The organism is Paraburkholderia sp. GAS38, from assembly GCF_050434965.1.
Classification (GTDB): domain Bacteria; phylum Pseudomonadota; class Gammaproteobacteria; order Burkholderiales; family Burkholderiaceae; genus Paraburkholderia; species Paraburkholderia phenazinium_A.
This window is the reverse complement of the sequence record NZ_JBNDJO010000018.1, coordinates 57,672-173,014: the sequence shown is the minus strand read 5'-3', so window position 1 is coordinate 173,014 and position 115,343 is coordinate 57,672. Positions and strand designations below refer to the sequence as shown.

Genomic DNA, 115,343 nt, shown 5'->3' with positions numbered 1-115,343 from the left:
AGCCACACGCGCATGCTGTATTCACCCGCACCGAAGATCTGCACGTCACCGACGCCATCGAGACGAGACAATTCATCGCGAATGTGTGTGCGGGCGTAGTTCGAGAGATAGAGACCATCATAGCGATGGTTCGTCGACACCAGATGCACTACCAGTGTGACCTCCGGCGAACTCTTCTGGGTCGTCACGCCGAGGCGCTGAACCTCATCGGGCAGGCGCGATAACACCTGCGCCACCCGGTTCTGCACTTGAACCTGCGCCGTATCGAGGTTGGTGCCGAGTGCGAAGGTAACTGTCAGCGCAAGCCGTCCGTCACTCGTCGCCTGCGACGATGTGTACAGCATGTGTTCGACGCCGTTGATCTGCTCCTCAAGAGGTGTGGCCACGGTCTGCACAATCGTCTCGGGACTTGCCCCCGGGTAGTTCGCCTGCACGACAACAGTCGGCGGTACGATGTCCGGATATTGACTGACTGGCAGCATCACTAGCGCAATGGCACCAGCGATCACGAACAGAACCGACAAAACACCAGCGAAGATCGGTCGGTCGATAAAATAATTAGCTATACCTTTCATGACTTGAGTCTCGATGAAGCGGCTATCGTGCAGCCAGTGCGGTTGTGCCAGATCCGGCAACCGGTCTGGTTACACTTGCGAGCTCAGCCTTTTGGCGGTCGTTGAGCTGCGCATCCATTGAGACGGTGATCGGCAGTACCACCATGCCCGGTTGAACATGTTGCAGGCCATCAACGACCACCCGCTCGCCTGGCTGAATACCGCTTTCGACGACGCGCAAGCCGGCAAAGACCGGACCTGTCGACACCTTGCGGTAGATGATCTTGCTATCTGGCCCGACCACGTAAACAAACTGATCCCCCAGATCAGTTCCCACTGCCGTGTCCCTCAGGAGGATGCGCGGCACCGGATGGCTCTCCTGAAGGCGGATCTGTGCATAGAGTCCTGGCGTGTACGCACCTTGCGCGTTGGGAAATACAGCTCGAAGGCGAATGGTTCCCGAACCAGAGTCGAGTTGATTGTCAACGAAATCCAGATGACCGACGTGCGTGAAGTCGTGCTCGTCCGCGAGGGCCATTGCAACTTCGGGCACGCTATGACCGTCATCGCGAAAATGCTGGAGCGTAAGGTAGCTCTGTTCGTCGACGTCGAAATATCCGTAGATGGGGTCGACGCTGACGACGCGGGTCAGGACCGCATCTGGCGTGACCAGGTTGCCGGCAGTGATCATCGCATAGCTGACCTTCCCGTCGATCGGCGCACGCACGTCTGTGAAGCTGAGATTCAGTTGCGCCGCGTCGAGCTGGGCGCCGGTCGCAAGCGCCTTCGAATGCGATGTGCTTGCCGCGGTGTCAAGTTGCTCCGACGCTTCGCGCGAAATGGCACTCTGCATCAGCAATCGCTTACCTCGATCCGAATCGGACCGGGCTTGCACCGCCTCCGCCTGAGCTTGCGCGAGTTCCGCTGTCAGACGGTCTACCTCGGCGCGATAAGGACGCGGATCGATCCGGAACAGTACGTCGCCCTTGTGTACCCGGGTGCCCTCCTTGAACAGCACCTCATCCACGTATCCGCTCACTCGTGGTCGTACGTCAATCGTGTCGACGGCCTGTAATCTGCCGGTGAATACCTGACGGTCATCCACCTGAAACGTACGGGCCTGCGCTACTGTCACCTGAGGTGCTGGCGCGGCGTTCACCGAATCGGCCGAAGCGGATGCATGCGTTTTAAGCAGCAGACTACTGCCCACGACGACCGCCAGCGTCATTATCTGGAGTACGATTCGCTTTCGTTTAAAGAAATGTGTCGTTGGTTGAGACATTACTTGACCCTCGTCGATTTGAAAGTATCGCTACTTCGTTTGCCTGATCCTCGGTTCCTGAGACACTGCCCCGCTGCGCCCCGGTCACCCCGTCTTGTACCTGATGCGTGTAAAGTTTTTCGCTCACATCGAAGTAAAAAAAGCGATTGAATGCCATCACGACATCACACGCATTCTGGCCCAGCAAGTCCGCTTTTCCGACAGCAAAGATGGCATCTTTCAGATGCAGTTTCGTCATGGCAGCGCCGATGCGCGTCACAAGCCCATGTGCATCTCGTGCGAAATCAAAATAAAGACGGACGACCGACACGAAAGCTACGCTCGCCTGTCGTCTGGCGAACCGCTCAATGTTTCTGTACAGTCTCTGGCTGAAGAGTCACTTCCGATACGCCACGACGTTTATCATTGCGATCTTCAACATCGATACGGTATTCGCTGCGAATGGTATTCGCGTCATCACACCTGGCACCAACGAAGACACCTTCTCGGGATTTAGAATAACAGCGCGAACGTCACATCCGTTCACTAGAGTCGACCGGGCGCCACCGCCTCTTACCTAGTTGACGACTCCAACAACCGAGAACATAAAGGATCCTATATTGCTAGAGCCGAATCAAATACGGTGTCTAATCATTCTCGTTCTTCTTGCATCAAATTAGGACCCCCGTTTCGTCATGTCTTTAATAACGGTATGGCATAGCTAACCTCGAACGTGACTTTTTCGAGGTTCAATTTCGACATTTCGCGCAGGCGAGCAAAGAAACGTCTCACGTCAATTTTGGGTCTGTCACGATCGTTGCCCTTTCCGAAATTCCGTCACTACGCTAGTTGCCACAGTCGCTCCCGCAGTTCTATCCGAAGAGCATCTGGTATTCCCATGCCTTCCTCTGAATGGAAACGGAACGGCACACCCTCCAAAGACGCGCCGTCGGTCAACCCCTGGCATTGTCACGTTATCGAACGGCACGCTCTCGAACACACTGTGTATAAAGACGCCGACTCTAATCAGAGTATCGCTACAGCACCGGAGCGCGCGTCACGCTTTCCCACGCCTGGAATGCCTCGGCGCGAAGAGGCCGCTTCTTTTTGCGTCGGTGTGGTAACGGCAATGCAGGAAGGGATTGGTGAACTGACCGCGTACCGAAGTTAGTGTCCGGTCCTTCATACGACGAACAAGTGGAGATAATACGTCTGCCAATCTCAAGGCGAACGCAAGCACGGTCACACAAAGGAATGACCACGTAGGCTGCCTCTCTCGCGCTGACGCGCTACTACAGATGGAGAGCGTCAAGCCGCGCTTGCGCGATCTCGTCTGGGTATTGGCGCTGGTACGCGTCGAACAACTGTAAACACAGCTGGGCGAGTAAAGCAAGTCCCAAGGCCTGCTCCGCGTACTCAACCTCGCCCGCGCTTAATACGTCATCGAGAACGGGAGCGAGACGGCGCAGTTGCAAAAACTTGGCGGACTCTAGCTTCATGCTAAACCTCGTGCGGCCTGATATTGGAGTACACGACTGCAGTGGCAACACCCTGGCAATGCTTCACCAGTAAGCGCGAATCGCCCCTCCCCACAGCGTCTCAAGCGATTGCGCGGTGCGTGGCCAGCTCGCTGGCCAGAATCATGGCGTCGCCGTTGAGTGGCCTCGATGGTCCGCGGCCTCGGGGTCGATAGACGCAATCGCCGCGGCCAATACGTTTGCCAGACAAGGCACAACGCCCGGACGAGCGAGCGCGGCACGGCACCCAGACCTGCTCCTCGTAGTTGCAAAGCGTCGGATCGTGCCAGCACAGGGAGAAGCGCGAATTGGACAATGCCTCCACAACCCTTACCGTATAAGGCCGCACTTCCCCGCGGTCGCTCTTGCGTGGAAGGCGCTGGCCGCCATCGGACCAGGAACGCCTAGACAAATGCGGAGGCTGTCGGTTCGGATCTGGCGGTGAAGAAAACTCACGGATGGTTGCGAGCATCGAAGTCCAAGGGTCCGCTGAAGTATGACCGGCTGGCCGATGCGATGATAGGAGGTCGGCCGTTAGCAGCATGGGGCCAATAGACGCATGGTAAGAATCATTGTTTAAGAATGTCTCAAGGGGCGAATCGCACTCAGCGTTCAACATCGCGTTCCTCTCTTTAGCGACGAGTGAAGATCAATCAAATTTAGCAGTACGGTCGAATGACCACTAACTTACGGCTACTGGACACATATTGAGATGACTCTTCGAAGAAGTTAAACGCTCAAACGGGGTGGGCGGCAGTTCCGCAGCAATGTTGGCCCAAGCCGCGCCGCACGCTTTGCGCTTTCGTAACGGTGTGTGGCCTCAATGTGAGAAGAGTAGCTCTTGCGGAAGAGCGAATCTATTCCCCGGTAGGATATTCTGACGCCGCATTGAGGTAAGTCGCATATACGAGGGTATAAGCGCGGCAAGGAAGCTTCATGCGCGGCGCCGATCTGCGCAAAGACGAGACTGCCGCAGAGTTGGTTCGATTCGCATATACGTTCGTATCATGTCGCCGCACATGGTTATAAGCTAATCTGCAGATGAAAAAGAGATGGACTGCACCGGCCTCACGCCGTCCCTTAAAACGAGAGGTCGAGAGGGCATTTTGCAAATTTCGCCTGTTGTTTCGATTGTCGATGATGACCAAGCGGTTCGTCATGCCCTGGACAGCCTGATCCGGTCGCTGGGTTGGCAGGTGCGCATGTATAAGTCGGCGGAGGAATTTTTTTCGTCAGGGGATGCTGCTCACACCGCCTGCCTGATTTCCGATGTTTTGATGCCAGGGATGTCCGGTATCGAGATGTATGAGCACCTTCGTGCTCAGGGGCATAATCCACCGACCATATTTATCACCGCCTGTCCGAGCTCACCTCTACGGGCGCAAGTCGTGAGTGCCGGCGCACTCGTGTTGCTGCCGAAACCTTATGACACAGCCACTTTGACTCACTGGCTCTCGGTAGCACTTGGTAGTCCTTAGCGATGGAACGGCGCTGAGAAGAAGTCCGAATTACCTGACACGATGACGCTCAATGATGATCGCCGCGAGGCAGAGAGGGCCCTATACCGAGCGATTCGGCCTTGCGGACCAGATCCGGCATCGAGCACGCGTTCATTTTACGCATGACGTGTCCACGGTGAACCTTAACCGTGATCGCACTCAGGTTCATCTCATAGGCAATCTGCTTGTTCAGAAGACCGGAAAGCACAAAGCCCATCACTTCTTTCTCGCGCGGCGAAAGGGACTGGTATAACGCACGCAGATCGGCCAGCGCGGCTTCTGCCGCGAGCCGCTCGTTGTCTCGCGCCAGAGCCTGAGCAACGGCGTCGAGCATGTCCTGGTCCTTAAACGGTTTCGCAAAGAAGTCCTGCGCGCCGGCCTTCATTGCCTTCACGCCCATCTCGATGTCTCCGTGACCGGTCATGAATACAACGGGAATACGCATGCCGCGATTCACGATATCTTCGTGAATCGCCATGCCGCTCTTTCCGCGGAGTCGCACGTCGAGGATGAGGCAACTTGGTCCGGCGGCGGGCGGGCACCGTAGAAATTCGTCCGGGGATTCGAACGCTTCGACCCGCAGGCCGACTGAGCGCATAAGGGTGCTAAGGGAAAGCCGGATTCCCTTGTCATCATCGACGATGTAGACGACGGAGCCTTCGGTTGCTGCGGTTTCGGCTGTTTTACGGGAGTTCGTTCCAGTAGTCATTCGGCCACCTCGCGAAACCGGAACGCGGCCGCGTCCCGTTGGCATGCAATTATTCTACGCCCCCGAGCGAAGCAGGTACCACTTCTACTCTCCCCCCCCAGCAGGCAACGTGAACTGAAAGACAGCTCCTCGCGGTTCATTCTTGCAAGCCCACAACCGCCCCCCGTGCGTCTCGACGATTGAACGGCAGATCGACAGGCCCATGCCTAGGCCATTCTCCTTCGTCGTGTAGAACGGATCGAAGACGCGACTGAACTCATCCGGAGGGAGCCCCGGACCAGAATCCCGCACGACGATAGACACGCCATCCGATAAATCTACAGTTGTGCTAATCAGTATCTCACGGGGACTCGTGCTCGTTGAGCCCATCGCCTCAAGGGCGTTGACGATCAGGTTGAGCATCACCTGTTGCAACTGAACGCGATCACCCAGGACGAGAGGCAAGGCATCGCCGAGTGCCGTCAGCACTGAGACGTCGTACTTCGCCGCTTCGCCCCGCGTCAGTTCGATCACCTCGACGACCGCCTCGTTAATGTCTACCCGGTCCTTGCGTGGAGGCGCTTTTCTGACCAGGTCGCGAATCCCGCTAATGATGCCGCCAGCGCGTGTTGCCTCATAGACGATGCCATCGAGCGCCTGCCTGACCTCATTAAGGTTAGCGGGCCTCGCGTCCAGCCAGCGCGAGGCGGCCGAAGCATAGGTCGCTACCGCAGTGATCGGCTGCCTGACCTCATGGGCAATCGAGGCTGTGAGCTGCCCCATCGTCGCGGCCCGGTTAGAGTGCGCGAGCGCCATCTGCACTTCACGGTAGCGCTCCTCGCTCTCCCGCACTTCGGCTTCCGCCCGCTTGCACACGGTCAAATCAAGTGCGAAACCGACACCTTGGTGCTGCCCTACTTCGAACGTCGCCACGCCGATCAGCACGGGCGCACGGCTGCCATCCTTTCTGAAATATTCCTTCTCAAAGGGCTGTAATGTCCCTGTCGTCGTGAGCTCCGCGATTCGCTGGTTGTCGCGCTCGAGCCACTCGGGTGGGGTCATGTCGGTCCAGCACATCCGTCCCGACTCGAGGTCCTCGCGGTCGTATCCCACGATCCGGAGAAACGCTTCATTGGCCTCGAGAATCTGGCCATCGAGATGGAAAGTGAAAATACCCACAATGTTGGCCTCGACGAGACGTCGGATCCTTGCTTCGCGTTCCGCCAGATCGCGGTACAGACGAGCGTTCTCGAGGGTAATCGCGGCCTGCGAGGCCAGCAATTCGAGGACGGTTATGCGCTCAGGCGTGAACGCCTGGATGGCCAGGTTGTTCTCCAGATACAGCAAGCCGATCAATTCGGAACGGCGCATGAGAGGCAGACACAACACGGACTTCGGTTGGCGGCGGGTAAGGTATTCGTCTGCCGAAAAGGGGTTCGCTTGCGTCGCATCATCCAGCAGCACCCGCTCCTGGCAGCGCTGGACATAGTTGACGATGGAGTCCGGCAACGCCTCTTCGCGCGCGGCTGACTCCGGCGGGGCCGAGCCGTGCGACACGTCGCCCAAGTGCCGCCGGACGTGAACGGTCTGCTGCGCGACGCTCGCTTCGGCCACGAGTGCCAAGCTGGCATTGTGGGCTAGCAACAGCCGGCCGGTTTGCGCGCCGGCACTTTCGAGCAGGATGTGCATTAGCGTGTCGACAAGATCGTCAAGCACGATATGGCTAGATATGGCCTGCGAGGCTTTGGCGACCGACAGCAGATCGAGTTGCACCACATTGCCAACAGGCGTGGCGAGTCGAGACGTTGCCACTTCGCGTATTGGCGATATGCGCGCGTCGAGCTGCCTGACTTTGCCGTGTGCGCCCCAGCGCTCAAAACAGCTGCGCGCTTCGTTCAGATGGGCGCGGCCGGCGCTCGCCCATCCGCGGGCACGGCAAAATCCGGCGGCCAGTTCATGAGCGATGCCTTCGTTTTGGACAAACCCTTGATCGCTGGCCGCTTGAATGGCCACTTCGTACAGACACATCGCATCGAGGTTCCGCCCTTCGATCCGGGCGATCTCAGCCGACACCAAGGCGTGCTTGTCCGCGAACGTAGGCGGATAGGTGTCAGCCCACTCGCGCAATTGCTCCCGGTGCTCGTCGAGGAGGGCGTGCCACGCGACCTGCTCGCCAGCGGACCCGTTCTCATAGAGTGCAGCCAACGTCAGCGCCGTGTAGTAAAAATAGTCAAGTGACTGAAAGAGGCCGACCAGGACCCACAATTGCGGTTGCGCCCGTTGGGCGGCGTCGAGGGCCGCTACGTAGTCGCCTGCCAGAAATCTCGCGTGCAGTTTGAAGATCCAGTACGTGCAGACCATCGAGCTCATCCGGTCGTCCGTCAGTTGCGCCTCAAACGCCGCTTCGTCGAACTGCGAGTCGCTAAACGTGGATAATTTCGCGGTATGACCCTGCATGGTCGCAATGAAGCGTTGGTTGCACACTATGGCGTCCGCCGCGTCGAGGTACCCGGCCTTGCGCACGAAGTCGAGGCTCCGCTGCGACTCGCGCCAGACCGTTTCGAGCGGATCGCCCCGCAGTAGAAGGTCGCTGGTGCAATGGAACGCACTGTAGCAAGCCGTCGTCAGATCGCCCGTCTCGGTCGCGGTGCGAAACGCTGCCCGATGGAAGTCAATCACGGTTTCGATCGGCTGGGTCCAGAAAGCAACGTGTCCCGTTGCGATATAGACTAATGCCTTATCGACAGGGAAACCGCCCTCGCCGACCAGGTCGCATGCAAGCCTGGCGAAACGGTAACCGTCGCGGTAGCGGCGAAACACCGGGCCAAGGATAAACCCGAAGCAGGCGTACGCGGACGCACCACTCGAGCCGTGCAGCAGGCTGATGTTCACCATGCGGCACAGGTGCAGGCACAACAACTGGAAATCGATAAAGTAGGCGGATTCATACAGGGTCGAGAGAAGACGCATCGCGACCTGCAGTTCCGGATCGGTCATCAGCGGCACGTCTATTAAGCTCTCGACCGGGCGACCCGCCAGGTTGCGCCAGACCGCTTCGTATTCGGCCTCGACCTGTTCCTGAGACGGGTGCGCCGGGAGATCGATGCCGAACAGGCGCAGGCAGGTGAGCACGCTGTCGACGGCCTGCCGGTTCTCCGACTTGACGATATGCAGCCGCACCTTCATATGGCAGACGGCCGCATGATCGACTCTCGACACGCATCGCCGCAATAGCTCCTCGATGAGTTGCTCAGCCTTGTCGGCGCGACCTGTCAGATACTCACACTCCGCGCGTTCGAGCCGCAGACTGAACATCAGGTCACGGTGGCTGACCCAGTTGCCGTCGTCGAGCAGGTCCATGCCGGCCGCCAGGTACACGCACGCAGACGCATAAGCTGCCGAGGACTTAGCCCGGCGCCCGGCACTCAGGTCGAGCGCCGCGATCTGCACTTTCTCATCATGCCCGGTGAGCAGGGTTGCGCCCCGATTGAACTGGTTCGCGACATCGAACACATGCTCTGCAAGTTCGTCTGCAGTCAGGTTGGCCAGCAGCACGCGACCGATGCTTAGGTGGACGCCGGCGCGCTCCGCGTCGGGAATCAGCGCGTAGGCGGCCTGCTGGATCCGATCATGCAGGAACTTGCCGGTGCCGTCGGCAAGCACAATCAGATTTTCGCGCGCCGCGGCCGCGAGGGCTTGCTCGACCTCGACCTTGACCTCCCTCACGCCTTGCCATGCAGCGAACGCCAAATTGCCGCTGACCAGCGCGACATGGCGAAGGTCGAAAGTGTTGCCGAGGCATGCCGCCAGTCGCAAGGTTTCCTGTGCCGCGACCCTCAATTGTCGCAACTTACCCACCGTCAGGTCGACGGCGTTGCCGGCAAAATTTTTAGCCCTGATCTGATCCAGGTTCCACCGCCAGGCCCGGTGTTGCGCATCGTGCCGCAGCAACCCCTCCTGGTGCAGCACATCCAGGAACTGGATAAAGAAGAACGGATTGCCCCCTGTGCGCTCGCGAACAAGCCGCGTGAGCGGTTCGCAGGCGGCAGCAGATGGTGCACGGAGCGTGTCGGCCACCAGCCGGTTCAGATCCACGACCGACAGCGGCGCGAGCTGAAGCTCGTTCACCGATGTGCCATTCTGGCGGATCCTCTCGACGCTCGTCATCAACGGGTGCGTGGCACTCACTTCGTTATCACGAAAAGCACCCACTAGCAGCAGATAGCGTGTGTCCGGGTGTGTGATCAGGTCCTCGACGAGCGTCAGGCTAGCCGGATCGATCCACTGCAGATCGTCCAGGAAGAGAACCAGAGGATGTGCCTCGCTCGCGAACCCCATGACGAATTGCCGGAACACCACGCGGAACCGGTTTTGTGCCTTGGTCGGCGGCAACGCCGACACCGGCAATTGCGCGCCGATAATCAACTCGACCTGGGGCAGCACATCGACAATAAGCTGGCCATTGGTGCCGACCGCGGCCTGGATCCGTTGCCGCCAGCCGGCGACGCGCGCTTCGCTTTCCGCCAGTAGTTGTTGCACCAGTTCGCGAAACGCCTTGATGATGGCAGCATAAGGAAAATAGCGCTGGCCCTGATCGAACTTGCCCGAAATGAAGTAACCACGGTTCGCCACAATCGGCCTGCGCAACGCCTCGACCAGCGTCGACTTGCCGATGCCGGAGTACCCGGAGACGATCGCCAGCATGGCCTCGCCGGTGGCCGCCGTCCGCTCGAAGGCGCCTAGCAGCCTCGCTGCTTCGTGGCGCCGCCCGTAGAGCTTGTGCGGGGCATGGAAACGTACCGGGATATCTTCCCTGCCGAGCGGGAACGGCTCGATCTGACCCGAGGTCCGCCATTGCACCAGACACCGATCGAGATCGGCCTTCAGGCCTTGCGCGCTTTGGTAGCGGTCTTCTGGTAGCTTGGCCAGCATCTTCATCACGATATCCGACACCGGCTGTGGCACCTCGGGCGTGATCCCCGTCGGTGGTATCGGCATACGGGCGATATGGCAATGCGTCCATTCCAGCGGGTCGTTCGCCTGAAATGGCAGCTGGCCGGTCAGCATCCGATAGAGCATTACACCCATCGAATAGCAGTCGGTCCGATAATCAACCGGACGATTCATGCGGCCCGTTTGCTCGGGGGACACGTAAGCCCAATCTCCAGCGGGGGCGGTGACCTCCCTCGTCGGGACGGTGCTGGCTTCCTTTGCCGTCGCCATACTGAAATCCACCAGTAGAACCCGGCCAGTGCCAGGCTCGACGAGGAGATTGGCGGGTCGGATATCGCGGTGGATAACCTGCGCGGCATCGATACCCGCGAACGTATCCGCCAGATGACGGCCGATACGCAGGCAAACAGGCAGGTCCATTCGCGGCGCACGACCCAAAACGGCTTCGAGCGACTCGCCGGCGAAGTCTTCGAGCACCAGCACCGGGCCGATTCGCTCATCGATTAACGTGAGCGGTTTCGCAATCCCCGCGACGTTTAAAGATTGCAGCAGGAGGTGTTCGCGTTTCAGCAGAGCGAATTGGACTGGGTCGGCGTTTTCCGCAGGCAACTTCAACAGTACCGTCGACCCATCCGCGGAGCGTCCACGGAAGAGGTCGGAGCCCGCTGTCGCGCAGACCCGCTCAAGGATCTGACAGTTCGCGATGGCCACACCCTCTCCTTTGTGACGCCAGCGACTTGCCTACACCGGTACGTTGCGTTTTCCCTTAGTGCCCGAAACACAGGCACAGAGAAACCAGTGTGAGCATCGTGAGGGGGCCAATCACCCAGGGAGGTGCATAGCCCAATCGACGCGCGGGTTCGACGTCGACGATGGTAGATTTCTGTGGAAAATTTCTGATCTGCACTAGGGTAACCGGATGACAAAAGCAACAAAAATACTATTTAAAAATTGATGCTATGCTTTTGAGGTATAGGGGAACGAGGTCCCTCATGGAATTTCGCCATTTACGATATTTTCTCGCCGTCGCCGAGCATCGCAGCGTTGCCGAGGCCGCGAGACACTTGCACGTCGTTCAGCCAGCCTTGAGCCGCCAAATCAGGGATCTGGAAGAAGAATTAGGAGCCTTTCTCTTTGTCCGCAGCATTCGAGGTGTTGAACTCACTGCGGCGGGACGACAGCTTGTCGTAGACGCAACACGCCTGCTTGATGACCTACAGATGGCGACTGAGCGGGTCTCGCGAATAGCAAGCGGTCAACTTGGCGCTCTCCGAATCGGGGTATCTGCCAGCTACAGTTGGCACCCTTCAATCTTGCGACTACTACGCGAGTTCAGAACGACTCATCCCAATATAGCCGTTACGCTTGAGCCGGTACTCGCTATGAAACAGATCGAGGAAATTGCTGATGGCAGTCTCGACGGCGGATTTCTCGCGCTTAGGGATCGAAGCGATAAAGCATTTTTTGGGCACACCATATTTGGCGGCAGGCTGATGCTCGCGGTGCCGCGCCAAAGCAATCTTGCCCGTAAGCCGCCAGCTACACTTGCCGAACTCAAAGATGAACCCTGTATCTGGTTCGCTCGCGAAAACGCACCGTCGCACTACGATTTTTGGATTGATCAGTGCCAGCGAGCGGGGTTCGTGCCGCGCCTGGTAGAAGTGGCGGTCGATACTTCCACCATCTTGGGGTTCGTCGCTGCGGGCATGGGATATTCGATTGTGCCGGATGTATCAGAGTACAGCTGCCCGCCTGATGCTCAACTGATCAGTCATCCAGACCTGTCCAGCACCTATGAAGTTGAATTCGTATGGAGCGCGGACGCTAAAAACCCCGCACTCGATCAGTTCATCCAACATTTTAGGCCTTGATATCGCGTCCGGCGATTGCGTGTCCAGCATGCATTCGCGCCAGGTCTACGGATTCCCACTTACCTCATTTCGCTGGCCTGTGAGTCGCGCGGCAGCCGATCAGCAACGGTCGGCGAATCATCTGTGCCAGCAATACGCCCAAAAGAGTGACTCCGCCGCCGAGGAGGTGATATGCATGCAAATGCTCTCTGAACCAGCCAACCGCGATGACGGCTGTCGCGACAGGTAGCAGGTTAATAAACATACTGCAGCGGTTAGCGCCTAGATGTTTGACTCCCTGCATCCACAAATACGGCAGTACGACGGAAGCAGACATGCCTGCATATACGATCAACGGTACGCTCGCCCGATTCGGGAGCGCCGCGTGCAGCGGTAGCCGAAATTCGAAAACCAGCATGAAGCCCAGCGCGGCGATTGCCTGCAAATAGGTCGACTGCCATGACGGTAGGCCGACGTTCCAGCGTCGGAGCAACACGCCGTACAGTGCGTAAGCAAGAGCCGCAATCAGCATCAGCAGATCACCCACGTGGCCGCCGCCTGAGAGAAGAGCCGCCGGGTTTCCTGAACTGACCAGGTAGACAAGACCAACCAAGGATAGAAGGCCGCCGCATAGCATGCCCACCGTCGGGGCTTCGCGCAAAAACAGCACAGAGAGAAGCATAGTCAGAAGTGGCACAAGCGAGGTGATGACCGCCATGCTGGTCGCGGTGGTGGTTTTCGCTGCCTGATATGCCAGGCATTGAAACAGCGCCATGCCGAGAAAACCTAGAATCGCAAGTCTTGGCAATTGCGGCACGATCACGGCGCGGCTGCGCCACACCGGCTTCTGAACAAACGTGCTCATCAATGCAACAGCAAAAGCAAGTCGCCAGAACGTGATAGCCGTCGGATCGATGGCGTTGACCGCCAGCTTCGTAACCATCACGTTACCAGCCCATAGCAGTATCGCGACGAAAGGAAACAGGAAATACGGGGCAGACATGGCGGAACGTCTCCTGAAATAAGGAAATTGGAAAATGGTGTCCGCGGCGAACGAGAGCTCGCGAGGCATCGTGACTGTTTAGAATTTCCTGATGTAGAACCTTGCTGCCATTTTTTATCGGAGACTCGGGAGGGCTATTGCGGGGTCTCCGCGGGTCTTGTCAGCACCATGGAAGAACGCTGTGAGAAGTTTTCATACCAGTACGCAAGGTGGGGAGATGTCGCGCGCCATTGATCGCCTTGATAGCGGAAATCGGAAAACCCGCAAGCAGCGGCAATGGTTATCTGGGCAAGATCCGGTTCTGGCGCGAAATCCACCGCGTCTTCATTCAGCGCCACGAAGCAGCGCTGTGCCCGGACCTTCATCTTTTCGAGGAAAGCGGCGGATCGTCCCGCCGGATCGCGGAGCAGTTCCGCGCGCCGGCTGATGTGCGCTTCGAGTATGCCGTTCGCGATGGCGACTTGGGACAGGATGCGCCACCGGCGTTCGCCTGCCTGAGGAAGCAGCCGGTATTGACCATACTCAGCGTTCAGGTAATCGCAGATCACCATCGAATCCGCGAGGCTCAGCCCTTGATCCGTCACCAGCGCGGGGATGCGGCCAACCGGTGTAGCCTGGCCGAATTCGGGCGTGAATGGCACGGTGTGCGTTCCCCACGAGTGCGGCCATCGGGTTTGGATCGTGGTGACTTTGTCCTGGATGCCCAGTTCGATGATGCAAATCATGACCCGGCGGACCCAGGGCGATGCGGGGGTTGCGAATAGCTGCATGATGCCTTGGCGCGAACGAAATCGAACACGCATGATGTAGCTCCAGAGGAAAAGTGACTATCAGTATTTTTAAAAGCCCCCGTCAACGCATCCCTAACACGGTGTTAATGCAATCCTGATTGCCAGCCGCAGCGACCTGTCCGCACAATGTTCGGGTGTTCAACATACGAGCTGGCTCGAATGAAAATCATCGATGCACATTTCCATTTGTGGGATTTGAAGGAAAACTATTACCCGTGGCTAAACGACGGCAATCGATCTTCGGTCGTGCCGGACTACTGCTCGTTACGGCGTAACTATCTGGTGACGGATTTTCTTTTGGACTCAGAGGATTTCGAATTGCTTGCTGCGGTGCATATCCAGGCAGAGCACGATCCTTCTGACCATGTCCGCGAAACCCGCTGGCTGCAAGGTGTAGCCGACGATGTCGTTCGTTCCGGAGGGGTCCCTCAGGTCATCGTGGGCAATGTCGATCTGGCGGCGCCTGATGTGCGTGCAGTCCTCGAAGGCCATCGTGCATTCAGGAATACCAGGGGCGTCCGCCAGGCCTTGCATCGGCGGCTCGACGCGTCGCCCGCCTACGACCCACTGCACGACCCGGTATGGCAACGCAATTTTCGGTTGATCAAGGAATTCGATCTGACCTTCGATCTGCAATTCTTCCCCGAACAGGGAGCAGACGTGGTCCGGCTGGTGCGCGCGCACCCAGACACGCAATTTATTCTTACGCACGTCGGCATGCCCTATGCAAACCAAGCCGAACGCCATGCGCTCTGGCGCAAGAACATGCGGAAGCTGTCCCAGCTACCTAATGTCGCGGTGAAAATATCCGGGTTCGGCATGTTCGACACCGCATGGACGCTGGATTCGATACGTCCCATTTTGGACTATACCGTTGATCTTTTTGGCTCTGGCCGGTGTGCGCTTGCCAGCAACTACCCCGTGGAGAGTATCGTCACGCCCTATCGGGAAGTCTGGCAAGACTATGTCCGATATTTCGAAGATTACAGCGCCGACGAGGTGGAAGGCCTCTTCCGTGGAAACGCGCGACGCCTTTATCGGTTGGAACTGAATGGCGACATGTAGGCGAATGATTCATTCACCGCGGTATCATGATGCGCCATGAACCTACGTCTGGATCTGTTCGATCTACAACTCTTCATCCATATCGCCGATGCTAGCAGCCTGACTCAAGGTGCCAGCCGCAGCGCCATTTCCACCGCCGCCGCGTCCACGCGGATCAGGAACATGGAGGCCACGGTTGGTGCGCGGCTGCTCAATCGCACGCCTCAGGGGGCCACGCTGACTGCGGCTGGCCGGGCACTGCTTGCGCATGCGCAGCAGATCATACAGCAGATGGAGCACCTAAGCTTCGACATGCGCGATTTCAGCCGTGGCTTGCGGGGTCAGGTGAAAGTCTACGCGCACACGACTTCGATGACCGAATTCATGCCCCAGGCGCTCAGCGGATTCCTAGCGCAGCACCAGGACGTGGAGATCGAGCTCAGAGAGGCACTCAGCGACGATATCGTACGGGCGGTCGCTGCCGGCGAGGCGGATATCGGCGTCGTGTCCAGTCCGGTCGGAACGGGCGAATTGTGGGCCCGCCCTTTCGGCAGTAACAGGCTGGTCGTCATCTTGCCGCCTTCTTCCGAACTGGCGCGCGTCTCTTCGATCTCTTTCACCGAGACGCTCAGGCTTTCCTGCATCGCTTTGCCGGGCGACACAGCCCTACACCGGTTCATGGCGCGCGTGGCAACGCAATCCGGCGGGAATTTCCGGCCTCGAGTGCAGGTCAGCAACTTCGAGGCCATGTGCCGCATGGTCGAGGCGGGCGTCGGAATCGGCATCGCGCCGATTTCCTCAGTGGAGCGCTACGTGAAGAGCATGAACATACGTTATATCGCGCTCGAAGATCCCTGGGCCATACGCGAGGTAAGCCTGGTGACGCAACCGCCCGACACGCTGCCGACGCTTGTGAAAAACTTGTCGGAGCACCTGGTCGAATATGCAAAGGCCAATAGTCGAATGCGAGTGGACAGATGACAATCGGACACGGCTAGCGTCGGCGACGAGGGTCGTGTGGCTCCCATTCCAGTGTGGATTCATGAGACCCGCGCCGCGTTCATAGCGACGCTGGTTGACGCGTCTGACCATCAATCAATACACCCGATGACGTGCCGGTCCGGTGCCTACAAGTCGAGAACGAGTCTCGCGCTTTTCGAGCGGGAGCAACAGACTGTCATACAGTCGTTGCGAAGATGTTCCGCATCCGTCAAATACACATCCCGATGATCGGGTTCGCCCTGCAACACCCGCGTCAGACACGTTCCGCAGACCCCCTGCTCGCAGCTGACTTCCAGAGCGACACCGGCTTCGCCCAGAACCTCCACGATACTTCGATCCGCAGGAACCGTGAGGATCTGCCCCGTGCTGCTTAGTTGTACCTCGAAGGATTCCTCTGCAGACGCGGCGGTTGATGTCGATGCAGCGAAGAACTCTCGATGCAGCCGCGCTTCTGGCCAACCCCGTTCGCGCGCATTCTCCAGAACATATCCAATGAACGGCGCAGGTCCGCAAACATACACGTGCGCGTCGTCGTCCGAACTCCCCAATGCCTGCCGGATCTCAAGCCGTTGTTCTGGAAGCCCGTCATCAAAATGAAGATGCACATGAGCCGAAAATGACGATTTCGTCATGCGCCGGACAAAGGCGGCACGAGCTGCCGTGCGCACGCAATAGTGCAACTCAAAGGGCTTTCCCGAATCACTGAGATGTTCGGCCATGGCCAGTATCGGCGTCACGCCGATTCCGCCTGCAAACAGGATGTAGCGGCTTGCAGTGGGATCAAGCGCGAAGTGGTTACGCGGCGCTCTGATCCGGATTGTGTGACCGGCCTGAATGCTGTCGTGCACAGCTTGTGAGCCGCCACGCGATGACGGCTCCCGCAGCACACCGATCACGTAGCGATGGCGCTCGCGCGGACTGTTGCAAAGCGAATATTGTCTTATCAGGTCAGGTGCGACTTCGACATCGATGTGTGCGCCAGCCGTGAACCCGGGGAGCTCCCCGCCCTCCCTGTCCACCAGCTCAAGACGGACAACGCCATCCGCCTCGAGTTCCTTGGCCGAAACTTCTACTTCAATCCACGACTCATTCATTTACGACGCTCCACCATCCCATCACTATCACTCTTCGCCTCAAGGTCCAGAAGCCGCTCGCGCGCCCTGCGGACCCGCATTGCAGCTGCGTCACATGTCAGCAGCACCGGCTTCATTTCTTCTAGCGTGCGACCGTCCATATTCCTCTGGACGCTCGCGATCATTGGCTCATCCTCCGTGGCGAACGCCTGACGGATAAACTCCGCCAGTTCGTGCGTCATGGCATCATCGTCGCGACGATAGTTACGCAGATGTATAAAGAAGTAGTAACACCGGTTAGCGCTCGACGGCGTCACTACCTGCAAGGAATCAATCTGAGCTCCGTGATAACGTCCCTGTCCGGCCGGTGCGTGCCCAGATGTGAGATAGAAGTTCGCTGGCGCATCCCAACGGATGTCCAGCCAGTAATCTACGACGTCGTCCTTCGAGCACCCACCTGACATCGAAAAGGATGGCGCGGGCTTTGTGTTTGGCGCCATCCGCATGCTCCATATCGAGTTGCCATCCTCACGTACTTCCGTCTGACCAGGGACGAGCCCATCAGAACCCAAGGTATTCTTGTGCGTAAAGGCAACGTGACTCAAATCCATCAGGTTGTCTGTCATCAACTCATAATTCAAGGACATCTCCATCGTTTGCCCACGGGTGTACGTAAACTTTTCGGGTTGATTCAACTCCGGATAACGAACAATGGTGGACTCATCGGCGAGTTCGGCTGCGCCCATCCAGATCCACACGATCCCGTCGCGCTCCGCCACCGGGTAGCGCCTGACACAAGCCGCTTTGGGAATGGTCGCACTGTGGGGATTGTGAACACATTGCCCCGAAGGTGCGAATCGCAGACCGTGATAGAGGCATTCGATGGTGTCGCCAACCACTGTGCCCATGCTAAGCGGAGTAAAGCGGTGCGGGCACACGTTTCGCAGAGCCGCCACCTCACCCTCGGAGGTACGAAACAAAACGACGGGTTGGTCGATGATGAGCCGTTCGAGAGGCTCTTGCAAGACATCCGCAGACCACGCGGCAAAGTACCAGACGTTCTGCAAAAACCGCGTATTCGGCTGCCCGTTCTCCTTCGAATCAGAACCGACAACTTCGAGTTGGACAGGGTTCTTTTGTACGGTCGACATCACGCTATCTCCTGTATTTGATCTATTCGTGCGAGGAAGCGCCCCTCGCGTTTCAAGCATTGTCCGGACAAATTTCGCCGGTTAATCCTATGTATCAATACTAGACCTGCGTCCGGCCGAACGCTTATCGGATCGTCTAACGCGTTGCCCAGGTCTTTCCCGAAGTCCGTTATGTTTTACACCGTGCTCTCCGCATAGGTCTCAGCAACAAACCTGTTAGTCGTCACGAGCCTGGAGTTTTCACTTACGTCCTTAGAAAGCTGGACGTTGAGATAAAGAAAGACGGTGGCAATACCACATACTCACGCCCAGTATCTAACGGAGGTCATGTGCCGCATTCACCCCAGGAAAAAAATTTTCTGCTTACCCGCGTCAGACGCTTGCGTGGGCAGGTCGAAGCGCTTGAGCGGGCGTTGGAGGCGAGTGCTGAGTGCGCGGCGATTCTGCAGCAGATCGCCGCAGCGCGCGGCGCGATCAATGGCCTGATGGCCTGCGTGCTTGAAAGCCATTTGCGCGAGGAGTTTTCTAACGCGACCAACCGCCAGGACGGCGCCAATGCATCGATCAACGGCGTTATCAATCTCGTTCGCACCTACCTGCGGTGATGATGTGCAGCCCAGTCCGTCCAGATACTCATATCGCCTGTCTTCGTCGTCCAATTGAGAGAGCTGTCATGAAATCACGTGCTGCAGTTGCATTCGCGCCAGGAAAACCCCTTGAGATCGTCGAGATCGATGTTGCACCGCCAAAGAAACGCGAAGTATTAGTAAAGATCACTCACACGGGTGTATGCCATACAGACTCCTTCACCTTGTCGGGCGACGACCCAGAAGGCCTGTTCCCCTGCGTGCTCGGGCATGAAGGTGCAGGCGTCGTCGTGGAAATCGGCGAAGGCGTCACATCTGTCAAACCTGGCGATCACGTGATTCCGCTGTACACGGCCGAATGCGGCGAATGCCTGTTCTGTAAATCCGGAAAGACGAACCTGTGTGTCGCCGTGCGTGCGACCCAAGGCAAAGGTGTGATGCCCGACGGTACAACCCGCTTCTCCTATAACGGCCAGCCGATCTACCACTACATGGGCTGCTCAACCTTCAGCGAATACACCGTAGTCGCCGAGGTCTCGCTGGCGAAGGTTAACCCCGCTGCCAACCATGAACAGGTTTGTCTGCTGGGGTGCGGTGTAACGACGGGTATCGGCGCGGTGCACAACACCGCGAAGGTTCAACCGGGTGACAGTGTCGCCGTGTTCGGACTTGGTGGAATCGGCCTTGCAGTAATTCAGGGAGCGCGTCAGGCCAAGGCCGGGCGCATCTTTGCGATCGACACCAACCCCTCGAAGTTCGATCTCGCGAAAGCCTTCGGCGCTACCGATTGTGTCAACCCGAAAGACCATGAAAGGCCGATTCAGCAGGTGATCGTCGAAATGACCGGCTGGGGCGTCGATCATTCGTTCGAATGCATCGGCAACGTCAAGGTCATGCGTGCCGCGCTGGAGTGCGCGCACCGTGGCTGGGGACAGTCCATAGTCATCGGCGTCGCGGGGGCCGGTCAGGAAATCTCGACGCGTCCGTTTCAACTGGTGACAGGCCGTACATGGAAAGGCACAGCATTTGGTGGCGTAAAGGGGCGCTCACAACTACCAGGCATGGTGGAAGACGCCATGCGAGGTGACATCCAGCTCGCCCCATTTGTCACGCACAGATTGCCGCTTGATCAGATAAACGAAGCATTCAACCTGATGCACGACGGCATGTCGATTCGCACCGTGATCAACTATTAGGACACGACCGTGCGCAGTCATTGGCGTAGCGTTGTTGCGCCGATTCCTATTCTGAAAACATTGGAGAATTCAAAATGAGCACTGTGGCAATCCACCCATCAGTCGATACCGGTATCAAGAAGGGTACACCCGGCTTCGCCGGCGGTACCCTCCATTGCAATTGTCAGAAGGACAAAGTCGAAGTCCGGATAACCAGTAACGTGGCACACAACCATGCTTGTGGTTGCACCAAGTGCTGGAAACCCGCTGGCGCCGCTTTTTCGGTAGTGGGAGTCGTCCCGAGAGACAAGGTCGAAGTCACGGCTCACCCGGAAAAGCTGCAGGTAGTCGACGAGAACGCCGCTATCCAGCGCCATGCCTGCAAGGCGTGCGGAACTCACATGTATGGTCGGATCGAGAACCGCGACCATCCTTTCTACGGTCTCGACTTCGTGCACACCGAACTGTCCAACGACAAAGGTTGGGAGGAGCCACGTTTTGCGGCATTCGTCTCGTCGGTGATCGAAGGTGGCGGCGCAAAGCCGGAACAAATGGATGACGTTCGAGCCAGACTTACCGAGCTTGGGCTCGCACCGCACGACGCACTCAATCCTCCGCTAATGGACGCGATAGCCGCGCACATCGCAAAGCGCAGTGGTGTGCTGAAGTAGCAAAAAAGCCAGGGCGGATCGTTCATACCGATCCGTCCGCTATTTATAGGAGTCGCAATGGAACGGATAGAACACCGTGCCTGTTTTGACGGATGGCAGGACGTATACCGGCATGAGTCGGCCTCGCTCAACTGTTCAATGAACTTCTCGGTGTTTCTCCCGGCGCTGGCATCCAGGAAAAAACTACCCGTACTGTACTGGCTCTCCGGTTTGACTTGCACCGAGCAGAATTTCACCACGAAGGCCGGAGCTCAACAATACGCGAGTCGCCATGGCGTCATCATAGTCGCTCCGGACACCAGCCCTCGCGGGCAACAGGTTGCTGACGATATGGGTTATGACCTTGGAAAAGGTGCAGGCTTTTACGTCAATGCAACCCAGAAACCTTGGGCAGCCCACTACCGGATGTACGACTACGTTGTCACGGAACTTCCCGAATTGATCGAATCGGAATTCCCTGCTTCAGAAGCCCGCTCCATAAGCGGACACTCGATGGGCGGCCATGGTGCAATCGTCGTGGCGCTGCGCAATCCGGGCCGCTATCGCAGCGTTTCGGCATTCTCGCCGATCGTCGCTCCCGCCCAGGTGCCATGGGGCAAGAAAGCATTCGAGGCGTACCTGGGTCCAGACCGTACAGCATGGAGGCAATACGATGCGTGCGACCTCGTCAGGTCCGCGGCAGAGAAGCTTCCGCTACTGGTTGATCAAGGCGCTGCAGATGAATTTCTTGAGACTCAGCTCAAACCTCATCTGTTAAAGGCTTCCTGTGAAGCAGTCGGCCATCCCCTGACACTTAGGCTCTATCCTGGATTCGATCATAGCTACTACTTCATCACTACCTTCATTGGCAATCATATTGCGTTTCATGCTAAAGCTCTCCATGGATAGTCGATTTACACCCGCAGAATTGTCGGACGCTGACACATGGAGACGATGCTGGTCGTAGTACGACCCAACACATTATTGACATGTTATGGCACCGATGAGTTACCTTTTCATCGTGATCCCTCGGTCAAAGTCGCACCGGACTTTTGCGGCGGTCTCATTTCCGATACTTTGAGGCTATAGGTAGTTCAGACGGCATTAAGGCGCGTTTCACTCGCTCCCGTATCTGCATACCGGCACGTAGTGCAAGCGCGGCACGATATGGCAATGACAACACTTCCGTCTTGTCTCTTGGAATGCGTTATCAATAGGCCTTCGCTTTTCGCTACCATCGCTGTTGCGAAAAGATACCACCGACAGGAGAAGCCATATGGCTTTCGACGAGCGAACCCTCAATGGGATGAGCGTACTTGCTGCAGTGGCCAATAGCGGCAGCTTTGCTGCCGCCGCTGAGGCGCTAAATATGTCGCAGCCCGGCGTCAGCCGTGCGATCGCGCGACTCGAGGGTCGGCTTGACGCGCGTCTGTTCGACCGTCATCCTCGTTCCGTAACCCTTACGGACGAGGGACGTCGCCTTTACGAACAGGTGGTGCCGCTGCTCACCGCACTGGAGGAGGCCGCTGAGTCAGCTGCCTGCAGCAAGGAGACCGTGCGTGGACGTCTGCGAGTGAACGTTCACCCTTTCTTCTCAAACCTTATTCTTGGACCACGCCTAAGCGAGTTCCTCAAAGCCCATCCCGAACTCAAGCTTGACCTGGTCACACGCGACCAACTCGGCGACACCGTCTCTGAGGGCTTCGATCTCGCCATCCGTTTCGGCGAGCCGAAGTCCTCGTCCATGATAGCTCGCAAGTTGCTCGAAACACGAATACTCACGGTGGCGTCGCCTTCTTACCTGAAAGAGCACGGCCGCCCGCGTAGCCCCGATGAGTTGCGTGGCTCCTCACATATTTGCCTGAGATATCGGAATCCTGAGACAGGCCTGCCATTTAAATGGGAGTTCCATCGCAATGGCACGCAAATGGAGCTTTATCCCGAAGGCCAATTAATGGTTAATGATGCAGGTACGATGCATGCGGTATGTTTGGCTGGATACTGTATCGCCCAGGTCATGGAGCTGGGCATTGAAGGCTTGATTGCAAGTGGGCGACTTGTCAATCTGTTCCCCGACTGGTGCGACGAACGCTGGCCTCTCTATGTGCTGTATCCCTCTCGAAATCATATGCCCGCGAAGACGAATGCGTTCCTCGACTTTATCTCGTCGATCGTCGGTAACCCTCGTTGAACCGCCATGTCTGTACGGCGCTTTGAGCAGAGCTGCTATCCCTGCCTCACTAACGTCTGCCAGCAGGCTCATTTGTTCCTCGCACTCGGCCAGACCTACGACTACGAGGCTTGCGTGCGTGTTAAAGCGAACCTTCGAAAGCGCGCCTGAGCCGCCGCACCCCCTCCCTGATCAGTACTTCGCCCGGAGCGGCATACGACAAACGCAGTGACGAAATGTCGGGCTGGTCAGCAAAAAACACCCTTCCTGGAACGTAAACAACGTCATTTGCAATCGCCTTAGAAAGAAGCGCCGAGGTATCACTTCCGGATCGCAAGCGTGCCCACAGAAACATTCCGCCCATTGGGCGATCAAAGACGATGCCGTCACTAAATTCCTGCTTTAGTAAGTCACACAGCACATCACACTTCTTCCCGTACTCGTCAGCAATTTTTTTCAGATGAGGTCTGAGGGCCCCACTTTTTAGATACTCGGCTGCAACGGCCTGCATCCAGGTGGAGCTGCATAGATCGGCGGTCTGCTTCGCAATGACACATCTGCGCACGATATCAGCCGGTCCGATTGTCCATCCCACCCGCAAGCCTGGCGCCGATATCTTAGACAGACTCCCCAGATGGACCACCCAGTCTCGAGCACCTTCGACGCGACCTGAGAGACTGAGCAAGGAAGGGATAGGCTCACCATCAAAACGCAACCCGTGATACGGATCATCTTCCACGATTACGAACTGATGCTTAACAGCCAGTTCAAGCAGTTCGATCCTTCTCTCCAGGCTCAGCGTAAGTCCGCTTGGATTCGAAAACGAAGGCACGACGTAGAGCAATTTCGGCTTTGCCTTTAGAGTATCCGATTCGAGGAGTAGTTTTAGCGCAACCGTATCCAGTCCGTCGCTGTCCACAGCGACTCCGGTGACCGAGGCCTGTTGCAGCCTTAGTGCTTGCAACGTGGCGGGATAGGTACGCTCTTCGACAAAAACCACATCACCAGACGACACAAATGCTCGCAACAGGAGATCGAACCCTTGTTGAGACCCCGTGGTGACTATAACCTCCGAATCGTCGCGTCTAATATCATCTTCTTCCACAAACCGGAGAATTTGTTCCTTTAACGCGGGCATTCCTTCGGTCGCACCATACTGCAGGCACGCCACTGGATTTTCGAACGCTATTTCACTCGCGCGTTTAAATCCGTGGACGTCGAACAGATCACTCGCTGGAACTCCGCCTGCAAACGAAATCATTCCCGGTTGGTTCAGATATCTTGAAAGCTCGCGGATGGGGGAACCCGTTGGTTGTTTAAAAACTGGCGCAAAATCGTACATTTTTTTCCTCGAAGCCATGCATCGCGATCACTGAAGAATGAGATCAAGTTCTTCTCAACGGTTGGCTTGTTGTTCAACACACGTGGCTATCCAGGCGAAGTCAGGTCCAGTGTTTCAAAACGCCCATTCAAAACCAACTTCGCTTATGGCGCGGCCAGGTCTGCAATCTGAGACCACAGCAATACGCGTAACGAGACCTACACAAGCAATGGCCGCTGCCCTATCTCAATCACGCGTCCACTACTTGATAGACCGACAGGTTTTCACTGACCTGCTACAGCTCATAAGAAACTGTCCCTTCCAGCCGCCGGATCATGGCCCCATACTGTTAAATTTCATACACCTTTGTTGGTTGATGTCACAACGACCCATTGACCTTGCTTCACTTGGTAAAGTGTTGAAATTGCTGTTTTGATATCGCCATTGGCAAGGAAGGCAATAGGACCGGTGATCCCAGTGAACTGGATTTTCTTGATTGCTGCGTTGATATCGGCCGGCTCCGTCGAATTGGCTGCTTCTATGGCGTGAATCAGCACGCTGGCTGCGTCATAGCTAAACGGGCCATAGGGGAGCAGGTCAATATCATAGGTTTTTCGGTATTTCGCAACAAACTCTTTGCCGTTCGGCAGCGATTGCAGCGGTAAACCGTAGTCCCAAACAAATGCGCCTTCCGCAGCATCGCCAGCGATCTTGATAAAGTTTGCATCTGCGACGCCGCCGCCCGCAACGAACGTCGCCTTCATTCCAAGCTGACGCATGCGCTTTACGACCATGGCAGAAGGCGTGTCACCACTTCCTGCGAAAAATAGCAGATCTGCACCTGTACTCTTGATTCTCGTCAACTGGGCGCTGAAATCCACTGCCTTATCGTTTGTGTATTCGCGGCTGACAATCGTTGCGCCGCTAGCCCGCGCCGCCTTTTCAAACTCGTCAGCTTCCCCAGCCCCGAAGGCAGTGCGGTCGTCCAAGATTGCAATCCGCTTCGCGTTGCCCGCTGTCGCGGCCCATCTACCAGCCGTGCCGGCATTTTGTGCATCGGTCGGCATAACCCGATACACCGTCGACAACCCCCCTTGGGTAATGCTCGGGTTAGTCGCAGCTGGCGAGATCATTGGAATACCAGCCTTTGAGTAGATTCGTGAAGCGGGAAGTGTAGTGTCAGAGGTGAAGTGCCCGATCACAGCAACAACTTTCTCGTCGACCAATTGTTGAGCGACCTGAACAGCAATACGAGGATCGCCCTGATCATCAGCGGAGACCAGTTGCAGCTTGATGGGCTTCCCGTTGATCGACAGCTTCTTCGCGTTGGCTTCGTCGATAGCGAGCCGCGCGGAGTTTTCACAGTCTTTGCCGTAGCCAGCATAGGGGCCTGTCATAGGCGCCACTAACCCGATCTGAACAACCGTCTCTTGCGCGTTCGCGTAGGCGGACAAAAAGAGAGAATGAGCAAGAAGTGCGGAGCTGGCTGCAAGACACCGCATACGAAATTTTAGCGACTTGAACATTTTTGCGAGTCCTCGGTGATCCTGAATATGGGAAGTCCGTTTGAGTCTCAGATTGAGCAAACGGGGCTACGGACCCGCTCAAGGTCCCATATGCGACCTTAGGTTTCATATCGGACGCACAGCCTAATTATAGACCCCGATCTTTTTTAGAAAGAACAAAAATCTGCGTACTTAGCGCAAACCCTAGTGCTGCACCTCGCACTGGCCCGGACGTCTCTGCCGTCGACTTAGCATCACGCGTGGCGTTCTCTACGAACCATGGGGCGCACCGAAAGCTTCGACGCAGCGTTTCGGGAGGTATTCCATACGGAATCCTGATTGCGTCCTCTTCCGCAATTCCGTCACGGCTCAGCCGTTCCCGTGGAACTCCACCGTCGCGGCAGAACCATGATCGTACTGTCAGACCTTTCGATCATCGTAGCTGCATACATATTCGACAGTCTCAAACAGCGTCCCATCTATCTAGCTCTCGCGTTGAACACTAAATGAACCCCCGGCGCGATACTCGCTCCAATCATTTCTACCGACCGCCCTAACCATGCAATGACCAGCCAATACCTCAATTACATCGTCAACAGTCGCCGGAAGCGTCATTAATCCGGGCAAAAGAACGCCGAGTGTTTTCCTCATTCCATCCGCAAAAAGATAGTGTGAGACATACATTTTTCACCATATTTATTTGCCATTTTTTGATGATTAATACTCCTACGTACTGCATATCATTTTATATTTTCCCCACCTCTCCAGAGCCTCGCCTCACGCCAAAAAATAAGCGACTGCAATCTCACTCGCGACATCACCAGCGACGATGATATTTTGAAATCTGAAAGCGGTGGACAGATGCTTAGGTCAGGTTGCTCCGCTCGCGCCAGTCCACCGGCGCAAGCGCGTAGAAAATGGTCGCGCCGCGGCCTTCGTAACGAACTGACGTACCTGCGGGAATCCAAAGCACATCGCCCGGTCTTGTCTCATAGGCATGCTCACCGACGCGCAGCGTAAAAGCCCCGTCAAGCGTAAAAATCAATTCGTCGTAGTGGACCGTCCATTCGACAGAGACATTGTCGAAACGCGCGAGACCCGCACCCATGGTTTTGCTTAGTTCAGGACCGACCAGGCGTGCGATCGACGCGGATCCGCTACCTTGTTCGCCGAACGGTTCGAAGGACACAGTGTCACGTTGAAAATGAATGACTTCGGACATGGACATCTCCATCGTTGAGCGGCTGTACACAGTCGCCGAGGGTTTGCAAAAGGACGATTTTTCATCTTCCAGTGGAAGCAAAACAGCCGTGCCGTAATTGCGAAACGCGAACGGCCTTCATACCTGGGGCTGTTGACGGATAGTGCTCCTGTCATTTCATCCCCTTTGTTGTCGATTCGATGTCTTCTCGCTCTGCGACCTTGCTTTTATTTTGAAGCACCAAGTGCAGCTTCGCGAAATGAGCTAAGAGTTGCGAAAGGAGTAATTGCTTCGGGATCAATCAGACAGTGCAGGATCGCGGGCTTTCCGGAGGCGTATGCCCGATCCCACGCGCCTTCAAATTCTTCGGTGGTTTCGATGCGTTCGCCATAACCTCCGAAAGCCTGCGCGTATGCGGCGAAGTCCGGGTTACGTAATGTGGTGGCGACAACCCGGCCAGGATAGTTTTTCTCCTGATGCATCCGAATCGTGCCGTACATGCTGTTATCCACCACGATAAAAATGATGGGAAGTTCATATTGCACCGCGGTCGCAAATTCTTGCCCGTGCATCAGAAAGCAACCGTCGCCAGCGAATGAAACGACGGTTCTGTTACTGTGAACACGTTTCGCAGCGACCGCTGCGGGTACGCCATAGCCCATGGAGCCGCATGTAGGAGCGAGCTGCGTTCCGAACTCGCTGAACCGGTAAAAGCGATGCACCCAGATCGAGTAGTTTCCCGCGCCGTTGCAAATAACCGCATCAGCGGGAAGTCTTTTTTGGAGAAACTCGATGATCCGCGCCATTTGGAGTTCACCCGGAGACTGGATCCTGCTGAGGTCACTCCATCCTTCGTAATTCGTACGCGCAAGCTGCGTGGAAGACGCCCATAACGGCTGCTCAGGGGTGGCCAGCCTTGCAACCGCGGCGGCGAAGGACCTCGGCGATGCGTTGATGGAGAGTGTCGGCTGATAAACGCGCCCCAGTTCGTTAGTGTCCGGATGCACGTGAATGACATTTTGCGCAGGGGTCGGAATTCGTAAAAGCGTATAACCCTGACTCGCTGCTTCGGACAGTCGGGTGCCGATCAGCAATACGAGATCTGCCTCTTCTATCCGGGCCACCAGCTTTGGATTCGCTCCGAAGCTAAGATCGCCGATGAAATTGGGATGTGTTGCTGGAAAGAGCATCTGCCGACGATACGAAACCGCTACAGGGAGGCCATATCGTTCGCTAAATCGGACAAAGTTGGACACAGCCTCGGCGTCCCAACCGCTGCCTCCGAGAATCGCGACGGGACGCTCGGCCGCCCGCAAATGTGCATCGAGCGTGGCAACGTTCGCTTCGCCGATCAACGTCTCGACCGGCGTGAACGGTTGAGGATCTAATGCGATGGCTGTCTCTGCAAGCATATCTTCGGGCAGCGCGATCACTACAGGTCCGGGCCGACCAGAAGTCGCTACATGGAATGCACGAAGCACAATCTCGGGGATCCGGGAAGGATCGTCGATTTCTGTAGCCCATTTCGCAAGGTGTCCAAACGTCGCCCGATAATCAACCTCCTGAAAAGCGTCGCGGCCGCGGGTTTTGCGTTCGACCTGGCCGACGAAAAGGATCATCGGGGTGGAGTCCTGCTGCGCGATATGAACGCCGGCCGCGGCGTTAGTGGCTCCTGGCCCACGTGTAACGAAACAGATTCCGGGTCGTCCCGAAAGTTTTCCATGTGCCTCCGCCATCATGGCGGCACCTCCCTCCTGCCGACAAACCGTAACCTCTATGGGCGCGTCATGCAGTGCATCAAGCGCGGCAAGATAGCTTTCGCCGGGAACGCAAAAAAGGTGTTTGACACCGTGAAGTACCAGCTGATCAATGAGGATTTGCCCGCCAGTTCGCGGCGTTGAAAGAGAACATTGCATGAAATGCCGTCCGATACAGTTTGTGTGAGACGCTAGGGATCGTGTTCTGCTTCAGGGTGTTTGAGATCGGGAGTGCGCTGCTTCAGCAGGTATAGTTGAGGCCCATTCGGCCACCGTCTGCAAAGATGACTTGCCCTGTAATGTACGAAGACTCATTGCTCGCAAGAAATAGAGCAATAGATGCAATTTCCTCTGGCTTGCCAAGGCGGCCCATCGGTGTGCGAGACATGATTTTTGCCGCGGCGTCCGGGGACGACAGCACCGTGTTTCGCACCAGCTCAGTTTCAATCGTGCCAGGGCCAATCGCATTCACGCGGATGCCGTGAGACGCGAGCGTAACCGCCATATTTCTGGTCAACTGGTTAATTCCGCCCTTCGAAACGTTATAAGCAAGTAACGAAGGAATCGTCATCACGGAATTGACTGATGACATATTGATGATGACACCAGGGCTTTCTCTTGAAAGCAGGTGGCGCGCCACTTCCTGACTCGCGATGAACGCCGATTTGAGATTGATGTTCAGGGTGCGGTCGAATACCTCTTCGGTGATTTCGAGCAGATCCTGCGGTGTTGCTACCCCTGCGCTGTTGAGCAAGATGTCAACTACGCCCATGGTATCTATCGACGACTGCACCAAGGCCCGCACCTGCTTCGCATCACCCGCATCGGAGGGGAAAAACGTCGCCTTGAAACCTTGTCGCTGCAATTCGTTTGCGAGAGCCTCACCAGAATTCTCGTTGATATCTGAAAAGCAGACTTCAGCGCCTGCCAAAGCAAATCGCTCTACGCACGCTCGCGCGATGCCATTCGCACCTGCAACTACGAGTGCCTTCTTGCCTTCGAGCTGTTTCATTTGCGTACTCCCCGATTCGTGAGAAGTGCTGGCACCCTACGCGCGGACGCTACTTAAGATGCAAGCCCACCAATACTAAAGTGACCGCAGCCTACGTTCCGCTACGCCGCCCTGCATTGGTCCGATATGGGACATTACGTCCGTATGAAGACCATTCTATTGTTCCAACTCTTTGATGTCAACGAAACCTGGCTGTGGGGATTGGCCAGCCCACGGTAGTCGTGCGAGGTGGGCGTCCAGGTTTCGTTGGGTTATTCAAGTCACCTAATACCGTGAGATGAACGGCAGGTATTTCAGGAGGTGTTAATGAGGGAAGCAGACCCAAGGCGGAACTCGTGTTGAGCGGGTTGGAGTGCAGTGCCACCTCGTTCACGTTCGTTTGCAACACTTATCGAGAAGTGGCTTTGACGGGGAATGTGTCGCGACCCTTGCCGCTCAGCTGGTTTCAGTCACGCCGGACGTGGCACAAGCGCGCCGAGAACCGCATCCAGTTCAATCTGACCGCGGATGATTTCATCGGGGTGATTTTCGAAATCAATCCAGTCTTCGTTGAGTCCATCGAACATGCGTATCCGTGACAGCGGATGCTTCATGCCTTGCGAGCGGAACAGCGCGTCCCAGGTGTCCCGGCCGATGGCTTCGGCGCGTACCGGGCGGTGAAGCACGCGGGCAAAGGCCAAGGCGAGGTCGTTAGGGCTCACTCGGCGTGGACCTTCGAGTTCGACGATACGCACGCCGCTCCATGTTTGCTGGAGCAGTTCAGCCGCAACGCGGCCTACATCTCTGATGGAGACCATCGGCAAGGGCTTGTCCAGCGGCTGCAGGTAACTGGCGATGACGCCATCGTCACGAGCAGACGCGACATCCCGCGCGGCGTTTTCCATGAACCAGCACGGTCGCAGGAATGCTACCGGCACAGGCATGGTGCGCAACGCCTGCTCCATCATCGTGTGTTGTGTGAGCAGATTGCTCTCACTAGCTTGCGCACCGATCGTTGACAGACAAACCACTTTTTCGGGCCGCGCCTTCAGAATCGAGGCGGATACGGCGTCGCTAACTGCGCGCGCCTCGGGGAACCCCGGTGTGGGGTCGAATTCCGAAGGGGGCAGGATGAAAACGCCAACCGCGCCATCGAACGCGGCGGCGAGCGCGGTAGCGTCGTCCATGCGGGCAGTGGCAAGCTCGCAACCGCGCTCCGTCCACGAAGCGGCTCGTGCGATGTCACGCACGATCCCTCGCACGGGGAGACCTGCCGCTATAAGTTCGAGGGCCAGCGCGCTACCGACCTTACCGGTGATTCCCGTGATTGCATACACTGCTCATCCTCCTCGCGTGGATAATCATGATGGAGCCGCACTGAAGTACAAGCCGTCCGGTGTTCCTTCGCGCCGACGTGGCTCCCCGAAGTGAACCGTGCAAAGATCTGGAGGGCTGGAAGCGTAGTGTCCGAGGTGAAATACCTGGTTCGTTTTTGTTGACAAGGTCCGATATGTGACCTATAGTCTGAATTGGGACAATTCTATTGCCGCATTCTTTTGATGTCAACGCGAGGAAGGATTGCATTGGTCATTTAGCGGATAGAGATGTGCTATATGGAAACCGAAACATTCGGATCTCGTCATAAGACTCAACCAGTCTTGAGGCATCCAGAAGCTTTAGAGGGGCACGGGAAGCGGCGCGGGGCGTTGAACGACAAGACGTCTTCGCTTCCTTGAGGAAACGCGACTTTAGCGGTATGCCTCCCGATCGGTTTCAGAGTGCAATGCCAGTATCCACACCAAGTCAAAATTCATTTATCAGCATGAGTAAAGCAACTGGAAGTACCTCGGTGAAGGAGCGTCGCCCGTCACCGCGAGCTGCCGCGCGGATAGTCCACGTCCTGCGACTCTTGGCCGATTTGCGCGAAGGTGCAAATTTAAGTAAGTTATGCGAACTTACTTCCACCCCCAAGACAAGCCTTCTGACGCTGTTGCGGGCTCTTACCGAAAGCGGCTACGTAAAAAACGTCCAGGGAACGTACACTTTAGGTTTGGAAGCGTTCAAGCTTGCATCAGCGGTTGTCGCTCACCGCCGCTTTCCCGAGGTTGCTCAATCGACAATTGAAGCGCTCGCCGCTGCTTCAGGTGAGACTGTGCTGATCGCTCATTTCACGCAAGACCGGCAACACATTGTTTATATCGCCAAGGCCGATAGCCCTAAGGAAGTGCGATTTATGGTGTCGGTTGGGGATAGAAGACCACTTTATTCGTCCTCTGCGGGGCGATTGCTCCTGGCAAATATGGCTCGGGTTGAGCAGGACGCTTACGTAAAGACTGTCCGGATCGACCCCGCCTCGAAATTGGTTACAAGCAAGTCCATGCTAAAGGACTTACTCGCTAAGGTTATTGAGTCCGGACTCGATACAGCAGACCTCGGCTCCGCCAACGATGTATATGGGATCGCTGCGCCGATCCTTGAGTCAAGTGGTGAGGTTTTGGCGGCGCTGGTCGTCGGTGGTCCAAACGCTCGAATGCTTGCCGACATACAGAACATCACCAATCTGTTAGTCCAGTCCGCGAACGAAATTTCCGAGCTTCTTGGCCGTCGCGGCCTTGACGCTTAAGTCGCCCCTTGCGCCGGAAAGCTTCGAGGCATTTAAGTAAACCTGCAATCCAGATTGAGTCAGATGGGTCCAGTGTCCCTTTAGAGTCGACTTTTTAAGAAATTCGAGCCACGTCGCCCGCGGGCGAATTTTGCTTGGATGCGAGACCTCTCGGCCCGACCAAGGGCACCCGACTCCGTTTTAGCGCATTGGTGACCATCTGCCTCCTTTACGCCCCCGCCAGAAAGCCGATCAATCTCCAGGCGTGATAGCACATTAGTCAGCGACAACATCACGTCGGGCCGATCACTTACTAAGTAGTCCGCTATATCAGCGTCAACAATGTCCCGTTTTCCCTCCGTACAGCCGTTCCTCCACCTTGATTGACGCCCGCTGAGCAGTCCGGTCCAAATTTAAAGCGCACTGCGCAGGTAGAAGATGCTCTTCGAAGATCGGTTCGAGCACTGCCATCTCTACCTTCACGCTCATACCAATCGCCCTAACCCCGGTCGACCCGGCAATCCAGTCAGTGCGCTTTGCGCGCGAGATGGGTGCCGAGATTGTGCTCATCACCACATATGGCCCCACGCGAAGCTGCATATAAGAGACACCGGCATCAGGGTTTGCGATCAGTTCGACGAAATTATTTGTTTTCACAAAAAACCGATGGCTATAATCAAGTCAAGGTCTCCTATGGAACGCGTGTTCTGATATCGGACCATGAAATCGAGGCTCCAGGAACAGGCCACCTTGCTAAATGCTCAAGTCACGGTTCCCGTTCATGGATTGACGTGCGAAGGATTTGCAAAATGTCCGGAGTTTCCCGCATTGCAAGCCGCTCCTCACAATTGGTTACCCGGTGAGGTCTATTGATATGCAGAATCGACGACATGGACAGGAGGCACCGGGCTTGACGAACAGATGCCGACACGGGGCATTGAAGTCACTGTCCAGTCAGAGTTTTGATTAGTTATACAAATTAAATCGTCGTTTGAGTGAAAACCAACCATGGAATAGGAGACCGCTGTGAGTAATTCTTCAGTCAACTTAAAGATCTCTGCAATTGCGCTCTCGTGCGCATTCTTCACACTCAGTGCGCAGGCACAGTCCACAGTAACTCTCTATGGCGCACTCGACGAAGGTCTCGACTACGTAACCAACAGCGGAGGGCATTCTCTTTGGCGCATGCGAGACGGCACATACGATGGCGTGTACGGCAGCCGATGGGGACTGAAGGGGAGCGAAGACCTCGGCGGAGGGCTCAGCGCCATTTTCAAGCTGGAGGCAGGTTTCAGCGTCGAAAATGGCCAGATGCGACAGGGGGGACTGGAATTCGGACGGCAGGCTTACGTCGGATTGTCAGACGACAAATACGGCACGCTTACGTTCGGGCGCCAGTACGATCCCGTTGTCGATTTCCTCCAGCCTATGACAGCAGGTGGCCAATTTGGCGGCCCGTTCGTCCATTCGGGCGATATCGACAATACGGACAACTCGTTCCGTGTAGACAACGCAATCAAATATGCTAGCCCGAAGATCGCTGGCGTAACGTTTGGCGGGATGTATTCGTTCTCAAACACCAATGCCGTCGGGCGGAGCACGACCGGACTCTGGGGCCTTGGAGCGAGCTACTCTTTCGGTCAATTTAATTTTGGCGGCGCTTACGAATACATCAAGGATCCAGGCGCCCTCCTCACGGACGGTGACTACGTGCCGAATACAACGGGGGCGGGGATCGGTGCGACCGGCCCCTTCAGCTACGTCGGACAGCCGGCCAGTCAACAAATCGTGGGCGCTGGGGTGTCCTATCTGATCGGTAACACAACGCTCGGCCTGGATTTCAGCGATACGAATTTTAAAGATGCGAACGGCACGACGAGCTCAGTGCGCTTCGACAATTACGAAGCGTTTGTACGCTACGCGATCAGCCCGGCGTTTTCTGTTGGTGGCGCCTATACGTACACCCACGGCAAGGTCAACTACAGCGGACAGGTTCCAATCTATCAATCAGTCGGGCTTGCGACGTCTTACGCACTTTCGAAAAGCACATCTCTCTACGCGATGGCCGTATGGCAGAAGGCAGTTGGCGGCGCCGGCGTGGCTGATATCCTCGACGGTGCAGTTGGCGATGCATCAACTAACAACCACCAATCGGTGGTCCGAATCGGCATTTATCACCTGTTCTAACAGACAAATTTCTCAACTTGAACCCAGCACCGACGTCGCGGATCTGCTTTAGCCCGAGCAGAAGCGACGCCGGCGTTTCGACGCGAGTCCCTTTAAAGCAGGGTCGCGATGGAGAACCAACCGTTGTCTGTAACGCGGTTCACAGCTGTGTTTAAACAGGTAGATTGGGCACACCGGTGGGCGAGCTGATCCATCAAACCCTGCACGTTTGACTAACTTTATTATGGATACCAAAACATGTGCCGTCCGAGCGGTACTGCGTGATGAGGACCATCACGAGACCGTACAGCAACTGACAGATCATCTCGGTCCCGACAATCTCATCGCGACTCAATGGCCGGTAGGCCACCCGGTCGATCGGGATCGCGAGCGATAACGCTGAAGCACGCCGTCGAAATCGCTAACAGGACTCGAAATCAGCAGCGGTAAAACCGCAAAACAGATGCGAAGATAGTGGTCATTCAGTTAGCAGATACGGGTGATGCCAGTCCATCCAGTCATACCATCCCGTTGTATTGACCCATGCCCACGTCGAACAATATTCCTTGGTAGCCGGCATAGCTACATCCCCTTCTCCGCTCAGTTGCTCATCTGCCCCTAACCCCGCTCGGCTTTCACCAAGATTCTTTACCGGCATTGTCATTGACTTCTCATTCATAGCCGGACTCCTTTTAAGCAGCACTCTTCACCATATCCTCGATCACCTTCTTCGCATCGCCGAAGACCATCATGGTCTTGTCCATGTAGAAGAGATCGTTGTCGAGCCCCGCGTAGCCGGCCGCCATCGAACGCTTGTTGACGATCACCGTGCGCGCCTTGTACGCCTCGATGATCGGCATGCCTGCAATCGGCGACTTCGGATCGTTCTTGGCCGCCGGATTTACCACGTCGTTCGCGCCGAGCACCAGCACCACGTCCACCTGGCCGAACTCGCTGTTGATGTCATCCATCTCGTAGACCATGTCGTAGGAGACTTCGGCTTCAGCGAGCAGCACGTTCATGTGTCCCGGCATGCGGCCTGCCACCGGGTGGATCGCGTACCGCACATCAATGCCCTTTTCGGTCAGCTTGTCCGTGAGTTCTTTCAGCGCATGCTGTGCGCGGGCCACGGCCAGACCATACCCCGGCACGATCACCACGGTTTCAGCGTTGCCCAGCATGAATGACGCATCCTCGGCCGAACCCGATTTGACCGGCCGCTGTTCCTGGGCCCCGCCCGCAGCCGCCGCGCCCGCCTCCGCGCCGAAACCGCCCAGCAGCACATTGAAGAATGAGCGGTTCATCGCGTGACACATGATGTACGACAGGATCGCACCGGACGACCCCACCAGCGAGCCTGCGATGATCAGCATCGGGTTATTCAGCGAGAACCCGATACCCGCCGCCGCCCAGCCCGAATACGAGTTGAGCATCGACACGACCACCGGCATATCCGCGCCGCCGATCGGGATGATGATCAGCACGCCCAGCGCGAACGCGATCAGCGTCATGATGATGAACGGCAGCCACGCTTGCGTCAGAAAGAAGATCACGCCGAAGCCGATCATGCCGATCGCCAGCATCAGGTTGATCAGATGCTGACCCGGATACACCACCGGCGCGCCCTGAAACAGGCGGAACTTGTACTTGCCCGAGAGCTTGCCGAACGCTATCACCGAACCGGAGAACGTAATCGCCCCGACGAAGGTGCCGATAAAGAGCTCAATCCGGTTGCCGTACGGCAGAAACCCCGGGATCGGATTGTCCGGATCGACGAGGCCGAACGCCGACGGCTCCGAGACGACCGCATAGGCAATGCACACGGCCGCGAGACCGATCAGCGAGTGCATGGCGGCGACCAGTTCGGGCATCTTGGTCATCTCGACGCGCGCGGCGACGAACGCTCCGATCGCGCCGCCTACCACCAGCGCCGCGAACAGCAGTCCGAGGCCCAGCCCGAGATTCGAGCCGAGTCCGGCCGCCTGCTTGAGGATCAACGCGATGGTGGTGAGGATCGCGATCGCCATCCCGGCCATACCGAACGTATTGCCGATGCGCGCGGTCTTCGGATTCGAGAGCCCTTTGAGCGCCTGAATGAAGCAGACCGAAGCAACCAGATAAAGCAGCGTGACGACGTTCAGACTCATTGCGCCTTCTCCTTTGCCGCTGCGGGAAGCTTCTTCGGCTCTTTCTTCTTGAACATCTCCAGCATTCGCCTGGTGACGAGGAAGCCGCCGAACACGTTGACTGCTGCCAGCCCGACCGCCAGGGTCCCGAAGAACTTGCCTGTGCCGCCCACCGTCAGGCCGGCCGCAAGCATCGCGCCCACAATGACGATCGCGGAAATCGCGTTGGTCACGGCCATCAGCGGCGTATGCAGTGCCGGGGTGACGTTCCAGACCACGTGGTAGCCCACGTAGATCGCCAGGATGAAGATGATCAGGTTGATGACCGTATGGTTGATGACTTCCATCGCGGGCTCCAGTTATGCCTTGCGCGTGACTTCGCCGTCACGGGCCAGCAGCGTGGCCGCGACGATGTCGTCCGCGAGATCGATGTTGAGTGCGCCTTCCTTGTTGATGATCAGCTTCAGGAAGTCGAGCAGGTTGCGTGCGTAGAGCGAGGAGGCGTCGGCGGCCACCATCGAGGCCAGGTTCGTGAAGCCGACGATCTGCACGCCGTTTCTGGTCACGATCTTGTCCGCTACGGTGAGCGGACAGTTGCCGCCGCGCTGGCCTTCGTACTCGGGGCCACGGCCAGCCGCCAGATCGATCAGCACGGAACCGGGTTTCATGGCCTGCACGGTTTCGACCGAGATCAGCGTCGGTGCAGGACGGCCGGGGATCAGCGCGGTCGTGATGACGATATCGGCCTGTTTGGCGCGTTCGTGGACGAGAGCGCCCTGGCGTTGGAGCCAGCTCGGCGGCATGGGCCGAGCATAACCGCCCACACCCTGTGCGGCCTCGCGCTCCTCGTCGGTCTCATACGGCACGTCGAGAAACTTGGCGCCGAGCGATTCGATCTGCTCTTTCACCGCCGGACGCACGTCCGAAGCTTCGATCACGGCGCCCAGGCGCTTGGCGGTCGCGATCGCCTGCAGACCCGCCACGCCGGCGCCGAGAATCAGCACACGCGCCGCTTTCACCGTGCCTGCGGCGGTCATCAGCATCGGCATGAAACGGGGGTAGAGATCGGCGGCGAGCAGCACGGCCTTGTAGCCGGCAATGTTGGCTTGCGACGACAGCACGTCGAGACTCTGCGCACGGGTCGTGCGCGGCGCGGCTTCCAGCGCAAAGGCCGTTACACCAGCCGTTGCGAGCTTCGCCGCGTTGTCGGCATTGAAAGGATCGAGCATGCCCACCAGCACCGCGCCGCGTTTCAGATGCGGCAGCTCGGTCTCAGTCGGCGATTGGACCTTGAGGACGAGATCGGCGCCAAAGGCGGTGGCTGCATCGACGATCTCCGCGCCTACCGCGCTGAAAGCCTCGTCAGGAAAGCTGGCGCCAGTTCCGGCGCCGCTCTGGATCGTGACCCGGTGGCCCTGCGATACGTATTTCTTGACCGTCTCGGGGGTGGCGGCAACGCGTGATTCGTGCGCTCGCGTCTCGGCTGGCACTCCTATGTGCATACATTCCTCTACTCATTGCCTTAAATCGGCGTGCCTGGTCATCGGGCACGTTCCACGTCAACGGCCGTTGCCCGCCTACTGGATAGGCCGACGTCCAATTGCACATTAGGGTTTGGGGAAACGTATCTAGGCGGTATGGTGGAACGAAGCCGTAAGACAGCGACCTCGAACCGTCAGCTCTACAGACCCTATCATTGACGTTGAGTCGTAACGTCCATCCTTTCTGGTGTCAACACAACGGATCGCCGATGATCAGCGCAGAAGCAGCGACCGCGGTCCACCTTCAAGCAGAGAGCAACCGTCAATCACGGAAGCTGCAGATATATTCGACCGTTTCAAATACATTTACCTCGATCGAGCTGTTGCGCGGGACTTCAAAGAAATCACCCGCACGATATTCGGTCCACTCAGCGCGATTCTTTTGTCGAACCGAACAATGACCAGCCAGGATCTCGAGTTCCTCATCCACTACTGAAGGAATCGTCAGTTTTCCACGAAGGAATACACCGAGCGTCTTTCTCGTCCCATCTGCAAAGATGACCGTGTGCGAAACGCATTTTTCGCCGAAGACATTCGCCCGCTTTACTACTGATACTCCTTCGTATTGCTTATCGTCTGGCATTCTGAAATATCCTTATATAACCGGTTTTTACACAGAAGGCTGGCAGGGCGCGCCAACCTTTTTCTGAATGTCACGCTGCACGAAATCTTACAGGGCTCGAACCAGCGCTCCATCGACACGGATATTTTGTCCGGTGATGTACCCCGCGCCTTCTGACAGCAGAAAGGCAACTGTCTTGGCGATTTCCTCGACGGTGCCGAGTCGCCCTGCCGGCAGGCCAGCAACAAATTCTTTCGGGGCGTCCTCCCAACTGTCAACGTAGCCGGGCAGTACAGAGTTGATACGAATATTCTTCGCCGCGTAACGCTCCGCGTACAGGTGCGTGAACGCACTCAACCCTGCTCGCAGCGTCGAAGAAACTGGCATGATCTGGAGCGGTGAATCAGCGGCAAAGCTGGAAATATTAACGACCGCGCCGCCTCCTTGTGATTCGAACACCGGTGTAACGCGCCGCAGCATACGGATGACGTTCAACAAGATGATGTCAAGACCGCTGCGCCACTGGTCATCGGTAAGAGTCAGCAGGTCGCCTTTCGGAGGGTGACCAGTATTGTTAACAACCGCATCGATTCGTCCGTATTTGTTAAGCGTTTCCCGAACCAGCCGATCAATGTCAGCGTCCTCTGTAACCGAGCCAGATAGACCGAAACCGCCCAGTTCTTCAGCGAGTTTCGCCGCGCTGCCCGACGGTGACATGAGGGCCACCCGATAACCGCTGGATGCGAGCTCCTGCGCAATCGCCCCCCCCATGCCTTTACCCGCAGCTGTGACGATAGCAACTTTTTCGGCACTCATACCACCTCCTTGTAGATAGTTTGGGAATTCACGCACGATGCGCCCGTGGAAGATCGACGTGTCTCCTTAAGACATGGTTCGGCTTTCAGTGAGGCTGGTAAGGTCAAAATCTTCGTGCAAATTCACAGTCCAAGCTCAACTTGATCATTTGAGATTTCGCGCTTTGCTGCACACACTCGAATCGCTGTGGGCCGTTTACAAATTCAGCTGATTGACGAGCTCGGGGACGTGGTCGAACAAGTCTCCCACCAGACCGTAGTCGGCGACGCTGAAAATCGGCGCTTCCGGGTCCTTGTTGATCGCCACGATGACCTTCGAGTCCTTCATGCCGGCCAGATGCTGGATCGCACCCGAGATGCCCACCGCGACGTACAGTTGCGGCGCGACGATCTTGCCCGTCTGGCCCACCTGATAGTCGTTCGGCACAAAGCCCGCGTCCACTGCGGCACGCGAGGCACCTAGTGCCGCGTTCAGCTTGTCCGCCAGCGGCTCGAGCACCTTCGTATAGTTCTCGCCACTGCCCAGACCCCGGCCACCGGAAACGATGATCGACGCCGACGTCAGCTCTGGACGGTCCAGCTTCGTGACTTCACGGCTCACGAACTGCGACAGGCCGCTGTCGGCTGCGGCTTCGATCTTCTCGACCGTTGCGCTGCCGCCTTCTGCTGCTACCGGGTCGAAGCCGGTGGAGCGCACCGTGATGACCTTGACCGGATCGCTCGACTGCACCGTTGCGATCGCATTGCCTGCGTAGATCGGGCGCTCGAACGTGTCGGCGGAATCCACGGCGGTGATATCGCTGATCTGTGCGACATCGAGCTTCGCGGCGATACGCGGGGCAATGTTCTTGCCGTAGGCGGTAGCCGGCGCGAGGATATGCGAGTAGTCCTTCGCAATGTTCAGCACCGTCGCTTCGACGTTTTCCGCGAGGCCTGCTTCGAGTTGCGGCGCATCGGCCAGCAACACCTTGGCGACACCTGCGACCTTGGCTGCAGCGTCGGCCGCGCCCTGCGCGTTGTGACCTGCCACCAGCACGTGCACATCGCCGCCAATCTTGGCTGCCGCTGCCACCGTGTTCAGCGTCGCAGCCTTCAGCGACGCGTTGTCGTGTTCCGCAATTACCAGAATCGTCATTTCGTCCGTCTCCTCACAGCACCTTGGCTTCGGTCTTGAGCTTCTCGACCAGCGTCTTCACATCGGCGACCTTCACGCCAGCGGAGCGCTTCGGCGGCTCGACAACCTTCAGCGTCTTCAGGCGCGGGGTCACGTCAACACCGAGGTCTTCCGGCTTGAGCGTCTCCAGCGGCTTCTTCTTCGCCTTCATGATGTTCGGCAGCGTGACGTAACGCGGCTCGTTCAGGCGCAGATCCGTGGTGACCACAGCCGGCAGCGTCAGCGCCAGCGTTTCCGCACCGCCGTCCACTTCGCGCGATACGGTTGCCTTGCCATCCGCCACGACAACCTTCGATGCAAATGTCGCCTGCGGCAACCCCGCCAAGGCAGCCAGCATCTGACCAGTCTGGTTCGAATCGTCGTCGATGGCCTGCTTGCCGAGAATGATCAGCGATGGCTGTTCCTTGTCGACCAGCGCCTTGAGCAGCTTGGCGACAGCCAGCGGCTGCAGTTCTTCCGACGACTCGATCAGGATCGCGCGGTCCGCGCCGATCGCGAGCGCCGTGCGCAACGTTTCCTGCGCCTGCGTCACGCCCGCCGACACAGCGATCACTTCGGTCGCCACGCCCGCTTCCCGCAGACGCACCGCCTCTTCCACGGCGATCTCGTCGAACGGATTCATCGACATCTTTACATTCGCAATGTCGACGCCCGTGCCATCCGATTTCACCCGGACTTTCACGTTGTAATCGACCACTCTCTTCACCGGCACCAATACTTTCATGTATGTCCTCTCATCGCCGCACACGACTGAATCGCAGCGTCGCTCTCCGCAAGTACGCGTCCAGACACGCGCTGACGGCGTTTCGCGCCGTCAGCGCGTGTCTTCCCCTTATATCCGGATGCTTGTCACACGACGTTTTTCTCGACAATCGGTTGGTTTTCCAACACCCTGGACCAACCGAGAGAAGAAACATCCAACGTTGTATAGCGACCATTTCTGATCAGCTCGCTCACAGCACGTCCCGTTGCAGGTCCATGTTGCAAACCATGACCACTGAAACCATTTGCAAAAACGCAATTCTCGACATCGGGGTGGTATCCGATGATGGCGTTTTGATCAAATACGTTGTACTCGTAATAGCCAGACCAGCAACTCTCGACTCTGAGCGCCTCAAACTGGGGAACCCGTTCTGCGAGTTTGGGCCACACGATCTCGTCGAAAAGTGCGTGATCTACTTCGTGCAGGGGCAAATCATCATGGTCATTCTCTGGCTTGGGTGCGATACCGCAAAGGTAACCGTTGCCTTCGGGTCGAAACCAGACGCCAGTAGGGTCAATCAGGAGAGGAGCGCGTTCTAGGACAGCAGGGGATGAAACGTTGAAAATGCTCCGACGGCGCGCGTGCACAGGGAGATCAATATCGAGCATCGCTGCGATGTTTCTAGCCCACGGCCCGGCTGCATTAACCAACGTGTCACATTCAAACTCCTCGCCGGAGGACGTCGCGACTCCGGTGGCCCGGCGAGCTTGCCTACGCACAGCGACAACTTCCAATGGAAAGTAGCGGGCACCTAGCGCCTGGGCCTTTTTCCTTAGTGCTTGAAGCACACCGTAGCTATCGAACCAGCCTTCACCTGAGACCCCGTACGAACCCGCTTCCAGATCGTCCACGTTCAGCCACGGAAACCGCTCAACCAGGCCCTTGCAATCCAGAAACGCAATGTTGGCTCCAAGACTATTCTGCATTGCGCAGTTCTCTCGCAGGACATCGGCCCCCTGCCGACCCGCAAGAAACAGATATCCGCCTTCATGCAGACTGGCCGTCGGTTTCGATCCGTTCACATCAAGAAGTTCTGGCATGGACCGAAGAAATTCGAGCCCGAAGCCCGACATCTGAACAGCCACCGCAGTCGAAAACTGCTGGCGAATCCCGGATCCAGAAAGCGCAGAAGACGAGCGAGCATAGCTCGGATCGCGCTCCAGGACCGTGACGGAGAGGCCGGGTTCATTCGCCAATAGAAAATAGGCCACTGCACTGCCAATCACTCCGCCGCCAATGATTACGACTTTCTGAGCCACTTTCGCTTCCTCCTATTGCTAACTAAGTGGTGATTCCGGATTACGTGGGCGATTGCGATCAGCCGTCCCCTATTGCGCAAGAGACAGCGAGTCGCCGACTCGTCTACCAAGGCCACTACCGGATCACGAGATCGTTTTCAACGTCGAGCCGTTCTGCGGTTTTGTCCCGCAACTTCGGGTTTCCAATGCCCCCGCCACCCGGCGTGCGTAATTGAATAACCTCGCCGGGCTGGATGACCTGCGTTCCCTTTCCTGCCATCACCCTGTCAGAGTCACGCATGCCAAGGTATCCGCTTGCACCGTCCTGACCTTCGTTACGGCCACGAGGAGGATGTTCTATCCGGTCAAAAGCAGCCAGAAGTTCTATAGGGCTGGAAGAAATATTCTCGATTTCGATATCGAGGCCGTTACCGCCGCGCCATTGACCTGCCCCCCCGGAACCGGGTCGCAGCTCTTTCTTCCAGAACATCAACGGCGTCGTGGTTTCCACAATCTCGATCGGCGTGCCTTTAACGCCGCTTGGGTACGCAGTCGCACTTAGCCCGTCTTTACCCGGACGCGCGCCGACGCCACCGTTTGTCACAATGCTACTGGCGAAAGCGCCGTTGCTACCGCCGTCGCGTCCACGGAAAGTCATAAGGTAAATGCACGATGTTCCTTCAGCGGGAACGCGGTCGGGAATCGCCTGGTGCAAACAGCCGAACACGACATCAGGAAGCATCTGGCCAACAATGTGCCGTGACGCTACGGGTGAAGGTTTCAGCGCATTAACAATAGAACCTTCTGGCGCAACTACGTCAAACAAGGATAGTGAGCCCGCGTTGTTAGGTATATGCGGCGCAACCGCGCAAGACAGTCCAAAAATTGCATAAGCTTTGGTATAGGACATCGGGCAGTTGATGCCCTTTCCCGATGCTGGCGAGGAGCCGGCAAAGTCAACAGCAATTCCCGATTCCGTGATCGTCGTCCTCGCAGTCAACGTAACAGGCTCGCTGTACCCGTCGATCGTCATGGAGCTTGTCCATGACCCCTTCGGCAGCTCCTTGACTGCGGCCAGCACCGCGGCACGCGAGCTTTCGAGAATATGTCGGCCGAGTTCGTCAAGGCTGTCCAGGTTGAACTCCCGCATCATGTCCGAAAGCCGCCGCGCACCGATTGCATTGCAATTCACAAGGGAATAGATATCTCCCTCCGTGTCGACCGGTGTACGTGTGTTGGCTTTGAAAATAGCCATCAACGTCTCGTTGAGCACACCCGCGTCAAAAAGCTTCATGAATGGCACTGCAAGCCCTTCCATGAAGACATCTGTCCCGTCTGGAACCGTCCCGATTCCCCCAATGTCCATCAGATGGCTTGTCGACGCGAACAATGCGACTAAGGTGCCGTCGTGGAAGGCTGGCGTCACCACCACGAGATCATTCAGGTGGCCCGTTCCCTTCCATGGATCGTTCGTACAATATACGTCCCCTGCCTTCATGCTATCTGCGGGGAACGCCTTGAGGAAGTGGCCAACCGATTCGGCCATTGAGTTGACGTGGCCAGGGGTACCCGTCACAGCCTGCGCCAGCATGCGTCCTTGAAGATCAAATACGCCTGCCGAGAGGTCTCCTGACTCGCGCACAATCGTACTGAACGCAGTTCGCAGCAGCGTCTGCGCCTGCTCTTCGACGACCGCCAGCAGTCTGTTCCACATGATCTGACGGCGGATCTCGTACAGTCCACCTTGCCTGACTTCCGATTTCATCTTGACTCTCCCTGGGAGACGCTCTTCTCGAGCACAATGCAGAGTCGATCGTTGACGGACGCGCTAAAGGTCGCTGGCACGAACGTCGTCGTCTCATATTCAGCGATAATGGCCGGCCCAGTAAGCGTGTTGCCGACTTCCATCTGTTCTCGCGCATAGACCGGAACGGTGATCGATTTGTCCGAGTCCGGGTCGAACAGGGTTCGTTCACCGACCGGTGTTGCCTCTGTCGCCGTCACCGGTCCCCTTCGCGTGATATCGGGCTTTTCCGCTATCGTGCTAACCGAAAACGTCCAAGTCAGTATTTCGACAATTGCGTGTGGAATTGCACGCGAGAACAATGCGATATATTCCTTTTCGAAAGCATCTCTAAGCGACTCCGCATCGCCTGCCGTCAACTCGCGCGCCGGCACACGCACCACGATCTCGTGTCCTTGGCCCTTGTAGCGCATGAATGCTTCGCATACTTCCACAAGTTCGCTGTCGCCCGCACCGGCGCGCACAACTGCACTGGCCTCCTGACGCATCTGGTCGATGAGTCGATTGGCCTGACCCGCATCGAATGTCGACAACGTCATGTAGCGGCTTCGTACGACCTCGAAAGCAATCGGCGCCCGGAGAAACCCGACCGCAGATCCCACACCGGCGTTTGCCGGGATGATCACCCTTCTCATTCCCAGCTTCTCGGCAAGACGAGCCGCGTGCAGGGGTGCCGCACCGCCGAAGGCAATCATCGTATGTGTCGCGATGTCTTTGCCGCGTTCCACAGAGTGCACTCGTGCAGCATTGGCCATGTTTTCATCGACCATTTCAAGGACACCGTAGGCCGAGTGGTGCACGGAAAGGTCGAGCTTCTGCCCGATCGCTCGTGTCAGGGCGGCTGCCGAGCGGTCCGGATAGAGCTTCATCTTGCCGCCAGCAAAACGATCGGGATCGATTCGACCGATGCAAAGATTCGAATCCGTGACCGTTGGCTCTTCTCCACCGCGACCATAACAGGCGGGCCCCGGCTCGGAGCCTGCGCTCTCGGGCCCGACCGCAATGCGCTTCAATGTGTCGACATGGGCAATGGACCCCCCCCCTGCACCGATCTCTATCATTTCGATCACGGGAATGCGCAACGGCAGTCCACTACCACGCAGGAATCGCGCTGCGCGGTCGACTTCGAAGGTGCGGGACGATTGAGGTTTCTGATCTTCGATGAGACAGATCTTCGCCGTGGTACCACCCATGTCGAACGAGACGACCTTGTGCTCGTCACATTGGGCCGCAACGTACGACGCAAGGATGGCACCGCCCGCCGGACCGCTCTCCACCAGGCGGATCGGGAAACGTGCGGCAGTCTCAAGGGTCGTCAGGCCACCACCCGACGTCATCAGGTACACCGGGCAATCGAAACCACGTGTTACGAGCTCCTTTCCGAGCCGCTGCAGATACCCCGCCATCAGCGGCTGCACATAGGCGTTTGCAACTGCTGTCGAGGTCCGTTCGTATTCGCGCACTTCGGGACAAACTTCGTACGAGAGAGTGACGGCAATGTCGGGACACTGTTCTGCAAGGATTTCCCGAACGCGCTGTTCGTGCTGCGGGTTGGCATACGAATGCAGCAACGCAACCGCGACGCTCTTGATCCCCATACGCCTGAGCTCGGGAGCCAATGCGTGAACCGACTTGTCGTCAAGTGGCAATACGACGTCGCCGCGCGCGTTGACACGCTCAATCACTGTGAATCGACGCGACCGCGGAATCAGCGCCGCGGGTTTGTCGATGAAAATGTCGTATTGATCAAAGCGTCCTTCGTCGGCGATGTCCAGGGTGTCCCTGAAACCTTCCGTGCCGATAACAGCGGTCAATGCACCCTTGCGCTCGATAATCGCATTGGTCGCGAGTGTCGTTCCGTGAATGAAAAGATCGACGTCAGACGGGGAGATTTCATGCTCCGCGAGCAAGGAAAGTGTGCCGTCGATCACTGCTCGCTCCGGCTCGCCAGGCGTCGTCAGCACCTTGCTTGTGAGTCGCTCGCCATCACGCTCCACTACGATGTCTGTAAAAGTACCGCCTATATCAGATGACAATCTCACGCGAGATTTTCTGTCTTTCGTGCTCATGTAATGCCCTTAATAGGTTGGCTGACTCTCAAAAGCTCGCGATTGAAGCGCATGTACTCACGTCAATACTGGCTTCGAGAACCACCACGCGAATGCATGTCGTACAGTCACCGCTACCGGATAGCTCATGGCGCCGAGCGCATCGCCACGCGTCCGGTCTCAGGCGGGAACACACACCATGCGCCGTCGTCGTGCCTGAAAAAAAAGAGTCCAACCGAGCCTGCAGGTCGGAGTATTTCGACACGCACATAGCACCTCTGATTCGAGCGCGTGCGACTGAATCGGGTCACCCGAACCGGTGTCGAAAGAGTCGGCACAAGCCATTTCTCGACCTGCAAACGCAATGATCTCGCTGCTACATTCACCTTCGTCTCCTTCAACTGCCAATTTTCAACTCGGGGCAGGAAACTTACGTATCGGAGTGCGCTGATAACGCGACGCCAACGACCAAAAGTCGCCTGCGGAATTGCGAGAACTCGGACATTTTGCGAATCCCTCGAATAGCCTGATGGTCAATGGAAAGCGCGGGCTCAAGCTCAAGCTCGGAACGATGCGGCCTACCTCGTGAGTACCGACGATGATGTTCCGTATTCGGACCATAAGTTTCATATCGGACCACAATTCAATTATAGGCGGGGAATTTTTCTGAAAACAACTAAATTCTGTAAAGGTCAGCGCAAACCCTAACGTTGTGACGATATGGCCTCGCGGTAGATACAGCGTCAGGGGGATACCCCTAGAATACGACTCGAGCGCACATAGATGCGCCGCTCGTGACAGCGTTGTGGCTGGCACGCTACCCCGGCGGGCCGATTCGACTGACAAAACAAGGCACCAATGCCCGGAGATCCGGACAGTCCTGGTCTGGCTTTTGTTAGGGGCCGCGGTGGGGTTGTCGGACTGGCGCCAGAGTCCCGTCTAAAACGACTTTCGGCAACCTATATGCGCGTGGCATTTATAGAGGAGTGCGAAGTAATAATTCAAGATGCCGATAAATTTCATGATATGAAATCCCCAATCCTGAACGCATCCAAACCACTCCCACCGAAAGACATCGCCGTCGGGTGTCAACCACACCAATCGCCGCCTAGGGCAAAGGCACTGCATCGCTAGAGCCACATCGCGGCAAGAGGTGTCGGAAACCGCGATCTACGCTTGGTTAGCGACGGGTACGCGCATCCATCGCGGGTTGCGCGACTTCCGGACACCGTCGGTGGGCAACGACGGCAGACGCCAGCTTGAATCCTTCAAAACCGAGTGTTTATATTCCTTGGACATTCCTTACGTATCCGCTTCCTTCAGGACACGCTGGCTTTGGATATGCCCTAGCGGTGCGTCAACAGCTACCCCGCTACCGCTTTTTCCGCTATCAGACTCCCGCGCCTGCGGTTTACCCGCCCTGGTAATGACCCTGCCCCACGGTCTCGTCGTGGTCCTTTGTCTCGCACTCCTCCCCACCATACATCGGGTGCCCGCGTTTCCCGCGTCGACGCCGCACATTTCTTGCGCGTTGACATCCCTGATTGGGTGAAATAGACTGTTCTCCATTCAGACCATTAGTCTCGCATGAGAACAAATTCATTGCGAAATATTCTCTGCCAGAAACTTTCGCGACAACGACTCCGAGAACCTCCAGTCGAGTCGTCGCGGCCCGCGACAGGAAAATTCACCGAATCGGGAGCACGAAGATGAAATCCCTCGAAGGTAGAAAGGCACTCGTGGTTGCGGGTGCGAAGGGCATTGCCAAGGCGTGTGTAGAACGATTTGCCGCTGCTGGAGCAGAAGTCTGTTTCTCCGATATCAACGCCCAGGCCGGCTTTGCGCTCGCTGAAAAACTTCAGGAGGCCGGCTATAAGGCAAGCTTCTTCGTGTCAGATGCGGGTGATTCGAAACAGGTCCGGGAACTGGTGAAGTCGGCTATTGACACGATGGGCACCATCGATGTTCTGCTTAACAGTGCAGGCGTGGCAACGCCGCAGGATCTGCTTGACATCACCGAAGAGGAATATGACCGGACGCTCAACGTCAATCTGAAATCGGCATTTGTGGCGAGTCAGGAAGTGGCACGCCACCTTCTGGCCAATAAGAGCACGGGGGTGATCATCAACATGTCCTCGGTCAATTCCGTCATGACGATTCCCAGCATCCTGGTCTACAACGTCTCGAAGGGCGGCATCAACCAGCTGACGAGAAACATGGCGGTCACGCTAGCTCCTCATGGCATCCGCGTGAATGCAATCGGTCCTGGCACCATCGAAACTGAGCTCGTGCGATCGACCGTGTTGTCGTCCGAAGAAGCCATGGCGAAGATCATGTCACGCACACCGATGGGTAGGCTCGGCCAACCGGAGGAAATGGCCTCGATCGCCGTGTTCCTCGCGAGTGATGAGTCATCCTATATCACCGGACAAATCATCTTCGCAGATGGCGGCCGTATGGGTCTCAACTACACCTGCTGACAGTGGCTAGACACTGTCGTCTGACACGCATGTTGACGTGACGGTCTGCCGACAGGAAGGGAGCGCCACCATGATGTCCGAAGCCACGCAACAGGTAGCTCGCAGCCAAAGCAGAAAATTTCAATACTGAGTATGAAGGACGGAGGAGACAAAATGGCCAGTGCATTGTCTGAGATCAGAGTATTAGACCTGTCGCGCGTGTTGGCGGGTCCATGGGCGGCTCAGACGCTTGGAGACATGGGTGCAGAAGTCATCAAAGTTGAGCGTCCCAATACTGGTGATGACACGCGCACTTGGGGGCCGCCTTACGTGAAGGACGCAAACGGCGAACTGACCCGAGAGTCGGCCTATTTCATGTGCACGAATCGCAACAAGAAGTCCGTCACTATCGACTTCACCCGCCCCGAAGGTCAGGAGCTTGTGAGGCAACTAGCAGCGAAATCGGACATTGTTATCGAGAACTTCAAGGTAGGTGGCCTCAAGCAGTACGGTCTCGACTACGCGTCCCTAAGCGCTATTAATCCACGTCTCATCTATTGCTCGATTACTGGCTTTGGACAAACTGGCCCCTATGCGCCTCGGCCAGGCTATGACTTTCTGATCCAGGCCATGGGTGGCCTGATGAGCATCACCGGTCATGGCGATAGCGAGCCGGGTGGTGGCCCGATGAAGGTCGGCGTGGCTTTGACGGATGTTATGACCGGGCTATATGCAGCCATCGCAATCTTGGGTGCACTTGCCGCCCGGAGCGGCACGGGTCGCGGTCAGCACATCGACATGAGTCTGCTCGATGTCCAGGTGGCCTGCCTCGCTAATCAGGCTATGAACTACCTTCATGGCGGTGTCATTCCAGGACGCCTCGGCAACGCTCACCCGAACGTAGTTCCCTACCAGGACTTTCCGACTGCCGATGGGAACATGATCCTGGCTATCGGTAACGACACCCAGTTTGCAAAGCTCTGTGCGGTGCTTGAACGGCCGGAACTGCTGTCCGACAGTCGCTTCGCGTCTAACGCCGCTCGCGTCGCGAATCGCAACGAGCTAGTCCAGACCCTGCGCGACATTACCGTTCAACGTACGACAGACACCTGGCTCGCCCAACTCGAATCGACTGGTGTGCCAAGTGGACCCGTCAACACGCTTGATCGCGTATTCCGCGATCCTCAGGTCATCCACCGCAACCTCAAAATCGAAATGGAGCATACCCAGGCGGGGCCTCTCCCCCTCCTTGCCAGCCCGGTGCGGCTGTCGGACACGCCCGTGGAATATCGGTTGCCCCCGCCCCTCCTGGGCGAGCACACCAACGACGTGCTTTCAACGGTCCTCAATCTCACCCCTGAAGTGCTGGCCCGTCTCACCTCCGAAAACGTTATCTGAGGACTATCCAAACCCGACGGTGAAACCATGATCGAATCACTTGACTATGTCTGTCTCCCGGACGAAGCGGAAGCCTTACGCAGCGAGGTTCGCGCCTTCCTGGCCGAGCACCTCATGAATGTTCCGGCGAACCAACGTGCCCGCTCTTGGATGGGCTTCTCCGCAGAATTTAGTCGAGCCTTGGGCCGCCGTGGCTGGCTCGGTTTAACGTTGCCGCGCAGCTACGGAAGCGCAGAACTGGGTGCATTTTCTCGCTTTGTTCTTGTAGAAGAACTACTTAACGCGGGGGCACCGGTCGGTGCCCACTGGATTGCCGACCGTCAAAGCGGCCCGCTCATCTTGTCGTACGGAACTGAAGCCCAGAAGCAATTTTATCTGCCCCGCATTAGCCGAGGCGAAGCGTTCTTTTGCATCGGCATGAGCGAGCCCAATGTTGGATCCGATTTGGCGAGTGTCCGTACCCAGGCACGCCGCACGAGTGACGGCTGGATTCTATCTGGGCAAAAAATCTGGACAACGCAGGCGCATCGATCACATTACATGATCGCACTAGTGCGGACCTCGGGATCGCCGGAGGACCGCCAGAAAGGTCTTTCGCAGCTCATTGTCGATCTTTCGCTTCCAGGGGTGGTCGTGCGGCCAATCAGGGATCTAACAGGCGACAGCCACTTCTGTGAAGTGTTTTTCGACGATGTGCATCTTGGCGGAGACGCCCTCATTGGAACAGAAGGGGATGGGTGGCGACAGGTGACCGCCGAACTGGCCTTTGAGCGCAGCGGTCCTGAACGGATCTATTCCAGCATCGTGCTGCTGAATGAGTGGGCTAGCTATCTGCGGCGGTGTGGAGCAATCGATCGTCTCGAATACGTCGCAGCAGGCCGACTTCTGAGTTCGCTTGTCACGCTTCGGGCAATGTCCATTTCAATCGTCGCGAAACTTCAGGCAGGTGAAAGTCCGGCGACCGTGGCCGCGTTGACGAAAGACCTCGGCACGGAGTTCGAACAGCTAGTGCCCGCTGTGATCGCCGACCTCGTGTCGGCAGTAGACAGCAGAACCGGACACGACGGGCCGCCATCCCCGGAGTTGCTTCAGACACTCGCATACATCACACACGTCGCGCCCTCGTTCTCTCTCCGGGGCGGTACGCGCGAGATTTTGCGCGGAATGATTGCCCGTGGTTTGGGTCTGCGCTAAATCTGCCGGAAGGAGACCTCGCATGAACGATATTTTTGCAGACTCATTTGATCGCCTTCTCGCGGGCGAGTGCCCGGCAAGTACCGTCCGGCAAATCGAGTCAGGAGAAAGCTTTTCCGGCCTCTGGGAAGCGCTGACCGAGAGCGCCTTTGCAGACCTGCTAGTGCCCGAGAGCGCCGGCGGCGCCGGACTATCGCTGCTCGATGCATCACCACTGATTGCTGCATGCGGCCGATATGCCCTTCCCGTGCCTTTGGCGTACACCATGCTCGTGCGTGCGTTGCTCGACCGCAAAAACCTCGAGACGCTCGCGGGTCCCGTTACGATTGCGGCAAGCGCTGTCAGGCACACCGGAGACGTGTTCCATTGTGACAATGTACCGTTCGGTCACGTCAGTGAATGGATCATGGTGGAGGAAAGCGGGCTTTGCCAGTTGTGGTCACTTGAAGCCGCCGATGTCGAAAGTGACGGCATTGAGGGAAGTCTCGACGCGTCGGCGACGTGGTCAAAGCGGCCTCGCTCGATCCCTCTTTTCTGCAACGGAACGCGAATGTCTGGTGCCGCTGTCACCGCGCTGTTGATCTCCGGCGCGCTGGAAAAAGTGCTGGAAATGACGATTTCCCATGCAAACGAACGCTCACAGTTCGGTCGCCCCATAGGCAAGTTTCAGGCAATCCAGCAACAGGTCAGTGTATTGGCAGAACTGACCTTTGCAGCACGAATGGCTTCCCGATTGGCGTGTTCTCCGTCGAGTGCGACACCAATCGCCAGCGGCGTCGCAATAGCTAAAGCTTACGCGAGTCAGGCCGCAGCTACTGCTGCCAGTATCGCCCACGCCGTCCATGGAGCAATCGGCATTACGGCTGAACACGACCTGAATCTATACACGCGCAGGTTGCACGCGTGGCGTCGCGCATTCGGAGCCGAAACGGCCTGGTATGCCGAGATCGGCGCGGCTTGGCTTGGTGGCAACGATTCTGCTCTCGATTTTGTTCGAAACGCAATTCCGCCCAGTGCGTCGTACGCCGACTCAACCAGTGAGTTATGACCATGACCAACTTTCTTGAAGTCACACGCGACGGTGCAGTGCTTACCTTGGCAATGAATGCGCCAGACACGCGCAACGCGCTCACGGGCAATACGGCCATACCGGAGTTTCTTGCTGAATGCGATCGGATCAACAGCGACGTGTCCATACGGGCAGTCATCATTACCGGATATAACGGTATGTTCTGTTCCGGGGGTAACCTCAAGGACATGCGGCGATATTTCGATGACGAGCTCACTCAAGCGCAGATCGCAATCGAGTATCGCACCGGAATACAGCGCCTCACGCGTGCCATCTACGGTCTGGATGTCCCAACCATTGCCGCAGTGAACGGCCCAGCCATTGGTGCTGGCTGCGACCTTAGTTGTATGTGCGATATCCGCATCGCTTCGGAGAGAGCAACTTTCGCCGAGAGCTTCATCAAGGTCGGAATTGTTCCGGGGGATGGCGGTGCATGGTTGTTGACCCGAACTATCGGTCGTTCTCGCGCGGCCGAAATGGCTTTCACTGGCGACATGCTCAGCGCCGATGAGGCACTACGGATTGGCCTCGTTTCTCAGGTCGTTTCATCGGAGGACCTGCTGGAAGCGGCCCAAAAGCTTGCTGCCCGAATCGTTCGCCACCCCGGGGCAACGCTGCGAATGACCAAACGGCTGATGCGCGAAAGTCAAGATAGTGGACTGGATACGATACTCGAAATGTCGGCGACTATGCAGGCCCTGGCGCACAAGTCACCGGAGCACCGCGAGGCAGTGACGGCGTTCATCGAGAAACGCGCCCCTCGATTCCCGGAGTGACCTCTGCGTACGCCGAGAAATAACCGCCAAGTGCAAATTTACTATCGCTAAGTCCCCGCGACGACACACTGAGCAAGGGGCCATCTCATACGGAGAAGAAGTTATGCAACGTTACCAAATGTACATCAATGGTGAGTCCCGCGCTTCGGTGAACGGCGAATGGTTCGAAACAGAAAACCCCTTTACAGGTGAAGCCTGGGCAGAGGTCGCCAGAGGAAGCCGCACTGATGTCGATCATGCCGTGAATGCGGCTCACGCCGCATTCGTCTCAGGGCCATGGGCGCAAATGTCTGCAAGTCAACGAGGCATGCTGCTACACCGTGTTGGTGACCTGATCGCACGCGACGCCAGGCGGCTCGCCGAACTTGAGGTACGCGATAACGGCAAACTCATGGCCGAGATGTATGCCCAATGCCAGTACATCCCGCAGTGGTACTATTACTTTGGCGGCCTCGCCGACAAGATTCAGGGAAGCGTTATTCCGCTCGATAAAAAGGGCTTTTTCAACTTTACTCGTCATGAACCTCTGGGCGTGGTTGCCGCCATCACGCCATGGAACTCGCCTCTCCTTTTGGCATCCTGGAAAATCGCTCCCGCACTTGCTGCGGGCTGCACTGTTGTCATCAAGCCATCGGAATTCACATCCGTCTCAACGATTGAATTTGCGAAGCTGTTCGAGGAAGCTGGTTTTCCGCCGGGAGTAATCAACGTCGTCACCGGCTTTGGCGCCGATGTCGGAGCCCCCCTGGTCGAACATCCGCTGGTCAAGAAAATCACGTTCACCGGTGCCGAGACGACCGGCAGAGCCGTTAACGAAGCAGCGGCACGTCAGTTCAAGCACGTCAGCCTTGAACTCGGCGGTAAATCTCCGAATATCGTATTCGAGGATGCGGACCTCGAAGATGCTGTGAACGGTGCGGTGTCCGGCATCTTCGCGGCAACGGGTCAGACGTGCATCGCTGGATCACGTCTTCTTGTTCAGGAAAGCATTTACGACGAATTTGTAGATAGGCTGCTGACCCTCGCTCGCACTGCGCGAATGGGGGATCCGTCAAGCCCGGATACACAAGTTGGCCCCGTGACCACTCGACCGCAGTATAAGAAAGTCCTCTCCTATATCGATATAGCAAAGCAGGATGGTGCGACACTGCTGCTGGGCGGCAAGCCGGGCACCGCGCCTGAATGTGGGAATGGATGGTTCGTTGAGCCTACCATTTTCGGAAATGTCAGCAACAGTATGCGCATTGCACAGGAAGAAGTCTTTGGCCCGATTCTCTCTGTTATCAAGTTCAAGAACGAGGACGAGGCCGTTTCGATCGCAAACGACGTCCGTTTCGGCTTGGGTTCGGGGGTATGGACAAAAGACATCGGTCGCTCAATTCGCATGTCAGAGAAGATTCAAGCTGGCATCGTGTGGGTGAACACTTATCGCGCTGTCAGCTACATGTCGCCATTTGGGGGATACAAAGAGTCCGGTCTGGGCCGTGAGAACGGTATCGACGCGATCAGGGAATACCTACAAACCAAGAGTGTCTGGATCAACAGCGGCGTCAAGACGACAAACCCGTTCATATTGCGCTGAATCTAGTGAGACCAGGTTGCACGCGAGACCCAGTTCATCAGTTCGAGATGGCGAGTGATCCTAGCCAACCGCGAAACGACATGGGCTCGAACAGCTTCCCGGGATTCGGATGCTGAAGTACCCCTTCCTACGATGAGCTCATTTTGATGGATACGACTTCTGGCTGCGTGTACGGCCTGCGCGAGTCAATGAAATATAACGGCTGCGCCCCTTGAATCAGACCTGGCCGGAAGAGGTAACCTCGATGACAAGGGCCAGACCTTTCACGTGGCGATAGACCGCGAGCAACGGGAAGTGTGTGGCACTGACGTCAAGGGCCGCCGCGCGCTACCTAAACACAGTCAAAGACGACTGTGACCTGGTCACGCGATAAACGCATCATGCCGTCAGTGGATGTGTCGACTTCCCTCACCTGCTTGCCCTGGCTACTACAGTACGCTTTGGCACGGCCCGTGGCCGAATTCTTTACACTTGCCCATGAAATAAATTCCGAGTTAAGGTTGCCGCGCGCCGACACGGCCCAGTGCCCGTGCTCTGTCGAAGTTACGTCCGAGCTGGTCGCGCATCCCGCAAGCGCGATAGCATAAAGTATGGGTAATGTTAGTCGCATTTTTTAAATCTAAACTTTTATGGATTCCTGATCACCATTTTTTATCAGCGGATCGATTGTCGCCTTGATCGCCCACAACTCGATGGCCCTGTTTATCTCCGGTTGTCAAAGTGACCGTATCTCCTCCGCAGTGTATTTTTATTACTCATGAAAAGGAATTCCTAAACCGGTAACTAACTGTTAGCACCCGTGCAAAACTGCCCCAGTCGCTGATGTGGGAGCGGATCGACAGCGAGGCCCTTGTGATCCACTTTCTTCCGCCGAAGGCGGAAGACTCGAGTGGTGAAGCGGTCGTGGCGCAAGAGGTTGCCATTCCGATTGGCGCTACCTGCTGCGGCGCCGTGGGTGACAGAGGGGCTACATCCGGAACTCGTAGCCTCGGCCACAAGGGAAGAAGATGCATACGTGGAGATGAATACGGCCGACGCGTGTGTCTCCTCAAACCGCACGTGCGAAATGGGTTTGAGACACGTCACCGGATGACCCTACGAGTCGTTTGTTTTCAGTCTCGAAGAGTGCACCCGGGAGACGTGAAGCATCGCGGAATTTTGTGGCATGACATGCGCGCTTCGATGCGACCTTATTGCGCGCTCCATCCGCCATCGATTTGCAGCGCGGATCCTCGCATCTCATTGGCGGATGGGGAGCACAAGAATACGGCGAGATCGCCGATTTGATCAGGAGTTACAAATTGCTGAGAGGGTTGTTTTTCTCCAAGAAATCTCGCACTTGCTTCGTCTGGCGACAGCGATTCACGCACAGCGAAATCGTCGATTTGCTTCTGCAATAGAGGTGTCAACACCATACCGGGGCAAATAGCATTCACCGTGACACCTGAGCGTGCGCTTTCCAGCGCGGCGACCTTTGTCAATCCAACGACGCCGTGCTTTGCTGCTACATATGCAGATTTCCCAACAGAGCCGACAAGGCCGTGAACCGACGCGATATTGATGACCCGTCCCCAACCCCGTTCGCGCATCGCTGGTAGTGCGAGCCGCATTGTGTGAAATGCCGAACTCAGGTTGATGGCGATGATTGAATCCCAGCTTGCCACAGGAAACAAATCGATCCGCTCGACAAACTGGATTCCGGCATTGTTGACCAGTATGTCGACACCGCCAAACGTTTGGACTGCAAAATTTATCATTGCTTCGATTTCGGCCGGCCTCGTCATATCAGCGGCGTGATGCACGACGTTCACGCCCGACGTTTCGACCGTGGCAACGGCTTCTTTAACGTCGCCGAATCCGTTCAACACCAGGTTCGCACCCGCACGGGCCAAGGCGGTTGCAATTCCCAGCCCGATGCCACTCGTCGATCCGGTAACGACGGCCGCTTTGCCTGCGAGGAATCTGGAATCAGAAATTTTCATATGCAGTGTTAGACAGTAGTGGGAAAACATGGGGATATCGCCCCGGCATTGCAGTGCGTACAGACCACTGCGGTCACTTTGCATCGGAATTGCGGTGCGTGAGACGTAAAGACTAAATCGATCCGCCCGATCGTAATGCACCTCTTGCCGCTACACGGGCGTTCGGGCGCCTTCGTACATCTGGACTACCGGCGGTATCGTCATCAGCCCCGTGCCCAGCATCGGCCGCTGACTGGAAAAGCCCGAAAGCACGTTCGGCGAGTACCGCGCTGAAATTCGCGCTTCTCACTATCTGCTGGACCAGGCCGAGGTCCTTGACGAAAACGTCAAACCCCGCCCGCAAAAGGGAGGTGGCCACTCCCCTTCCCATCGCGCCCAAGCCAACCACCCCCACTTTTCGTTGCATGGCAATTTCCTTTCGCACGCCCCATATTGGTTGTACCAGAACTTACATGGTCGGACCTGAGAGGTCAATTTTCGATTTCCCGGGTCAGGCTGATACATTGCATGGATTGCAACGATTCGTCCGTGGGTCGAGGCCTGAGGGGATTGGGGCGATAAATTGACTTCGCCGTTTTTTGAAACTACCATCTGGTTGTACCAGATATGGCAAAAAATGGGACAACGTATATTTGCGTGCGAGGACATTTTTCTGCGGCTTCACCGAGGGATAAACATGCATCGCAAGTTTCGCGTTCTTTCTACGAGCAAAATCGATCCGCTCGGGTCTGAAATGCTGGCTCCTTTGTGCGAGCTGATAGTTCCACCAGATGACCGGGCGGACACGCTGCGACGATACATGGCGGATATCGACGCGCTGATCGTGCGCGTTCGCCTGCCCGATGACATATTTACGAAGGCCGCGCGACTAAAGGCTATTGTGCGCCACGGCGTCGGGCTTGATTTCATCCCGGTTAGTCAGGCGACTGAAGCCGGCATTCCTGTTGCCAATCTTCCAGACTCGAATACGCAGGCGGTGGTGGAGCATGTAGTCGGCGCGCTCTTCGCGCTTGCGCGCGACTTTCACCGCATACCCGGCCTGCTCAAACGCGAGGGTTGGTCCGTCAGGCAGGCGTATCACGGCTTGGAACTTCGGGGCCGAGCCGTGGGGATCGTTGGACTTGGACGCATCGGTCTCGGTGTCGCAACAGCACTGCACCATGGTTTCGGCATGCGAGTGCTCGGGTACGACGTCGCGACCCAAGCCACGTTACCTGATTTCATCGTACAGACGTCTCTTGAGAGCGTGTTCAGCGAGTCCGATTTCATTACGCTACACGCACCGCTCCTGCCGTCCACGCAACATCTGGTCAATGCACAACTTCTTGGTCTGGTCAAACCACAGGCTTATCTCATCAACGCCGCACGGGGCGGTCTCGTCGACGACTCCGCATTGCTAGAGGCACTGAGTGAAAATCGGCTCGCTGGAGCAGCGCTAGATGTGTTCGAACCTGAGCCACTCGCCGCAGACCATCCCTACCTGCAACGCGACAATGTGCTCGTTACGCCCCATACAGCAGCGCTTACCCAGGAGAGTGTCGCGCGCATGAGTGTGGGCTCGGCGCAGGCCGTGCTCGATGTCTTGCATGGCCGGTGTCCCACGAATCTGGTCAATCCGGAAATCTGGGACCACTACCTGGAGCGCTGGAATCTGCGCTCCCCACGCTGAGCAGTCAGCCCTGTTCTGTCAGCTACTTAAAAAATATGAAAATCACAGACATCATTGCATATCCGGTCACTTCGCCCGTGCCGGAGGCACATCAAGTTCGCCTCGGTATTGGCAAAATGGTCAAGCGCGACACGGTCGTCGTGAAAGTCACAACTGATGAGGGGATCGTCGGCTGGGGAGAATCCCATCATGCGCGCGCGCATCTGGCGGTCGCCACGCTGGTTAACACGACGTTAAAGCAACTTGTACTCGGGTTTGACGCGACTGACGTAAACGGCGTCTGGTCGCAAATCTACCGCTATCAGCTTGCGTCGCATGGCATGGGAGCGGCTTGTGCCGCGGCGATGAGCGGCATAGATATCGCCTTGTGGGACATCCGCGGCAAAGCCGTCGGGTGGCCTCTATACCGTCTTCTTGGCGGTGCCGCGCGGGACGTGCGTGCGTATGCGGGCGGTATCTGCCTCGGATTTCAGGATCCAGGAGCGCTGGTTGAAGAGGTCGCCCTCATGATTGAACGGGGATTTTCCGCCGTCAAACTCCGCATTGGGGATTCACCGAGATCCGATATTGACCGCGTGAGAGCCGTGCGCTCGCATTTCGCAGATGTAGAGATACTTACCGATGCGAACGTTGCGTATTCACTGTCGGACTTTTATGCGGTCGCACCGTACTTTGAAGAGGCGCGCATTCGTTGGTTAGAAGAAGCCTTTCCTGCACACGACTATCGCAGCTACCGGGATGCGAAACGAATGTCGCGCTTCGAGCTTGCCGCCGGCGAGAATCACTTCACCCGATATGAGTTTGCACAACTGATTGACGCAGAATGCGTGACGGTCCTCCAGCCGGATCTCTCCAAGGTGGGCGGCGTTTCGGAGATGCTAAAGGTGGCTGCGATGGCGTCTGCGCAAAAACTCCCCATCCACTGCCACTCGAGCATGGGCATCAACATGGCGGCCACGCTACACGTACTGTGTTCCATCGACAATGCAGGATATTTCGAGGCCGACTGTTCCGTTCACAATCCGCTTCGCGATCAGCTCGTCGACTTCCGTTTCGACATTGATCACCAAGGTACGCTACGGCCTGGCGAGCGCCCTGGAATCGGCATTGAAGTTGACGAAGATTTTATCCGCCACCATAGCGGCTCGACTGGGCCTAGCTTCGTTTAATGTTCACGGCAATATGTGTCAACGTGATCGATTCATTTTATTTCCAACAATCGAAGGAGCAAGCATGTCAGAGCAAATTCAAGCCGTCGTTGGCAGGACCTCGGTGCGGCACGTCGCTGCAGATGGTTCGGATATCGAACATGAATTAAGAGAATATTTTACATATCGCGACACAGGCTTAAAGGAGGCTACGTCCGGCGCTTACACTGCGCACGTAATTCGGGCGGTGCCGGGCAAACAGGGGGAGGCAGAATGGCACACCCATGAAACAACCTTCCAACTGGTGTTTGTACTTCGCGGATGGATCGACTTCGAGTTCGAAGATATTGGTGTTGTGCGCCTTGTACCGGGATCGTCGTGCTATTTCCCGTCCGGGGTGCGACATCAGGTATTAGGCAACAGTGACGATTTCGAACAGCTGGAAATCGTTTCACCTGGCGATTTCGCGACGAACCCTGCGTCAAAACCCTGAGCGACCCCGCAGAGCCAGATAAGATTTGACCTCCGGCACTCTCTACTTCAGGTAGATTGCGGGCGGAGTCTGGCTGAAACGCGCTGCCTGCCCCGTTGACAGGCGGTCTGTTGCCTCAGGCGAACTCTTTCGTAGCGGCACGTTTGCGCTTTCGACCCGGCGCCGCAAGTTTGTCCGCACCTTGTTCTTCGTCATTCTCCGTTGCAAACAACGTGCGGAAGTACACATCAACACCTTTAATGTGCTGCCGCAGTATCGTCTCGGCTTCTTCAATGTTTCTCGCGGCGATCGCGCCAAGCAACTTGCGGTGATCGGCAACCGACTTGCGGCAATGCTCGTCTGACGAAAAGTAGACCTCGCGACGCTTCTTCGACATCAGATAGAAGACGTTTACGAAGCGCACGAAGACGTCGTTTTGAGTGGCCGATACGATTGCCAGATGGAACTCCGCGTCGAGTGCTGCGAGTGCGTGACCGTCGCCACGTGCCTCGATGCAACGTTTGAGAATCGCGGAGAGCTTGTTCAGGTCCGCATCGGTTCGGCGCTCGCACGCGAGTCTCACCGCCTGAACCTCAAGCAATCGCCGCAACTCCACGGACTGGATCACCTCGTCAGGGCTCAGGGGCGTATCGGCCTCGGCAAATAAAACCATCGCTTCAATGCTTGTTTCGGCTGAGTCGGCGCGAAGAAAAATGCCGGATTTCGGCCGCGCGTCGACGATTCGCAAAGTGTCCAGCCGGATGAGTGCTTCCCGCAGCGCTCCACGACTCATGCGAAACATTTCCGACATCTCGCGTTCAGACGGCAGCTTGTCGCCCGGTCCAAAACCACGCTCCTGAATCAGACGGACGAGTTGACGAACGTTTTCCATCATGCAGTCACCGCTCAATATGCAGAACTGGCACTATTGCCTTTAGGTGCATCGGACTGGCGCAACAGCCACCATTCACGGGCCTTGCACCGCTTCGCAGGGCAAGCACCCAGCGCGCCATGTAGCTTACGCGTAAGGCCCAATCTGGTCAAACCAGATCAGGCCTTACGCTGCGTCTAACTGCCCATGCTGGTCAGTCCGCGGGCCGTCGCAGGAATCCGGCCGCCGGCCACATAGTTTTCAACTACTGTGCGATCGGGTTCACGCGATGCGGCACGAGAAACAGAAGCGCGCAGGCCGGTCCCTCCACAAAGCGTCTCCTAGAGCAGAATGCGTCACGGGAAAAGTTGTTCGCGGACGTAATCGCGAAGACGTTCATGCCATGGGCACTGTCTGCTGCTCCCAACCTCTGAGGGACGTGGTTAAAAGACCGGTTACGGTGTATCCATCCCAACCGTCTCGAAATCGTGTATCCATGCAACAGCGATAAATATCGGCTGGAGTACCTCGTTCATCTCCCGCTCCCCGTGCGCCTGCCTGGGTTTGTTTCGACACAGTCATTGTCGACGATTCGTACGGTAGAGCCGACGGACCGTTCTTGGCCGCTTGCCGCACGCGTTAGCGACTATCATGTATTGAACAGTCTCCTTCGCGAGCGTTGCGGCGGGCATGCTGGGCAAGCCGTCGCCGTTTAGCCTGCAACAACGGAGCCCAGTGGGCTCTGCCGGACCGCGGCGAGAGTGCGAATGCGACGGCCTTCGAGCATTACGTCGACGGGCCGTCGAAGGTCTTCCATCAGGTTGACGGCAGGTTCGAGTATGCGGGGCCGGGCGGCAATCGCGCGCAGCACGCTGCTGATGGTGGTGCACGCGGTGGTCGCGCAGTTGACCCGGGATGGATAAGGGTCGTGTGTACGCTACGGCATGGGCCTGATGCCGCAACGTCCGGCACCGTCTTCAGGCCTCATTGGAAGGAGACAAGACGATGAACTCGAGAAGCAGGCTGTGGCGCACGCGTGGGCGCGCGCCGTCGTGGCTGGGTGCATTCTGTGTGCTTGTACTGTGCGCCATGTCGAGCGGCGGTACGTATTCGGAGACGACGGATGGTCCATGCCGGGACGCGGAATGCGGACCACACGGGCCACCTCCGCCGTCAAAAACAAGCTGTCCGCAACTAAACGGGTTGACCATCCCGGCCCGCGAGATCGGCCTGCCGACAACCGGTGCCATCGTCACATCAACGACACAGGTGGCGGCGAGCGGCACCGGAGCGACAGCTACCGGGTCATACTGCCTCGTGGCCGGCGCGATTCGTCCGGTCGATCCGTCCGCCCCGGATATCCTGTTCAACGTCGCGTTGCCGGACCAGTGGAACGGCAAGATCCTGATGCTCGGCGGCGGCGGGTTCGACGGCTCGATTCCAGCCGTGACCGGGAACGTGCCGAGCGCGCCGGCCAATCTGCCGGGACCGTTGTCGCGCGGCTACGCGGTGTTCGCGAGCGATTCCGGGCACGAGGCGACGAACGGCTCGGTGAACGGCGCGTTCTCCGTCAACGCCGAGGCGTACGACAACTTCATGGGCGAAGCCCTGAAGAAGACGCACGACGCCGCGCTCGTGATCATCGACAAGCATTACGGCACGCATCCGTACAAGGCGTACTTCGCGGGCGGCTCGACTGGCGGCCGCGAGGCGCTGACCGTCGCGCAGCGCTGGCCACAGGACTGGAACGGTGTGATCGCTTTCTACCCCGCGTATGACTTCACGACGCTGAGCCTGCAGCAGTTGCGCGCGACGGAAGGTTTCACCGCGCCGGGCGCGTACCTCGACACAGCACAGCGCGCGCTGCTCCTGAAAGCGGTGATGCAGGTGTGCGATGGGCTCGACGGCGTCGAGGACGGGTTGATCAGCAACGTGCAGGCGTGCAACTCGACGTTCAATCCGGCGACGGCCCATGTCGACGGCAAGCCATTGCGCTGCGCCGGCGGTGCGGCACGGGGAGACACGTGCCTGTCGGACCGGCAGATCGCGGCGCTCAACACGATGAACACCCCGCTCGTCTTTGGGTATCCGCTCGAAAACGGCGAAACGCAGTATCCGGGCTATAACGTGTATGGCGCCGATCTGGGGGTGGGCAGCAGTTCGCCGCTCGAGGCGACGATCACGGAGCTCGCGCTCGGTACGACGCAGCCGTCGTATCCGCTGCAGAGCACTGCGATGTTCGACGGACAGATCAGCGACCAGTTCGTCAGCTACACGGTGATGGGCAACCCGAACTTCGATTCACTGACGTTCAATCCGGCGCTCGCCGGTCAATGGTCCGGGCGGATCAGCATGCTGTCGGGACTCGACGCGACCGATGCGAACCTGACCCCCTTCATGCGACGCGGTGGCAAGTTGCTGATGGCGCACGGCACCGTGGACCAGACCGTCAGCACGCGGGCCACCGAGATCTACTATCAGCGCTTGCTGTTCACGATGGGCTTTAGCGCCGTCGAGTCGTTCGTGCGCTTCTACGAGATTCCGGGGATGCAGCACGGGATCGGCACCGAGTTCAACGCGTCATGGGACTCGCTCGCGGCGCTGGAGAACTGGGTCGAGCACGGGACGCCGCCGGTACATCAGGTGGACACCGATACCGCGGGCGTGCCGGGACGCACGCGGCCGCTGTGCCAGTATCCGGCGTGGCCTAGCTATAACGGCGCGGGTGACGTGAACAGCGCGACGTCGTTTACCTGCGTGCAGGGATAGCGAACGCAAGCCGCGACGCGCGAATGGCTACCGCGCCCGTTATCGCCGCGCGTCGCGCATCAACCGCAATCTATAGCGCTGGTGTGCCTGCATCGACCGCGTGCATCTCCTTCTGGATATGCGCGATCTGTTGCCCGTGATCGGCGAGGCATCGATACTCATCGTTCCTTGCAACGTAGACGAAGTCGCGCTTGGTAAAGAGTCCTTTCTTCCTTGATGCCGAGGTAAGTGGTTTCGGGACATACGCCTTGATCCCGGCCAGTTTGCACGCACGGATATCCGGACCGCTGAAGTACCCCCGGTCAGCCAGCACCTTTAGCTTCGGCTTGCCCATGGCGCTCTTCGCCGACAAAGCCCTCCTGCTGAGTTACCCGTGATCGCTTCCGATATTCTTCACCTCGTGTTCGACGATCTGATGATGCTTCGTATCAGGAACGTCTGGACGTTGTAGCCAACGGTACCGGTTCTCTTGCACCGCTGGTGCTGGCGCAGGAGCGCGATCGTCTCGTACAGGCGCACGGTCTTCACATCGAAACCTGTCGGACTGGTTCGGTCTGCAGTTTCAATCATGTCGAGGTATCGCTGGAGTCACCCGGTCTCAATGCGTTGATTCAGTTTAGGTGATGAATGCGTTTTCGCACGCCCTCGGCCGGAATGAGTCGCTAACGGCGGGCGGGTCGCAACGGCCTCCGTGCTCCCCATGTCCATATCGGGGAACCGGCAGCTTCTACAAACCGCCCATCAACTTATCGGGTGTGATCGGTAATTCGCGCACCCGCACGCCGATGGCGTCGTAGACCGCGTTGGCGACGGCGGCGGCAACCCCTGTGGCGCAGAGTTCTCCGATACCTTTGGCGCCGAGCGGTCCGGAGTTGGCGTCGTATTCGTCGACGAACCCGACATCGATGGCCGGCGGAATGTCTGCGTTCACGGGCAGCGCAACGCCGGCCAGGTCTTTCGAAATCCAGCGGCCCAGAGCCGGCTCGAAGTGGCTACCCTCCATCGCCGCCATACCCCAGCCCCAGACGATGCCGCCTATCATCTGTGACCGCGCAGTCCGAGGGTTAATGATACGGCCGGCGCTATAGATTCCTGTTGCCCGCCGCAAACGCAGCAGGCCCAGATCCGGATCGACGGCGACTTCAACGAAGATCACGCCAAACGTACGAGCAGGAAACTCCGGAGCACCCATATCAACGGGCGCCCCGCCAGGCAGGTCGAAGGCGCCGTCGCAAACAAGTTCAAAGACGCCTGCCTCGTCCAACACGGACTGGATGCTGCGCGACCTTTCGCCATAGAGAATGTGCCCGTTGCGCATGGTCACCTCTTCCGTCGGCCAACCGGCCAGCCGCGCGAGCTTCGCGCGCACCCCTTGCGCCGCCTGCTGCAACGCCGCGCCTGTGCTGATCGTCGTCCCCGAGCCATAAGTCGGCCCCGAATAAGGCAGTGAGGTGTCACCTGCCAGAACGCTGACTTCCTCTGGCTTCAGGCCCAGGATTTCTGCGACTATCTGCGGAAAGACCGTGGCGGGACCAGTGCCGATGTCGCAGAAGCTGGATTCCAGTCGCGCCATTCCGTGTGCGTTGAGCCGTACTCGCGCGGTGGTATGGAATCGCGCCTGCCCCTGGCTGCAATCGGCGAGGCCGCAGCCAATGCGCCAATGTCCGTCGCGCGTACCGCCCTTTGGCCTGTCTTGCCAACGGAAGCGGCGCGCGCCTTCGTTATAGGCCTCTCGTAATTTTTTCGACGACCACGACTTCCCGCTTTCAGGATCGGTTTCAGCGTAGTTGGCGAGCCGCAACTCCAGCGGATCGACCTTCAACGTGCGTGCCAGTTCGTCCATGGCCGAGCCGAGCGACCATGAACCTGGGCCGTCCCATGGAGAGCGCATGAAGGTCGGCAGCACGACATTCCCACGGCGAACCTTCTGGCTGGTCGAAATGTTATCGCATGCATAAAAGGACCGTCCCGGGATCGATCCGAACTCGACATAATCTTCCGTGACGCTCGTGATGTTGGTGACCGCGTGGACAATGCCAAGCAGTTTGCCGTCCTCGCTGGCACCCAACGCGACGTTTTGCGTCATCTGCGGCTGAAATCCGACCATGTCGTACATGTTCTGCCGACTGAGCACCAGTTTGACTGGCCGACGCGTCACCCGGGCCGCCATGCTGGCGAGGATTTCGTGCGGCCAGACGAACGCTTTCACACCGAATCCGCCGCCCGTGTACGGGGAAACTACCCGGACCCACGCCGGGTCGATGCCGAACGCGGCAGCGAGCGTGTTTTGAACCGCCGGCAGGTGTTGCACCGAGTCGTAAACGGTAAGCTGCTTGTCCTTCCAGACTGCCAGGATGGCGCACGGCTCCATCGGGTTTGCGTGGCGAGACGGCTGTATGTACTCGGCACCCGTCCTGCGCGGTGCGGCGGCGATAGCCGACGCCGCATCACCCTTGCAAAATTCCAAAGCACTCGAATGGGAATAGCCACCCCGCTCCGGCGCAGGCGGTTCGGCTGGTGCGGTGTCGGGCACGATGAAGGAAGTGGCTCGGTAGTCCACGCATACGGAATCCGCACCTGACTCGGCCGCTTCGATGCTCTCCGCCAGCACGATTGCCACCGGCTGCCCCTCATAAACGACTTCGTCAGTCTGCATCGGAACGAAGCGGGTGGCGAGCGGCGGAACACTGATGTCGGCCAGCCTTGCATGCACTTTCGGCATGTCGGCGGCGGTTAGCACGTGCGTAACACCGGGCATCGCCAGCGCCTCGTGCGCGTCGATCTTCTCGACCCAACCGGCCGGAACGGTGGCAGATACCATCACCGCATAGAGCTGTGCTGGCAGATTCTGGTCGCCGGCATAACGGGCCTCGCCCGTCACCTTTACCGGACCGTCGAAGCGTGCAATCGATTCACCCGAATGGTTCATGGCGCACTCGCCGCGAGTTCGATGGCGCGAAGCGTAGCGTTGCGAGCGAGCGCGATCTTGTATCCGTTGGACGATAGCGGTCGGGCATCGGCAAAGCTCGCCCCTACCGCAGCCGCGACGCCGGCCGAGCCCAGCCGCTCGCCGACTAGCAGTCGCTCTGTCTCGTCGAGACGCCAGGGGCGCATTGCTACGGACCCCAAAGCAACGCGCGCCTTGTTGATCACGTCGCCGTCCAGTTCGAGCGCTACCGCCGCGGACACGATGGCGTACTCATAACTCTCCCGCTCCCGAATCTTCAAATATGCAGATTTCGGCGCTGGCCCACCTAATTCGATACTGGTGATCAGTTCGCCATGACGCAACACGGTGTGTGCGGATGGATTTTCGTCGGGCAGCACGTGGAAGCTGCGTGCGGGAATGCGCCGGCCGCCGCCTTGCGCATCCTCGGTTACGATCACCGCATCCAGTGCAGCGAGCGCCACTGCCGGGTCGGAGGGCTGCACCGCCACACACTCGTCGGTCCAGCCGAAGATCGCGTGCCTTTCGTTCAGGCCGTGCAATGCTGCGCAGCCCGAGCCCGCCACTCGTTTGTTGCACGGTGTGGGCGCATCGGCACGGAAGTAGGCGCAGCGTACACGTTGCAGGGGATTGCCGCCGATAGTCGCAAGATTGCGCAACTGGGCAGAGGCCGATTTCAGAATCGCCTGCGACAGGACGGGATAAGCGTTGCGGACCCGTTCGTGTTGCGCCACGTCGTTAAGCCTGGCAAGTGCGCCGATCCGCAGCCCCCCGCATGGTAACGCTTCGATGCGATCCATTTCAGGCACACGGCTGATATCGACGACCCGTTCAGGTTTGGTAATCCCGATGCGGAACCAGTTGAGGAGTTCAGTCCCACCAGCCAACACCGCCGCGTCGGGCAGTTGGGCGAGCGTCAGGGCGTCGGCCCGCGTCGTCGCGCAGGCATAACTAAAGTCGCGCATCAGCCCATCTCCTTCGCGGCAGCCTCGACAGCCGCCGCGATCTGCGGATACGCAGAACAGCGACAGATATTACCGCTCATCCATTCGCGAATTTCAGCGTTGGAACCGGTGTGTCCCTCGGCAATGCAGCCCACAGCGGACATGATCTGGCCACAGGTACAAAAACCACACTGGAAGGCATCGTGCTCAATGAAGGCCTGCTGGACGGGATGCAGCACCCCATCACTCGCTAATCCCTCTATCGTGGTGATTTTCTTGCCATCGGCACTGACTGCGAGCACGAGGCAGGCATTGACGCGCCGGTTATCCATCAACACCGTGCAAGCGCCGCATTCTCCGCGGTTGCAGCCCTTTTTTGCGCCTGTCAACTGCACCTGTTCGCGCAACAGATCCAAAAGGGTCGTCCTTGCTTCCACGTTGACGGAATGCTCAACGCCATTGATCTGGACGTGCGTCCACCTGCGTGGGGCAAACCGCGTTTCCATTTCTGGATCAGGCTGCCCATTCGCCGTGATTGTCTCGCCGTCTGTCGCGGGACCGGCAACGGCGGTCAACGAATCGTTGTTCATGACAGGCCTCGGCAAACGCTCGTCTTTACGAGGATGCCTCACTCCGTCCTAAGTCTGGCGGTATGAGGCTTCAGTCAACACAGACAGGACCGGCAGAATCTGCTCGGTCCAAAAATTATAGATGCCCATCGTCGGTTTGCAAGAATCCGCGCAGAACGTATGGCAGCGAATCTTTGATGTTTGGATGCCGATAGCGCTGTCTTCAGTGAGTAACAAGCGGTTGATCGATTGCTTCACCGGTTACAGGTATGACATGTTCAGACGAACAGCTGACGTGCCGCCCATGCGGGATTTTCGAGCCGTCAGACGAACTACCGGTAGGTCTGGTGCATTGATGAACTTATCGTTTGCGGTGACCTACCAGGACAGCTCTCTTCAGCACAGCACCCAGTAAAAGATGGCATAAGCCATTTTGTGAGGACTCCGTGTGGCTTGTATTCCGATCCCCTTAAGTCAGATCTATGAACGACGATGGTGGCAGCGCAAACCGATTGCGGTAACAAGAGGGACCGCCGCCAGAAGAGGATTTCGCATTGGACTGCCAGCTAACAATATGATGATATCGACAAAAACACGTACCGATTCCGATGGATGATGGCGCGACGGGTATAGCTGGTATAACTGAACACTTCCCTCTCCCCATGTGCGCCCACCACCATAGGGGTGGCCGGACAAACAACTCCGTTGATTTCCGCGTAGACGAAAGGGGGGCGCTCACGCTCATGCCGCTCAGATACGAAACATCGCTCAGCGTCGCAATCGTGCTGCCGAAATCCTGCTGCAGTTGCGCCAGAGATGACGAGCCCGCGCTCGAACCTCGGTTCACCACAAGCATTGGCGTCGTGGTCGTCACCTCCATTGCGTAGCGGATCGAGCCGGCGGACATCGCGGAGGTGTCCCCCGTAAGCGTATGCCCAACGCCGCCAATGACATCATTGGCAACGCTACCGACTGGCTGTCCGGAAATGTCGGTCGAAGTCAATGTAGCCTGCAGCACTCCCGGTGATCCACCAAGGCCGAACATGAAACCGTTCACGCTTTGTGCCGCTAACTGCATGTCGTTGCCTGGATACAGCGTTCTGAAGGCCGCGGAACTCGTCACCAACGACATCTGTGTCAAGGTTGCGACGTACTGACCAATAGCCGCGCTGGTCTGTTCGTTGAATACCGTTCTGCTAACACTGGCGAGGGACAGTTAACTTCGCTAAAGCGCCCGAGAATAGCCGTTGCAGCTACACAGTGTTGCTCGAGGACAGCCTCTGGTTCGCACTCCTTGTGAGTCTGGAGACGGACCGGTCACCAGCCAATGACGACGCTTTCGTCGCCTTCACGCAAGCCCTCCAGACAAGCACTACTTAATATCTCATCAACCGGGGTAAGCGACGACGCGAACTCTCGCGATACAGTTTCCCCGAAAGCCGCCGTCGGCATTTCAAACGCTTGACCGCTTTCCCACGCGGGCTGTTCCCCCCGGCGACTCGGTGTGTAGGTTGTACCGGGTCTTACCCACGGCATGACGGTCGCGGCCAAGGAGGCGGCTGTGTTGCGCGAGGTGCTCAAGGCGCACGCTTCGAATTACGACCCACTCGACGGCGTCATCGTGGATACAAGGTGTCCATCATGCTTGAAGAATTGGGCGTACCTTACGATCTCGCCGCAAGCGTCGAACCTTATAATGCGCTAAACCTTTGACCTGCGAGATGTCGATCAAAACCTGCTTGCGCGCAGACGGAAAATGAGGTCATCAAACGAATGCTCTCCCGATAATGCGGCCTGCGAAGGTCTCTTTGGTCTGCTCAAGACGCAACTGTTCTATCCTCGTGACTGACGGCTACGACCGTTGATCAATTCATCGAAGGTAGTTGGCTCTTATCCAGTAGTACGACGCAAAGTGTATCGAGATCTAACTCGGTTCTCTCAGCCCACTTGAATACCGCGAGAGTCTTGAAATCACGGCGTAAGCCACTCCAGGATTTTAGCCGTCCTGCGTCACGATTCCTTGCAAATCAACAAGTTACGCTCTGCTTGGGCAGGAGCAACCGAGACACCGGCCAGCCGATGGATTAGCTATTTTCGCGAACGATTTGAGCCGTCAGCAAAACGTGTTGCTGGATAAGGCGAACAGCCTCTTCAACGTTTCTCGCGAGCGCCGCGTCCACCATGAGCTTGTGTTCATTTTCGCGCGGCAATACCACGGCATGCCGTGACAAATTACGGTATCGTTCGGCGTGGTCGAAAAGATGCATGCACGCGTCGATCATCCATTCTGACCCACATCCGGAAAACAGCGCCTTGTGAAATTCGCGGTGGGGACGGTCATATAGCGGGTTTACGACTCGAGGGTTCTCTGAACTATACCGATGGACTTTGGAAAGTCGATGATAGCTGAGAAGGACGCGCTCTTCCCATTCGTCGTCACCCCGCAGCACGGCTTCGCGCATGGCAACTTCCGATGTCCAGGCTCGCGCCTGCGCCAGATCCATAAGGCTTTTGGTACTGACGGGTGCTACCGCGAACCCCTTCTGATTTGAATAAACCACCAGCGCTTCGGCTGCCAGTCGACTAAGCGCCTCGCGGATAGGAATGGGGCCGCAGCCATATCGCTTGCTGATATCGTTCAGGCGCAGCTTGAATCCGGGAGGCAGTCCACAGGAAATAATGTCCACGCGAAGCCGCTCATATATGGCTCCAGCGGCGGTCTGCAGACCGAGACTTCCCGGTGTCCTAGCTTCGGCGTCGGCATTTTTGGAGCGATGGTTTTCGACAACTTCCTTCATATGTAACGTAGAACCCAGCGAGCGTCAGCTGACTATTTTTACACAGCAGCTCTTTATATACAAATTGATTTGTGAAGTCAGATATATATACTTTGTGGCGCAAGCTGTTTCCAAGAACCATGTAGAAACCGGACGGCCTGTTGGTCCCCATCGTCCCGAGTCGCTCGGACCAGAAAACTGCGACCTGGGGGCTAGTTCGGCGTAGCTGACGGCGAAAGCGTGAAGACTAAAGATCATCGCCTCCGTCGAGTCGCCCATGGGCTACCTGGTCAGCAAGTGCGTTGTAAGGAAACGGCAGATGTGCTGGATACGGTGTAGTACGTGCCAGCTACTTCAAACTCTCGTGCAGGTTCTGAACGGTGACTTGCTCGACATGTTCGAACGATGGTTTGCGAGGAACACGGCACCGGCGCAGGCGAACCCGAGGGAGGTCGCATAAAACTCCCCCTACGTCCTCCTGCTCTCCCAACAAGGGCGCCTGTAGTGGCCGTTCCTGACGAGGAGATTGAAGGAAAGAGTTAGAGGCGAATCGGGACTGCTGATCGACCACGTAAGGAGCACCGGGTCGAACAAGTCCAACATTCCATTTGCGAAAAAAGCGGATAAAGCGAAGCCTGTAGGCCCATGTTGAGAGTTCACTATCGCCTGTTGAAAAACTGATCATGACTACAATCTCTAAACATAACCAGCTTATTACGTTGATCAACGTATTCACCGTCGAGCCGTCCCGGCAACAGGAACTCCTCGATTTGCTTGACCGTGCAACCCAGATCGTGCGCCTGGAGCCCGGATTCATCTCATCAAGCCTTCACCGGGGCATAGATGGCAACAAGGTCACCATGTACGCGCAGTGGCGAAGTGTTGAGGCCTATCGGGCGATGCGTGAGAATCCCACCCCTTTAAGCTACTTTGAGCAGGCAGCAGCATTCACGGAATTCGAGACCGCAGTGTACGAGGTCGTCGAAACATATTCCCCCCAGCCGGAGAGGCGTAGGGCGATCGGCGCACGAACGTGGGTAGAGAGAAGCTTCGTCGCCATAGCGTGTAGAAGTGACTTACAGAAATAGGCCCAATGCCCCTTCGGGGACGCGCGAAGCGGACCGGGGCGAAACTCGTTGTCGTCCGCGGGGGCCAGCTGACGAGCTTTGTTCTCATTTATTTGTCGCTGTGGTAAGTCTGCGATAAGTGCACCCCGTCACCGCACCGCGTTCGCACTACTGCTCCTGCGCCACGCGCAACACCGAGTGCGGATCGTTCACCATCTCCTCGAAACAGTCGGCAGTCAACCAGCGTTGCGTCTTCTGATAGACCCGTTCCCACGGCGCAAAGCTGATAGACAGCATTTGCGCGCCGGCTCGCACCCTCCAGCGCAGCGCGTCGAACACCACGCACAATTCGTATCGGCGTGGCGGCGCGTCTTCGTTCATCTGTGTCGGGCACGGAGCAACAAAACTCCATTTCTCATTCGAAACATGCGTTGGGTATCGCTTGCGACCTGGCATCCCGCCAGGTTACCAGGTCTGGCCAAGAATGTTCAACCCGCTTCAGGTATCCCGGTGTAAGGGCCGAGATGGCCTGCGCCTCTGCATTAACGCCGAAAGCAGGCGTATACGACCATACGTAACTCGTATCGCTGAACCGTGTGAGGTTCGCATAGCCGATATTGTTCAGCAGTGGCGCCCATCCGCCGCCGAGCCACTAAAAAAAGTGACGCATCCCGATATTTACACCGTACGTAGTCCCCGGTATTTCGGTAAGAATATCTTTGTACGTCAACGACAGGCCGGTGTCCATTGCTCCGTGGTTGTCGACACGTCCGAATTGCAAATAGACGGACGTGCGTCTCGAGAGGAAGTAGGTTGTACCCACCGCTGCCAATAGTGAGTGATTGGCGGTATCGTTGCGGTCACTAGTTACCCAAACGCCGCCGTTCAATTCAAGATCCGATCGGGCAAAGTAATCGACTCCCCCACCATAAACGTTCGAGTTAAATGCACCGGCCACCTTGTAATTGGTGAACGACACCTTGGTGGTCAGTGCCCCAAACCTGTACGCTACGCCTAGCATGCGACCCGTGAATTCTATATCGGTGGGAATAGGCGTGACCGCACCACCTGCATTGCTATCGTAGATCGCGGCGTCAACCATGAACGAGCCGTTGTCATATTTGAGGCCGCCCGACCACTGCCGTCCCGCTGAAAAATCACCGGCGACGCCGCCCGGAGCAAACATCACAGTGCCTGTGAGGCCAGCCAGGTTTGGGGTGGTGTACAACACAGCATTAGAGCTGATCATGCTTGTAAAGCGGACGTTGTTGTCATACGGCAAAATGGAGCTGCCAAACGTCGAGTGCCGTGGATCCAGATCGACCGCGGCTTGAAAGAATGGCGAGTGTTGTACGCCGAGCCTGATTTTGCCGAAATTGCCCTCGAGTCCGATCCATGCCTGGCGCCCCAGGAAATAGCCGTTCGAACTGACAATGCCTCCAGTGACCGTGCTGATCCCGCTTTCAAGATCAAATTCGGCCTTCATGCCGCCACCAAGATCCTCGCTCCCTCTCAGTCCGAAAACCGAAGGACCGAGGCCTCCATTATCAATCGCGAACGTAGGGCCGGCATTTTTCCCTGTCGAACCTGGGGTCCTGTTTGCATACAGGAACCCTGCGTCGAGCATGCCATAGAGCGTGACGCTACTTTGCGCGTGCGCGACACCAATTGGCACAAGAATCGCATTGACCACAACACACTTCCACATCGAGCGAAAAGATGATCTCACCCTGTCTCCTGCATAGTTAGTACTATTAATTTATTAAATTTATATTTTTTTCATTGCACTCAACACTTCATTCGGGCAAGTCGCTGCGCCGGTTAAGTTCATGCCGATCTGGTATGGCGGTCGCTTGATACGGGTAAGAACATCGTCATTTTCGTAACGCTTTACGCCGCTATGCTGCCTGGCCGGCGAACGTACGCCTGTAGCTCAGGTGCAGGCTGCCGGCGCCAGCAGGAGCACCTCCCCAACCTGTTCGGAAGAATCAGGCTTTCCGGATTCGAAGCATGACAAGGGCGCCCATGAAGGACGCGATTGCGAGCAGAAATAACCCATACTCTGGCCGCCCGCTTATCTCGCGCAGCCAGCCAATGCCAAAAGGGAAAACGTATCCACCCGCATTTCCTATCATCGAAATCATGCCGATACCGGCGGCGGCAGCCGTGCCCGACAGGATGCTCCCAGGCACGACGAACAGCACCGCATTCGCGCTGATCAAGCCAGCCGCAGCAAGCGTCAGACCGATCAGCGACAGCACCGGAATATGTGCAAACGCGCCGCTGAGCAGGAGGCCACTCGATCCGATTATGGCCGTGCAGGCTACGTGCCATCGTCGCTCGTTTACGCGGTCTGAATGCCGGCCGACAAAGATCATCGTCAACGCCGCGAAACCGAATGGGATGGCAGTTATCAGACCTGTGTGGAGCAAGCTGGCAACTCCGAGTTCGCGAATAATTTGCGGCAACCAGAAAGCAAGTCCGTAGATGCCGCCGATCTGAGTAAAATTCACGCAAGCCAGAGCCCAAACATCTAGATCCCTAAAGGCGTGCCCAAGTTTGTGGCCCATGCCAAGAGCATCCCGCGCAGCGCGCTCCTGAACTAGCGTGTCGATGACACGTTCTCGTTCGTTAGCCGTCAGCCATCGCGCTTTCGCCGGACCGTCATCAAGAAAGAAAATCGTTGCGATGCCAGCCATGACAGCTGGGATTCCCTCGATCAGAAACAACCATTGCCAGCCATGCAGGCCACCCTGTCTGTCTAATGTCTGCATCAACCATCCGGAGAAAGGACCTCCGATTACGCCAGCGAGTGCGATGCCCAGGAGAAAATAACTGATCGCCTGAGAGCGCTGACGAGTGGGAAACCAATATGTCAGGTACAGAATGATCCCTGGGAAAAAGCCTGCCTCCGCAACGCCAAGCAACACTCGCATCACATAAAATTCCACTGGCGATGTAACGAACATCATGCCTGCGGACACCAGCCCCCAGAGGAGCATGATTCGTGCAATCCATATTCGCGCGCCCACACGCGCGAGAATAAGATTGCTCGGGATTTCACAGATACAGTAAGCGACAAAGAAAACGCCAGCGCCAAAACCGTAGGCAGCATCGCTTAGTCCAATGTCGGAGGCCATACGCAGTTTTGCAAAACCGATGTTGACCCGATCCAGAAACGAGATCACGTATAGCAGGATCATGAATGGCAGTAACCGGCTGGCTATCTTGTTATATAGTCGCCACTCTGATTCATCGCCGAACCCTGCACGCGCTAAAAGATTCACTGTCTCCTCCACTGCTTCTTATAATCGCGTGCGCAAGCACGCGCTGACTTTGCACGCCGCGAGCGGCGCCAAGAGTCACAGGATCATGCTGTCATCCAATGGCATTGAGCGATTTCGCGCCGACGCTGTACGGCTCGGCATCAATCAGTACAAAAGCGATCACGCACGGCTCGGTACCCCGGTTTATCCAATCGTGAATCGTGCCGCGTTGAACCAGCACATCGCCGGCCTTCAGGTGAACCTCGACGCCATCCACATCCATATCGATCTCTCCAGATATCACCACGGCGTAGTCGATCGAGTCCGTACGATGGTTTCGCGGTTTGACACCCGGTGCATATTCGATGACGCGGAACACCGTACCGTTGGAATGACTGGTTGCTACCTTGCGTTTGGCACCGTCGAAGTCGTCGTTGTTATCGATCGGGAAGCCTTCGGTAGTCCAGATGACGGTAGCCTGTGCCCCTTCGCGCAACGAAGCGACATTTTTCACAAGCTCGTCGATGGCGACAACTGCTTTTCCGTTGGCATCGTGACCGGTCACAACGCGGCGCACAGAGAGTGTCATAGCTGCTCTTCTCGTATATTAGGTAAGGTGATTTTCACATTCGCGACTGCAACGACGATGGGGCACACGTGTTGTGGGCGACCAGATCGTGGACCGTCAAGCGGCGGTGGCGATGAGATTACGCAACAGCCCCAGCCCCGCAACCTCTGTTTCCAGAACATCTCCAGGCTTCATAAATTCCGGAGGCGTACGGGCATGTCCCACGCCCGGTGGCGTACCGGTAGCAATCACATCGCCCGGTTCAAGCGTAAGTCCATGAGATAGCTCCGCAATGATCCTCGGAATCTTGAAGTACATGTGACGTGTGTTCGACGTCTGCTTGCTCTCACCGTTCACTCGACTGGAGAGATCGAGACTCTCAGGATCGATCTCATCTGCGCTGGTAATCCAGGGGCCCATGGGGCAGGTTCCATCGATGCTCTTTCCCTTGAACCATTGCTGCCCATGCCGACGTTGAACGTCGCGCCACGTCACGTCATTGAGTACCGTATAGCCGAAGACATACTCCATCGCGTTAGCTTCCGGGATGTCGCGGCCCGCGCGACCAACGACTACAGCGAGCTCGACTTCCCAGTCCAACTGGGCCGACAAACCGCCGAAGAAGGGTATCGGGTCAAACGGCCCAATCACCGTTGTCGGAGCCTTGGTAAAAAATGTCGGAAACGCAGGCATTTCTTTCACGTGCGGACGGATCTTTGCGCCTTCCTCGAAATGATCCTGGTAGTTCCAGCCGACACAAAAGATGTTCTTACGAGGCCGTGGAATAGGCGCGTTCACCTGCACGTCGGCAAGCAAAAAATCCGTCGAGGCATGGTTGACAATAGTCCGGATCACATCCAATCCTGGTTGACCCGCTGAGATGACCGAAATCATGTCCCTCGAGTCGAAAGGCGTCTCGAGACCCAATTCAGCGGCCGACCTTCCGATGTCGACCACGCGCCTGTCGGCGTCTCGTAGTGCTCCGACGCGGCTCGCCTGGTCTCCGGTGGTCGCAAAAGTAAGGAGTCGCATTGATATCTCTGTAAAAGTAAAATTTGAACCTATTTAGCTATGATACATATTTTTTCAACAAATCATATATTTTTTGGTCGGCACATTGCCTGCATGTCGGAAAACGGTCACCTTGATGCCAGACCATGCGGCGACAATCGCCGACATGAGGCACATCCGGTTTCCGCCTGATACGATCAGCCGCGCGGTGCGGCCGTACTACCGCTTGCTGCCGAGCCTGCACATGGTCGAAGAACTGCTGGCCGCGCGGCATCCCACCCATGTACGAGACCAAGCGAAGTCGGTCGGTAAAGTTTGACCTGGACATTGCTCGACGTATCCGGCCCGCCGCACCGACACGAGGAGACGAAGTGGCACCTGGATGGAAGTCGTCACGATCAATGTCAGGAGGCACCGGTTGTGGCGCACGGTGGACCTGCATGGCGCCATGTTCGACGTGCTGATGCCGAGGTGGAGCGACCAACTCGGCCAGGCGCCTTATGCGCGAGCTGCTCAGGAAGCACGGGCGCACATCGCGGGTGTTGATCCCGCTTCAGATCAACGCGTCGCCAGCAACGTTTTCGCTTCGGTGCATGATCAGGTCACCAACCTCTTTCGGCATTGCATTGCCATTACCACACCGACGCAAAGCAAAAGCAGACGCTCCGAGGCGAGGTCTTCGAGGCGAAGGAAAGCTTGACGGGAGCGCCGATGCTGGGGCAATTGGCTCATTAAATAGGCATCCTCAAGCGCGGCGTGCCAAGGGCGTGCCGTTCGACAACTTGACACCACCTCTCTGCCTCATCGACAAAAATCGCGGTCAATCCGATGGAGCGCCCCTGAGAGGCTAGCTAGGATTTGCGCAGTGCGGCCGCGGCTGCGTGAATAGCCTCTCGAATCTGAATGTAGGTTCCACAACGACAAATGTTGCCGTTCATCGCATGGTCGATATCCTGATCAGAAGGTCGGGTGTTTTTCATTAGCAATGCCATCGCGCTCATCATTTGTCCCGACTGGCAGTATCCGCATTGCGGTACTTCATGCTCGAGCCATGCCTTCTGAATTTCCCTGCCGATAACGCTCGCGCCCATCGCCTCCACCGTTGTGATCTCGTTGTCCTCAACTGCCGAAACGGGAATGCAGCAGGAACGAACTGCCTCTCCGTTCAGATGTATGGTGCAAGCTCCGCATAACCCAAGTCCGCAGCCAAAACGCGTTCCCGTCATGTCGAGCTCGTCACGAAGCACCCAAAGAACCGGGGTTTCAGGCGAGGCCGTTACCGGTTGTGTTCGTCCGTTGATCCTAAGCTTGTGCATAAAATTTTTGCCACGCTATCTGGTGAAAACGACGGGATGGTTGAATGCTCAGCTTCAAACCCGTGGAACCGACGATGCGCAAACACGGTTTGCGAACAGTCGATCAGTCAAGCACTCATTCAGGCTAAGACGTAGCCTGCTCCTTCTCCTTAGCCCATCCATCCGACTCGTCGCAAGGAACCTGCGACTGCGACTTCGTTTCATGCGCCTACAAACCGCAACTGAACGGTGTTGCGAGCCAATCGGACCAGAACGGCAGGGCGCAAAGCTCCTTGTGGGCGGAGTCCTTCTCTCGTGACCAGCGGAACATCAGAGCTACCGCGCGCGTCGCGTTTACAGCAATCTTAGGCCAATAATATATATTTTTCAATAAAACAAAATTTGATATATGATTCGTACATTGCGCGGGGGAACTTGATGGAGTTCGAATGGCGGCCGGGCAGAGTGGCGAAGTTGTGCAGCGACATGAGGGAAGCCGGCAAAGGGACCGATATGAACAACAAGGGCGAAGGTATTTCGCGGCGGGGCTTTATCTTTGGAATCAGTGCTGCGGTTGGCGGTCTTGTCCTTACAGGCTTGCCTTCGCTCGCGGAGAGTACAGGGGTGGTGCAATCGCCATTGCTCACAAATGCCCCTGGCTCAGAGGTAGGGATCTGGGTTGTGATAGACGGCGAGACCACGACGATTCGTGTTGCGCGATCGGAGATGGGTCAAGGGAATTTCACGGCGTTACCGATGCTGGTAGCTGAAGAACTCGACTGTGACTGGAGTCATGTGACGGCCGAATATGTGTTGCCCGAAGCAAACCTTGCGCATGGTCACGCATGGGGCGACATGATGACTGCATCAAGCGCGTCCATCCGTATGTCTCACCTCTATCTGCGTAAGGCGGGTGCTCAGGCGCGTCATATGTTAGTGGACGAAGCCGCGGCGCGTTGGAAAGTCAGCGCGTTGGAGTGCACGGCACGCGACAGTGTCGTAACTCACGCTGCTAGTGGGCGTTCATTGACCTACGGGGAACTCGCGGAAAACGCAGCGCGGCGTCCTGTTCCACAAGAAGTGACGCTAAAAGACCCGAACCTATGGCGACTGATCGGGACACCGGTGAAACGGCTGGACCTCGAAGACAAAGTATTGGCGAAACCGATCTTCGCGACCGACGTGCGTCTTCCCGACATGCTTTACGCAACGGTTACGGCATGCCCAACTCTCGGCGGACGACTCAAAGATTTCGACGCGTCAAAGACGTTGGTCATGCCTGGCGTACGTCATGTGGTGCCGGTTGGGGATACAGCCGTCGCCATAGTCGCCGACTCGTGGTGGCAGGCCCACCATGCGCTTGATACGTTGTTGGTCCGATGGGACGCTGGCCCTGCTGCGGCGCTATCCAACGAATCCATCCGTGAGATTTTCCTGAAGGGTCTTGACGATCCGCATCCTGCAGTTGCCCAAAGGATCGGCAACGTGGACGAGGTCCTCGCAAATGCTACCAATGTAATACACGCCGATTATGAGGTTCCATATCTCGCACACACCACGATGGAGCCCCAAACCTGCACTGCTCACGTAACTCCCGAATTCGCCGAAGTTTGGGCGCCTACCCAGAATGGCGATGGGACGCTGCAAGTCGTAGCACACACACTCAAGATTGATCCGTCCCGCGTCAAGATTCACAAATGCCATCTTGGCGGCGGATTCGGGCGCCGCGGAGTATCTCAAGATTGGGCTCAACAGGCAGTCTTGATTGCCAGGGCTGTAGGTAAACCGGTGAAAATGCTATGGACCCGGGAAGAAGATGTCAGGCATGACTACTACCGCCCCATGTCCATTGCCCGACATGTAGCAGGATTCGACAGGAATGGAAAACTTCTCGCATGGAAAGTGCGGCTGTCGTGTACGTCTATTCTGGCCAACCTTATGCCCTCTCGGCTGAGGCATGGACAGGACTTCGACATGATGGGGGCATTTCTACCGGGTGACATGAGCTACCACATCCCCAATTTTGAAGTCGGCTACGCAATGCGGCAGTTGCCGATCCCAGTGGGCTTTTGGCGAGGTGTCAATCATAGTCAGAACGGATTTTTTAGAGAGTCCTTCGTTGATGAGATGGCGCATGCAAGTGGCCAGGATCCCTACGCTTTCCGGCGTGAGTTACTCGCGCATAGCCCGCGCTCGCTTGCCGTTGTGGATGAGGTAGCGACTCGCGCTCAGTGGGGGCACACTAAAGCCGGCACATACCAGGGAATGGCACTCGTCGAATGCTACGACTCAGTCTGCGCTCACGTCGTCGACCTATCGATCGATGACGAAGGACGGGTGAAAGTACATCGCGTCGTATGTGCGCTTGATTGCGGATATGTCGTGAACCCAAGCATCGTCAAAAAGCAACTACAGGGCGCCGTCGCATATGCGCTTAGTGCTGTGCTTTGGGGTCAGGTAACGATCAAAAATGGCGAGGTACAGCAGTCTAACTTCCACGACTATCCGGCGCTTCGGATCAGCGAGATGCCCGTGGTCGAAACCTATCTCATCCCAAGTGGCAACAAGTACATTGATCGCTGGGGAGGTGTTGGCGAGCCGGGTACGCCACCCGTCGCACCTGCCGTCGTTAATGCGATTTTCGCCGCAACCGGTAAGCGTATTCGACTGTTGCCGCTTGCCGGCCAAAAGCTGGTGTAGACGCTGCTCTCCTGGCTTCCTTTCGAAGCGAAATTCATCGATGAAGACTGCAATCTCAAGCAACCCGACGCGCATACGTAGATGGTTCGCGCTTGCGTCAATCCTGGCGATGGTGCTAACGGCAAGTCTACCAAGCCGGGCGGCTACGCCTGCGGATCGTTTGGTCGCTCGGGGCGGCTATCTGGCAAAAATCGGCGATTGCGCAGCATGCCACACGGTTCGAGGCGGTGCGGATTTTGTCGGCGGGCTGCCCATGCAAATGCCCGTCGGCACGATCTACACGACCAATATCACGCCCGACCCCGACACGGGAATCGGCCGATACACGCGGGACGATTTCGAGCGTGCGTTACGACACGGAGTCGCTAGAGATCATAACTTGTATCCGGCAATGCCGTATCCATCCTTTTCCAAGATCAGCGATGAGGATGTGGACGCGCTGTATGCCTATTTTATGAAGGGTGTGAAACCCATAAAACAGCGCAATCGACAATCGGATATTCCTTGGCCGCTTGATATGCGCTGGCCACTCAAGCTGTGGAACCTCCTTTTTCTTGACGATACGGTCTATCGGGCAAAGCCGAACAAAGACCCCATCTGGAACCGGGGTGCTTATCTTGTTCAGGGCCTCGCGCATTGCGGCGCTTGTCATACGCCGCGAGGCATGGCGATGCAAGAACTAGCGCTCGACGAGAAGAGTCAGACTTTCCTTTCCGGCGCATCTCTCGACGGATGGTTTGCATCGAATCTGACCGGTGATAACAATGCGGGACTCGGTAGATGGACGGAAAATGATCTGCACATGTTTCTGAAAACTGGAGCGAACGTTCATGCTTCCGCGTATGGTCCAATGACGGATGTCGTCAACAATAGTACTCAGTATTTGTCCGACGAAGACCAAGTCGCGATAGCACGGTATCTCCGTTCGTTGGTTCCGTCACACGCGGGTGACGTCAACGAGAGAGAGCCGTATCGATACGACGGTCAGATAACCTCCACCTTGGTCGCAGGAACGCCGTTACCGAACGGCGCACACGTCTACTTGACCTATTGTGCCAACTGCCACGGGGTTGATGGCCGAGGACGTGCACCCTTCATCGCTCCCCTGGCAGGAAACCCGGATGTGTTGGGCACTAATCCATTGTCGCTTATTAACGTGACGATCAATGGCGCCGCGAATCTTGTAGTCGGCGGCGTGCCCGCGGCCTATCCCATGCCCAGGTTCAGGCTAGGCCTCACGAACCAGGATATCGCCGACGTGTTGAGTTTTGTACGAAGCGGCTGGAATAACCGCGCTCCAGAAATCAAAGCACAGGATGTTGCGAAGGTGAGAGCCAGTACGAGCGGCAAGTGATAGGTGGATACACATTTTTTGAGCAAGCATCAAATACAACTAGATCTACTTTCTTGACGACCAAAGAGGGAATCATGCGCCACCCTGTCGATCACACTTTTTCTTCGAAGACGCGGCAGACTTTGCGGAACGATAGCAACAGAAAACATCGTCGCGTACATGGAGGCGGCACATTAATCGTGGTGTTGACCGCTCTAGCACTGTCGCATAACGCCGTGGCTCAAGAGTCACAGGACAAATGGCAAACGCGTTCCTGGCCTGAGCTTGCCGCCGAAACGCAGGCGCGTGCGGATCGAGGTGCCTATCCTTTGACTGGACTCAAGCCAGATGATGTTCGCGAAGCGCTCTCGCATATCCACTCCCTCGATCGCGACGAATGGGCTTCGGCCTGGATGGCGATTGGCGATCAATACGAACTGCGTGCAAAATCGGAGGAACCGACAGACTCTGGCGCCGCACGTGATGACTATCGGGCAGCATGGCTCAACTATTCGTTCGGTCGTTGGCCCTCCCCTAATTCGCCAGGCAAAGCGCAGTCGTATGCAAAAGCACAGGAAGCTTTCGCCAACTATGGGCGGCTTCTCAATCCACCGATCGAAACGATCAGCATTCCATTCGAAGGCAAGCAGATCGTTGCCTATCTGCAAAAACCGCCCGGTGTCACAAAGCCACCGATTGTCCTTGACCTCGGCGGCATGGATGAATGGAAGGACTCCGTCGCTGACCAGGGGCGCGGATTCCTGCAGGACGGCATTGCCGACGTCGCAGTCGACATGCCCGGCACTGGCGATGCACCTATGGCCCGCCCGGGAGCCGAGAGGGTCTATTCACGTCTGATCGACTATCTACTCACGCGAACCGACGTCGACGGTAGCCGCATCGTCGTACGCGGCACGAGTTGGGGCAGTTATTGGTCCGCGCGGCTCGCATTTGTTGAGGCGAATCGTCTAAAAGGTGCGGTGTATCAGAGTGGTCCGGTGGACAGTTATTTTCAGCGTGCATGGCAAGATAACTCTCTGCACACGAAGGAATACCTGTTTGATTTCGTTGCATCACGCTTATATGTTCTTGGGCAACCCTCGGTAGAAGCGCTCTTGAACTATATGCCGTCGATGTCGCTGAAGGCAGCCGGACTCCTGGGACAGCCGACGTCACCTATGCTTCTGATCGGTGGTGTACAGGACAGCCAAACGCCGTTCACCGATCTAATCGAGCTACTGCAGACCGGGACGCCAAAGGACGCATGGGTCAACCCAGAAGGCCGACACATGGGAGACTCTGGCAGTTGGACGCATAAAGCTATCTTCGACAAGGTTATCCGACCGTGGATACGGGCGCGTTTGATCGTTGGGCAATGATCCATTTCGCGCGTCTCGTGATTCAAAACTGATCAAACTATGGAGCCACCACTTGCCACTAGCGGAGATGCGTTTCGGCAGTGGCATGACGTGTTGGCGTCGACCGCGTGAATGGCAGGACAACGGCGTGTGGGCAGACTCGCATCGGGCGTTCCTTGTACGCCTGCGTGGATATGACGCGATTGACTGGAGTCGTGTGAGCATTTATAGGGCGAGCCGACCGGGCCAAACACGACCGACCGGAGCAAGCTAGGCAGCAAGCGGCATATTGCAGTAGACGCCCAGGGTATCCCGCTGGCCCCGGTGGTCACAGGCGCCAACCGGCACGACTCGACGGTGTTCGAAGCTGTACTCGATGCAATACCGCCCGTGTCGGGCGTGCCTGAGCGACCACGGCGGCGGCCGGACAAGGTCCATGCTGACAAGGGATACGACTATGCGCTCTGCCGGGAATCACTGCAACAACGAGGCATCACGGCACGCATTGCGCGTCGTGGTATCGAGAGCAGCGAAAGGCTCGGCCGTCATCGCTGGGTGGTCGAACGCACACATGCCTGGTTTGCCGGTTTCGGCAAACTGTGCATCCGTTTCGAACGGGCTCTCGATACTCATGTCGCGTTGCTCAATCTGGCTTGTGCTGTCGTCTGCTCAAGGTTGGTTGATCAGTTTTGTTGGCAACTCTTAACCAGATTACCAGAACACCTCATTGCGCCCCCCTCGATCACATGCTCAATCTCTTCGGAGAATCATAATGTCTCAAGAAAAAGAACCGCGCAGACGATTCTTGCGACAGATGTTCGCAATCGTACCGGCATCCGGCCTGGCCACAGGCGTCGCACTAACACAAACGGCCTGTTCCAAACCCCCACAGACGGGGAGTGCCAATGAACTGGGCGCTACCAGTCTCGGACTCTACGAACCAACCTATTTCACGAAAGAGGAATACACGTTCATTGAAGCGGCTGTCGATCACCTCATTCCATCGGATAAATTTGGTGCCGGCGCGCTTGAGTGTGACGTACCGGTCTTCATTGACCGCCAGATGGAAACGCCTTACGGGCACGGCAAGCTCTGGTATATGCAGGGACCGTTTCATCCGGATGAAAGCCCTGACATGGGCTACCAGATGAACCTGAACCCGCGCCAGATTTATCGCCACGGTGTTGCCGAGACCAACACGTACTGCGTGAAGCATCATGACAAGGTGTTTGTCGATTTGTCGAAGGGTCTTCAAGTCGAAGTCCTGAAAGCACTCGACGCCGGCACGCCGCAATTCGAATCTCTTCCCTCCAGGACCTTCTTTTCATATCTGTTGGCAAACACCAAGGAAGCTTATCTGGCCGATCCGATTTACGGTGGCAACAAGAACATGGGCGGTTGGAAAATGATCGGATTCCCGGGTGCCCGTGCGGATTTCATAGACTGGATCGACAAGCCAAACGTGAACTATCCGTACGGCCCGGTCTCGATCTCGGGAATGCGGGGATAACATGGCAATCCAAAAAGACAAGGTAGACGTCGTCCTGATCGGCTTTGGATGGACCGGGGCAATCATGGGAATCGAGTTGACGGCGGCCGGCCTTAACGTGCTGGCGCTCGAGCGCGGGGAGTTCCGCGATACACCGACGGACGCGGAATATCCGAAGGTCGCGGACGAACTGAAGTACTCCACACGCGGCGAGCTATTGCAGCACCTTGCCGACGAAACGGTGACCATTCGTCACGATATGACGAGGACAGCGGTGCCGTATCGTCAGCATGGCGCATTTCTGCTGGGAAATGGTGTCGGCGGTGCCGGCTTTCACTGGAACGGCATGATGTACCGCAACCTGCCGGAAGAACTCGAGATGCGCACGCGCTATACCGAGCGCTATGGCAAGAAATTCATTCCCGACAATATGTTGCTGCAAGATCATGGCGTGACTTACAAGGATCTCGAGCCGTTCTATGACTTTTCGGAAAAAGTCATGGCTGTTTCGGGTAGGGCCGGCAATATCAATGGCAAGCTAACTGGCGCCGAAGAAGGTAATCCGCTGGAGGGTCCACGAACCAACGAATTCCCGACAGCGCCGCTGCAAAAGCAATATAGCGGCATGTTGTTTGAAAAAGCCGCACGGGAAGTGGGTCTGCATCCGTACTCGGCACCGGCAGCGAATGCGTCCGCGCCATACACGAACCCCTATGGTGTGCGCATCGGACCGTGTAACTTTTGTGGTTTCTGCGATGGCTATGGCTGCTACATGTATTCGAAGGCATCGCCACAGACGACGATCATGCCGGTTCTGCTCAAGCGTGAGAACTTCGAGCTTCGGACCGAATCGCAGGTGATCAAGGTCAATATGGACTCCACGGGCACGAAGGCAACCGGGGTGACATATGTCGACCGGCAGGGGCGTGAGGTCGAGCAACCGGCGGACATGGTCATCCTGACAGCCTTTCAGATGCACAACGTGCGTCTGCTGCTGTTGTCCGGCATTGGTAAGCCGTATAACCCGTTGACGGGTGAAGGTGTGGTCGGCAAAAACTTCGCCTACCAGATGAACGGAAGCATTGGCATCCTGATGCCCAAGGGCACACATTTTAACCGCTTCGCGGCCGCGGGCGCAGGCGCTGTCGGCTTGGACGACTTCAATGGCGACCAGTTCGACCACGGGCCGCTCGGCTTCATAGGGGGGGCGAGCATTCGAAGTTTGAGCTCGGGCGGCCGACCGATCGGCCAGGCCCCGACGGTACCGGGGACGCCGTCATGGGGCTCGGGTTGGAAAGAGGGTGTCCAGGATGCATATCAGCGGTATATGAATATCGCGATCGCTGGCTCGGTCATGTCTTACAAGGACGCTTATCTCGATCTGGATCCGACCTATCGCGACAAGTTCGGTAAGCCATTGCTGCGCATGACGTTCGATTGGCATGACAACGAGTATGACATGCTGGGTTTCATGGGCGACCAGATGGAAAAGCTGGCCAATGTGATGGGCGGTGACAGGGTAGTTCGTGGCATCCGCAAGAAGGGAAAGCATTTCGATGTGCGCGAGTATCAAAGCACACACCTGACTGGCGGCGCCATCATGGGTACCAATCCGAAGGACAGCGTGGTCAACACGTATGGCCAAACCTGGGGTGTGTCGAACGTTTTCGTGATGGGCGCCTGTCTGTTTCCGCAGAACATGGGGTACAACCCGACAGGGCTGGTAACGGCAATCGCTTACCGTTCCGTGAAAGCGATCCGCGAACAGTACCTGAAGAACCCCGGCCCGCTGGTGCAGGCTTAGGCACGCACGATGACTAAATATACGAAGCGCGTGCTGCCGGCGCTGGCGTCGGTTGTCATGTCATCGCTCGCGCTTGGACTAGCGGCATTATCCACGACTGTGCGCGCGCAGGATGCAACTAGCGCGGATATGACCCAATTGATAAGGCAGGGGGCCTACCTCGCGCAAATCGGTGACTGTGTCGCCTGCCATACCGCGAAGGATGGAAAGCCGTTCGCTGGTGGCCTGCCGATGAGCATATCGATCGGCACGATCTGGTCGTCGAACATCACGCCCGACAAAGACACCGGGATTGGCAGTTACACCCTTGACGACTTTGATCGAGCGGTTCGCCACGGGATAGCGAAGAATGGCGAGACACTGTATCCGGCGATGCCTTATCCGTCGTATGCGAAGGTCAAGCCATCAAACATCAAGGCGCTCTATGCGTACTTTATGCACGGCGTGCAACCGGTCTCGCAGGCGAACAAGACCACGGACATCATGTGGCCGATGTCAATGCGATGGCCGCTGTCGGTCTGGCGTAAGCTGTATGCACCAGACGTGGTAACTGACGACACACCTGTAAGCGCTACTGATCCGGTGCTCCGTGGCCGGTATCTGGTGGAAGGTCTGGCGCATTGCTCCGCGTGTCACACGCCCCGTAAGGTGACGATGCAGGAAGCATCGCTGAGCGACGATGGATCGACGTTCCTGTCAGGTACGGTGATCGACGGTTATCTCGCAGAGAATCTGCGCGGAGACGTGAAGGACGGCCTCGGCAATTGGAGCGAGGGGGATATTGTCGCGTTCCTGAAGAGTGGCCGTAACGAGCACTCCGCTGCCTTTGGCGGCATGGCCGAGGTCGTACAGGACAGTACCCAATTCATGATGGACAGCGATCTCATGTCGATCGCCACGTATCTGAAAACGTTGGGACCGGCGCATCCGGACCAGACGTCGCTCACGTACGATAGCGCCACGGAGAAGATGTTCCACGACGGGAGCGCCAGCAGTAACGGCGCGATCCAGTTCCTGAATAATTGCGCAGCCTGCCACCGGACTACTGGCAACGGTTGGAATGGGACTTTCCCGCGACTGGCGTTGAGCACCACGGTCAACACGAAAGATCCGTCGTCGCTGATTCGTATCGTGTTGTCCGGGGCCCAGATGCCTTGGACGGCATCCGCGCCGACGCACTATGCGATGCCTGGCTTCGCTGATCGGCTAAGCGATCAGGATCTGGCGGATGTGTTGACGTTTGTGCGTAGTAGCTGGGGGAACACGGCACCTGCCGTTACATCGGAAATGGTGGCCGCCGTGCGCAAGAGCCTTCCCGAGAAGGCGCCGGCCACGGATCTTCAGACACGTCTCATCAACGGGATTTGTCGCAGTAAGACTCGATGAGTAGAGTCGAATCGATATGCAAAGTATTGCTTACGTTGCGAGTTCGTAGAATCGATCGGCGACGGGCGGATGATAAGCTCGAGCATGTTTCATCTGTCCTTTGCCGAACATATGCATCAGTTCGATGCCACTGTGATCGTCGATTAGCGCAACCCGTCAAGACGGGTTCCCGAGCCGCTTATGGTTCGTCTGCCATCATGCACAAGGATCGCTTCTACCAACGCGCCTTCCTGTCCTAGCACCGAGCTTACGGCTCATGGTTATGGACGCGATCGTTAAAGGTCGGAATCACGCAACTGATATCTGGTGACGACACGGCGCGCCTCCTCATCGCCACCATCGACGGACGTAAGCGGAGCCGGAACGACACCAACACAAGCATCTAGATCGAACGGAACATCCGTCGCCAAAGTGCTCAACAAGGTCCGTATCTTATGGCGTTGTGTCGAATAGTGCTCCTCGGCAATTTCTGCGAAGCTGGCGTCGAGCGTCGAACAGATGTCCAACCGACAGGGCATAACGGCAAGAAAACTAGCTTTCAGGCGCGGGGATTTCTACTTGACCGAGAAACTGATTCGCCTGCGCAAAATCTCTGCACGAAGACGAGGCCTAACTCGGAGGGAATTCGGGCGCCGCGGGAAGACGGCGCACGGGTACTGGGGCCGCCGCAAACTAGTTCGAGTCAGCGCAGGAGTCGGACGCCCTTTCTTATGACGAATCTGCTATCGGTGACACGCCGACTTGAGGGACTGCTAAGCGGGGCGGTGGTGCTGTCGGTAAATTTGTCTCGCCCCCCCAATTTAAGGTATGCGCAAGAGGCACTACAGCGATCGAAATACGCCCCAACTGACTGCTCGCGAACCGATTACTCCTGCTAATGCTGCATGGCAACACAGTTTTGAGACGTGCAGTAGGCTCTGCTGTATCTGAAATATCCAGAAGCGTTTGCTGCAGACTTTGTTGTGCTCCAATATCTGCATCAAAGAAAAAGCGATTCGAGAGCTTTCCCTTAGAAGTTTCTATCCAATCTCGGACCGCGCTTGAGACTCGCTCCGCTCCCTACCTTCAGCCTCTTACGGAAATATCCAACCCGCTCTGTGGACCCTCTTGGGTACACCACATTTTGATTAATAATCTGTTGGGCGGTTACCGTAGGCACGTGACGACCACGAAACGCTCAACATATGCTTCACCCCGCAATTCATTGACAAGAAATAACATTTAAAATCAATGCATTACATAAAAAATCAAACAATTTCAGCTTTTGCTTTATTTCTGCAAATAGTTGCGGGCTTTTGATTTATTCAGCGTCTGCTGCACCGATCCGCGTGCCCGATCTGACGTTCAACTTTTGGTTTATTTTTGATCAACTTTTGCTTAATTTGTCAGCGTGACCATTCAAACAATCAAGAGGCGTGACTCGGCGAGCGCGGCGAGCGCGGCGAGCAACTGATTCTTGACGATCGCGGTGGCCAGCGGCTGCCGCCCGAACTCATACCAGCCGATATGCCGGCGCCACACCGTGCCTGGAATCGGCCTGACCGACAGCAGCGGGTCCTCGTCCCACGCAGCATGCCGCAAACGCGGCACGATCGACACGCCGATGTTCTGCCGCACCAGATCGGCAATCGCGGCGATGGAATTCATTTCCAGAATCGGGTTGACCTCGACGCGCAGTCGCCGCAGGAGACTCGTGACATGCGTGCCGGTCAGCGACGAGGTCTCGAAACCGATAAACGGAAAACGCTTTAACAGCAAGCTCACCGACGCGTCGGCAGGCGCCGTCGCAGGATTGACCAGCAGCACCAGTGGCTCGTCGTAAAGACGTTCCCACGACTCGGGCAGTGTGGTCGCCCGGGGCTCGCTGACGATCACCGCCGCATCGATCTCCCCGGCACGAACCTGGCGCGCCAACTGGGCGCTGTCTCCGTGCGCGAGGCGTACCTTCAAGCGGGGATACGATACCTTCAGCCGGATCACGTTGGCCGCCAGAAAGCCCATCGACGACACCGTCGAGCCGATCGTGATCGAGCCTTCCACGCTCAGTTCGTCGGCCACGCCGCGCAGCAGCGAATCGTACGCGGCCACCACAGCGCGCGCCTGTTCGATGATCGAGCGGCCGGCGTCGTTCAACTGGATGCTGCGCCCGCTGCGGTCGAACAACTGGCGCTCGCACACGCGCTCCAGCGTGCGCATCTGCGCGCCGACCGCCGCGTGCGTGAGCGCCATGCGATCGGCGGCGGCCGCCATCGTGCCGTGTTTCTCGATGGCGAGAAACGTGCGCAGCATTCGAATTTCACTCATGCCGAACTCTCCTCAAAGGCTTCTGGGACGTGCGTCAATCGCATGAATTTGCCCCGCTTTCATGCGATTCATGATCGCACGAAACGAAAATTTTTCTTTCCTTTCGATAAAGAAAATAACGCTTTTTATTTTATTTGTGGCTCGTGAAAATCGATTTGTCACAAATCGAGCCGATCACATCAGAGCGAGGCCGCGGGGCCGGCCTGGTGTCCGCGGCGGCAGCCAAGGGTCAGGAGTCCCACCATGTCGCAAATCCAGCAGTTTCCTTTCATCAGCGTGTCCGGCAAGCCGTACGAACGCGGCCTGCAATACGGCCGCGCGGCCGCCGAGCGTGTGCGCCTGAGCGCATCCCGCTACGGCCAGACACTGCGCAATCTCGGCTATAGCCAGGCATCGCAGACGTCGCTGATTCGCTCCCTCGAACAGGTGATCGGTGAATTCCAGCCAGCGTATCTGGACGAGATGCGCGGCATCGCCGAAGGCGCGGACGTGCCGTTCGAAGACATCGTGATGATCAACGCCCGCACCGAAGTGCTGGCCAAGGCGCGTGCCGAAATGGCGCTGCAAGCCGACGACGAAGACGGTTGCACCGGCGTGCTGGTACTGCCGTCGCGCACGTCGAACGGGCAGTTGATCCACGCGCAGAACTGGGACTGGAAGGCCGATTGTGTCGACACCGGCATTGTCTTGCGCGTGCGCAACGACGACGGCCCCGACTTCCTGACCTTCGTCGAAGCGGGCGGCCTCGCGCGCAGCGGCCTGAATTCGGCGGGTGTGTCGATCACCGCAAACTATCTGGAGTCCGAGCGCGACTTCATGCAGATGGGCGTGCCGCTGTCGCTGCTGCGCCGGCGCGTGCTGGAAGAACCGGTGTTCTCGAACGCGTTGCGGGTGATCGCCACAACGCCGAAATCCTGCTCGAACAACATCATGCTCGGTATGGCCGAGGGCTTCGGCATCGACTTCGAATGCGCGCCGAACGAAGCGTTTCCGATCTATCCGGGCGACGACCAACTGATCGTGCACGCGAACCACTGGATCAGCCCGGTGGCTCGCACCAAGCTGATCGACACGGGTTGCGAGAGCTCGCCGGACAGCTATTACCGCGACTGGCGCGTGCGCCAGTTGTTGAATGCCGCGCCGAAGGTGGATCGCGACGCCGTCAAGGCCGCGTTGTTCGATGCCTTCGGCACGCCGTATTCGGTTTGCCGTCCGCCGCGTCCGGGCACGCGCCACACCATGACCGCGACCGTCGCGATGATCGTCATGCAGCCGGCCGCGGGTGAAATGGATGTCGCGCCGATGCCCGCGCTCAACCGCGTTTTCACGCGCTACAGCCTGCACCACGAACCGCTCGCCGAAGCTGCGTAAGCGGCACTTGCACACGTTGCCCTCGCGCATCGCAGGGCATCGACGACACGTTTGAGACTCGCCAGAAAGGAATGACAGATGTCCGAAGCCGACAAGCCTTCCAATCCCGCTCAGGAGAAAGCGCAAGCGCTATACGACCTGGGCTCGACCACGGTGTACGCCAGTACCCACGATCCGCGCTTTCCGTATGCGCTGTACGTGCCGCCCGAGGTGCTCACACCCGGCAACGACGTGGAACTGGTCGTCGTGATGCACGGCACCGGTCGTCAGTTCACGCAGTACCGCGATGCGTTCGCCCCGTTCGGCCGCTGGAACCGCTGCATCGTGCTGTGTCCGCTGTTTCCGGTGGGCGTGCGCGGCGATGGCGATCGTAACGGCTTCAAGCGCCTGATCGAAGGCGATATCCGGTACGACAAGGTATTGCTCGACATGGTCGACGAAGTGGCCGGGCGTTATGGCAAACGCTTCGACAAGTTTGCACTGTTCGGTTATTCGGGCGGGGGGCAGTACGTGAACCGCTTTGCGTACGCGCATCCTGAGCGGCTATGGGCCGCGTCGATTGGTGCGCCTGGCAACGTCACCGTGCTCGATCACAAGAAGGGCTGGTGGCTGGGTCTGGGCGGTTTCGAGCGCCATTTCGGCAAGCCTTTCGATCTGGCCGCGTTGCAGCGTGTACCGGTGCAAATGATCGTGGGCCGCGCGGATCTCGAGACCTGGGAGATCACCGTGCCCGAGGACAGCCCGATGTACCTGCCGGGCATCAACGATGCCGGTGCGACGCGCCCGGAACGGCTGCGCACGCTGAAGGCCTCGTTCGAAGCCGCGGGTATCCGCGTGCGTTTCGATGAGCTCGCCAATATTGCCCACAACGGCATGCAGGTCGTCGAGGTGGTTCAGGATTTCCTTGTGCAGGCGTTGCGCACGTTGCGAGCCGGAGGATAAGCCCATGCCCACCCAACGCGATCCGGGGAATATCTGGAAAACCATCGTCTCGACCGTGATAGGCGGCACGTTCGAGTGGTTCGACTTCATGGTGTACTCGTATTTCTCGAGCACGATTGCGCGGGTGTTTTTTCCTACCGTCGATCGCGGCGGGGCGTTGCTGCTGACGTTCGCGACCTTCGCGGTCGGCTTCCTGGTCCGTCCGATCGGCGGCGTGGTGATGGGCCTGGCCGCGGACCGGGCCGGACGGGTGAAGGTGCTGTCGTGGATCATGGTCCTGATGTCGGTGGGCTCGCTGGTCCTCGGGCTGACCCCCGGCTTCGCGACACTTGGGCTCGTCGCGCCGCTGCTGGTGGTGATCGGCCGCCTGGTGCAAGGCTTCGCGGTGGGCGCGCAATTCGCGCTGTCGTCGGTGACGATCTACGAGGTCGCGCCGCCCAACCGGAAGATGTTTTACGGCAGCTTCAATATGCTGTCGATCGGGGTCGCGGCGATGTTGTCGTCGGGGTGCAGCTATCTGCTGTCGCGTCATCTGTCGCACGCGGACCTGTCGGCCTGGGGATGGCGCGTGCCGTTCCTGATCGGCGCGCTGGTCGGGCCGCTCGGCTTCTACATCCGCCATCATGTCGACGAATCGGAAGAATTCAACCGGATGCAGGCACGCCCCGCGGCACGGGCGCCCATGCGCGAGCGGCTACGCGATTTCGTCCGCGAGAACGGCGACGCCGTAGTGTGCGCGATGGGCGTGATGATCGCCGGTACGTCGCTGAATTATGTGTGGAATGCGTATCTGCCAACTTATGCGCAGGTTCAGTTGCATCTGTCGCTTAGCTCGTCGCTTCAAGGAATATTCGTTACGAGCATCGTGATGTGCGTTCTGTCACCGGTGTTCGGCATGCTGGCAGACCGTGTCGGCGCGTACCGGCTGTTCTTCTTCTTTATTGCGGGCTGGCTGATCTGCGTCTTTCCGTTGTTCTCGTATTTGCTGGCCGCCCCCACCGAGAACCGTCTGATGATCGTACGGGTTGTCGGCATACTCTTCCTCACGCTGCAAGGTGCCGCGCATCCAGGGATGCTGGTCAAGATCTTCACCGTGCAGGGACGCTCCACGGGCGTGGCGATTTCGTATAACACCTCGGTCATGCTGTTCGGCGGGCTGGCGCCGTTCTATCTCTCGCTGGTGGCGCACTTCACGGACGCGCGCTTCATTCCGCCGAGCTACCTGTTCGGTACCGGGCTGCTGGCGATCCTGCTGGTGCTCGTGACGCGCACGGGTCGGCGGGTGTTGCAGGCCGACCGGATGGAGCGCGGGCAACGGCGCGCGGCACGCGGAACCGGCATGGAGCAGGCGGGCGCGAATCGGGAGCACAGCTAATCAAACGCCCGTACTGTCCCACAGCGGAGCAAGCCCAGGCGGGTCAACGATACGGCTGCCTGCCGTCGCCAACGCGTGTATGGCCACCATGTCCACGTCATCCAGTTCGAAGTCGAAGACCGCCAGGTTCTGCGCCAACCGATCGACCCGCGTGGTCCTTGAAAGCGCAACCATCCCACGCTGTTGAACAAGCCATCGCAAGACAATCTGGGCAATCGTCTTGTCGTAGCGCGCAGCAATCTCTTTGAGCGTGGGATCCGAGAAGACCCGGCCAATCGCCATGCCGCAGTACCCCGTCACGGCAAGCCCCGCCTGCAGCGTACTTTCGATCAGCAAGGACTGGTTCAGATACGGGTGATACTCGAACTGATTCGTCACGAGCGGAACCGCAGACAGCCCGATCGCCTCCGTCATCAGTGCGCGGTTGAAATTGCTCACGCCGATGTGCCGAACCTTGCCGGCGCGCGCCACGGCGTTCAGTCCTGCGATCTGTTCGGCCAGCGGCACATCCGAGCCAGGCCAGTGCAGCAAGAGCAGATCGATATAGTCTGTCTTGAGCTTGCGGAGGCTCTCGTTGACGGACGCTTCGAAGTTTCGCTCCGAATAGTTGCTGACCCAAACCTTGGTAGTCAGAAAGATCTCGCTTCTCGGAACACCGGACGCGGCGACGCACTCGCCGATTTCGCCCTCGTTACGATAGACCTGCGCGGTGTCGATATGACGGAAGCCGGCACTCAGGGCAGCAGGAACCACTCGGTAGACATCGGCGGCGCTCATTCCATAAGTGCCAAAACCGATGGCCGGAATCGCCGCGTTACCCACATTGACGTTTCGCATGACGTGTTCCCAATAGAGTCATTCGCATCCTGCCGAAACCGCTTTCGGGCGATTACCCAATGCGGCCCCGGCGACGCAGTTGTGTGCCGATCTCCCTGATGCTGGCTTCCCCCGCGCGCAACGCCTCTACCGACGTATGCACCGAGTAGTAGCCAAGCACGAGATCGTGCGGATGCGCGACGGCGGAGCCGAGGACGAACTCCGTCGCTTCGTCGGCCGTGAATGTCAACGCGTTTTCGGATTCGTCAAACACGACAAGCTCGTCGGCGATGACTTCGCCGGCTGTGCGCAGTGCGCCACGTTGAACCGCTAGCCACGCGACGTTGTGACCGGCCGGTGGCGTGTACTGCCACTGCTCGCCAGCCGAAAGCTGAACCAGCAGATAGTTGATGCCTGACGGTGCGGGTACCAGGCTTTCGACGTTTCCGTAACGACCCAGGATAACGCGGGCCGGACCGCTGCGAGGCACGTCGCTCGCAGATAAGTACTGACTGTGCGGTGCACCGAGTTCGAGCTCAGGCGGCAACGCAACCCACAACTGATAGCCGCGCACCGGCCCATCGCCTCTCGCGCGACCGTCATGCCACACGCCCCTGCCCGCATTCATCCACTCGACGCCGCCGGCCGGCATGATCCCCGCTGCGCCGGTCGTGTCTTCGTATTCGACTTCACCTTCCAGCAGCACCGTCGTCGTGGCGAGACCGGAATGGGGATGCATGGAAAAGCGCATGTCGCTGTCCATCGAGCTATCGAAATAGTCGAGAAAGACGAACGGCTTTAACACCGCTCCAAGGTCGGACGGGCTGACCATCCGCTTGACCGGACCATGCTGCCGGCCTGCGGTGCGAGTCACGATCGTGCGGCCATCCAGCAGCGCATCTGATTCACGTAAATTGGTTTGCATATCGAACAATGCTCCATGTTCCGCAGCACTTGGCGAGGAGACAGGCGACGGATTCGTTTCGAAAGACATGGTGTTGACTCCCACTCGTGCCCCGACAACCGAGAAACGTCACGAAGAGACGATCGCACATCCGCTTAAGCAAGCAATCGCCTCGACGAGACCGCTCTCCTAGCTTGCGCTCAGCGCTGAAACACCCGAAGCGGTGCGCCGGGCGCGCGCGTCCAGGCTGAATGCGCCTGCGCCGAAATAGGTGATCTGCAGCAGGCCACCCGCCATCATCACGTTCTTGAGGAAGTGAATCATCTGGTTCTGGTCGGCGAAGTTGTGGTGAAAGAACAGCGCCGTGACCACACAGAACACCGCCATCGCCAGGGAGACGGTGCGAGCCCGGTAGCCCGACAGCAGCAGCAGACCACCGCCCAGTTCGGTCAGCACGGCCATCACGAATGCAAGTGGCGGCACGGGCAAACCCATGGCAGCAATGTAGCCAACCGTCGCACCGTACGCGGCGAGCTTGCCCAGGCCACTCATGACAAACGGCGCACCGATCAGGATGCGGCCCAACAACGGAAGAAATTTAAAACGTTCCATCACGATCTCCAGAAATGAAATTACGTAGGTGGATGAAAAAAGGGAATTAGCCGGCGTCCACCATCACCAGTTCGGAATCTTCAAGAGCAACAATCTGCGCCGCGGCGAGTTGTGTGATCGCCACACCGTCCAGCGGCCCAACGGGCTCGCCATTCAATTCAATGCGGCCCGAGGCCACGACGAGATAGGCACGATGTGCCGGGGGCAACTCGTATCGAACGCTTTCACCGCCCTTTAGCATCGCGCCAAGCACACGTGCTTCGGCCCGCACCGGCAGCGCACCTTCATCGCCGGCGAAACCGCTGGCAAGGACTACGAATCGCCCCGAACGGTCGCCCTTGGGAAACGGCTTGGTATCCCACGCGGGTTCGCCGCCGGTTTTGCGAGGCTGCAGCCAGATCTGATAAACCTTGAGCGGCACCTCGCCGCGGTTGAACTCGGCGTGGCGTATGCCCGTGCCGGCGCTCATGACCTGGACATCGCCGGCATGGAGCGTTCCTTCGGATCCCAAAGTGTCCCGATGGCCGAGCAAACCCTGACGCACATAGGTGATGATCTCCATGTCGCGGTGCCCGTGCATGGGAAAGCCGCTACCTACGGCGATCTCGTCGTCGTTCCAGACAATCAGAGGGCCCAGAGCAGCATGTGCGGGGTTGCCATCGGCGCTGACCACGAAATGGTATTTCGCGCGCAGCCAGCCGAGGTCCGCCGTGTCCAACGATTCCCAACGCCTATGTGTGAGCATGACCTTCTCCGTTTCCTGCCGCCGCCTATGCGGCGCTTGTCACCTGTGCGACCGGCCGGATTCGGCGCGGCTACAGGCCATGAGAAGAATGCTATATTTGCAATGATCCCGTGCATAGATGCTGCATTGGAACGCATCGTTGCCATGAATAGAACGATAAACAGGAGTTCAAGTCTGCTCATGAAGGCAATCACCGACCTCAATGATCTTCGGCTCTTCGCGGAAGTCGTCGAGCATGGAAGCTACACGGCGGCCGCACGCAGCCTCGGCCTGCAGACGTCGAAACTCAGCCGGCGCATTCGAGCTCTGGAGGAAGAACTTGGCGTCCGCCTGCTCAATCGCACCAGCCGGAGCCTGTCCTTGACGGAAACCGGGCGGCAGTTCCATCAGCACTGCCTGGCACTGGTGGCGGAAGCGAAAGCCGCCAAAGATATCGTGGACCGCACCCGCTCGACGCCACAGGGCACTGTGCGCATCAGTTGCCCGGTGGCCTTGCTGGAGTCCGGCATCTCCACGATCATCGCCCGCTATGTGGCGGACAACCCGCATGTCCAGGTCATGCTCGATGCAACCAACCGCCGCGTGGATGTCGTCGAGGAAGGCCTCGACTTTGCCATCCGCGTCAGGCTTCCGCCGTTGGAGAACACCGATCTCGCCGTCCGCCAGTTGTGCGTATCCATTCACATTCTGGTTGCCAGTCCCGAGCTGGTGGCACGCTATCCGGCGCCTCGCTCGATCGACTCCCTTAAGGAGTGGCCCACCCTCTCCATGGCCAGCAGCGGCGAGCGATTTGTCTGGAACCTCGTCGACGGCGAGGGGCGCGCGACATCATGGGCGCATCAGCCGCGCCTCGCGACCGACGACCTGGCCAGCCTGCGGGTGGCGGCGATGGCCGGCGTCGGCGTGGCCATGTTGCCGAGAGAACAGGTGGAGACCGATATTGCGGCCGGCCGTCTGCAGCAACTGCTGCCAGGTCTGACCAGCACACCGGGCCTGGTGCATGCGATCTTCCCCACACGCCGAGGCATGGTGCCGGCCGTGCGTCACTTGCTCGACGCACTCGTTGCAGGCTTCGAAGGTCCGGACCGGCGGCCCTAGCGCGGCCGCCGGCGGGATGCACGTCGTTTGTATGTCGACGCTGCGAATCTGGCTGATGCTCAGCCAAACAGCTTGTTTGCCGTCCGGGCGATCAGTTCGCCCTGATGGCGCGCGCCGGCGAGCTCGATAGCGCTCGGCTGGCGCTGACCTTGTCCGCCGGCGATCGTTGTGGCGCCGTACGGAGAACCGCCGACAATTTCGTCCAGGGTCATTTGCCCCTGATGGCTATAAGGCAGGCCGACGATGGTCATGCCAAAGTGCAGCAGGTTGGTAATAATCGAAAACAACGTCGCCTCCTGACCGCCGTGCTGGCTCGCGGTCGACGTGAAGGCGCCGCCTACCTTGCCGTTCAGCGCACCGCTCATCCACAGGCCGCCGGCCTGATCCAGGAATGCCGCCATCTGCGAAGAGATGCGCCCGAAGCGGGTCGGCGTGCCGACAACGATCGCGTCGTAGTCGGCAAGCTCCGCCACCTTCGCAATCGGCGCCTTCTGGTCCAGCTTGAAGTAAGCGGCTTTGGCCACCTCCTCCGGCGCCGTTTCCGGCACTCGCTTGACGTCGACCGTGGCGCCCGTCAGGCGCGCACCTTCGGCAACGGCATCCGCCAGCGTTTCGACGTGGCCATACGAGGAATAGTAGAGAACCAGAACTTTCGACATTTCGACCTCCTTCCTATATCTGCGGTGGTGACGGGGTGGGACATGACGGCCCGGCGTCAATCCTACGTCTGCATCGCTGATCGCGCCTATCTCCACGGCAGCAACGAAGCGTTGCTGCCAGTAGAACGATAAGCGCCAACGCCCCACACGGCTGGCTGTCGGGCCTGTCGAGCCGCGCCAGCAGGTGTAATCCCCAGGTACGTCGTCACCGGCGAACCGGTTGACACGCCTCAGCCCACATCCTAATATACAACAATGCTGCATGCATTCACTATTGTTGAATGTTCGCAGCACCTGGCAGGAGACACCAAGGTTTCAGGATCGCCATCATTTATTAAGGATTCCTTTCAATGAAAAGTATCTATTTTGAACGTCGTCAGAACGTAGGCCATATCGTCCTGGCCAATCCTCCCGCGAATCTCATCGCGGCAGACTTCGCCGATTCCCTCGAAAGCGCCGTCCGCGAAGCCAGCAAGGCCGATATCCGGTCGCTGCTGATCCGCGCAGAAGGTGCCGACTTCAGCAAGGGCGGTGACGTCCTCGATTTCATCGACAAAGGTTTCGATGACTGGAGGACCTTCATAGCGCAGATTCACCACACGTATCGGTCAATCGAAGGCCTGCAGATTCCGACGGTTGCCGCGGTGCGCGGCGCGGCATACGGCGGCGCATTCGAGCTGGCTCTGGCGTGCGACTTCATCGTTGCCGCGGAAAACGCTACTTTCCGCTGCATTGAAGCGTCGGTCGGCTCGGCGCCGGTCGCGGGCGGTGTGCAGCGCCTCGCGGAAAGAGCCGGTCGCGCCTATGCAGCGCGCTACGCGATGCTCAGCGAACCCATGTCCGGCGCGACCGCCGGTCAACTCGGCGTTGCCGCCTTCGTCGTCGGCGAGGACCAGGTCGAGCGCGTCGCCGAGGATCTCGCCGTCCGGCTGGCCAACGGCCCGACGCGTTCGTATGGCGCCATTCGCGCGCTTCTCAAGGCATGGTCCGGGGCAGGCGTGCCCGGTGCCGACGTCTTGACGCTCGACCTCACCATGGGACTGCACCTGACGGACGACGCCAGGAAAGGGCGCACCGCACGTGCAAACGCCGTCGCTCGTGGGGAAGAACCGGCTCCGGTCGTTTTTCTCGGCAAGTGAGCCGGCAGGCAACTCCAAGTCACGGACGATAGCGATGAAGACATTTTCCCACGAGCGCGGAACACGTTTCGCAGACCTGATCGATCAGACCATTGGCGATTGTTTCGACGAGATGGCCGGCAAAATGGGCGACCACGTTGCGGTCGTCAGCCGCCACGAAGGGATCCGGCTCAGTTACGGTGAACTTCGCCAACAGTCGGACCGGCTTGCAGGTGCGCTTCTCGCGTCGGGACTCGAGCCGGGGGACCGGATCGGCATCTGGTCCCATACGAACATCGCCTGGCTGCTGATGCAGTTAGCCACGGCGAAGGCCGGGTTGATACTCGTCAACATCAACCCCGCTTATCGGACCTCGGAGCTGGAGCATGCCCTCAATCTGGTGGGCTGCAAGGCCATCGTGACGATGGTCCGTTACCGCTCGAGCGAGTACCTGAACATGTTGCGGGAGCTGGGAAAAGCCCGGCTGCCGAGCCTTGAGACGATCTGGTGGATCGACGACGCCGACTGCCCGGACGAAGCGGGTGCGCAACGTTTCTCCGACCTGCTCCGTTTCGCCCCGGGGGACAACGCATCGCTGCAGGCCATACGCCGTAGCGTGCGTCCGGACGATGCCGTCAACATCCAGTTCACCAGCGGCACGACCGGGCTTCCCAAGGCCGCAACGCTGAGTCATCGCAACATCCTGAACAACGGCTTCTTCGTGGGCGAGTGCATGAAGCTCACCCACGTGGATCGCGTGTGCGTCCCGGTTCCGATGTACCACTGCTTCGGCATGGTGATGGGCAATCTGGCCTGCCTGACCCATGGTTCGACGCTTGTTTACCCCGCGGAGCGCTTCGACGCCGAAGCCGTTCTGGCGACCGTCCAGGCAGAAAAATGCACGGCGCTCTACGGAGTGCCGACCATGTTCATCGCTGCGCTCAATCATTCGCGCTTTGCGGAGTTCGATCTGGGCAGTCTGCGCACCGGCATCATGGCCGGTTCGCCCTGCCCCGTCGAAATCATGAAGCGGGTGGTCGGCGACATGCATCTGCCTGAGATCACGATCGCTTACGGCATGACGGAAACGAGCCCGGTGAGCTGCCAAAGCGTGACGGATACCCCGGTCGATAAGCGGGTGTCCACGGTCGGCCAGGTGCTGCCGCATCTTGAGATCAAGATGATCGACCCGCTGACCGGCCAGACCGTGGAGCGCGGCCAACCGGGCGAACTCTGCACCCGTGGCTACTCGGTCATGCTCGGTTACTGGAACCAGCCCGAGCGAACGCGCGAAGCGATCGACGCCGAAGGCTGGATGCACTCGGGCGATCTCGCCACGCTGGACGCGGAGGGCTTCGTCAACATCGTGGGACGAATCAAGGATATGGTCATTCGCGGCGGCGAAAACCTGTATCCCCGGGAGATCGAAGAGTTTCTCTACACCTGTCCGGGCGTGCTGGACGTGCAGGTGGTCGGTGTGCCGGACAAGCATTTCGGCGAAGAACTCTGCGCATGGATCATCGTCACGCCGGGGACGGCTCTCGACGACGACGCCGTTCGCGACTTTTGCAAAGGCCGGATAGCGCATTACAAGGTGCCCAAATACATCCGCTTTGTCGACGCGTTTCCGACCACCGTGACGGGAAAAATCCAGAAGTACCGGATTCGGCAAATCATGAGCGACGAGCTGGGCGTGAAAGAACAAAACACAGCGTGACGATCGTCGGTTAGGCCATCGCATCAATTCAGCAATCACACTTTTCCGGAGTGCCGCCATGACAGAAGTTGACCTGCAAGCCGTCTATCTGGTCGCGAAGGATATAGGCCGGTTAGAGGATTTCTATGTATCGGCGCTGGGGATGCCTGTCCAGTTCCGCGACGACAACAAGTGGACTCAATTCCGCCTGCAGCGCAGCGCATTTGCGCTGAGTTCCGCCGAAGAAGCGGCACAAGGCGCCGTTGGAGCCGTCCCCGTCTTCCGGGTGGCAGGAGAAGCTCAGGACACGGTCCGGCAGAACATTCTGTCCGCGGGTGGCCGGGTAGTCGCACAGCGCGACATGGGCACTCACGGTGTCGTTACCACCTATCAGGATCCGGAAGAAAACCTCTTCCAGGTATTCAGTCCATCTTCGACGCGCTAAGCCAGAAGAACACTCTCTTCGCACCTTACTGGAAAATCGATGAAATTCGGTATCTTCGACCAAAACGACCGTAATGGCCTACCTATTCATAAGCAGTACGAAGACAGGTTAGGAATCATCGAGCTTTACGACAGGCTCGGCTTCCATTGCTATCACATGTCGGAACACCATGCGACCACGCTGAGCGCCTGTCCGTCGCAAAGCGTATTTCTTGCCGCGGCCGCGCAGCGCACCGAGAAACTGCGCCTGTCGCCACTCGTCTACATTCTGCCGATCCACCATCCCGTCCGTCTGGCAGAAGAAATCTGCATGCTCGACAATCTCAGCGGCGGCCGCCTCGAGTATGGCGTGGGGCGAGGCGCCTCACCCCATGAAATCGAGGCGCTCGGCATCGATCCGGCCACCGCTCAGGCCAGATACATCGAGTCGTATGAAATCATCAAGCGGTATCTGAACTCGGAAACCCTCACGTATAACGGCACGTTCTGGCAATTCAACAACATGCCGATCGAACTCAAGCCGTTGCAGACGCCGCCTCCGACGTGGTACGCGCTGGCATCGCCGGAGTCAACGGTGTGGCCCGCCCAGGAGAAGATGAATATCGTGTGCGGCGGCCCGGTCCAGCGGGTCAGAGCCATCACCGATCGATACCGCGAAGAATTCGCCACACGGCATCCGTCCGCTGCGGAGCCGCTCATCGGCGTGAATCGCTATATCGTTGTAGCGGAGACGGATCAGGAGGCCATGAAAATCGCCTCGCGGGCATGGTCGGTCTTCTATCCGAACTTTTTCAAGCTGTGGAAGAAGCACGGAACGGAGCCCGTCAATGCAAAGCTTCCGCCGACATTCGAGCCGCTCGTGGAATCGGGCCTCGCCGTAGTAGGGCGACCGGAAACCGTGCGTGAAAAACTGCTGGAGCAGGCGCACGCCGGGGCGTTCAACTACCTCATCGGAACCTTCATGTTTGGGGACATGTCCGTCTCCGAGGCCAGGACATCTATCGGCCTGTTTCATGAGTCCGTCATGCCCGCATTCAGCGAGTCGCAACAGGTGCTGTCATGACAGCAAGCACGTCGTTAGACCCCGAACGTCCGGCCACCACCACGTTCGACAAACGTCAGCTAAGAGACGTGCTCGGGTCCTTTGTCACCGGCGTCACCGTGATCACCACGCGCGACGCCGAAGGGAAAATGCACGGGCTCACCGCCAATTCGTTTTCCTCGGTCTCGCTGGATCCGCCGCTGGTCTTATGGAGTCAGGCGACCTCTGCGGGAAGCCATTCGGCGTTCAGGGATGCCGGGAGATTCACCATCAACATCCTGGCTGAGCACCAACACGGCCTCGCCAATCACTTTGCGAACCGGTCGCCGGACAAATTTTCCGGTATCGACTACGACCTTGGCGTCGACGGCTTGCCGCTGCTGCGCGATTGCAGCGCGTGGCTGGAGTGCAAGGTGGTCGCCTGCTACCCGGGCGGCGATCATGCGATTTTTGTCGGCTCGGTGGATTGCATTCGCCAAAGCACGCGGCGACCGCTGGTATTCGGCGGCGGCCAATATCTGGTCGCCGACCCGCACGACCTCGGCCTCGCGCCGCGCGGAACGAAGGGTGCGATGAAATCGCAGCCCCATGCCGTCCGTCTCGCGAGCCGCGCCATGTTGCGGCTCGCCCGTACGCTGGATCAAACGCTTGCACTGGTAGCGTGGGGCAATCACGGTCCTACGGTAATCGCGTGGCAAGCCGCCACCACACCCGTGGCCGCCGATCTGCCGCTGGGGCTGGTGCTGCCGGTGACGTCCTCCGCTTCGGGTTTGGCCCTCGCGGCGTTCCTGCCGCCCGAAGCGGTCGATCGGTTTGTGGCGGCGGAACTGCGCGACAACGCGCGACAACCGTCTGGCGAATTGCCCCTCAGCGTGGAATCACTCGCCGGCGTGCTTGAGTCCGTGCGAGCCTCGCATGTCGCGACAAGGCGCCCCGGGCCGTTCTATGACGACCGGGTGCTTGCCAACGCCATCAGCGTCCCCATTCTTTCGCCGAGCGGACTAGCGGTGCTGGCCCTGACGGCTATCGGCCCGGCAGAGCATTTCGATGCCGCAGTCGACGGTCCTTGTGCCGAAGCCCTTAGGGCTGCTGCACATGAGATCGCCGTTGCATTAAAAGAAGCGTGAAGCGGCATTTCCCAAGGTTAAGGCGATTGATATGCAGACCTACACTCCCATCATGATCGAAACTGAAAGCCAACTTCTTGAAGCCTCGTTGCCCGCCGTCGAACACGTGCAATTGAGTCTCCCCACACTCGGGGACAAACGGATCGTCACCTACCGGGCCGCCGGTGATAAGCGTGCGCCCGCCATCGTGTTGCTGCATGGCATGGGTTCGAGCTCGGCGGGATATCGCGCGCAACTTGCCGCGCTGAGCGAGCACCACCGGGTGATTGCCTGGGACGCCCCTGGCTATGGGAAAAGCAGTCCCTTCGCGATCGGCGCTCCCGCGGCCACGGATTACGCAGATGCGCTCGCGAACCTGATGTCCGCGCTCGGCATAGTGCGTGCAACCGTCGTAGGCAGTTCATGGGGGAGCGTCATTGCCACTGCGTTCGCAGCGCGTTACCCGTCGGCTACGCGCGCCCTCGTATTAAGCGCGCCCAACATCGCACGGGGACATCTGGCGGGTACGGACCGCTATGTGGCGCGCGAGGTTCTGATGCGAAGCGCAGCGGCGCAATCTACCGAGGCACGCGCCGCTGTGGTGAACGCTCTGCTCGCTCCGAACGCCGGCCCCCTGGTTCGTACGCTCGTATCCCGACTGAGAGACGCAGTGACCGCTACGGGTTGGCAACACGCCGTGGACATGCTCTTCTCCACGTACACGCCATCCGTCGTCCCTTCGATCCGGGCGCCTATCACGATCATTGCCGGCAGCCAGGACCGTCTCGCGCCCATTGACGAGCATGCCCGGCCGATTCACGAGGCCGCTCACGATTCGACACTCCACGTGCTCGATGCGATCGGCCACATGCCGAAGCTTGAAGCGCCTGGCGCATTCAACTCCATCGTGCTGGACGCCGCCGCCGCCGCCGGGACAGATGGCGCGCACCGGCATTGAGCGCCCCTTTTCTATCCAATCTTGAGGGGGACCTTTCCGCCGAGGGCCACCGTCGCTCGAACCGCGCTATCGAGGAGCGCCCTGACCGCTTGACCTTCAACTTCCGTGTTCAACGTTGCGGGCGATCCGATGAGACTGATGGCAAACCGGACATCGCCATCCCTGTCCCAGACAGGGGCCGCGACAGACACGTAACCCATGTCGCCGCGATGAACCGTTGTGAAGCCACAGCTGCGCAATTCACCGATCGCCTCTTCCCGCAAGGACGCGGGACTCCATTCCTGTCCTGCAGACAGTTCGCGACTGATGAGCGCCTCGGTTCGAGCAGGTTGCAGACAGGCAATGAACAGCTTTCCCGCCGCCGTCGTGACCAGTGGAATCAGGCCTGTTCTCAGCTCGAGGATACTGCGCGTCTGCCCCTCCTGCTTGAAGAGACTGACCGGCCCATCTTCGGTCCATGCGGTGACGGCTGCGCCACTCAGAGTCGCCTCACGCAAGGCGATCACCTCCCGCCGCACGATATCGAATCCGTCCAGCTGGTTGATCGCGCTCATACCCAAGGCAAGCGATGCAGGCCCGAGCTTGTAGCACCCCGGTTTTTCGTCCGGCGACACCAGCCCGGTCCGCACCAGACTAATCATGTAGTTGCTTGTCGCGCTTGGAGACAGTTCGGAGAGCGCAGCGATTTCCTTGAGAGGAAGCGCTCGCACACTCGTTTGCAACGCCGAAAGAATCCGGAACGCAATCTCGACAGATTGAATGCCACGCCTCGCAGTCACATTGGTCATGTCTGGGCCATATGGAAATCACAGAAAGTCGCCGTCCCGGGTTTTCACGGACGGTCCTCATGTTGACACGTCTAGGAGGGGCCCCCTATAGTGTTCAACATAGATTATGTCATTCATTATTGTTGAACGCAACACCGGCAGACCTGAAGGAGACTGGGGACAAGCGGACAGTCGCAGCAAATGTCTGAGTTTTTACCGCCCCATATTATTAGTACTACCAATCTTTTACTCTTCATTCAATTCATAAGAACTTCTTCGGAAGAGTCACAACCGTATCGGAGTCGAGGCATGGCTATTTTTGGACGTACAGTGGCAGGCACAATCGTCGCACTTGCGGTGACCAGTCACGCCCACGCGCAATCCAGCGTGACCTTATATGGCATTGCGGACACCGCCATACAGTACATTAGCAACGTCGGAGGACACGCGCTGTTTCAGGAGGGCAATACGCATGCACCCGACATCTTCGGCATCAAGGGCGTGGAGGATCTGGGCGGCGGTCTGCGCACCGTCTTCGATCTTCAGAACGAGTACCTGCTCAACAATGGCCAGGCACTGGTTCCCGGGACGTTGTTCAACAGAAAGTCGTATGTCGGCTTGCAATCGGACACCTACGGTACGTTGACGCTCGGTCACCAGCCCAGCTTCATGTATGACGTACTGTCCAGCTATCAAACGCCCTTCGTCCTCGGCAACATCCTCTCGCTCCACGAGGGCAATCTGGATGAGATCGCCAACTTCTTCCAGTTCAACAATGCGGTGAAATATGTCAGCCCGACCTTTGGCGGATTCTCCTCAGGAGCGGAATTTGCATTTGGAAATGTGGCCGGCAATTTCAGCGAGAGCAGGGACTACTCCTTCTTTGTCCAGTACAAGAGCGGTCCTCTGAGTCTGGCCGCCGCGTATGCGAACGAGAACAACCGCTTTCTGGAACTATCCAGCTTTATCGGTCTTCCATCGCTGTTCGGGACGCAGCTTCCTCAGGCCGAAGGCGTGGTGGCGAACAAGCTCGTCAACTGGGGGCTCGGGGCGTCGTACCAGTTGAAAACTCTGCTGCTGCATGCAACGTTTACGCAGTCGCGCATCACTCTTTCAACAGGCCAGGGCAACGCCAACACGGTCGACGCCGGGGCGAACTGGACCATCAGGCCCGACGACGTCATTGCGATCGGCGGATGGGTGGAAAATCTCGACGGTGGCAACTGGAAGACCCTTTCCCTCTCGAACTCGTATCTCTTCTCGAAACGGACAACCGTCTACCAGCAGGTGACCTTCCAACATGCCTCGGGCGCCCATGCGGTCGCCTCGCTGACAGGCGCAGGCGTAGCATCAGGCAAGTCTACGACCGGCATCTCGGTGGGTATCCAGCATTACTTTTAGGAATGCGATTTAACCGGCAATGAAGATGAACTTGATGACAAACGCCGGTCTGACGCGCCTGCGCAACCTCGACGCCAAGGCGCCAAGGCGCCGTTGTCGCACAGGCCCGAGCACCGCCTTACTTCTGCTCGCCGGTCGCTTCGAGGATCAGGTTGGCGACCTCCACCGGATGCGACAGCAGCGACACGTGACTCGACTTGAGCTCGATCGTATGCGCGCCCATCCGGTTCGCCATGAAGCGCTCCAGATCGGGGTTGATGGTGCGATCATCAGTCGACACCGCATACCAGGTCGGCTTGTCGTGCCATGCGGCGACGGTCGTCTTCGCCATCGTGATCGGCTTGCCCATCGGCTGCTGGACCGCATAGTAGGCACGCGCTTCGACAGGCGGCAGATCGCCGGCAAAGTCGTTCACGAAGGCTTGCTCGGACAGCTTGCCATAGCCGTCGGCCGACCACTGCAACCCCGCCGACGCAGGTGCGGCCGGGAATTTCTTCGTCAGCGCCGGATAATCCTCACCGGCGTCCGGCGCACGCGCGGCGATGTACACGAGACCGGCCACCTTCGGATCGTCGCCCGCCTGACTGATCACCATGCCGCCGTACGAGTGCGCGACCAGCAGCGTCGGGCCGTCCTGTTGCGCCAGCGCGCGCTTGACCGCGTCGACGTCCGCGTCGAGCGAGGTGGTCGGATTCTGCACCGCCGTCACGTGCAGGCCCTTCGCCTGCAACAGCGGAATCACTTTCTCCCAGCTCGAACCGTCTGCAAACAGACCGTGAACCAGCACGACATTCCTGATCGGCGCGGATGGGGTAGCGGCGCTGCTCTGCGCGAATGACGTCGTGGCGCCCAGCATCGTGGCGCAGGCCATGCCGGCAAGGACAAACGAACTCAACTTCATGAGACTTCTCCGAAATAGGTGTGGGACGTACTCAGTGGCAAACACCGCCTTCGGGCAAACATTCCGTGCGCCGCAAAAAAATTTCGGCGTCGACAATCCGCGGGCTCTAAATCAGTTAGATTGTTGAAGTCGCAACCTTATCCGCCGAAATGACTTCAGTTCTTTGCAGCAACACGTTCTATCGTTCCGTGTCGCTAGAGACCGACCGCCTGACTCTGACTCCGCCAACCCTCGATGACTTCGAGGCAATGTATTCGATGTGGTCGGACAGGGACGTCGTAGCCCAGGTGATCGACGCTCCACTCACCGAGGAAGAAGTTTGGGCACGCTTGCACCGGATCGTAGGGCACTGGGCGCTGCTGGGATTCGGACATTGGATTGTCCGGGAAAGGCACAGCAGGAAATTCGCAGGCGAGCTTGGACTCTTTCGCTTCAAACGAACGCTGACCCCTGACTTCGATCAGGCGCACGAAATCGGCTGGATGTTTGCTAAAGAGTCGCAAGGCTTAGGTTATGCCACTGAAGCGGCGACCGCGGCGTTGAAGTGGCTGGAAACTGAGTCTCAAGGCAAAGCAACGGTGTGCATCATCGCACCGGACAACCTCGCCTCGCTGGCCCTGGCAAAGAAGCTCTCGTATGAAATCGCGGACGAGGTCATCTATCGAGGCAAGGCGATGCTGGTCCTGCGGCGCGATGCCGGTTCGCCCGGACTCACGGGCTAGCGTTGAACATCGCACGCGGCCGCTGCATACGAAACTGTTCCCTTGCCACCAGCCGCTCGCCGCGACCACCAACGGCCTTTAGCCCAAAGTAAGGCACCGTAATCGCCGGGCGGCCCTTTATCTTTCGGCAACTTTCATCGAGGTTGTCTTTAGCGGAGCGATTCTCCACACTCCACTCAAACGTATCTAATTGTAACTGAGTGTTTCTAACCGTAAATCCCCGCGAGCCGGAACGGTGCGTCCGCTGTACGCGCACGAGCTCTCAGCAAGCCAGGCAATAACGGCAGGAAACACGGCGGATCGTTCACCGAGGGAGTAGAAAATCATGAACGACGGCGAAACGCTGGGTTTCATCAGGGAAGTCAATCTGTCCTACATCATGCTGGCGCAGCGCCTGCTTCGCGAGGACAGGCTGATCGGCATGTTCCGGTTGGGGCTGTCCGCGCAGAGCGCCGAGCTTCTCGCGACGCTCACTCTGGCGCAAGTCGTCAAGCTCGCTGCGTCCGACCAGTTGCTGTGCCAGTCCCGCCTGAACGACCACACCATCCTGAACACCTTGACGCAGTCCGGTGGGCACGTGGATGTCACGCCTGCGCATACGGCCATCCTGCTCGCCAGCCAGAAGGCCGAACATTTCGTCTAAGGAGGATTCCTTAGCGACGCCAGGAAGTCCCATCACCGCTAACCGCATGAACGACATGATTCACGATGCTGCCGCGCTGTCCCTGATCGCGATGACTTCGTATCTCGGACGACAACCCCTCCTCGACCGCCAGGGCCAACTGGTCGCCTACGAACTGCTGTTCCGTCCGTTCGATACGGACCACGCCGAAGCCGACGACAGCGTGCCCATGGACGGTATCCGGGCCACTGCCGACATCGTCGTCGAAACGCTTGGCGAACTGGGGATCGAAAACGTCCTGGGCGGACACACCGGCTATATCAATGCCGGCCGCGACTGGCTCATGAACGAAATGTTCACCTTGCTGCCGCCGGCTCATTTCGTCATCGAAATTCTCGATACCGTGCAGCACGACGCGCAACTGGTTCAGCGCATCCAGACGCTGTCTCGCACCGGCTATTGCTTCGCCATCGACGACATGCGCGAAACGAACCCGGCTCGCACCGACGTGTTCGATTGCGCCGCGCTGGTCAAGGTGGATGTGCCGCACTGGACACCCGATCGCCTGACGCCGTTCGTTGCCGCGATGCATCGGGCCGGCAAGCGCGTCGTCGCTGAAAAGGTCAACACGCCGGACGAATACCGGTGGACCTACGATGCCGGTTGCGACCTGTTTCAGGGCTACTATTTCGCCCATCCGCACCTGCTCGCTGTACGCAGGATTCCACCGCTGCGTCAGGCGCTGGTCCAGCTTCTGGTGCTGCTAAGCGCCGAGCCGCCGCTGCCGAGCGTGGAAGACGAGGTCAAGCGCAATCCCGCGCTGACGATGCAACTGCTGCGCTTCGCCAGTTCGGCGCACCACGCGCTCTCGCGCGGGCGCTTGAGCGTACGCGATGCGCTCGAGATGGTCGGTACCGACTGGCTGCGGCGTTGGGCCCTGCTTGCGCTGTATACGGACGGCAACAACCGCGCCGTCGCGTCCAATGCGCTCGTGCAACTGGTCGGCACGCGGGCGCGCTTCATGGAACTGGCTGCGCGCCGGATCAGGCCGCACGACGAGGAGTTCGCCGACAACGCGTTCATGACGGGCATGGCCTCGCTGTTGCCAGCGGTACTGCAGCGCAACCCCGCTCACCTGTTCGCCGAACTGCGCCTCGCGCAAGCCGTGCGCGAATCCATCGAGACTCGCGCCGGCGTGCTCGGACAATTGCTTGTGTGCGCGGAGGCGATGGAAAACCCCACTTCGGCAGCCGCGGTAACGGACCTGTGCAGGGAGCTCGCGCCGCTTAACGCCGCGGCGGTCTCGTTGCTGTCCGCGGCAGCCGCGAACTGGATGGCGGACCGGACCCGTTTCTGACGCGGCCCGTGCGGCCTAAGCAGCGCACGCGGCCTAAGCGGCCTAAGCGGCCTATTCCGCCTCGTCCAGACCGATGTCGACGCACGCCGCCGCCTGGTTGATCTTGCTGGTGGAGATGTAATCGACACCGGTCTTCGCAACCGCTCCGATGGTGGCGAGGCTGATGCCGCCGGACGCTTCCAGCAACACGCGGCCGCTGACGAGATCGACCGCGCGCGCCATCTCCTCGATCGACATGTTATCGAGCATGATCACGTCCACACCCGCAGCGAGCGCTTCCTTGACCTGCTCCAGCCGGTCGCACTCCACTTCGAGCTTCGTCAGCACCGGCAACTGCCGGCGGGCGCACTGCACGGCCTTGGCGATGCCGCCGCACACGGCGATATGGTTGTCCTTGATCATCACGCCGTTATCCAGACCGAGCCGGTGATTCAAGCCACCGCCGCAGGTGACGGCATGCTTTTCGAGCATGCGCAAACCCGGCGTGGTCTTGCGCGTATCGATCAAGCGCGCTCGCGTGCCGGCCACGGCCGCCACATACTGCTCGGTCAGATTGGCGATACCCGACAGGCGCTGCACGATATTGAGCGCCGTGCGCTCCGCCGTCAGCACGCTGCGCGCCGTGCCGCTGACATCCAGCAGCACCGTGCCCCGCTCGACCTTGTCGCCGTCCTTGACCCGCACCGACACTTCGAGCGTCGGGTCATAGCGCTTGAAGATGCGCGCGGCCACGTCGATGCCCGCCACGATCAGCGTCTCGCGCGCGTTCATAAAGAATGCGCCGGTCTCGTGCGCTTCGATCATCAACTGCGCCGTCAGATCGCAATAGCCGATGTCCTCGGTCAACCACAGGTCGATCAGGCGATCCGTCTGGAATACGTCGTACATGTTTCTCTACCTTTGCGGAAAGAAATGGAATCGATGCTTCATCACATCCGATAAACCGCTCAGCGATGCTTCAGACGCCGGTCGGCCATCATCAACAAGCCATTGCACGCGAGCGCGAACACCGTCAGAAACAGGGCGACCGCCATGATCGTGCGGATATCCCCAAGGTTCATCGCACTCGTCAACAGATAGCCGAGCCCGCGTTGCGACGCGAACATCTCGCCGATCAACACGCCCAGCAAGGTCAGCGAAAAGCCGAGGCGCAAGCCGGAGACGACTTCGGGAAAGATCGCCGGCAACACCACGTGAACGATGGTGCGGGCAAACGACAGGCGCATGGTCTTCGACGCGCGCAGGTAGACCGGCCGCATCTCGCGAATCGCGTTCATGGTGAACATCAGGATCGGGATCAGGCCGTGCATGACGCCAAACGCCACCTTCGCCGACAGGCCCAGACCGAACACCAGCAACACCAGCGGATACAGCGTCACCTTGGGCAGCGAATACAGGTTCAGCAAAATCGGCTCAGCGACCACACCGGACAGGCGGTTCACGCCGAGTAGCACGCCGAGCGTCACGCCACCAGCGAGCGCGATGACGAGTGCGTAAGCCAGCGCTCTTGCGGTCTCGCCCACGTTGTCCCAGAACGCTGCGGTGCCGAGCATCTGCACGAGTGCCTGCACGGTGCTCCACGGCGAGCTCAGCGAACTGTTGCCGACGGCCCAGTGCAAACACTGCCAGCACGCGACGATGACCAGCGCAACCAGCAGCGAATCGACAACTCTCTTCATGGCGAAATCTCCCGGTATCCGCATGCTCAGCGCCGCCGGCGCGCCTGAAAGCGCTGATCGATCCGGTTCAGCACGACGTTCACGAGCGTGACCAGCACGAGTACGAACAGCATCAGCGAATACATGTCGTCGTTCTGAAAGTTGTTGTACGCATAGCCAATGGCGTAGCCGATCCCCGAACCCGACAGGATGAATTCCGAGGCGATCACGCCGATGAACGCATAAGCCACCGATAGCTTCACGCCGGTGAACAGATACGGCAGCGTGGCCGGCAACTTGATGTAGATGGCCGAGCGCCAGCGCGAGAGACGCATCACCTGAGCGCTCTTGTGCAGCGCACGCGGAATGCGGTCCAGGCCGTTGAGCGTCGCCGTGATCATGGTCACGACCGAGAGCATCACGGCAATCGCGATGATCGGCAGCGAGCCGATGCCGAGGATGACGATGAAGACCGGATAAAAGATGAAGGTGGGAATCGCGTAATAGCTCGACAACAGCGGCTCGATGGAGCGGCGCACGGAGGGCAGCGCGTGAATCCCGAGCCCTAGCGCGAAACCCAGCAGCACCGAGACGATCGAGGCAGCGACGATGTTGAGGAGGCTCGTCACGATATCGTGGTCGAATTTGCCGCCGCGCAGCAGGTCGACGCCGTGCGTGAACATCGCGGACGGCGGGATCAGCACGCTGGCTGGAATGATGCCGCTGCGGCATAGCAGCTCGATCAACACGATAAAGCCGGCTACCACAGCAATCCGGATCAGACTTGCGGATTTCACTTCGAACTCCCAGGTTCGCATGACCACACGCCCATGCACCACGCCTTAGTGCACACCCATCACCTTCAACGATTCGACGCGCAGCTTGTCCCACAAGCGGGCATTGATCTCACCGAAGCGCGGCGTCGACACGACGCGGCTGTCGCGCGAACGCTCCCAACCTGTTTCGACGATGTCGATAAACAGACCCGGCCGCGCAGACATCACGCCGACCCGGTCGGACAGCATTGCGGCCTCGTCGAGCGCATGCGTGATCAGCAGCACCGTGGCCGAGGTTTCGCGCCACAGCCGCAGCAACTCGTCGCCCATCAACAGGCGGGTCTGTTGATCGAGCGCACCGAACGGCTCATCGAGCAGGATGAGGCGTGGTTGCAATACAAGGGTTCTGGCGATGCACACGCGCTGCCGCATGCCGCCCGACAGCTGCGATGGGTAAGCGTTGGCGAAGTCCTTGAGTCCCATGAAACCCATCGCGTAGTCGACCCGGCGCTGGATCTCCGCGCCATCGACGCCCGCCATGCGCAGCCCGAACGAAATGTTGTCGCGCAGATTCAGCCAGGGAAACGACGCATCTTCCTGGAACACGACGCCCACGCCGTCGGGCACGCCCTTCACCGGTTGCCCTTCGAACGTGACCGTACCCGAACTCGGCTTGGCGAGTCCGGCGAGCGCATCGAGCAAAGTGGACTTGCCGCAGCCGGATGGCCCGACTACGGAGAAAAACTCGCCCCGTGTCAGCGTGAGATCGATCGGACCGAGCGCATGGAACAGTTCCTTCGAATCGTTCTTCGCGAAGTAACGCGTGACGCCGGCAAGTTCGACATGCACCTCGGGCGACGCCGGCGCGGTCTGCGTGGGCGACTCGACGACCTGCAGCGTGGGAGGCGAATTGCGCGCCTTCATAGCGTGCTCTTCGCTTTGAGGTCGGCCGGCAGGAAGCTCGTGTCCACCAGCTTCGACCAGTCCACGTCGCCGTTCAGTTCGCCGATCAGCTTGAGCCCATCGGTCATGCGGTCCAGTTCGGCGCGATTGAATTCGCCATCGCTCCACATGCGCGACTTGACCATGTTGTCCACGGCTTCGCGCGCGACGTCCGGCGTGAGTTTGAAGCTCGACTGCAGCAAGGTGGCCGCGCCGGCGGGGTCCGCGTACACCGCGTCCACCCCTGCGCGGCGCCCGGCGATGATGGCGCGCAGTTCGTCGGGATGGGACTTGGCGAATTCGCGGGTGGTGATGCCGACCGAGGTGGTCATCGGCTGCAGAACATCGCCGGCACGGTAGACGGTACGGTAACTGGCCTTGCGCACGATCGACAGCGGTTCGATCAGCACCGCGCCGGAGACTGCGCCCTGTTCAAGCATCGTCAGTCCGTTGACGTAGCCGCCGGAGGCGACCCGCGTCACCTTGCTGGCGTCGATGCCTTTTTGCTTGAGCACCATCAGC

The 115,343-nt window shown here is 58.1% G+C and carries 97 protein-coding genes and 5 pseudogenes (2 of these 102 cut by a window edge); 46 read left to right on the top strand and 56 right to left on the bottom strand.

Annotated elements, in window-relative coordinates; all coding sequences use genetic code 11:
* From P3T42_RS32505 to P3T42_RS32485, 5 genes are all read right to left on the bottom strand, one after another.
* Positions 1-575 carry the 5' end (the start) of an efflux RND transporter permease subunit gene (locus tag P3T42_RS32505; RefSeq protein ID WP_074267543.1) on the bottom strand. It extends 2,611 nt beyond the left edge of the window, so only the first 575 of its 3,186 coding nucleotides appear in the window; its start codon is at positions 573-575; its stop codon lies off the left edge, out of view.
* A gap of 22 nt (positions 576-597) precedes the next feature.
* Positions 598-1,836, bottom strand: coding sequence for an efflux RND transporter periplasmic adaptor subunit (locus P3T42_RS32500; protein ID WP_083611629.1), 1,239 nt, complete (start codon positions 1,834-1,836; stop codon positions 598-600).
* A complete protein-coding gene (locus P3T42_RS32495; protein WP_074267541.1) occupies positions 1,808-2,146 on the bottom strand; it encodes a hypothetical protein in 339 nt (112 codons plus the stop codon). Before P3T42_RS32495 ends, P3T42_RS32500 begins: the two co-directional genes overlap by 29 nt.
* A 961-nt stretch (positions 2,147-3,107) precedes the next feature.
* Positions 3,108-3,314, bottom strand: a complete 207-nt coding sequence (locus P3T42_RS32490) for a hypothetical protein (RefSeq protein ID WP_074267540.1) — start codon at positions 3,312-3,314, stop codon at positions 3,108-3,110.
* Between the two features lie 100 nt (positions 3,315-3,414).
* Positions 3,415-3,804, bottom strand: a complete 390-nt coding sequence (locus P3T42_RS32485; RefSeq protein ID WP_083611790.1) for a DUF3331 domain-containing protein — start codon at positions 3,802-3,804, stop codon at positions 3,415-3,417.
* Positions 3,805-4,384: 580 nt separating this feature from the next.
* Here P3T42_RS32485 and P3T42_RS32480 point away from each other — a divergent pair.
* The gene (locus P3T42_RS32480) at positions 4,385-4,810 is read left to right on the top strand and encodes a response regulator transcription factor (protein ID WP_083611627.1); all 426 of its coding nucleotides are present in this window, start codon (positions 4,385-4,387) and stop codon (positions 4,808-4,810) included.
* A gap of 49 nt (positions 4,811-4,859) precedes the next feature.
* On the opposite strand, the gene P3T42_RS32475 is transcribed toward P3T42_RS32480, so the two are convergent.
* Both P3T42_RS32475 and P3T42_RS32470 read right to left on the bottom strand, forming a co-directional pair.
* Positions 4,860-5,540, bottom strand: coding sequence for a response regulator transcription factor (locus P3T42_RS32475; RefSeq protein ID WP_074267538.1), 681 nt, complete (start codon positions 5,538-5,540; stop codon positions 4,860-4,862).
* An 84-nt stretch (positions 5,541-5,624) separates the two neighbouring features.
* Complete coding sequence (locus P3T42_RS32470) at positions 5,625-11,183, bottom strand: trifunctional serine/threonine-protein kinase/ATP-binding protein/sensor histidine kinase (protein ID WP_429308359.1); 5,559 nt, start codon at positions 11,181-11,183, stop codon at positions 5,625-5,627.
* Between the two features lie 281 nt (positions 11,184-11,464).
* Between P3T42_RS32470 and P3T42_RS32465 the strand changes: the two genes are divergently transcribed.
* Positions 11,465-12,343 carry a LysR family transcriptional regulator gene (locus P3T42_RS32465; RefSeq protein ID WP_074267537.1) on the top strand — a complete coding sequence of 293 codons (879 nt, stop codon included), beginning with the start codon at positions 11,465-11,467 and terminating at the stop codon, positions 12,341-12,343.
* Positions 12,344-12,407: 64 nt separating this feature from the next.
* On the opposite strand, the gene P3T42_RS32460 is transcribed toward P3T42_RS32465, so the two are convergent.
* Both P3T42_RS32460 and P3T42_RS32455 read right to left on the bottom strand, forming a co-directional pair.
* A complete protein-coding gene (locus P3T42_RS32460; protein ID WP_074267536.1) occupies positions 12,408-13,325 on the bottom strand; it encodes a DMT family transporter in 918 nt (305 codons plus the stop codon).
* 134 nt (positions 13,326-13,459) lie between these two features.
* Positions 13,460-14,128, bottom strand: a complete 669-nt coding sequence (locus tag P3T42_RS32455) for a glutathione S-transferase family protein (RefSeq protein WP_074267535.1) — start codon at positions 14,126-14,128, stop codon at positions 13,460-13,462.
* 147 nt (positions 14,129-14,275) lie between these two features.
* Here P3T42_RS32455 and P3T42_RS32450 point away from each other — a divergent pair, with 147 nt between their 5' ends.
* Together P3T42_RS32450 and P3T42_RS32445 are read left to right on the top strand one after the other, a co-directional pair.
* On the top strand, positions 14,276-15,181 hold the full coding sequence (locus P3T42_RS32450) for an amidohydrolase family protein (RefSeq protein ID WP_074267534.1): 906 nt from the start codon (positions 14,276-14,278) through the stop codon (positions 15,179-15,181).
* A gap of 36 nt (positions 15,182-15,217) precedes the next feature.
* On the top strand, positions 15,218-16,141 hold the full coding sequence (locus P3T42_RS32445; RefSeq protein ID WP_074267533.1) for a LysR substrate-binding domain-containing protein: 924 nt from the start codon (positions 15,218-15,220) through the stop codon (positions 16,139-16,141).
* Between the two features lie 146 nt (positions 16,142-16,287).
* Here P3T42_RS32445 and P3T42_RS32440 read toward each other — a convergent pair whose 3' ends face one another.
* A complete protein-coding gene (locus P3T42_RS32440; protein ID WP_074267532.1) occupies positions 16,288-17,256 on the bottom strand; it encodes a PDR/VanB family oxidoreductase in 969 nt (322 codons plus the stop codon).
* Positions 17,253-18,386 carry a Rieske 2Fe-2S domain-containing protein gene (locus P3T42_RS32435; RefSeq protein WP_429308358.1) on the bottom strand — a complete coding sequence of 378 codons (1,134 nt, stop codon included), beginning with the start codon at positions 18,384-18,386 and terminating at the stop codon, positions 17,253-17,255. Before P3T42_RS32435 ends, P3T42_RS32440 begins: the two co-directional genes overlap by 4 nt.
* Before the next feature lie 329 nt (positions 18,387-18,715).
* Here P3T42_RS32435 and frmR point away from each other — a divergent pair, with 329 nt between their 5' ends.
* The 5 genes from frmR to P3T42_RS32410 all read left to right on the top strand — a co-directional run bounded on the left by frmR (position 18,716) and on the right by P3T42_RS32410 (position 22,989).
* Positions 18,716-18,991: a formaldehyde-responsive transcriptional repressor FrmR gene (frmR, locus tag P3T42_RS32430; protein ID WP_074267531.1), complete on the top strand. Its 276-nt coding sequence runs from the start codon at positions 18,716-18,718 to the stop codon at positions 18,989-18,991.
* Positions 18,992-19,059: 68 nt separating this feature from the next.
* The gene (locus tag P3T42_RS32425) at positions 19,060-20,169 is read left to right on the top strand and encodes an S-(hydroxymethyl)glutathione dehydrogenase/class III alcohol dehydrogenase (RefSeq protein ID WP_074267530.1); all 1,110 of its coding nucleotides are present in this window, start codon (positions 19,060-19,062) and stop codon (positions 20,167-20,169) included.
* Positions 20,170-20,243: 74 nt separating this feature from the next.
* Complete coding sequence (gene gfa, locus P3T42_RS32420) at positions 20,244-20,819, top strand: S-(hydroxymethyl)glutathione synthase (protein ID WP_074267529.1); 576 nt, start codon at positions 20,244-20,246, stop codon at positions 20,817-20,819.
* A 57-nt stretch (positions 20,820-20,876) separates the two neighbouring features.
* The gene (gene fghA, locus P3T42_RS32415) at positions 20,877-21,707 is read left to right on the top strand and encodes an S-formylglutathione hydrolase (RefSeq protein ID WP_074267528.1); all 831 of its coding nucleotides are present in this window, start codon (positions 20,877-20,879) and stop codon (positions 21,705-21,707) included.
* A 367-nt stretch (positions 21,708-22,074) separates the two neighbouring features.
* Positions 22,075-22,989, top strand: coding sequence for a LysR family transcriptional regulator (locus P3T42_RS32410; RefSeq protein ID WP_074267527.1), 915 nt, complete (start codon positions 22,075-22,077; stop codon positions 22,987-22,989).
* A 121-nt stretch (positions 22,990-23,110) separates the two neighbouring features.
* On the opposite strand, the gene P3T42_RS32405 is transcribed toward P3T42_RS32410, so the two are convergent.
* From P3T42_RS32405 to P3T42_RS32375, 7 genes are all read right to left on the bottom strand, one after another.
* Positions 23,111-24,310: a PLP-dependent aminotransferase family protein gene (locus P3T42_RS32405; RefSeq protein ID WP_074267526.1), complete on the bottom strand. Its 1,200-nt coding sequence runs from the start codon at positions 24,308-24,310 to the stop codon at positions 23,111-23,113.
* A gap of 335 nt (positions 24,311-24,645) precedes the next feature.
* The gene (locus tag P3T42_RS32400) at positions 24,646-25,815 is read right to left on the bottom strand and encodes a branched-chain amino acid ABC transporter substrate-binding protein (RefSeq protein WP_074267525.1); all 1,170 of its coding nucleotides are present in this window, start codon (positions 25,813-25,815) and stop codon (positions 24,646-24,648) included.
* 462 nt (positions 25,816-26,277) lie between these two features.
* Positions 26,278-26,409 (bottom strand): hypothetical protein, encoded by a 132-nt coding sequence (locus P3T42_RS32395; RefSeq protein ID WP_253190147.1) that lies wholly within the window; start codon positions 26,407-26,409, stop codon positions 26,278-26,280.
* Between the two features lie 250 nt (positions 26,410-26,659).
* Positions 26,660-27,016: an AraC family ligand binding domain-containing protein gene (locus P3T42_RS32390; RefSeq protein ID WP_074267524.1), complete on the bottom strand. Its 357-nt coding sequence runs from the start codon at positions 27,014-27,016 to the stop codon at positions 26,660-26,662.
* A 206-nt stretch (positions 27,017-27,222) separates the two neighbouring features.
* Positions 27,223-28,911 carry a thiamine pyrophosphate-binding protein gene (locus tag P3T42_RS32385; RefSeq protein ID WP_074296372.1) on the bottom strand — a complete coding sequence of 563 codons (1,689 nt, stop codon included), beginning with the start codon at positions 28,909-28,911 and terminating at the stop codon, positions 27,223-27,225.
* Positions 28,912-28,993: 82 nt separating this feature from the next.
* On the bottom strand, positions 28,994-29,764 hold the full coding sequence (locus P3T42_RS32380; RefSeq protein ID WP_074267523.1) for an SDR family NAD(P)-dependent oxidoreductase: 771 nt from the start codon (positions 29,762-29,764) through the stop codon (positions 28,994-28,996).
* A 449-nt stretch (positions 29,765-30,213) separates the two neighbouring features.
* Positions 30,214-31,080, bottom strand: coding sequence for an NmrA family NAD(P)-binding protein (locus tag P3T42_RS32375; RefSeq protein ID WP_074296373.1), 867 nt, complete (start codon positions 31,078-31,080; stop codon positions 30,214-30,216).
* Between the two features lie 446 nt (positions 31,081-31,526).
* On the opposite strand from P3T42_RS32375, the gene P3T42_RS32370 reads away from it, so the two are divergent.
* Together P3T42_RS32370 and P3T42_RS32365 are read left to right on the top strand one after the other, a co-directional pair.
* A complete protein-coding gene (locus tag P3T42_RS32370; protein WP_167379437.1) occupies positions 31,527-32,366 on the top strand; it encodes an IclR family transcriptional regulator in 840 nt (279 codons plus the stop codon).
* A 1,005-nt stretch (positions 32,367-33,371) separates the two neighbouring features.
* Positions 33,372-34,532, top strand: a complete 1,161-nt coding sequence (locus P3T42_RS32365) for a porin (RefSeq protein ID WP_083611622.1) — start codon at positions 33,372-33,374, stop codon at positions 34,530-34,532.
* Positions 34,533-34,989: 457 nt separating this feature from the next.
* Here the strand turns inward: P3T42_RS32365 and P3T42_RS32360 are convergent, their stop codons facing one another.
* The 11 genes from P3T42_RS32360 to P3T42_RS32310 form a co-directional block, all read right to left on the bottom strand.
* On the bottom strand, positions 34,990-35,190 hold the full coding sequence (locus P3T42_RS32360; RefSeq protein WP_143787663.1) for a hypothetical protein: 201 nt from the start codon (positions 35,188-35,190) through the stop codon (positions 34,990-34,992).
* Between the two features lie 13 nt (positions 35,191-35,203).
* A complete protein-coding gene (locus P3T42_RS32355; protein WP_074267520.1) occupies positions 35,204-36,658 on the bottom strand; it encodes an NAD(P)(+) transhydrogenase (Re/Si-specific) subunit beta in 1,455 nt (484 codons plus the stop codon).
* Entirely contained in the window at positions 36,655-36,984 is a 330-nt protein-coding gene (locus P3T42_RS32350) for an NAD(P) transhydrogenase subunit alpha (RefSeq protein ID WP_074262435.1), read from the bottom strand. The genes P3T42_RS32355 and P3T42_RS32350 overlap by 4 nt, the downstream gene beginning before the upstream one ends.
* 12 nt (positions 36,985-36,996) lie before the next feature.
* Positions 36,997-38,139 carry a Re/Si-specific NAD(P)(+) transhydrogenase subunit alpha gene (locus P3T42_RS32345; protein ID WP_074267519.1) on the bottom strand — a complete coding sequence of 381 codons (1,143 nt, stop codon included), beginning with the start codon at positions 38,137-38,139 and terminating at the stop codon, positions 36,997-36,999.
* Positions 38,140-38,440: 301 nt separating this feature from the next.
* On the bottom strand, positions 38,441-38,761 hold the full coding sequence (locus P3T42_RS32340; RefSeq protein ID WP_074267518.1) for a pyrimidine/purine nucleoside phosphorylase: 321 nt from the start codon (positions 38,759-38,761) through the stop codon (positions 38,441-38,443).
* A gap of 87 nt (positions 38,762-38,848) precedes the next feature.
* Positions 38,849-39,556: an SDR family oxidoreductase gene (locus P3T42_RS32335; RefSeq protein WP_074267517.1), complete on the bottom strand. Its 708-nt coding sequence runs from the start codon at positions 39,554-39,556 to the stop codon at positions 38,849-38,851.
* Between the two features lie 195 nt (positions 39,557-39,751).
* A complete protein-coding gene (locus P3T42_RS32330; protein ID WP_074267516.1) occupies positions 39,752-40,690 on the bottom strand; it encodes an electron transfer flavoprotein subunit alpha/FixB family protein in 939 nt (312 codons plus the stop codon).
* Positions 40,691-40,703: 13 nt separating this feature from the next.
* On the bottom strand, positions 40,704-41,453 hold the full coding sequence (locus P3T42_RS32325) for an electron transfer flavoprotein subunit beta/FixA family protein (RefSeq protein ID WP_074267515.1): 750 nt from the start codon (positions 41,451-41,453) through the stop codon (positions 40,704-40,706).
* A gap of 125 nt (positions 41,454-41,578) precedes the next feature.
* Entirely contained in the window at positions 41,579-42,751 is a 1,173-nt protein-coding gene (locus P3T42_RS32320) for an NAD(P)/FAD-dependent oxidoreductase (RefSeq protein ID WP_074267514.1), read from the bottom strand.
* Between the two features lie 115 nt (positions 42,752-42,866).
* Positions 42,867-44,495 carry a hydantoinase B/oxoprolinase family protein gene (locus P3T42_RS32315; RefSeq protein ID WP_074267513.1) on the bottom strand — a complete coding sequence of 543 codons (1,629 nt, stop codon included), beginning with the start codon at positions 44,493-44,495 and terminating at the stop codon, positions 42,867-42,869.
* Entirely contained in the window at positions 44,492-46,603 is a 2,112-nt protein-coding gene (locus tag P3T42_RS32310) for a hydantoinase/oxoprolinase family protein (RefSeq protein ID WP_074267512.1), read from the bottom strand. Before P3T42_RS32310 ends, P3T42_RS32315 begins: the two co-directional genes overlap by 4 nt.
* Positions 46,604-48,291: 1,688 nt before the next feature.
* On the opposite strand from P3T42_RS32310, the gene P3T42_RS32305 reads away from it, so the two are divergent.
* From P3T42_RS32305 to P3T42_RS32280, 6 genes are all read left to right on the top strand, one after another.
* Positions 48,292-49,062 (top strand): SDR family NAD(P)-dependent oxidoreductase, encoded by a 771-nt coding sequence (locus tag P3T42_RS32305; protein ID WP_074267509.1) that lies wholly within the window; start codon positions 48,292-48,294, stop codon positions 49,060-49,062.
* Between the two features lie 132 nt (positions 49,063-49,194).
* Positions 49,195-50,439, top strand: coding sequence for a CaiB/BaiF CoA transferase family protein (locus P3T42_RS32300; RefSeq protein ID WP_074267508.1), 1,245 nt, complete (start codon positions 49,195-49,197; stop codon positions 50,437-50,439).
* A 27-nt stretch (positions 50,440-50,466) separates the two neighbouring features.
* Positions 50,467-51,633, top strand: coding sequence for an acyl-CoA dehydrogenase family protein (locus P3T42_RS32295; protein ID WP_074267507.1), 1,167 nt, complete (start codon positions 50,467-50,469; stop codon positions 51,631-51,633).
* A gap of 22 nt (positions 51,634-51,655) precedes the next feature.
* Positions 51,656-52,681, top strand: a complete 1,026-nt coding sequence (locus P3T42_RS32290; protein ID WP_074267506.1) for an acyl-CoA dehydrogenase family protein — start codon at positions 51,656-51,658, stop codon at positions 52,679-52,681.
* A gap of 2 nt (positions 52,682-52,683) precedes the next feature.
* The gene (locus P3T42_RS32285; RefSeq protein ID WP_074267505.1) at positions 52,684-53,478 is read left to right on the top strand and encodes a crotonase/enoyl-CoA hydratase family protein; all 795 of its coding nucleotides are present in this window, start codon (positions 52,684-52,686) and stop codon (positions 53,476-53,478) included.
* 103 nt (positions 53,479-53,581) lie between these two features.
* Positions 53,582-55,060: an aldehyde dehydrogenase gene (locus tag P3T42_RS32280; RefSeq protein ID WP_074267504.1), complete on the top strand. Its 1,479-nt coding sequence runs from the start codon at positions 53,582-53,584 to the stop codon at positions 55,058-55,060.
* A gap of 1,190 nt (positions 55,061-56,250) precedes the next feature.
* Here P3T42_RS32280 and P3T42_RS32275 read toward each other — a convergent pair.
* On the bottom strand, positions 56,251-57,072 hold the full coding sequence (locus P3T42_RS32275) for a 3-hydroxybutyrate dehydrogenase (protein WP_290439562.1): 822 nt from the start codon (positions 57,070-57,072) through the stop codon (positions 56,251-56,253).
* Between the two features lie 277 nt (positions 57,073-57,349).
* Positions 57,350-57,448 (bottom strand): annotated as a pseudogene (locus tag P3T42_RS32270) (3-hydroxyacyl-CoA dehydrogenase NAD-binding domain-containing protein); the annotation flags it as partial.
* Between the two features lie 270 nt (positions 57,449-57,718).
* On the opposite strand from P3T42_RS32270, the gene P3T42_RS32265 reads away from it, so the two are divergent.
* From P3T42_RS32265 to P3T42_RS32255, 3 genes are all read left to right on the top strand, one after another.
* Positions 57,719-58,711, top strand: coding sequence for a hydroxyacid dehydrogenase (locus P3T42_RS32265; RefSeq protein ID WP_074267501.1), 993 nt, complete (start codon positions 57,719-57,721; stop codon positions 58,709-58,711).
* Between the two features lie 35 nt (positions 58,712-58,746).
* A complete protein-coding gene (locus P3T42_RS32260; protein WP_074267500.1) occupies positions 58,747-59,880 on the top strand; it encodes a mandelate racemase/muconate lactonizing enzyme family protein in 1,134 nt (377 codons plus the stop codon).
* Positions 59,881-59,944: 64 nt separating this feature from the next.
* Complete coding sequence (locus tag P3T42_RS32255; RefSeq protein WP_074267499.1) at positions 59,945-60,352, top strand: cupin domain-containing protein; 408 nt, start codon at positions 59,945-59,947, stop codon at positions 60,350-60,352.
* Between the two features lie 115 nt (positions 60,353-60,467).
* Here the strand turns inward: P3T42_RS32255 and P3T42_RS32250 are convergent, their stop codons facing one another.
* Positions 60,468-61,226, bottom strand: a complete 759-nt coding sequence (locus tag P3T42_RS32250) for a FadR/GntR family transcriptional regulator (protein ID WP_074267498.1) — start codon at positions 61,224-61,226, stop codon at positions 60,468-60,470.
* A 1,179-nt stretch (positions 61,227-62,405) separates the two neighbouring features.
* Between P3T42_RS32250 and P3T42_RS32245 the strand changes: the two genes are divergently transcribed.
* Complete coding sequence (locus P3T42_RS32245) at positions 62,406-63,971, top strand: tannase/feruloyl esterase family alpha/beta hydrolase (protein ID WP_429308357.1); 1,566 nt, start codon at positions 62,406-62,408, stop codon at positions 63,969-63,971.
* Between the two features lie 118 nt (positions 63,972-64,089).
* On the opposite strand, the pseudogene P3T42_RS32240 reads toward P3T42_RS32245, so the two are convergent.
* The 4 genes and pseudogenes from P3T42_RS32240 to P3T42_RS32225 all read right to left on the bottom strand — a co-directional run.
* A pseudogene (locus P3T42_RS32240) lies at positions 64,090-64,559 on the bottom strand (IS5/IS1182 family transposase); the annotation flags it as partial.
* A gap of 139 nt (positions 64,560-64,698) precedes the next feature.
* Positions 64,699-66,900 carry a xanthine dehydrogenase family protein molybdopterin-binding subunit gene (locus P3T42_RS32235; protein WP_429308356.1) on the bottom strand — a complete coding sequence of 734 codons (2,202 nt, stop codon included), beginning with the start codon at positions 66,898-66,900 and terminating at the stop codon, positions 64,699-64,701.
* Complete coding sequence (locus tag P3T42_RS32230; RefSeq protein WP_074267274.1) at positions 66,897-67,883, bottom strand: FAD binding domain-containing protein; 987 nt, start codon at positions 67,881-67,883, stop codon at positions 66,897-66,899. Before P3T42_RS32230 ends, P3T42_RS32235 begins: the two co-directional genes overlap by 4 nt.
* Positions 67,883-68,452, bottom strand: a complete 570-nt coding sequence (locus P3T42_RS32225; protein ID WP_083611605.1) for a (2Fe-2S)-binding protein — start codon at positions 68,450-68,452, stop codon at positions 67,883-67,885. The genes P3T42_RS32230 and P3T42_RS32225 overlap by 1 nt, the downstream gene beginning before the upstream one ends.
* A gap of 1,747 nt (positions 68,453-70,199) precedes the next feature.
* Between P3T42_RS32225 and P3T42_RS32220 the strand changes: the two are divergent.
* Positions 70,200-70,359, top strand: a pseudogene (locus tag P3T42_RS32220) (IS3 family transposase); the annotation flags it as partial.
* A gap of 156 nt (positions 70,360-70,515) precedes the next feature.
* On the opposite strand, the gene P3T42_RS32215 reads toward P3T42_RS32220, so the two are convergent.
* A complete protein-coding gene (locus P3T42_RS32215; RefSeq protein WP_074267492.1) occupies positions 70,516-71,229 on the bottom strand; it encodes a GntR family transcriptional regulator in 714 nt (237 codons plus the stop codon).
* A 662-nt stretch (positions 71,230-71,891) separates the two neighbouring features.
* On the opposite strand from P3T42_RS32215, the gene P3T42_RS32210 reads away from it, so the two are divergent.
* Positions 71,892-72,296 carry an antibiotic biosynthesis monooxygenase family protein gene (locus P3T42_RS32210; protein WP_074267491.1) on the top strand — a complete coding sequence of 135 codons (405 nt, stop codon included), beginning with the start codon at positions 71,892-71,894 and terminating at the stop codon, positions 72,294-72,296.
* Positions 72,297-72,446: 150 nt separating this feature from the next.
* Here the strand turns inward: P3T42_RS32210 and P3T42_RS32205 are convergent.
* The 5 genes and pseudogenes from P3T42_RS32205 to P3T42_RS32185 form a co-directional block, all read right to left on the bottom strand.
* Positions 72,447-72,731, bottom strand: a pseudogene (locus tag P3T42_RS32205) (IS5 family transposase); the annotation flags it as partial.
* Between the two features lie 196 nt (positions 72,732-72,927).
* Positions 72,928-73,983, bottom strand: a complete 1,056-nt coding sequence (locus P3T42_RS32200; RefSeq protein ID WP_074267489.1) for a porin — start codon at positions 73,981-73,983, stop codon at positions 72,928-72,930.
* A gap of 280 nt (positions 73,984-74,263) precedes the next feature.
* Positions 74,264-75,562, bottom strand: a complete 1,299-nt coding sequence (locus P3T42_RS32195; RefSeq protein ID WP_074267488.1) for an MFS transporter — start codon at positions 75,560-75,562, stop codon at positions 74,264-74,266.
* Between the two features lie 91 nt (positions 75,563-75,653).
* Positions 75,654-76,130, bottom strand: a complete 477-nt coding sequence (locus P3T42_RS32190) for a cupin domain-containing protein (protein ID WP_074267487.1) — start codon at positions 76,128-76,130, stop codon at positions 75,654-75,656.
* Positions 76,131-76,226: 96 nt separating this feature from the next.
* Positions 76,227-77,003, bottom strand: coding sequence for a fumarylacetoacetate hydrolase family protein (locus tag P3T42_RS32185; protein WP_253190080.1), 777 nt, complete (start codon positions 77,001-77,003; stop codon positions 76,227-76,229).
* A gap of 253 nt (positions 77,004-77,256) precedes the next feature.
* Here P3T42_RS32185 and P3T42_RS32180 point away from each other — a divergent pair, with 253 nt between their 5' ends.
* Positions 77,257-77,439, top strand: a complete 183-nt coding sequence (locus tag P3T42_RS32180) for a hypothetical protein (RefSeq protein ID WP_429308355.1) — start codon at positions 77,257-77,259, stop codon at positions 77,437-77,439.
* A gap of 63 nt (positions 77,440-77,502) precedes the next feature.
* Positions 77,503-77,820 carry a hypothetical protein gene (locus P3T42_RS32175; RefSeq protein ID WP_074267484.1) on the top strand — a complete coding sequence of 106 codons (318 nt, stop codon included), beginning with the start codon at positions 77,503-77,505 and terminating at the stop codon, positions 77,818-77,820.
* A gap of 151 nt (positions 77,821-77,971) precedes the next feature.
* Here the strand turns inward: P3T42_RS32175 and P3T42_RS32170 are convergent, their stop codons facing one another.
* Positions 77,972-78,436 carry a (2Fe-2S)-binding protein gene (locus P3T42_RS32170; RefSeq protein WP_074267483.1) on the bottom strand — a complete coding sequence of 155 codons (465 nt, stop codon included), beginning with the start codon at positions 78,434-78,436 and terminating at the stop codon, positions 77,972-77,974.
* Between the two features lie 417 nt (positions 78,437-78,853).
* On the opposite strand from P3T42_RS32170, the gene P3T42_RS32165 reads away from it, so the two are divergent.
* The 7 genes and pseudogenes from P3T42_RS32165 to P3T42_RS32135 all read left to right on the top strand — a co-directional run bounded on the left by P3T42_RS32165 (position 78,854) and on the right by P3T42_RS32135 (position 88,485).
* A complete protein-coding gene (locus tag P3T42_RS32165; protein ID WP_083611621.1) occupies positions 78,854-81,115 on the top strand; it encodes a xanthine dehydrogenase family protein molybdopterin-binding subunit in 2,262 nt (753 codons plus the stop codon).
* Positions 81,116-81,155: 40 nt separating this feature from the next.
* Positions 81,156-82,469: a c-type cytochrome gene (locus P3T42_RS32160; protein ID WP_074267482.1), complete on the top strand. Its 1,314-nt coding sequence runs from the start codon at positions 81,156-81,158 to the stop codon at positions 82,467-82,469.
* Positions 82,470-82,543: 74 nt separating this feature from the next.
* On the top strand, positions 82,544-83,827 hold the full coding sequence (locus P3T42_RS32155; protein WP_083611620.1) for an alpha/beta hydrolase: 1,284 nt from the start codon (positions 82,544-82,546) through the stop codon (positions 83,825-83,827).
* A gap of 64 nt (positions 83,828-83,891) precedes the next feature.
* Positions 83,892-84,499 (top strand): annotated as a pseudogene (locus P3T42_RS32150) (IS5 family transposase); the annotation flags it as partial.
* A gap of 79 nt (positions 84,500-84,578) precedes the next feature.
* On the top strand, positions 84,579-85,316 hold the full coding sequence (locus P3T42_RS32145) for a gluconate 2-dehydrogenase subunit 3 family protein (protein WP_074267480.1): 738 nt from the start codon (positions 84,579-84,581) through the stop codon (positions 85,314-85,316).
* A gap of 1 nt (position 85,317) precedes the next feature.
* Positions 85,318-87,099 (top strand): GMC family oxidoreductase, encoded by a 1,782-nt coding sequence (locus P3T42_RS32140; RefSeq protein WP_074267479.1) that lies wholly within the window; start codon positions 85,318-85,320, stop codon positions 87,097-87,099.
* A gap of 9 nt (positions 87,100-87,108) precedes the next feature.
* Positions 87,109-88,485: a cytochrome c gene (locus P3T42_RS32135; protein WP_074267478.1), complete on the top strand. Its 1,377-nt coding sequence runs from the start codon at positions 87,109-87,111 to the stop codon at positions 88,483-88,485.
* A 1,398-nt stretch (positions 88,486-89,883) separates the two neighbouring features.
* Here the strand turns inward: P3T42_RS32135 and P3T42_RS32130 are convergent.
* On the bottom strand, positions 89,884-90,789 hold the full coding sequence (locus tag P3T42_RS32130; RefSeq protein WP_429308354.1) for a LysR family transcriptional regulator: 906 nt from the start codon (positions 90,787-90,789) through the stop codon (positions 89,884-89,886).
* A 243-nt stretch (positions 90,790-91,032) separates the two neighbouring features.
* Between P3T42_RS32130 and P3T42_RS32125 the strand changes: the two genes are divergently transcribed.
* The 3 genes from P3T42_RS32125 (at position 91,033) to P3T42_RS32115 (ending at position 94,477) form a co-directional block, all read left to right on the top strand.
* Positions 91,033-92,160 carry a C45 family autoproteolytic acyltransferase/hydolase gene (locus tag P3T42_RS32125; protein WP_429308353.1) on the top strand — a complete coding sequence of 376 codons (1,128 nt, stop codon included), beginning with the start codon at positions 91,033-91,035 and terminating at the stop codon, positions 92,158-92,160.
* A gap of 78 nt (positions 92,161-92,238) precedes the next feature.
* Positions 92,239-93,102: an alpha/beta hydrolase gene (locus P3T42_RS32120; RefSeq protein ID WP_429308352.1), complete on the top strand. Its 864-nt coding sequence runs from the start codon at positions 92,239-92,241 to the stop codon at positions 93,100-93,102.
* Positions 93,103-93,106: 4 nt separating this feature from the next.
* Positions 93,107-94,477: an MFS transporter gene (locus P3T42_RS32115; RefSeq protein ID WP_429308351.1), complete on the top strand. Its 1,371-nt coding sequence runs from the start codon at positions 93,107-93,109 to the stop codon at positions 94,475-94,477.
* On the opposite strand, the gene P3T42_RS32110 is transcribed toward P3T42_RS32115, so the two are convergent.
* The 4 genes from P3T42_RS32110 to P3T42_RS32095 form a co-directional block, all read right to left on the bottom strand.
* A complete protein-coding gene (locus tag P3T42_RS32110) occupies positions 94,478-95,314 on the bottom strand; it encodes an aldo/keto reductase (protein ID WP_429308350.1) in 837 nt (278 codons plus the stop codon).
* Positions 95,315-95,366: 52 nt separating this feature from the next.
* Complete coding sequence (locus P3T42_RS32105) at positions 95,367-96,218, bottom strand: pirin family protein (RefSeq protein WP_429308349.1); 852 nt, start codon at positions 96,216-96,218, stop codon at positions 95,367-95,369.
* Positions 96,219-96,386: 168 nt separating this feature from the next.
* A complete protein-coding gene (locus tag P3T42_RS32100; protein ID WP_074296402.1) occupies positions 96,387-96,809 on the bottom strand; it encodes a DoxX family protein in 423 nt (140 codons plus the stop codon).
* Between the two features lie 46 nt (positions 96,810-96,855).
* Entirely contained in the window at positions 96,856-97,554 is a 699-nt protein-coding gene (locus P3T42_RS32095) for a pirin family protein (protein ID WP_429308348.1), read from the bottom strand.
* Positions 97,555-97,734: 180 nt separating this feature from the next.
* Here P3T42_RS32095 and P3T42_RS32090 point away from each other — a divergent pair, with 180 nt between their 5' ends.
* Positions 97,735-98,652 carry a LysR substrate-binding domain-containing protein gene (locus P3T42_RS32090; RefSeq protein WP_429308347.1) on the top strand — a complete coding sequence of 306 codons (918 nt, stop codon included), beginning with the start codon at positions 97,735-97,737 and terminating at the stop codon, positions 98,650-98,652.
* Positions 98,653-98,711: 59 nt separating this feature from the next.
* Here the strand turns inward: P3T42_RS32090 and wrbA are convergent, their stop codons facing one another.
* Positions 98,712-99,311, bottom strand: a complete 600-nt coding sequence (gene wrbA / locus P3T42_RS32085) for an NAD(P)H:quinone oxidoreductase (RefSeq protein ID WP_429308346.1) — start codon at positions 99,309-99,311, stop codon at positions 98,712-98,714.
* A gap of 350 nt (positions 99,312-99,661) precedes the next feature.
* Here wrbA and P3T42_RS32080 point away from each other — a divergent pair, with 350 nt between their 5' ends.
* Genes P3T42_RS32080 through P3T42_RS32055 form a run of 6 tightly spaced genes read left to right on the top strand, consistent with a single transcriptional unit; the run spans position 99,662 to position 105,675 of the window.
* Positions 99,662-100,450 carry an enoyl-CoA hydratase/isomerase family protein gene (locus tag P3T42_RS32080; protein WP_429308345.1) on the top strand — a complete coding sequence of 263 codons (789 nt, stop codon included), beginning with the start codon at positions 99,662-99,664 and terminating at the stop codon, positions 100,448-100,450.
* Positions 100,451-100,484: 34 nt separating this feature from the next.
* Entirely contained in the window at positions 100,485-102,146 is a 1,662-nt protein-coding gene (locus P3T42_RS32075) for an AMP-binding protein (protein WP_429308344.1), read from the top strand.
* 58 nt (positions 102,147-102,204) lie between these two features.
* The gene (locus P3T42_RS32070) at positions 102,205-102,570 is read left to right on the top strand and encodes a VOC family protein (RefSeq protein ID WP_429308343.1); all 366 of its coding nucleotides are present in this window, start codon (positions 102,205-102,207) and stop codon (positions 102,568-102,570) included.
* A gap of 39 nt (positions 102,571-102,609) precedes the next feature.
* Complete coding sequence (locus tag P3T42_RS32065; protein ID WP_074296409.1) at positions 102,610-103,632, top strand: LLM class flavin-dependent oxidoreductase; 1,023 nt, start codon at positions 102,610-102,612, stop codon at positions 103,630-103,632.
* A complete protein-coding gene (locus tag P3T42_RS32060) occupies positions 103,629-104,738 on the top strand; it encodes a flavin reductase (protein WP_429308342.1) in 1,110 nt (369 codons plus the stop codon). The genes P3T42_RS32065 and P3T42_RS32060 overlap by 4 nt, the downstream gene beginning before the upstream one ends.
* A 31-nt stretch (positions 104,739-104,769) precedes the next feature.
* Complete coding sequence (locus P3T42_RS32055; protein WP_429308341.1) at positions 104,770-105,675, top strand: alpha/beta fold hydrolase; 906 nt, start codon at positions 104,770-104,772, stop codon at positions 105,673-105,675.
* Between the two features lie 11 nt (positions 105,676-105,686).
* Here the strand turns inward: P3T42_RS32055 and P3T42_RS32050 are convergent, their stop codons facing one another.
* Positions 105,687-106,463: an IclR family transcriptional regulator gene (locus P3T42_RS32050; RefSeq protein WP_429308340.1), complete on the bottom strand. Its 777-nt coding sequence runs from the start codon at positions 106,461-106,463 to the stop codon at positions 105,687-105,689.
* A gap of 288 nt (positions 106,464-106,751) precedes the next feature.
* On the opposite strand from P3T42_RS32050, the gene P3T42_RS32045 reads away from it, so the two are divergent.
* Positions 106,752-107,843, top strand: coding sequence for a porin (locus P3T42_RS32045; RefSeq protein WP_429308339.1), 1,092 nt, complete (start codon positions 106,752-106,754; stop codon positions 107,841-107,843).
* A 118-nt stretch (positions 107,844-107,961) separates the two neighbouring features.
* Here P3T42_RS32045 and P3T42_RS32040 read toward each other — a convergent pair whose 3' ends face one another.
* Positions 107,962-108,744: an alpha/beta hydrolase gene (locus P3T42_RS32040; protein WP_074296413.1), complete on the bottom strand. Its 783-nt coding sequence runs from the start codon at positions 108,742-108,744 to the stop codon at positions 107,962-107,964.
* 149 nt (positions 108,745-108,893) lie between these two features.
* Between P3T42_RS32040 and P3T42_RS32035 the strand changes: the two genes are divergently transcribed.
* The 3 genes from P3T42_RS32035 to P3T42_RS32025 all read left to right on the top strand — a co-directional run bounded on the left by P3T42_RS32035 (position 108,894) and on the right by P3T42_RS32025 (position 111,445).
* Entirely contained in the window at positions 108,894-109,466 is a 573-nt protein-coding gene (locus tag P3T42_RS32035; protein WP_429308338.1) for a GNAT family N-acetyltransferase, read from the top strand.
* 322 nt (positions 109,467-109,788) lie between these two features.
* Positions 109,789-110,109: a flagellar transcriptional regulator FlhD gene (gene flhD, locus P3T42_RS32030; protein ID WP_429308361.1), complete on the top strand. Its 321-nt coding sequence runs from the start codon at positions 109,789-109,791 to the stop codon at positions 110,107-110,109.
* 46 nt (positions 110,110-110,155) lie between these two features.
* Positions 110,156-111,445: an EAL and HDOD domain-containing protein gene (locus P3T42_RS32025; protein WP_429308337.1), complete on the top strand. Its 1,290-nt coding sequence runs from the start codon at positions 110,156-110,158 to the stop codon at positions 111,443-111,445.
* A 51-nt stretch (positions 111,446-111,496) separates the two neighbouring features.
* Here the strand turns inward: P3T42_RS32025 and nadC are convergent, their stop codons facing one another.
* The 5 genes in view from nadC to P3T42_RS32000 are tightly spaced (at most 59 nt apart) and all read right to left on the bottom strand, a layout consistent with a single transcriptional unit that may run on beyond the window.
* Positions 111,497-112,333, bottom strand: a complete 837-nt coding sequence (nadC, locus tag P3T42_RS32020) for a carboxylating nicotinate-nucleotide diphosphorylase (RefSeq protein WP_429308336.1) — start codon at positions 112,331-112,333, stop codon at positions 111,497-111,499.
* Positions 112,334-112,392: 59 nt separating this feature from the next.
* On the bottom strand, positions 112,393-113,124 hold the full coding sequence (locus tag P3T42_RS32015) for an ABC transporter permease (RefSeq protein ID WP_429308335.1): 732 nt from the start codon (positions 113,122-113,124) through the stop codon (positions 112,393-112,395).
* Between the two features lie 26 nt (positions 113,125-113,150).
* The gene (locus P3T42_RS32010) at positions 113,151-113,900 is read right to left on the bottom strand and encodes an ABC transporter permease (RefSeq protein ID WP_253190083.1); all 750 of its coding nucleotides are present in this window, start codon (positions 113,898-113,900) and stop codon (positions 113,151-113,153) included.
* A gap of 45 nt (positions 113,901-113,945) precedes the next feature.
* Complete coding sequence (locus P3T42_RS32005; RefSeq protein WP_429308334.1) at positions 113,946-114,803, bottom strand: ABC transporter ATP-binding protein; 858 nt, start codon at positions 114,801-114,803, stop codon at positions 113,946-113,948.
* Positions 114,800-115,343, bottom strand: partial view of an ABC transporter substrate-binding protein gene (locus tag P3T42_RS32000; RefSeq protein ID WP_074296421.1) — the 3' portion only. It continues 455 nt past the right edge of the window; the window shows 544 of its 999 coding nt (coding positions 456-999); its start codon lies off the right edge, out of view — the gene reads right to left on this strand; it ends in the stop codon at positions 114,800-114,802. Before P3T42_RS32000 ends, P3T42_RS32005 begins: the two co-directional genes overlap by 4 nt.

Coding starts and splice junctions, on each gene's coding strand:
- P3T42_RS32100 (WP_074296402.1), bottom strand. CDS start 96,809: ATGGAACGTTTTAAATTTCTTCCGTTGTTGGGCCGCATCCTGATCGGT.
- P3T42_RS32175 (WP_074267484.1), top strand. CDS start 77,503: ATGGAAGTCGTCACGATCAATGTCAGGAGGCACCGGTTGTGGCGCACG.
- P3T42_RS32500 (WP_083611629.1), bottom strand. CDS start 1,836: ATGTCTCAACCAACGACACATTTCTTTAAACGAAAGCGAATCGTACTC.
- P3T42_RS32170 (WP_074267483.1), bottom strand. CDS start 78,436: ATGCACAAGCTTAGGATCAACGGACGAACACAACCGGTAACGGCCTCG.
- P3T42_RS32035 (WP_429308338.1), top strand. CDS start 108,894: ATGACTTCAGTTCTTTGCAGCAACACGTTCTATCGTTCCGTGTCGCTA.
- P3T42_RS32155 (WP_083611620.1), top strand. CDS start 82,544: ATGCGCCACCCTGTCGATCACACTTTTTCTTCGAAGACGCGGCAGACT.
- P3T42_RS32140 (WP_074267479.1), top strand. CDS start 85,318: ATGGCAATCCAAAAAGACAAGGTAGACGTCGTCCTGATCGGCTTTGGA.
- P3T42_RS32440 (WP_074267532.1), bottom strand. CDS start 17,256: ATGAATGAGTCGTGGATTGAAGTAGAAGTTTCGGCCAAGGAACTCGAG.
- P3T42_RS32445 (WP_074267533.1), top strand. CDS start 15,218: ATGAACCTACGTCTGGATCTGTTCGATCTACAACTCTTCATCCATATC.
- P3T42_RS32480 (WP_083611627.1), top strand. CDS start 4,385: ATGGACTGCACCGGCCTCACGCCGTCCCTTAAAACGAGAGGTCGAGAG.
- P3T42_RS32335 (WP_074267517.1), bottom strand. CDS start 39,556: ATGAGTGCCGAAAAAGTTGCTATCGTCACAGCTGCGGGTAAAGGCATG.
- P3T42_RS32230 (WP_074267274.1), bottom strand. CDS start 67,883: ATGCGCGACTTTAGTTATGCCTGCGCGACGACGCGGGCCGACGCCCTG.
- P3T42_RS32130 (WP_429308354.1), bottom strand. CDS start 90,789: ATGAGTGAAATTCGAATGCTGCGCACGTTTCTCGCCATCGAGAAACAC.
- P3T42_RS32190 (WP_074267487.1), bottom strand. CDS start 76,130: ATGACACTCTCTGTGCGCCGCGTTGTGACCGGTCACGATGCCAACGGA.
- P3T42_RS32280 (WP_074267504.1), top strand. CDS start 53,582: ATGCAACGTTACCAAATGTACATCAATGGTGAGTCCCGCGCTTCGGTG.
- P3T42_RS32325 (WP_074267515.1), bottom strand. CDS start 41,453: ATGAAAGTATTGGTGCCGGTGAAGAGAGTGGTCGATTACAACGTGAAA.
- P3T42_RS32185 (WP_253190080.1), bottom strand. CDS start 77,003: ATGATTTCGGTCATCTCAGCGGGTCAACCAGGATTGGATGTGATCCGG.
- P3T42_RS32200 (WP_074267489.1), bottom strand. CDS start 73,983: ATGTGGAAGTGTGTTGTGGTCAATGCGATTCTTGTGCCAATTGGTGTC.
- P3T42_RS32380 (WP_074267523.1), bottom strand. CDS start 29,764: ATGAAACAGCTCGAAGGCAAGAAGGCACTCGTAGTTGCAGGTGCGAAT.
- P3T42_RS32330 (WP_074267516.1), bottom strand. CDS start 40,690: ATGACGATTCTGGTAATTGCGGAACACGACAACGCGTCGCTGAAGGCT.
- P3T42_RS32090 (WP_429308347.1), top strand. CDS start 97,735: ATGAAGGCAATCACCGACCTCAATGATCTTCGGCTCTTCGCGGAAGTC.
- P3T42_RS32360 (WP_143787663.1), bottom strand. CDS start 35,190: ATGAATGAGAAGTCAATGACAATGCCGGTAAAGAATCTTGGTGAAAGC.
- P3T42_RS32310 (WP_074267512.1), bottom strand. CDS start 46,603: ATGAGCACGAAAGACAGAAAATCTCGCGTGAGATTGTCATCTGATATA.
- P3T42_RS32005 (WP_429308334.1), bottom strand. CDS start 114,803: ATGAAGGCGCGCAATTCGCCTCCCACGCTGCAGGTCGTCGAGTCGCCC.
- P3T42_RS32180 (WP_429308355.1), top strand. CDS start 77,257: ATGCCAGACCATGCGGCGACAATCGCCGACATGAGGCACATCCGGTTT.
- P3T42_RS32405 (WP_074267526.1), bottom strand. CDS start 24,310: ATGTACGATTTTGCGCCAGTTTTTAAACAACCAACGGGTTCCCCCATC.
- P3T42_RS32355 (WP_074267520.1), bottom strand. CDS start 36,658: ATGAGTCTGAACGTCGTCACGCTGCTTTATCTGGTTGCTTCGGTCTGC.
- P3T42_RS32075 (WP_429308344.1), top strand. CDS start 100,485: ATGAAGACATTTTCCCACGAGCGCGGAACACGTTTCGCAGACCTGATC.
- P3T42_RS32395 (WP_253190147.1), bottom strand. CDS start 26,409: ATGACGCTTCCGGCGACTGTTGACGATGTAATTGAGGTATTGGCTGGT.
- P3T42_RS32385 (WP_074296372.1), bottom strand. CDS start 28,911: ATGCAATGTTCTCTTTCAACGCCGCGAACTGGCGGGCAAATCCTCATT.
- P3T42_RS32265 (WP_074267501.1), top strand. CDS start 57,719: ATGCATCGCAAGTTTCGCGTTCTTTCTACGAGCAAAATCGATCCGCTC.
- P3T42_RS32300 (WP_074267508.1), top strand. CDS start 49,195: ATGAAGGACGGAGGAGACAAAATGGCCAGTGCATTGTCTGAGATCAGA.
- P3T42_RS32065 (WP_074296409.1), top strand. CDS start 102,610: ATGAAATTCGGTATCTTCGACCAAAACGACCGTAATGGCCTACCTATT.
- P3T42_RS32370 (WP_167379437.1), top strand. CDS start 31,527: ATGCCAGTATCCACACCAAGTCAAAATTCATTTATCAGCATGAGTAAA.
- P3T42_RS32305 (WP_074267509.1), top strand. CDS start 48,292: ATGAAATCCCTCGAAGGTAGAAAGGCACTCGTGGTTGCGGGTGCGAAG.
- P3T42_RS32135 (WP_074267478.1), top strand. CDS start 87,109: ATGACTAAATATACGAAGCGCGTGCTGCCGGCGCTGGCGTCGGTTGTC.
- P3T42_RS32390 (WP_074267524.1), bottom strand. CDS start 27,016: ATGTCCGAAGTCATTCATTTTCAACGTGACACTGTGTCCTTCGAACCG.
- gfa (WP_074267529.1), top strand. CDS start 20,244: ATGAGCACTGTGGCAATCCACCCATCAGTCGATACCGGTATCAAGAAG.
- P3T42_RS32165 (WP_083611621.1), top strand. CDS start 78,854: ATGGAGTTCGAATGGCGGCCGGGCAGAGTGGCGAAGTTGTGCAGCGAC.
- P3T42_RS32275 (WP_290439562.1), bottom strand. CDS start 57,072: ATGTTTTCCCACTACTGTCTAACACTGCATATGAAAATTTCTGATTCC.
- P3T42_RS32060 (WP_429308342.1), top strand. CDS start 103,629: ATGACAGCAAGCACGTCGTTAGACCCCGAACGTCCGGCCACCACCACG.
- P3T42_RS32045 (WP_429308339.1), top strand. CDS start 106,752: ATGGCTATTTTTGGACGTACAGTGGCAGGCACAATCGTCGCACTTGCG.
- P3T42_RS32350 (WP_074262435.1), bottom strand. CDS start 36,984: ATGGAAGTCATCAACCATACGGTCATCAACCTGATCATCTTCATCCTG.
- P3T42_RS32490 (WP_074267540.1), bottom strand. CDS start 3,314: ATGAAGCTAGAGTCCGCCAAGTTTTTGCAACTGCGCCGTCTCGCTCCC.
- P3T42_RS32015 (WP_429308335.1), bottom strand. CDS start 113,124: ATGAAGAGAGTTGTCGATTCGCTGCTGGTTGCGCTGGTCATCGTCGCG.
- P3T42_RS32225 (WP_083611605.1), bottom strand. CDS start 68,452: ATGAACAACGATTCGTTGACCGCCGTTGCCGGTCCCGCGACAGACGGC.
- P3T42_RS32115 (WP_429308351.1), top strand. CDS start 93,107: ATGCCCACCCAACGCGATCCGGGGAATATCTGGAAAACCATCGTCTCG.
- P3T42_RS32450 (WP_074267534.1), top strand. CDS start 14,276: ATGAAAATCATCGATGCACATTTCCATTTGTGGGATTTGAAGGAAAAC.
- P3T42_RS32425 (WP_074267530.1), top strand. CDS start 19,060: ATGAAATCACGTGCTGCAGTTGCATTCGCGCCAGGAAAACCCCTTGAG.
- P3T42_RS32095 (WP_429308348.1), bottom strand. CDS start 97,554: ATGCTCACACATAGGCGTTGGGAATCGTTGGACACGGCGGACCTCGGC.
- P3T42_RS32210 (WP_074267491.1), top strand. CDS start 71,892: ATGACTACAATCTCTAAACATAACCAGCTTATTACGTTGATCAACGTA.
- P3T42_RS32465 (WP_074267537.1), top strand. CDS start 11,465: ATGGAATTTCGCCATTTACGATATTTTCTCGCCGTCGCCGAGCATCGC.
- wrbA (WP_429308346.1), bottom strand. CDS start 99,311: ATGTCGAAAGTTCTGGTTCTCTACTATTCCTCGTATGGCCACGTCGAA.
- P3T42_RS32290 (WP_074267506.1), top strand. CDS start 51,656: ATGAACGATATTTTTGCAGACTCATTTGATCGCCTTCTCGCGGGCGAG.
- P3T42_RS32485 (WP_083611790.1), bottom strand. CDS start 3,804: ATGCTCGCAACCATCCGTGAGTTTTCTTCACCGCCAGATCCGAACCGA.
- P3T42_RS32340 (WP_074267518.1), bottom strand. CDS start 38,761: ATGCCAGACGATAAGCAATACGAAGGAGTATCAGTAGTAAAGCGGGCG.
- P3T42_RS32410 (WP_074267527.1), top strand. CDS start 22,075: ATGGCTTTCGACGAGCGAACCCTCAATGGGATGAGCGTACTTGCTGCA.
- P3T42_RS32435 (WP_429308358.1), bottom strand. CDS start 18,386: ATGTCGACCGTACAAAAGAACCCTGTCCAACTCGAAGTTGTCGGTTCT.
- P3T42_RS32050 (WP_429308340.1), bottom strand. CDS start 106,463: ATGACCAATGTGACTGCGAGGCGTGGCATTCAATCTGTCGAGATTGCG.
- P3T42_RS32160 (WP_074267482.1), top strand. CDS start 81,156: ATGAAGACTGCAATCTCAAGCAACCCGACGCGCATACGTAGATGGTTC.
- P3T42_RS32120 (WP_429308352.1), top strand. CDS start 92,239: ATGTCCGAAGCCGACAAGCCTTCCAATCCCGCTCAGGAGAAAGCGCAA.
- P3T42_RS32315 (WP_074267513.1), bottom strand. CDS start 44,495: ATGAAATCGGAAGTCAGGCAAGGTGGACTGTACGAGATCCGCCGTCAG.
- P3T42_RS32295 (WP_074267507.1), top strand. CDS start 50,467: ATGATCGAATCACTTGACTATGTCTGTCTCCCGGACGAAGCGGAAGCC.
- P3T42_RS32285 (WP_074267505.1), top strand. CDS start 52,684: ATGACCAACTTTCTTGAAGTCACACGCGACGGTGCAGTGCTTACCTTG.
- P3T42_RS32475 (WP_074267538.1), bottom strand. CDS start 5,540: ATGACTACTGGAACGAACTCCCGTAAAACAGCCGAAACCGCAGCAACC.
- P3T42_RS32215 (WP_074267492.1), bottom strand. CDS start 71,229: ATGAAGGAAGTTGTCGAAAACCATCGCTCCAAAAATGCCGACGCCGAA.
- P3T42_RS32110 (WP_429308350.1), bottom strand. CDS start 95,314: ATGCGAAACGTCAATGTGGGTAACGCGGCGATTCCGGCCATCGGTTTT.
- P3T42_RS32345 (WP_074267519.1), bottom strand. CDS start 38,139: ATGCACATAGGAGTGCCAGCCGAGACGCGAGCGCACGAATCACGCGTT.
- P3T42_RS32400 (WP_074267525.1), bottom strand. CDS start 25,815: ATGTTCAAGTCGCTAAAATTTCGTATGCGGTGTCTTGCAGCCAGCTCC.
- P3T42_RS32070 (WP_429308343.1), top strand. CDS start 102,205: ATGACAGAAGTTGACCTGCAAGCCGTCTATCTGGTCGCGAAGGATATA.
- P3T42_RS32260 (WP_074267500.1), top strand. CDS start 58,747: ATGAAAATCACAGACATCATTGCATATCCGGTCACTTCGCCCGTGCCG.
- P3T42_RS32125 (WP_429308353.1), top strand. CDS start 91,033: ATGTCGCAAATCCAGCAGTTTCCTTTCATCAGCGTGTCCGGCAAGCCG.
- P3T42_RS32250 (WP_074267498.1), bottom strand. CDS start 61,226: ATGATGGAAAACGTTCGTCAACTCGTCCGTCTGATTCAGGAGCGTGGT.
- P3T42_RS32235 (WP_429308356.1), bottom strand. CDS start 66,900: ATGAACCATTCGGGTGAATCGATTGCACGCTTCGACGGTCCGGTAAAG.
- P3T42_RS32105 (WP_429308349.1), bottom strand. CDS start 96,218: ATGCAAACCAATTTACGTGAATCAGATGCGCTGCTGGATGGCCGCACG.
- P3T42_RS32460 (WP_074267536.1), bottom strand. CDS start 13,325: ATGTCTGCCCCGTATTTCCTGTTTCCTTTCGTCGCGATACTGCTATGG.
- P3T42_RS32145 (WP_074267480.1), top strand. CDS start 84,579: ATGTCTCAAGAAAAAGAACCGCGCAGACGATTCTTGCGACAGATGTTC.
- P3T42_RS32025 (WP_429308337.1), top strand. CDS start 110,156: ATGAACGACATGATTCACGATGCTGCCGCGCTGTCCCTGATCGCGATG.
- fghA (WP_074267528.1), top strand. CDS start 20,877: ATGGAACGGATAGAACACCGTGCCTGTTTTGACGGATGGCAGGACGTA.
- P3T42_RS32455 (WP_074267535.1), bottom strand. CDS start 14,128: ATGCGTGTTCGATTTCGTTCGCGCCAAGGCATCATGCAGCTATTCGCA.
- P3T42_RS32080 (WP_429308345.1), top strand. CDS start 99,662: ATGAAAAGTATCTATTTTGAACGTCGTCAGAACGTAGGCCATATCGTC.
- P3T42_RS32040 (WP_074296413.1), bottom strand. CDS start 108,744: ATGAAGTTGAGTTCGTTTGTCCTTGCCGGCATGGCCTGCGCCACGATG.
- P3T42_RS32255 (WP_074267499.1), top strand. CDS start 59,945: ATGTCAGAGCAAATTCAAGCCGTCGTTGGCAGGACCTCGGTGCGGCAC.
- nadC (WP_429308336.1), bottom strand. CDS start 112,333: ATGTACGACGTATTCCAGACGGATCGCCTGATCGACCTGTGGTTGACC.
- P3T42_RS32055 (WP_429308341.1), top strand. CDS start 104,770: ATGCAGACCTACACTCCCATCATGATCGAAACTGAAAGCCAACTTCTT.